This window comes from Streptomyces sp. NPDC050658 (assembly GCF_044457025.1).
GTDB lineage: Bacteria > Actinomycetota > Actinomycetes > Streptomycetales > Streptomycetaceae > Streptomyces.
Genome location: NZ_JBITGM010000006.1, coordinates 283,103 through 396,256 on the forward strand (window position 1 = coordinate 283,103; position 113,154 = coordinate 396,256).

Below are 113,154 nucleotides of genomic sequence, written 5' to 3' on the forward strand. Positions count from 1 at the left end.
ACCTCGAACTGCGCCTCGCCACCAGGCTGCTCTTCGGAATGATCAATTCCATCGTGGAGTGGTATCGGCCCGAGGCCCGCGGTGCCGTGTCCGGGGAGGAAGTCGCGGACGCCGTCGTCCAGTTGGCCTTCGCGGGGCTGCGCAACTGAGGTCAGCCCTCCGGCTCCAGGTCGTCCTCCTCGAAGACCAGCAACGTACGCGTGCTGAGCACTTCGGGGATGGACTGCAGCCGGGTGAGGACCAGTTCGCGCAGGGCGCGGTTGTCCGGTGTGTGCACCAGGAGCAGTACGTCGAAGTCGCCGCTGACCAGCGCGATGTGCGAGGCGCCGGGCAGCGTGCGCAGATGCTCCCGCACCGTGCGCCAGGTGTTCTGGACGATCTTCAGCGTGATGTAGGCGGAGGCGCCCTGGCCTGCCCGTTCATGGTTGATCCGGGCGCCGAAACCACGGATCACGCCGTCGTCGATGAGGCGGTTGATCCGCGCGTACGCGTTGGCACGTGACACATGGACGCGCTCGGCCACGGAACGTATCGACGCGCGACCGTCCGTGTGCAGGATCTGCAGGATGTCCCGGTCGATCGCGTCCAGGGGGCGGGGGACGCCCTCCTGACGGTCGCCCGGCCGGGGCTCCGGGCGGTCACCGCCCTGCCCGTCGGCCATTTGTTCAGATGCCATGTCCCCCCGCCTCCCTACCATGGACGTACTGCATCCATCCCAGGCTGTGGAGAACCGTTTGTCCACAGGCTGGAGGTGCCTGTAGCCAAAATGTGCCGACGACCGAACAATCGGTAGGTGAGGCGCCTCACATTGCCGCGCCTCTTTTGCCGCTCCCACGAGGAGACCGCTTCCACCTGGAGGTGCCGACATGACGGTCATGGAGCAGCGGGGCGTCTACCGGCCCACCCCGCCACCCACCTGGCAGCCGAGGACCGATCCCGCGCCGCTGCTGCCCGACGCGGAGCCCTACCGCGTCCTGGGCACGGAAGCCGCCGGGAAGGCCGACCCGGAGCTGCTGCGCAGCCTGTACGCACAGCTGGTCCGCGGGCGTCGGTACAACGCGCAGGCGACCGCCCTCACCAAGCAGGGCAGGCTCGCCGTCTACCCGTCGAGCACCGGCCAGGAGGCCTGCGAAGTGGCCGCCGCCCTCGTCCTCGAGGAGCGGGACTGGCTCTTCCCCAGCTACCGCGACACGCTCGCCGCCGTCGCCCGCGGCCTCGACACCGTGCAGGCGCTGACCCTGCTGCGCGGCGACTGGCACACCGGGTACGACCCGCGCGAGCACCGCATAGCTCCCCTGTGCACCCCGCTCGCCACCCAACTTCCGCACGCCGTGGGCCTCGCGCACGCCGCGCGCCTCAAGGGCGACGACGTGGTCGCGCTCGCCATGGTCGGCGACGGCGGCACCAGCGAGGGCGACTTCCACGAGGCGCTGAACTTCGCGGCCGTCTGGCAGGCGCCCGTCGTCTTCCTGGTGCAGAACAACGGCTTCGCGATCTCCGTGCCGCTCGCCAAGCAGACCGCCGCCCCGTCCCTGGCCCACAAGGCCGTCGGGTACGGGATGACGGGCCGCCTGGTCGACGGCAACGACGCGGCGGCGGTGCACGACGTCCTCGCCGAAGCGGTCGCCCGCGCACGTGAGGGCGGCGGCCCCACCCTGGTCGAAGCGGTGACGTACCGGATGGAGGCCCACACGAACGCCGACGACGCGACGCGCTACCGGGGCGACGCGGAGGTCGAGGCCTGGCGGGACCACGACCCGATCCTGCTCCTGGAGCGGGAGCTGACCGGGCGCGGACTGCTCGACGAGGACGGGATGCAGGTGGCCCGCGACGACGCCGAGGCCATGGCGGCCGACCTGCGTGAGCGCATGAACCGGGAGCCCGAGCTCAACCCCATGGACCTCTTCACCGACGTGTACGCCGAGCAGACCACGCAACTGCGGGAGCAGGCGGCGCAGTTGCGCGCCGAGCTGGAGGCATCCGAAGAAGGAGCCGCAGAGGCCGGACACGGCGCCGAGGGCGAGGAGAACGCGCGATGAGCACGCTCGCGGCCGAACGGACCGGCAAGAAGGCCGGCAAACCGGCCACCATGGCGCAGGCGCTGGGACGCGCCCTGCGCGACTCGATGGCCGAGGACCCGACCGTGCACGTCCTCGGAGAGGACGTCGGGGCACTCGGCGGTGTCTTCCGGGTCACCGATGGGCTCACCAAGGAGTTCGGCGAGGACCGCTGCACGGACACGCCGCTCGCCGAGGCGGGCATCCTGGGGACGGCCGTCGGCATGGCGATGTACGGGCTGCGGCCCGTCGTCGAGATGCAGTTCGACGCCTTCGCCTACCCCGCCTTCGAGCAGCTGATCTCGCACGTGGCGCGGATGCGCAACCGCACGCGGGGCGCGATGCCGCTGCCCATCACCGTGCGCGTGCCCTACGGCGGTGGCATCGGCGGCGTCGAGCACCACAGCGATTCCTCCGAGGCGTACTACATGGCGACTCCGGGGCTCCATGTCGTCACGCCCGCCACGGTCGCCGACGCCTATGGACTGCTGCGGGCGTCCATCGCCTCCGACGACCCGGTCGTCTTCCTGGAGCCGAAGCGTCTCTACTGGTCCAAGGCCGACTGGAACCCGGAGGCGCCCCTGGCCGTCGAGCCGATAGGCCGTGCGGCGGTGCGGCGCAGCGGACGCAGCGCCACCCTGATCACGTACGGCCCGTCCGTGCCCGTCTGCATGGAGGCCGCCGAGGCCGCGGTCGCCGAGGGCTGGGACCTCGAAGTGGTCGACCTGCGCTCCCTCGTGCCGTTCGACGACGAGACGGTGTGCGCCTCGGTGCGGCGCACGGGCCGCGCGGTCGTCGTCCACGAGTCGGGCGGCTTCGGCGGACCCGGCGGGGAGATCGCCGCTCGCGTCACGGAGCGGTGCTTCCACCACCTGGAGGCGCCGGTGCTCCGGGTCGCGGGATTCGACATTCCCTATCCGCCGCCCATGCTGGAGAAGCATCATCTGCCGGGTGTGGACCGGATCCTGGACGCGGTCGCACGGTTGCAGTGGGAGGCGGAGAGCTGATGGCGCAGGTCCTCGAGTTCAAACTCCCCGACCTCGGTGAGGGGCTCACGGAGGCGGAGATCACCCGCTGGCTGGTGCGGGTCGGCGATGTCGTCGCCGTGGACCAGCCGGTCGTCGAGGTGGAGACGGCCAAGGCGATGGTGGAGGTGCCCTGCCCGTACGGAGGTGTGGTGACGGCCCGCTTCGGTGAGGAGGGCACGGAACTCCCGGTGGGTGCCCCGCTGTTGACGGTCGCCGTCGGCGCTCCGGCCCCTGTGTCGGCACCGGCTCCGGAAGAGCCCGCGGACCGGGCGCTGCAGGCGGCGGCCGAAGCGGAGTCGTCCGGCAACGTCCTGGTCGGGTACGGCACGGCGGCGGCGCCCGCGCGGCGCAGGAGGGTGCGGTCCACTGCACCCGCACCGCAGCCGAAGCCGGCACCCGCACCGCAGCCGAAGCCGGTGCGTGCGGAGGGCCCCGTGCCGGTGATCTCGCCCCTCGTGCGCAAGCTGGCGCGGGAGAACGGCGTGGAGCTCCGGGAACTGGCGGGCACGGGCCCGGAGGGGCTGATCACGCGGGCCGACGTGGAGATGGCGATCGCGGTACGGCGGACGGTCACGCAGACGCCCGTACAGACGCCCGTACAGACGCCCGTACAGGCTCCCGCGCCGGCGGTCGAGGTGAGCCACCCGGCGTCCTCCCCGGCGTCCTCCTCGGCGTCCTTGGCGGCGTCCTCCTCGGCGGCTGACGTGCGCTACCCGCTGACCGGCATCCGCGGCATCGTCGCCGACAAGATGTCCCGCAGCAGGCGCGAGATACCGGAGGCCACCTGCTGGGTCGACGCCGACGCGACGGAACTGCTCGCGGCGCGTGCCGCGATGAACGCCTCCGCGGGCGCCTCCGCGGGCGCCTCCGCGAAGGAGGGCGACGCGCGCAAGATCTCGCTCCTCGCGCTGTTCGCCCGCATCAGCGTGGCCGCCCTGGCCCGCTACCCGATGCTCAACTCCACGGTCGACCTGGCCACGCGCGAGGTGGTCCGGCTCGCCGACGTCCACCTCGGCTTCGCCGCGCAGACCGACCGCGGGCTCGTCGTCCCCGTGGTGCGCGACGCACACGCGCGGACCACGGCCTCGGTCAACGACGAGCTGATCCGCCTGACGGAGGCCGCGCGGGACGGGAAGCTGACGCCCGGAGAGCTGACGGGCGGCACGTTCACGCTGAACAACTACGGCGTGTTCGGGGTCGACGGGTCCACGCCGATCATCAACCACCCCGAGGCGGCCATGCTCGGGGTCGGCCGGATCGTGCCCAAGCCGTGGGTGCACCAGGGGGAGTTGGCGGTGCGGCACGTCGTGCAGCTGTCGCTCACCTTCGACCACCGGGTGTGCGACGGTGGCACGGCGGGCGGGTTCCTGCGCTTCGTGGCGGACTGCGTGGAGCAGCCTGCGGTGCTGCTGCGGGAGGTGTGACGCCCGGTACAGGAGTGACTCCCCGTACAAGGGGGGTGGAATTGATCCTTCGTGCGCCCATACTCGGGGGATGACCGCGCAAAGGGCCTCGGGCGGCGCCGCGACCGCCTCGTACGACGCCGTAGTGCTCGCGGGCGGCGGCGCCAGACGGCTCGGCGGGGCGGACAAGCCCGGCGTCCGGGTCGGCGGCCGGGCGCTGCTCGACCGCGTGCTCGGCGCGTGTGCCGACGCAGGCGTCTCCGTCGTCGTCGCCGAACCCCGGCCGACCGCCCGCCCGGTGCTGTGGGCGCGCGAGGAGCCCGCAGGCGCGGGGCCGCTGGCCGCGCTCGACGCCGGGCTGCGGCGCACGGCGGCCGAGCGGGTGGTGGTGCTCTCCGCCGATCTGCCGTTCCTGGGGGAGCAGACGGTCCGGCGGCTGGTCGACGCACTGGCCGACGAGGCGGTCGACGGTGCGGTCCTCACCGATCCCGGCGGTCGGGACCAGCCGCTGGTCGCGGCCTATCGGAGCGCCTCGCTGCGGCGGGAGACGGAGGCGCTCGCCGCGGAGCACGGCGCTCTGACGGGGCTTCCGCTGCGGCTGCTCACCACGCGGCTCTCGCTGACCCGCGTCGCGGACCCCGTCGCCTCCTTCGACTGCGACACCTGGGACGACATCGCCGCCGCCCGGGCGCGCATCAGGGAGCATGGGCACGTGTTGGATGAATGGATTTCCGCAGTCAAGGACGAACTGGGCATCGAGCTCGACGTCGACACCGGCCTCCTGCTCGACCTCGCGCGCGACGCGGCCCACGGTGTGGCCAGGCCCGCGGCTCCGCTGACCACGTTCCTCGTGGGCTACGCGGCCGCCGCGTCCGGCGGCGGGCCCGAAGCGGTGGCCGAGGCGTCCCGCAAGGCGGCGGCACTGGCCGCACGGTGGGCGGAGGAGGCCGCGGACTCCGACGGAGCGTCGGAAGCGCCGTCCGCCACACGGCCGGACGCCGGATGAGCGGGCAGCCCGCGCCGGACGCCGAGCTCGACGAGGCGCTCGCCCTGGTGAATGACGACTACGGCCGCCGGACGGGCCGGCTCGCCGCGGGTGCGCCCGGCGGCGAGGGACGGAGCGCGGTGGCTGACGCGGGCTGTCACGACCACGGCCGGGGCGGGGCGGCAGCCCACGGAGACAGGGGCGACGCGACGCCCGAACCGGGCCGGGGCATCCCCGACGCGGAGGGCAGCGGCGCACGGACCGGCCACGGCTCCCCGAGCGACACCGCGCCCGCCCCTCACACCACCCACGTCACGCACGCCCCCCACACCCCCCATCACGACACCACCCCCTGGCCCACAGCCCGCTCCGTAGCGGCCCGTGCCCCCCGCCCCGTCGGCTCCGGCACGGCCCCCGCGTCCCTCCCTCTGGACCAGGCGCTCGGGCTCGTGCTCGCCGCGCCGCTCGTCGCGCTCACCGACCTGCCCTCCTTCGACACCTCGGCGATGGACGGCTGGGTCGTCGCGGGGCCCGGCCCCTGGAAGGTCCTGGACGAGGGGATTCTCGCCGGGCAGGAGCAGACCGTGTCCCTCGCCGACGGAGAGGCGGTGCGGATCGCGACCGGGGCCCGGATTCCCCGCGAGGCCACCGCCGTCATCCGCCGCGAGCACGGCATCACGGACGACAAGGGGCGGCTGCACCCGCAGCGCGACGTCGCGCACGGGCAGGACATCCGGCCGCGCGGCCAGGAGTGCCGCTCCGGGGATCAACTCCTGCCGTCCGGCGCCACGGTGACCCCGGCGGTGCTCGGCCTCGCTGCCGCCGCCGGGTACGACGTGCTGCCGGTCGTGCCCCGGCCGCGTGCCGAAGTGCTCGTCCTGGGCGATGAGTTGCTGACCGAGGGGCTTCCCCACGAAGGGCTCATCCGGGACGCGCTCGGGCCCATGCTGCCGCCGTGGCTGCGCTCGCTCGGCGTGGACGTCATCGGTGTACGCCGCCTCGGTGACGACGCCGAGGCGCTGTACGAGGCCATCACGACGTCCACCGCGGAGCTGATCGTCACCACCGGCGGCACCGCGTCCGGGCCCGTCGACCACGTCCATCCCACCCTCCGCCGCATCGGCGCCGAACTCCTCGTGGACGGCGTCGCGGTGCGTCCGGGCCATCCCATGCTGCTCGCGCGCATCAGCCCCGACCGGCATCTCGTGGGCCTGCCCGGCAATCCGCTCGCCGCCGTCTCCGGACTGCTGACCCTGGCGGAGCCCCTGCTCCGTACGCTCTCGGGGCGCCCCGCGGCATCGACGTACACGGCTGTCGTACGAGAGGACGTCCACGGGCACCCGCACGACACCCGGCTCGTCCCCGTCACCCTCCGCGGCGACGACGCGCTGCCGCTGCACTACAACGGGCCCGCGATGCTGCGGGGGGTCGCCGTGGCCGAGGGGCTCGCGGTCATCCCGCCCGGTGGCGCGCGGCAGGGGCAGGAGCTGGAGATTCTCGATCTGCCGTGGGCCGTGCCCGAAGTGGGCGGCTATGCGACCGGGGAGTGTTTCACGTGAAACTTCACCGCGACGACGCGATCGCCCGCAACCCCGACGAACATCTGGTGACCCACCGGGTCAAGCTGCCGAAGCGGGTCGTCGAGCGCCCGCTCCGACAGGTCGGCAAGCGACTCCTGATGGCGCTCTTCGTGCTCGGTCTGACGATCCTCATCGTCTGGGTCGACCGGGACGGGTACCACGACAACTCCGACGAGAAGCTCGACTTCCTCGACGCCGCGTACTACGCCACCGTCACGCTCTCCACCACCGGTTACGGCGACATCGTCCCGTACAGCGACAGCGCGCGGCTCTGCAACATCCTGCTGATCACGCCGCTGCGCGTGCTCTTCCTGATCATCCTGGTCGGCACCACCCTCGAAGTGCTCACGGAACGGACGCGAGAGGAATGGCGTCTGTCCCGCTGGAGGTCCAACTTGCGTGAACACACCGTCGTCGTCGGCTTCGGCACCAAGGGCCGTTCCGCGATCCAGACCGTCACCGCGACCGGTCTGAAGCCGGAGCAGATCGTGGTGGTCGACCCCAGTTCGAAGGTCGTCGACGCCGCCACCGCGGAGGGATACGCGGGGGTCGTCGGCGATGCCACACGCAGCGATGTGCTGCTCCGCGCCGAGGTGCAGCGGGCCCGCCAGATCATCATCGCGACGCAGCGCGACGACACCGCCGTCCTGGTCGCCCTCACCGCCCGGCAGATGAACCGCGGCGCGAAGATCGTGGCCGCGGTCCGGGAGGAGGAGAACGCGCCGCTGCTGCGGCAGTCCGGCGCCGACGCAGTGATCACCAGCGCCAGTGCGGCCGGCCGGCTCCTCGGCCTGTCCTGCCTGAGTCCCAGCGCGGGCATGGTCATGGAGGACCTGATCCAGCAGGGCAGCGGGCTCGATCTGGTCGAACGGCCGGTGATAAAGGCCGAGGTGGGGCTCGGCGTACGGGAGACGGACGATCTGGTCGTGAGCGTGGTGCGCGGGCACCGGGTCCTCGGCTACGACGATCCGGCCGTCGGGAAGCTCCAGTTGATGGACCGTCTGATCACCATCGTGCGGGCCTCCCCGAAGGCCGCGGTGACACCCGAGTCCCGTCCGGGGCCGCCGGGCGGGGGGATCCGCACCTAGCCGGACCGGAACCGCCGGGGAGTAGCCTCGCCGCATGCATGCGATCACGATCCCCGAAGCCGGCGGCCCGGAAGCGCTCGTATGGGCCGAGGTCCCCGATCCCGTGCCCGGTGAGGGCGAGGTGCTGGTCGAGGTCGCGGCCAGCGCCGTGAACCGCGCCGACCTGCTGCAGCGCCAGGGCTTCTACAACCCGCCGCCCGGCTCGTCCCCGTACCCGGGACTCGAATGCTCGGGCCGCGTCGCGGGCATCGGCACCGGCGTCTCCGGCTGGCAGATCGGCGACGAGGTCTGCGCGCTGCTCGCGGGCGGCGGTTACGCCGAGAAAGTCGTCGTCCCCGTGGGGCAGTTGCTGCCCCTGCCGGACGGCGTCGACCTCGTCACGGCGGCCGCGCTGCCCGAGGTGACCTCGACGGTCTGGTCGAACGTCTTCATGATCGCGCACCTGCGGCCCGGCGAGATGTTCCTCGTGCACGGCGGCTCCAGCGGCATCGGCACCATGGCCATCCAGCTGGCGAAGGCCGTCGGCGCCAAGGTGGCGGTCACCGCGGGCAGCAAGGAGAAGCTGGACTTCTGCCGGGAACTCGGCGCGGACGTCCTGATCAACTACCGCGAGCAGGACTTCGTCGAGGAGATGAAGAACGCGACGGACGGCGCGGGCGCGGACGTCATCCTCGACAACATGGGCGCCAAATACCTGGACTGCAACGTCCAGACGCTCGCGACCAGCGGCCGCCTCGCCATCATCGGCATGCAGGGCGGCATCAAGGGCGAGCTGAACATCGCCACGCTCCTGACCAAGCGGGCCGCCGTCACGGCGACCTCGCTGCGGGCGCGTCCCCTGGAGGAGAAGGCGGCGATCGTCGCGGCGGTGCGGGAGCATGTGTGGCCGCTGATCGGGGCGGGGCATGTCCGGCCGATCGTCGACAGGACTGTGCCGATGCCTGAGGCGGCGGCCGCGCATCGGGTACTGGAGGAGAGCCGGCACATCGGGAAGGTGCTGCTGGTGCGCTGAAGCCCCTCGGGGCGCTCCCGTTGCCGGGGTTGTATCGCTATGTGACGCTTGATGCAGCTTCAGTGATCTCTTGCAGTGATCTCTCTTGATCTCGGCGATCCGGTAGCGGGAGGGGGTCAGCGCGGTGACTCCACGACTCAGGCCGTTGGTGATCTCGGCGGCATTGCTGGCCGCGACGGTGCTTCCCTCCTCGTACGTCTCCGCGTACGCCGCCGAGCCCGCCCCCAGCGAGACCTTCGCCGGAAGTGTCCCCGGCGAAGGCAGAGCGCGGCCGGGCCGTGCGGATCCGCCGCCGCCCCCGCCCCCGTCCCCCTCGGCGTCCGTGCCGGTCCAGCCGCCGAAGCCGGTGCACAAGCCGGTGCGGACCACCGCCTCCGACGCCACCCGGAAGGCCGCCGCGGGGCCCGTCACCGAGGGCCTGCGGCTCCTTCCGCTCGGCAGCGGGCTGCTCCTCATCGGCCTCGGCCTCGGGTTCTTCGCCGTGCGGCTGCGCGGCGGCTGACAGGACCGGCACGTTCGTACACGGTGGATCAGCGGCTAATGGGGGCACCACCGATGTGTGATGTACGGGTGCGAGAGAATGGCGGCATGGAGATGCCGAGGAACGAACGGTCGCCCGAGAGCCCCCAGGTCCTGGTCGTCGGCCAGGACGGAATGGCGCTCGGCGGCGGCGGAGACGATGACTCCCCCGAGGTCCCGGTGACGGAGATGGTCGAACAGCCGGCCAAGGTCATGCGCATCGGCAGCATGATCAAGCAGTTGCTCGAGGAGGTGCGCGCGGCTCCTCTGGACGAGGCGAGCCGGGTCCGCCTCAAGGAGATCCACGCCAGCTCGGTCAAGGAGCTCGAGGACGGCCTCGCCCCCGAGCTCGTCGAGGAACTGGAGCGGCTCTCCCTGCCCTTCACGGAGGACACGACGCCGAGCGACGCGGAGCTGCGGATCGCGCAGGCGCAGCTCGTGGGCTGGCTCGAGGGACTCTTCCACGGGATCCAGACGACCCTGTTCGCGCAGCAGATGGCGGCGCGGGCACAGCTGGAGCAGATGCGCCGTGCGCTGCCGCCCGGCGTGGGCGGCGGCGAGGAGGACGAGGACGGCGGGGTCGCGGGCCGCTCCGGCGGGCCGTACCTCTAGACAGGGTTGGCGGACAGAACGCGAAGGGCCCGGTCCTGGTGACCGGGCCCTTCGCGTCAGCTACCGCGGCCGATCAGGCCGGGTCACCCGTCGAGACGGTGAACTCGATGTCCACGTCGTCGGGGTCGACGTCCGAACCCTCCTTGGGGGACTGCTGCATGACCGTGTCCTCCCCGTAGGTGTTCTCGTCCATGTCGCGCTTGTCGTACTGCCAGCCGGCGGCCTGCAGGCACTTCTGCACGGACTTCCAGTCCCGGAACGTGAAGTCCGGGACCTTGATCTTGTTCTCGTCGTTGTACGCCGTGTCCGGCTCGGTGCACTCGCTGGTCTCGATGGTCTTGGTCCGGTCGGGACCACGGTGACCCGCGACCGGCGCGTCCGACTTCTTCTCCTGGGGGTCCTTGCCGCCTTCGTCCCCGCCGCTCATCGAGACGGCCGCGATCACACCGCCGATGGCGAGCAGCGCGACGACGATCGAGCCGACGACCACCGGCATGTTCCGCTTGCCACCGCCCGAGCCCGAGCCGCCCGAGCCCTGCACGGACGTCTGCGCGGGCTGCGGCGAGAGCGTGTACGGAGGCGGGGTCTGCGCGGCCTGCTGCGGGGCGTACGCGTTCGTGGGCGCCGGGGTCTGGTAACCGCTCTGCTGCGGGTAGCCGTACCCCGGCGTCACGGGGGCCGGGGCCGGCGTCGCCGGGCCGTAGGGACCCGGCTGGTACGGCGTCTGGACGTTGCCGCCCTGCGGTGCCGAGGTGTCGACCGGCGGGAAGACCGCGGAGCCGACGCCCGCGCCGCTGTTCGTCTGGGCGCCCGGCACGATGCTCGGCGCGGCAGCCTGGAAGGACTGGGCGACGCGCAGGCACTCGTCCCGCATCGCCTCCGCGGTCGGGAAACGCTCGTTCGGGTTCTTCTTCAGCGCGCGGGCCACGATCGCGTCGACCGCCGGCGGCAGCGAGCGGTTGATCGAGGACGGGGCGACCGGCTCCTCCTGGACGTGCGCGTACGCGATCGCCAGGGGGGAGTCCGCCTCGAAGGGCAGCCGGCCGGTGGTCAGCTGGAAGAGCATGATGCCGACCGAGTACAGGTCGGAGCGGGCGTCGACGCCGCGGCCGAGGGCCTGCTCGGGCGACAGGTACTGCGGCGTACCGACGACCATGCCGGTCTGCGTCATGGAGGTGACGCCGGACTGCATGGCGCGGGCGATGCCGAAGTCCATGACCTTGACGACGTTGCGCTTCGTCATCATCACGTTGCCGGGCTTGATGTCGCGGTGGACCAGGCCCATCTCGTGGCTGATCTCGAGCGCGGCGAGCACATCGGCGGTGATCTTCAGCGCCTGGTCGGTCGGCATCGCGCCGAACTGGGTGACCGCGGCGTCGAGCACGGAGCCGAGCGGCTTGCCCTCGACGTACTCCATGACGATGTACGGCATCGTCGCGCCGTCGAGGTCGTCCTCGCCGGTGTCGAAGACCGACACGATGTTCGTGTGCGTGAGCTTGGCCACCGACTGGGCCTCGCGGCGGAAGCGCTCGCGGAAGGACTGCTCGCGGCCCAGCTCGGTGTGGAGCGTCTTGATCGCGACCTGGCGGTCGAGAACGGAGTCGTACGCCAGGTGAACGGAGGCCATGCCGCCCTCACCGAGAAGATCGCGCAGCTGATACCGGCCACCGGCCAGCGAGCGCCCCGCATACCGTCCCTGTGCGCCGTCCTGGCTGCTCATGTCGTGCGTCCCCCATCGGCGCGGTGTGCCGGACGGCTCCGCGGTCGGTGATCGATTCCCGCTATTCCTGGCCAAGTCTGCCCGAGGGCACTGACACGTCAAGCTCGATGCCCGTTCCGTGACCGTACGCGCAAGAAGCGTCTCGGAAGCGTTACAAGTTTGCGTGTGAAGCCCCATGGCGGGTTTGATGTCCGGTCCACCTCGAACCGGCGCGCCGCGTGAAGGCTGTAGCGTGGCCCGGGTTCCCCCAGTACCACCAAGCACCACGACCAGAAACGACGGCGAGGACTGATGGCACAGACGCAGCGCGCTCAGGGCCCGTCCGACCCCGAGGCGACTGGCGGCGGTATGTCAGACGCGCCGGAGATGTGGGGTAATGGCGGACTTGTCGGGGACGGCAGGTACCGGCTGACCCGCAGACTCGGCCGTGGCGGCATGGCCGAGGTGTTCGCGGCCGAGGACGTACGTCTCGGCCGTACGGTCGCCGTGAAGCTGCTCCGCTCCGACCTCGCCGAGGACCCGGTCTCCAAGGCCCGCTTCACACGCGAGGCGCAGTCGGTGGCGGGGCTCAACCATCACGCCGTGGTCGCCGTGTACGACTCCGGTGAAGACGTCGTCGGGCCGAACGTCGTCCCGTACATCGTCATGGAGATCGTCGAGGGCCGGACGATCCGCGATCTGCTGATCAACGCGGAGGCGCCGGGTCCGGAGCAGGCCCTGATCATCGTGTCGGGTGTCCTGGAGGCCCTGGCCTACTCGCACCAGCACGGCATCGTGCACCGCGACATCAAGCCCGCGAACGTGATCATCACCAACACCGGCGCGGTGAAGGTGATGGACTTCGGCATCGCGCGCGCCCTGCACGGCGCCCAGTCGACGATGACCCAGACCGGCATGGTCATGGGCACGCCCCAGTACCTCTCCCCGGAGCAGGCGCTCGGCAAGGCCGTCGACCACCGCTCCGACCTGTACGCGACCGGCTGTCTGCTCTACGAGCTGCTCGCCCTTCGTCCCCCGTTCACCGGTGAGACGCCGCTCTCCGTGGTCTACCAGCACGTCCAGGACATCCCCGTGCCGCCGTCCGAGGCCTCGGACGCGGCGCCGCCGGAGCTGGACGGGCTCGTCATGCGCTCGCTCGCCAAGGACCCGGACGACCGGTTCCAGACGGCCGAGGAGATGCGCGGCCTGGTCCAGTACGGGCTGCAGATGCTGGGCGAGCAGGGCAGCCACACCGGGACCTGGAACACCGGTCCCGTCGATGTCGCGGGCATGCACGAGGGCGGCAACACCCCGGCGATGGGCGTCGCGGGCACCACCGCGATGCAGCACCCCGGGGACTCCGGGACCGCGCAGATCCCGGGCCCGATGCTGCGTCCGCCGGGCGGTGACGACGGCGGCTTCGACGGCGGTCACCGGGACGGGAACGGCCGGGGCGGCCGCGGCAAGATGTGGATCTTCGCCGTGCTCGCGGTCATCGCGATCGCCGTGGGTGTCACGTACGCGCTGACGGCCGGCGACGGGAAGACGAAGGACAAGGACACCCCGACGAAGGCGCCGACGAAGCAGTCGGAGTCGAAGGAGCCGAGCAAGAGCCCGGACGAGGAGACGTCGGACGAGGAGACGCTGCCGGGCGACAGCACGGGCGGCACGGGCGACTACACGCCCCCCTCGACGCCCACCGCCGACCCGTCGACCCCGACGACGCCCACCGAGACCGAGCCGACGGAGCCCACGGGCGAGCCGACCGACGAACCGACGGGCGAGCCGACCGACGAGCCCACCGAGCCGACGGACGACCCGACCGAGCCGACGGACGACCCGACGCCGCCGACGGGCGGCGCCGACGGGGGCGTGGACGGCGGCGTGGACGGCTGATCGCCGAGCCGGCACAGAGCAGACAGCACGCGCGCGTAGGGCCCTTCCGGGCTCCACGCGCGCGTGCTGCGTTTTCTGGCTTCTCGGGTACGCGGTTTCTCGGGTACGCGGCTACTTGTGTACGCGGCTTCTCGTGTACGTCGATGCCGCCCCGCCCGGCTACAGCAGCCGCTGCAGCTCCCGGTCCCGTCCGCCGTGCAGCGTGTGCACGGTGGCCAGCTGGGGCTCTATGCGGAGGTAGACCGGGTCGTAGAGCTCGCCGTCCACGTAGTGCGGCCCCGGACCGAAGAGTTCGAGCTCGGCGGTGGTCGGCTCGACGGCCTCGCAGACGCCGACGAACTGCACGGTCCACTGCCCCGCGCGGGTGCTCGCCGAGTTGAGGTTGTCCGCTCCGTAGGCGACGACACTGCCGATGCAGGCCTGGTGGTAGCCGTATCCCTTGTGCATCCGCAGCAGAATGCGGCCGTCCACGACGATGTGGCGGGCCGCGGCGAGGAAGGGCAGTGCGCGCATGCTCGTCGCCACCCGGCCGTAGTCGGTACGGCCGAGCAGCTCGAAGGCGAGCCGTTCGTCCTGTTCGTCCTGTTCGTCGGTGGGCATGGCATCCACCATCGGGCACGGGCGGGGTGCCCGGACAGAGGACCCCGCCCTTAGGGAAACGGGACGTAAGTCCCTACGCGGCACTTGGGAACGCGGCAGTCGGGAACGCGGCACTCAAGGAACGCGGCAGTCGGGGGCGCGGCACTCAAGGAACACGGCACTCACAGCACCAGCACCGTCTTCCCCCGCGCCCCGCCGCCCCGCGCCTTGGCGATCGCCCGCGGCGCGCGCTCCAGCGGCACCTCCGCCTCGATCGGGACCTTGAGCACGCCCTTGACGGCCGCGGCGGCCAGGATGTCGAGGAGTTCGGAGCTGGCGGCGAGGTCGAAGTCGACGGCCTCGACCCCGGCCGGCGCCCGCTCCGGGGCGGCGGCGCCGCGCGTGCTGAGGGCGACGCCGCCGTCCCTGGCCAGGACGGCGTACGCGGTGAAGGACTCCGGGTCGCCGGAGACCAGGTCGACCACGGCGTCCACGCCCTCCGGATACTCGTCGTGGACCGCGGCGGCCAGGTCCCGCGAGGTGCTGTCGATGGTCACGGCGGCCCCGAGCGCGCCCATCCGGTGCTTCTCCTCGCCCCGCACGGCCGCGAGGACCCGCACGTCACGGGCGGCCGCGAGCTGCGTCAGCTGGGTGCCCACGCCGCCCGTCGCGCCCACGACGAGCAGGCTCTGGCACTCGCGCACGCCCGCGGTCTGAAGGATCTGCGCCGCCGTCATCCCGGCGGTCGGCAGCACGGCCGCGCTCTCCAGGCTCAGCCCCGCGGGGACGGCGGAGATCACCGAGTCCTGCGGAATCGTCACGTACTCCGCATAGCTCCCCGCACCGATCGGCGGCCGCGAGGCCTGCCCGAAGACGGCGTCACCGACCGCGAAACGCTCCGTTCCGGTGCCCAGCGCCGCCACCCGGCCCGCGAAGTCCACGCCCATGACCAGCGGGAAGACATGCGGCACCCGGCCGTCCAGGAAGCCTTCGGTGACCTGCCAGTCGAAGGGGTTCAGCGAGGCGTAGTCGATCCTGACCAGCACCTCGCCCGGACCCGGGGTCGGATCAGGCAGCTCCATCAGCTCGGGCTCGCCCTTGAACGCCTTGACCGCGACGGCTCGCATGGGGGATCGCCCTCCGGGTGCGGGGTGGGTCAGTGCTGCCGCTCGGCCTGCATCCGCGCCACATACGCGGCCGCCTGCGAGCGGCGCTCCATGCCCAGCTTGGAGAGCAGGCTGGAGACGTAATTCTTGATCGTCTTCTCGGCGAGATGCAGCCGCTCGCCGATCGCGCGGTTGGTCATGCCCTCGCCGATCAGGTCGAGGATCTTCCGCTCCTGCTCGGTCAGGTTCGCGAGCCGGTCGTCGCCCTTGGAGTTGTTCCCGTCGCGCAGCCGCTCCAGGACGCGGGCGGTGGCGACCGGGTCGAGCAGGGACTTTCCGGCGGCCACGTCCCGTACGGCGGTGAGCAGCTCATTGCCGCGAATGGCCTTCAGGACATAGCCGGAGGCGCCCGCCATGATCGCGTCGAAGAGGGCCTCGTCATCGGCGAACGAGGTGAGCATCAGGCATTTGATGTCCTCGTTCTGCGAACGGATCTCACGGCAGACCTCGACTCCGCTGCCGTCCGGAAGTCGTACGTCGAGAACGGCCACATCGGGTCGTGTGGCCGGAATCCGGACCAGGGCGTCGGCCGCCGTGCCCGCCTCGCCGACGACCTCGATATCGGACTCCACGGAGAGCAGCTCATGGACTCCACGCCGGACCACTTCGTGATCGTCGAGGAGGAATACCGTAATTTTTCCGTCTTCGCGCACGGTGTCAGTCTCACACACGATCTCTTCGGGTGCCCGAGCTGAACTCTTCCCGTACTCGGGGTGGCCGGGATAACGTGCCGGTGTTCCGGCCCCCTGCCAGGCTGTGATCAGTGCTGTGACCAGGAAGTGTTCCCGTCTTTCTCGATTTACTCGGAAATCCAAGCAGTCGGATACTTGGAAATCCAAGCAAATTCGCAGGTCAGATGGGGTTTCACAGAAATGGGAGGCACTGGGTAACGTGCATTGTGCAGGGCGCTCGCCGGGGCACCTGTCACGCCTGTTCCCGGCCGAGTCGTACCCACCCCGTGCGCGGGCACGGATCAGGCGAGCCGCACTGGCTTACCCGGTAATCCCGGGGGCCGGACCGACGGAGGAGCACACGTGACCGTGGAGAGCACCGCCGCGCGCACACCGCGCCGCAGCAGTACGAGCGGCGGGAAGCGCGCCAGCGCCAAGAAGGCCGCGCCGAAGCCGAAGAAGGGCACGGAGCCCGAGCTCGTACAGCTGCTGACCCCTGAGGGCAAGAGGGTCAAGAACGCCGAGTACGACCGGTACGTCGCCGGCATCACCGCCGAGGAACTGCGCGGGCTCTACCGCGACATGGTCCTCACCCGCCGCTTCGACGCCGAGGCCACATCCCTGCAGCGCCAGGGCGAGCTGGGCCTGTGGGCCTCGCTGCTCGGCCAGGAGGCAGCCCAGATCGGTTCGGGCCGGGCCACCCGTGACGACGACTACGTCTTCCCGACCTACCGCGAGCACGGCGTCGCCTGGTGCCGCGGGGTCGACCCGACCAATCTGCTCGGCATGTTCCGCGGCGTGAACAACGGCGGCTGGGACCCGAACAGCAACAACTTCCACCTCTACACGATCGTCATCGGCTCGCAGACCCTGCACGCCACCGGCTACGCGATGGGCGTGGCCAAGGACGGCGCGGACTCGGCCGTGATCGCGTACTTCGGGGACGGCGCCTCCAGCCAGGGCGACGTGGCCGAGTCGTTCACCTTCTCCGCGGTCTACAACGCGCCTGTCGTGTTCTTCTGCCAGAACAACCAGTGGGCGATCTCCGAGCCCACCGAGAAGCAGACCCGAGTCCCGCTCTACCAGCGCGCCCAGGGCTTCGGCTTCCCTGGTGTCCGGGTGGACGGCAACGACGTGCTCGCCGTGCTCGCGGTCACCAAGTGGGCCCTGGAGCGGGCCCGTACGGGCGAGGGACCGGCGCTGATCGAGGCGTTCACCTACCGCATGGGCGCGCACACCACGTCCGACGACCCGACCAAGTACCGCCGCGACGAGGAGCGCGAGGCCTGGGAGGCGAAGGACCCGATCCTGCGCCTGCGGACCTACCTGGAGTCCGAAGGTCACGCTGATGAGGGATTCTTCGCGGAACTCGAGGCGGAGAGCGAGGCGTTGGGAAAGCGAGTGCGAGAGGTGGTGCGGGCGATGCCGGATCCGGATCTGATGGCGATCTTCGAGAACGCGTACGCGGACGGGCACGCGCTCGTCGACGAGGAGCGCGCGCAGTTCGCCGCCTACCAGGCGTCGTTCGCGGACGAGGGCGGTAAGTGACCATGGGCGTACAGAAACTTCCGCTGGCCAGGGCGATCAACGAATCGCTGCGCACGGCGCTCGACACGGACCCCAAGGTCCTCATCATGGGCGAGGACGTCGGCAAGCTCGGCGGCGTCTTCCGTGTGACGGACGGACTGCAGAAGGACTTCGGCGAGGAGCGGGTCATCGACACCCCGCTCGCCGAGTCCGGCATCGTCGGCACGGCGATCGGTCTCGCCCTGCGGGGTTACCGCCCCGTGGTGGAGATCCAGTTCGACGGCTTCGTCTTCCCCGCGTACGACCAGATCGTCACGCAGCTCGCGAAGATGCACGCCCGCGCGCTCGGCAAGATCAAGATGCCGGTCGTCGTCCGCATTCCGTACGGCGGCGGCATCGGCGCGGTCGAGCACCACAGCGAGTCGCCCGAGGCGCTCTTCGCGCATGTGGCGGGCCTCAAGGTCGTCTCGCCGTCCAACTCGTCGGACGCCTACTGGATGATGCAGCAGGCCATCCAGAGCGACGACCCGGTGATCTTCTTCGAGCCGAAGCGGCGTTACTGGGACAAGGGCGAGGTCGACACCGACGCCATTCCCGGGCCCCTGCACAAGGCCGTTGTGGCCCGTGAGGGCACCGACCTGACGCTCGCGGCGTACGGCCCGATGGTGAAGGTCTGCCTGGAGGCGGCCGCCGCCGCGGCCGAGGAGGGCAAGTCCCTGGAGGTCCTCGACCTGCGCTCCATGTCGCCGATCGACTTCGACTCGGTGCAGGCCTCGGTGGAGAAGACCCGTCGCCTCGTCGTCGTGCACGAGGCCCCGGTCTTCCTCGGCACGGGCGCGGAGATCGCGGCCCGCATCACCGAGCGGTGCTTCTACCACCTGGAGGCGCCCGTGCTGCGGGTCGGCGGCTATCACGCCCCGTACCCGCCGGCGCGTCTTGAGGAGGAGTACCTGCCGGGCCTCGACCGCGTGCTCGACTCCGTCGACCGCTCGCTGGCGTACTGAGGGAGAGGGTCGTGACGACGATGACAGACACCGCTCTTGCCGAGTTCAAGATGCCCGACGTGGGCGAGGGGCTCACCGAGGCGGAGATCCTCAAGTGGTTCGTGGCGCCGGGCGACACCGTCACCGACGGCCAGGTCGTGTGCGAGGTCGAGACGGCCAAGGCCGCCGTCGAACTGCCGATTCCGTTCAACGGTATCGTGCGGGAACTGCGCTTCCCCGAGGGCACCACGGTGGACGTCGGCCAGGTGATCATCGCGGTCGACGTGTCGGGCGGTGCCGCTCCGGCAGCCCCCGCCGAGACCGCCGCGCCCGCGCAGGCCGCCGCTCCGGCAGCCCCGGCTCCGACTCCGGCTCCGGCCGAGGAGGCTGCCCCCGAGGGCCGCCAGCCCGTGCTCGTGGGCTACGGAGTGGCCGAGTCCTCCACCAAGCGGCGTGCCCGCAAGGCGTCCGTGCCGGAGCAGGCCGAGGAAGCGCCCGCCGGTACGTACTACGCGGCGGCCGTACAGGCCGAGTTGAACGGCACGAGCACGAGTGCCCGGCCAGTCGCCGACCGGCCGCTGGCCAAGCCCCCCGTGCGCAAGCTCGCCAAGGACCTCGGCGTGGACCTCACGACGGTCATGCCGTCCGGTCCCGACGGGATCATCACCCGGGAGGACGTGCACGCGGCGGCGGCCCCGGCCCCGGCCGCGGCGCCCGCCCCCCGGGTGACCGAGGCCCCCGCGCCCGCCCCGGCGGCCCCCGCGCCCGTGGTCTCCGCGGACGCCCGCGAGACCCGCATCCCCGTGAAGGGCGTCCGCAAGGCCACCGCCCAGGCGATGGTCGGCTCGGCGTTCACGGCGCCGCACGTCACGGAGTTCGTGACGGTGGACGTGACGCGGACGATGAAGCTGGTCGAGGAGCTGAAGCAGGACAAGGCCTTCGCGGGCCTGCGGGTCAACCCGCTGCTGCTGATCTCCAAGGCGCTGCTCGTGGCGATCCGCCGCAACCCGGACGTCAACGCGGCCTGGGACGAGGCGAATCAGGAGATCGTCCAGAAGCACTATGTGAACCTGGGCATCGCCGCCGCGACCCCGCGCGGTCTGATCGTGCCGAACATCAAGGACGCGCACGCCAAGACCCTGCCGGAACTGGCCGAGTCCCTCGGCGAGTTGGTCTCCACGGCACGCGACGGCAAGACCTCGCCCGCCGCGATGCAGGGCGGCACGGTCACGATCACGAACGTCGGCGTCTTCGGCGTCGACACGGGCACGCCGATCCTGAACCCGGGCGAGTCCGCGATCCTCGCGGTCGGCGCGATCAAGCTCCAGCCCTGGGTCCACAAGGGCAAGGTCAAGCCGCGTCAGGTGACGACGCTGGCGCTCTCCTTCGACCACCGTCTGGTCGACGGTGAGCTGGGCTCCAAGGTCCTCGCCGACGTGGCGGCGATCCTGGAGCAGCCGAAGCGCCTGATGACCTGGGCCTAGCGGCAGGCTTACGGACACGGACACGGACACGGACACGGACACGCCGACGGGGCCCCGCCACACACCAGTGGCGGGGCCCCGTCGGCGTACCGCGAAGGACTACCGCTTGAAGCCGTAGTCCATCAGCTTCTTCGCGTCCGTCGTCCGGTTGGCCGCGGAGGACGAGGTGAGGACCGTGCCGATGACCGTCTTGCCGTTCCGGGTCGCGGCGAAGACCAGGCAGTACTTGGCCTGCGGGCCCGAGCCGGTCTTCACGCCGATCGTGCCGCTGTAGCTGCCGAGCAGGTTGTTGGTGTTGCTCCACGACATGTAGCGGTAGCCGCCGCTCTTCGTCGTGACCTTCTGCTTCGTCGACTTCGTCTTCACGACCGTACGGAACGTGGAGCTCTTCATCGCGCTGCTCGCGAGCTTGGTCAGATCGCGGGGCGTGGAGTAGTTGCCCGCGCCGCCGATGCCGTCGAACGAGTCGAAGTGAGTGTTGGTCAGGCCGAGGCTCTTGGCCTGCGCGTTCATCTTCCCGATGAAGGACTTCACGCGGGCCGAGCGGGTGGAGCCCTTGCCGAACTTGTCGGCCAGCGCGTACGCCGCGTCGCAGCCGGACGGCAGCATCAGGCCGTACAGGAGCTGGCGGACGGTGACCTTGTCGCCGACGATCAGCCGGGCCGACGAGGCGGTGTTCTTGACGATGTAGTCGCTGTAGGCCTTCTGGATCGTGACCTTGGAGTCGAGGTTCAGGTTCGGCTGCGAGAGCACCACCTTGGCGGTCATGATCTTGGTGGTGGACCCGGTGGACCGACGGGTGTCGGCGGCCTTGGTGAAGAGGGTCTTGCCCGAGCCGTTGTTCATCACATAGCCGCCCTTGGCGGCGATCGACGGCTTCGGCGGCGCGGCGGCGTGGGCCGGGGTGGTGAGGGCTCCGCCCGCGAGAACGGCGCCTGCGGTGACGAGTACGGCCGATACGCGACGCATGCCCTTGGCGGGGTGAATGCCCTTGATGGGACGAATGCCCGTAGTGGGGGTGTTCAAGTTCTGTGCTCCAAATGCCCCTGGAATGCGGCTACATGAGGGTGCCGCTCGACAGTGAGACGCACGAAGTGTGCCGATGGATGTGCCCACGGGAGGGTGATGTCCGGATCGTGGAATGGACGGACTCATGCGTACGTGTTGTATCTATGCTGTGCGCATGCCAGCAGCCCCAGCCGTGCCCACCGCCTCCGACGCCTCCGAGGCCCCTGCCGTCAAGCCACCGCCCGCCGCCGAGCGCGTCTACGCGCACGTCAAGCAGGCCGTACTGGACCGCCGCTACGAGGGCGGCACGCTGCTCACCGAGGGCGAGCTGGCCGAGGCCGTCGGGGTGTCCCGCACCCCCGTGCGCGAGGCCCTGCTGAAGCTGGAGGTCGAGGGCCTGCTGCGGCTCTACCCCAAGAAGGGCGCGCTGGTCCTGCCGGTCTCCGCGCAGGAGATCGCCGACGTCGTCGAGACGCGGCTCCTGGTGGAGACGCACTCGGTGCGCAAGGCGGTACCGCCGCCCGCGGGGCTGCTCGCCCGCCTTTCGGAGCTGCTCGACCAGCAGCGGCAGCAGGCCGCCGCCGGGGACTTCTCGGCCGCCGCCGTGACGGACCGGTGCTTTCACGCGGAGATCGTCCGCAGCGGCGGGAACGAGATCCTTTCCCGGCTGTACGACCAGCTTCGGGACCGGCAGCTGCGGATGGGGGTCGCGGTGATGCACTCCCACCCCGACCGCATCGCCAAGACCCTCGCCGAGCACGAGGAGATCCTCGACGCGCTGCGGGCCGCCGACGCGGAGGCCGCGGAGCGTGTCGTGACCCGGCACGTCGGCTGGTTCCAGAACCTGGCGCGGGGCGAGGTCCGATGAGTTCCGGTTCAGCTTCAGGCTCAGGCTCCGCCCCCGTCTCCCTCCCCGGCGATCCGCCCGGCGGACGCAAGGCCGTCCTCGTCTGGTCCATCGGCGTCGCCGTCTACTTCGTCGCCGTCATCTTCCGGACCTCGCTCGGTGTCGCCGGACTCGACGCCGCCGACCGCTTCCACGTCAACGCGTCGGCGCTCTCGACCTTCTCGATCCTCCAGCTGCTCGTGTACGCGGGCATGCAGATACCCGTCGGCCTGCTGGTCGACCGGCTCGGCACCAAGAAGGTGCTGACCATCGGCGTGGTCCTCTTCACGCTCGGACAGCTGGGCTTCGCCTTCTCCCCCTCGTACGCGATGGCCCTCGCCTCCCGTGCCCTGCTCGGCTGCGGTGACGCGATGACCTTCATCAGCGTGCTGCGGCTCGGCACCCGCTGGTTCCCGGCCCGGCGTGGCCCGCTGGTCGCCCAGCTCGCGGGGCTCGTCGGCATGGCGGGCAACCTGGTCTCGACCCTCGTCCTGGCCCGGCTGCTGCACTCCGTCGGCTGGACCGCGGCCTTCGCCGGCAGCGCGCTGTGCGGAGTCGTCGTCCTCGTGCTCCTGACGCTGTTCCTCAAGGACCACCCCGAGGGCCATGAGCCGGAGCCGGTGCGGCACACCGGGGCGGGGTTCGTGCGCAAGCAGATCGCGCTGAGCTGGCGCGAGCCCGGCACCCGGCTCGGGCTCTGGGTGCACTTCACCACGCAGTTCCCCGCGATGGTCTTCCTGCTGCTGTGGGGCCTGCCGTTCCTCGTCGAGGCGCAGGGGCTCTCGCGCGCCACCGCCGGGGCGCTGCTCACCCTCGTCGTGCTGTCCAACATGGTGATCGGCCTGGTCTACGGGCAGATCGTCGCCCGGCACCACGCGGCCCGCACACCGCTGGCGATCGGCACGGTCGCGGCGACGGCCGTGATGTGGGCGGCCACGATCACTTATCCGGGTGACCACGCGCCGATGTGGCTGCTGATCGTGCTCTGCGCCGTGCTCGGCGCCTGCGGTCCCGCCTCGATGATCGGCTTCGACTTCGCACGGCCCGCGAACCCGCCGGAGCGGCAGGGCACGGCCTCCGGCATCGTCAACATGGGCGGCTTCGTCGCCTCCATGACGACGCTGCTGGCCGTCGGCATCCTGCTCGACGCGACCGGCGACAACTACCGGATCGCCTTCTCCGCCGTCTTCGTCCTGGAGGCGCTCGGCCTGAGCCAGATCCTGCGGCTGCGGACGCGGGCGGCGCGCAGGGAGAAGGAGCGGCTCGTGGCCAGCAGGGTCGAGGCAGTGCACGTCCCGGCCTGACCGGGGTCCTTCACCGCCGCTCCCGCCGCGTACGTCTTCGCGGGAGCGGCGTACAGCTGCCTACGGCGTGACGGCGAACTCCCGCAGTATCGCCTCGCCCAGCTCGTGATCGCCCTCGACCTTGACCCGGTCGGCCACGGCGGCGTACGAGACGCGGCCGCAGGCCAGGCGGAAGTACGTCTCCCAGTCCAGGCTCAGCGTGGCGAGCGGGCCCAGCGAGGGGGCGTTGTCGACCGTGGCGTGGCCCTCGGCGTCGACGCGGACGGTGCGCAGGAACTCGACGGGACCGCTCACGTCGAAGACGACCGCCGAATTCGCGGGCGCGCCCGCCTTCTTGGCGACGACCTTGGGCAGCCCGTGAAGGAGCAGGTCGCGGGCGACGAGCGCGCCGGGCGAGTCCAGGTTGCCGGGCTTCTTCAGCGTCGTACGCAGATCCTGCTCATGCACCCAGACGTCGAACGCGCGCATCCGCGTGGCCAGTTCGAGGGTCTGCTCGGTGCCGAGCGGGCCGCGGATCTTGGTGTCGGGCTCGCGCGACTCGTTCCGCAGCTGCCGCGAGCGGCGGATGATCGTGTACTCCAGCTCGGAGGTCATCTCGGGCGCGGTGTGGTGGCGCCGGACGTCGACCTGCATCTCCATGTAGCGCTGGCCCTCGGTCTGTACGTGGTACAGGTCGCGGGGCAGCGTGTGGATCGGGCGCGGGTCGCCCAGCATCTCGCAGTCCAGGCCTATGACGTGCGAGACGATGTCCCGTACCGACCAGCCGGGGCAGGGCGTGGCCCAGTTCCACTCTCCCTCGGCGAGCGGCGACACCAGCTCGGATATCGCCGTGACTGATTGGGTCCAGGCGTCGGCGTAGTTTTGCAGGCTGGGATGGAGACTCACGGGACCCCTCGACGGTCGTACGCGGGCGGTGGGTGTCTGAGACGTTAAGTTACGCTGCCCGCAGGCACCCCGGCAGTGCTTTCGTGTGACGATCGTAGGCCTGCATTGACGGCTCGAATGCCAGGACGGTGGTAGTGTGCGCGCCTCCCTCATCCAGATCGCCGTAGACGAGGGCGAATCGGTCAATTCCCGCCGCTCGCGGGTCTCTTCACTGGTACGTGAAGTAGCCGAGCGTGAGAGGCCGGATCTCGTCGTTCTTCCCGAACTGTGGACCACGGGCGCTTTCGCGTACGAGTCGTTCGCCGCTGAGGCCGAGCCGCTCGAAGGCCCGACGTACGAGGCGATGGCGAAGGCGGCGAGCGACGCGGGCGTGTGGCTGCACGCCGGGTCCATTCCCGAGCGGGACCCCGACGGGCCGCTCTACAACACCTCGCTCGTCTTCTCCCCCGACGGTGAACTCGCCGCCGCCTACCGGAAGATCCACCGGTTCGGCTTCGACAAGGGCGAGGCGGTGATGATGGGGGCCGGCGCGGAGCTGGTGACCGTGCGGACGCCGGAAGCCGTCGTCGGGCTCGCCACCTGTTACGACCTCCGCTTCCCGGAGCTGTTCCGGGGCCTGGTGGACGCGGGCGCCGAGATGTTCGTCGTGCCCGCGGGGTGGCCCGCGCGGCGCCGCGAGCACTGGACGCTGTTCGCCCGGGCGCGCGCCGTCGAGGACCAGGTGTACGTCCTTGCCTGCGGTACGGGCGGCACGCACGCGGGGGTGCCGCAGGCGGGGCACAGTGTCGTGGTGGACCCGTGGGGCGAGGTGCTGGCAGAGGCCGGCGATGGCGAGGAGGTCCTCACCGTCTCCCTCGACCTCGGCAAGGTCGCGACCACTCGGGAGCAGTTCCCGGCACTGAAGGACCGCCTGCTCGGCGTGGACACACCACGGCGCTGAGCGGGGCGGGGGCGGCTAGTCGGCGTCCCCTCTCTCCTTCTCCGCCAGCCGGATCACGCAGACCGTCACCGCCAGCAGCAGCGCCGGGTCCGCGTCCTCTCTCACCACGTGCAGCCCGTACGTGTCGCGGACGCGGAACCAGCGGCGGGAGATGTCCGCCAGGAGTTCGCCGTCGTACTCGACGGCGAACTCGCGGTCGAGGATCTTGCCGCTGACGTCGAGTTCGGTGCCGTCGACCAGGGTCACGCGGTAGTGGTTGCGCAGGAGCGAGAGGCGTTTGCGTTTGACCGTGGCCAGCGGGGCGTCGTCCCGTTCGATCACCATCGTGTCCCGCAGGGCCAGCATCTTGGCGCGGATGTCGATGAGGACGCGGCCCTGCATGTCCTTGAGCTCGAAGGTGTCGCGCAGGCGCATCGCCTTGCCGTCGACCAGGAAGACCTTGCGGCCCTGGTCGTCCTCGATCCAGTAGTCGTCGCCGATGCCGAGCAGCCTGTCGCGTACGAGAAGTCTCATGGCGCCATGACTACCCCGCGCCGCGAACGACACAGCCGGTCCGTGCCACTTGGGGGAAGTAAGGACACGGACCGGCTGTGGGTCTTGGGGAGGCCGCCGCTACGAGAGCGCGTCCTCGCTCGTGCTCTGCCAGTAGGTGACCTGCGACGAGTCGTCGAGCAGCAGGCCCGCGGGGCCGGGGGAGTTCACCGTCGTGTGGCCGTCCGTGCCCTTGCCGTCCTCCGTGGCGAGGGTGACGTCCAGGGTCTTGGAGCGGTGCGTCTTGTCGTTGTCGCGGGACGCGAGACCGATCGAGGCGTACGCGGACCCGGCGGGAGCCACCCGGACCACCGACTGCGGGCGGGTGTTCTCGGCGACCGGGAGGTTCCTGCCCGCTGTCGGGTCGGCGACGAACGGGGCGCCGAAGACCGAGCAGCTCTTGTCGCCGTTGTTGGTGAGCTTGAGCAGGACGACCGGCGCGGAGCCGCCGCTCTCCTGAAGGACGATCTTTGTGGCGGAGAGGGTGCAGTCGTCGTCGCCCGCCGGGGCCACCGCGACCGTCGAACCGCCGCCGCTCTTCCCCTCCCCGGCCCCGCCGCCGCTCGTTCCCTCGCCGGTCCCGCCGCTCGTCGTACCCGCCGTGTCGGACGAGGCGCTCGACCCGGAGGCCTTGCCCTCTCCTCCGTCCCCGTCGCCGCCGCATGCCGTGAGCGAGAGCGCGAGCGCGGCGACGGCCGCGAGGGCGATGCCGGTGTTCTTGCGGGCGGTGGTACGCATGGCGTGAGTCCCCCGTGTGACGGTCGGGCCGGGCTGACATCCATGAGCCTGCCGCCCGCCCCTGCCGTTCCGCTAACTCCTGGCTAACGTTACGTTTGCGCAGTTCAAGGAGGATTTATGGGGGATCCGGGAGCTACCTGGAAGAGTCCGGGATGGAGCGGCGCAGCTCCTCCGCCCGCCGCCGGTAGTCCGCCCCGAGCTCCGGCCCTTCGAGTACGGACGCCACCTCGCCGAGCTGCGTGAGCGTCCCCGCCGTACGCGCCGGAAGGTCCTCCTCCTCGGTCACCGCGAGCGCCGTGAGCAGCGCCTCGCGCGCCTCGTGGTGCAGCCCCGCGCGGTGCAGCCCCATGCCGTACGACTCCCAGACCAGCGGCCGCCACCCGGCGGTCTCGTCCGCAGGCACCGCGTCCAGCGCGCGGGCCGCGTGCTCGGCGGCGGCGCCCGTGTCGCCGCGCGTGAGGGCGAGCTGGGCGGCGTGGTGGTGCTCCAGGACCGGCGCAGTGGCGTGGCCCGCCTCGCGTGCCGTGCGGGCGGCGGCCTCCTGGGCGCGCAGCGCGCCGTCCGCGTCGCCGCGGTGGATGCGGGAGATGCCGATGAGGACGAGGACCTGCGCGGCGAGCTCAGGAAGTCCCGCGCGGTGCAGCGGATCGAGGGACGGCTCCAGATGCCCGAGGGCCTCCTCGTGGTGCCCGGTCTCGACGAGGAGCACGCCCAGCGTGGAGTGCAGCCGTCCGACGCCCTCGTCGCTGCCCGCGCGCACGGCCGCCGCGAGGGCCCGCTCCAGCGGGGCCCGCCAGCCGAGGTGCGGGCGCCACAGGATCAGCGGCCAGATCAGTACGGCGAGCCGCCAGGCGCGGTCGTCGTCGCCGAGCCCCGTGGCGGCGGTGGCGGCCGCGAGCAGCCCGTCCTGCTCGGCGGCGAACCAGCCGCGGGCGGTGTCCCGGTCGGCGAAGCCGCGGACCGGACCCGGCCGGCAGTCGGCGGGCAGCGTGCAGTCGCGGTAGCCGGTGGTGTCGATGGCGCGGACGGCGGCGTGCACGGCCCGCAGCCAGTGGTCGACCAGGCGCAGGTCCGCGTCCGCGGGGCCTTCCAGGCTGCGGGCGTAGAGCCGTACGAGGTCATGCAGGACGTACCGCCCCGGCGCCTCCTCCTGGATCAGATGCGCGGCGGCCAGCCGGTCGAGTCCCTCGCGGGCGCCCGCGACGTCCGTCCCGGCCACGGCGGCGGCCGCGTACGCGTCCATGTCACGGGTGAACGCGCGGGCCAGCGACGCCAGCAGCCAGGCGTCGCCGTCCGGCAGCCGGCTCACCGACGTGCCGAGGGCGGCGGCGACGCCGGTGTCCTCGGCGGAGAGCAGGGCCAGGCGCTGCTGTCCGTCGGTGAGTTCGGCCGCGAGGCCGGCGACGGACCACTGGGGGCGGCTGCTGAGCCGTGCGGCGGCGATGCGCAGGGCCAGGGGCAGGCCGTCGCAGAGGCGGGCGACCTGGCGAACGGCTTCCGTGTCCGCGTCGTCGGGCCGGCCCAGGGCGCGGGCGAACAGCTCGGCGGCTTCCCGCTCGTCGAGCACGCCGAGCGGGACGGGGCGTGCGCAGTCCGAGGCGATGAGGCCGTCCAGGCGGTTGCGGCTGGTGACGACCGTGGTCACGTGCGGGGTGCCGGGGAGCAGGGGGCGGACCTGGGCGGAGTCCCGTGCGTTGTCCAGTACGACGAGGAGTTCGCGTCCGGCGACGAGCGAGCGGTAGAGGGCCGCGGCGGCTTCGGTGCCGCCGGGAATGCCCTGGGGCTGCACGCCGAGGGCCAGCAGGAACTCCCGCAGGACGCGTTCGGGGGCGGCGGGGTCGTCGCCGCTGTAGCCGCGCAGGTCCGCGAAGAGGGTGCCCTGCGGGTGGCGGTCGGCCACGCTGTGCGCCCAGTGCAGGGCGAGGGCGGTCTTGCCGACGCCTGCGGGGCCGGTGAGGAGGGCGATGGGCCCTTCGGGGCTGTCGGCCACGGCGGCTTCGAGCGCCGCCAATTGACTCTCCCGCCCGGCGAAGCCCCTGGGGGCGCGGGGGAGCAGGCGGGGTACGGGGGTTGCCCCGGGGCCCGTTTCCTCGGCACCCGGCGTCTGGGGCTGTGCCCACGCGGTCCGCCCTGCGGAACGACTGCCCACAGCGGGGGCGGCAGGGGCGGGGACAGTCGGAGCAGCCGGATCGGCAGGGGCGGGCGGCCCCGGCTTCTCGCGCTCGGTCGGCGCTGCGGGGTGAACGGGCGGGTGCGTACGAGCCGGCTTCGGGGAGGCGCCCCGGACGGGGGCCCTCATCGCCGCCGCCAGCGTCGGGTGGCTCCCCGTGTCCGGCTCTCCGTCGAGGATTTCCGCGTAGGCCCGGCGCAGCGTCTTGCCGGGGTCGACGCCCATCTCCTCCGCAAGACGCTCCCGCGTCCGGTGGAAGGTCTCCAGCGCCTCCGACTGCCGCCCGCACCGCTGCAACGCCCGCATCAGCGCGGCGACCAGCGCCTCCCGCAGGGGATGCTGCACCGACTCCGTACGCAGCAACGCCACCGCCTGGCCGTGCGCGCCGAGCCTTCCGTAGGCGTCCGCGAGCTGCTCGACGGTGACGAGGCGGCTCTCCTCCAGGCCCCGCGCGGCGGCCAGCATCGGCTCGGTCGGGACGGTGCCGGTCAGCGCGGGCCCGTTCCACAGGGCGAGCGCCTCCCGCAGCATCAGGGCCGCGTCGGCCGGGTCCTTCTGCCGCCCGGCGAGCTTGACGAGGTCCTCGAAGCGGCTGACGTCGAGCAGCGTCTCCGGGAGCTGCAGGGCATAGGCACCGCCCTGCGTGGAGAGTTCGACGCCGTACGCGTCGAGACCCGCCTCGACGAGCAGCGCGCGCAGCCGGGAGATGTGCCCCTGGATGACCGTGCGCGCGTGCACGGGGGGCTCCTCGTCCCAGAGCACCTCGGTCAGCGCGTCCACCGACACCGGCGTTCCGGCCCGCAGCAGCAGGGCGGCGAGCAGGCTGCGGCGCTTGGCGGGGCCGAGGGGGACCGTTCCGCTGCCTCCGGCGACTGTCACCGGTCCCAGCAGGCGGAACTCCACTTTGGCCTCAACTCCTTTGCCGCGCCCATGCATCGATCAGGGCTCCAGGGTATCTCCGGGGCCGGTGGGCCTGCGGTCGGCCCGTGCGGGCTTGGCCGAATCAGCCCTCCAGGAAGGCGACGAGGGCGTTGGCGAGCATGTGCGGGTCGTCCGCCCCGCACAGCTCGCGCACGCTGTGCATGGAAAGGATCGCGACGCCGATGTCGACGGTCTTGATGCCGTGCCGGGCGGCCGTGATCGGGCCGATGGTGGTGCCGCAGGGCATCGCGTTGTTCGACACGAAGCTCTGGAAGGGCACGCCGGCCTTGTCGCAGGCGGCGGCGAACACGGCGCGTCCGGAGCCGTCCGTGGCGTACCGGTTGTTGACGTTGACCTTGAGGATCGGGCCGCCGTTGGCGCGCGGGTGGTGCGTGGGGTCGTGCCGCTCGGCGTAGTTGGGGTGCACGGCGTGGCCGGTGTCGGAGGAGAGACAGACGGTCCCGGCGAAGGCCCGTGCCCGGTCCTCGTACGAACCGCCCCGCGCGAACACGGACCGTTCGAGCACGCCGCCGAGGAGCGGGCCGTCGGCGCCGGTGTCGGACTGCGAGCCGTTCTCCTCGTGGTCGAAGGCCGCGAGTACGGGGATGTAGGGCAGGGAGTCGGCGTCGTCCGCGGTGGCGACGGCGGCGAGGGCGGCCGTGCAGGCGTGCACGGAGAGCAGGTTGTCCATGCGGGGGCCTGCGATGAGGTCGCGGTCGCGGCCGAGGTAGGCGGGCGCCTCGACGGGGTGCGTCATCAGGTCCCAGCCGGTGACCTCGCCGGGCGCGAGCCCCGCCTCCTCCTCCAGGAAGGAGATCAGATCGCCTTCGCGGACGTCGTCGCCGAGTCCCCAGATGGGCTGCATGTGCTTCTGCTTGTCGAGCTTGAGGCCGTCGGCGACGACTCCGCGGTCCATGTGGATCGCCAGCTGCGGTACGCGCATCAGGGCGCGGTCGATGTTCACCAGCCGGGTGCTGCCGTCGCGCAGGGAGAGGCGGCCCGCGAGGCCGAGGTCCCTGTCCAGCCAGGAGTTGAGCAGCGGTCCGCCGTAGATCTCGACGGCGACCTGGCGCCAGCCGTGGGCGCCGCTGTCCGGCTTCGGCTTCACGCGCAGGTTCGGGGAGTCGGTGTGGGCGCCGACGATGCGGAAGGGGGTGTGCGGGGCGGCGCCCTCGGGGACGTACCAGGCGACGACGGCGCCGCCGCGCAGCACGTACTTCCCGCCGGTCTGCCCGTCCCAGGCCTCGGTCTCCTCGACCTGCCGGAAGCCGGCCTTCTCCAGCCGCTCGGCGGCCGAGGCCACCGCGTGGTACGGCGAGGGGCTGGCCGCGAGGAAGGCCAGGAGATCGTCGGAGTGGCCGCGGTCGAAGGACAGAGGCGCGCGCGCAGCGCTCTCTGCAAGGGCGGCGGCGGGAGACGGGCGGGCAGAGGTGCTCATGGCTTCCAGCGTAGCCAGCGCTGCCGCGAGCTGCGGTCGGGCTCAACCGGGAGGTTCTGTACGCGGTCGCCCCCGGCGGACAAAGCGGCGCGGCCCGCCCCCGAACGGGAGCGGGCCGCGGCGCGGGCGATCGGCCGAGGCTAGAACGCCGCCTCGTCCAGCTCCATCAGGTCCAGCTCCACGCCCTCGGCGAGCTTCCGCTCGGCCGCGACGCCCGGCAGGACGTTCGTGGCGAAGAACTTGGCCGCGGCGATCTTGCCCTCGTAGAAGGACTTGTCCTTCGCGGAGGCGGTCTCCAGCTTCTCGGCGGCGACAGCGGCGCCGCGCAGCAGCAGGTAGCCGACGACGACGTCACCAGAGGCCATGAGTAGACGGGTCGTGTTGAGCCCCACCTTGTAGATGGACTTGACGTCCTGCTCGGTGGCCGCGAGGTCCGTCAGCATGACGCCGACGATGGCCTCCAGCTCGACCGCGGCCTTGGCCAGCTCCTCGCGGGCCCCGGCGAGCGCCTCGCCGCCCGTGCCGACCGCGAGGAACTTCTTGATCTCCTCGGCGAGGCCGTTGAGCGCGGCACCCTGGTTACGGACGATCTTCCGGAAGAAGAAGTCCTGGCCCTGGATGGCCGTGGTGCCCTCGTAGAGGGTGTCGATCTTGGCGTCACGGATGTACTGCTCGATCGGGTACTCCTGGAGGTACCCCGAGCCGCCGAACGTCTGGAGCGACTGCGCCAGCTGCTCGTACGACTTCTCCGAGCCGTAGCCCTTGACGATGGGCAGCAGCAGGTCGTTCAGGGCGTGCAGCGCCGAGGCGTCCTCGCCCGCCGCCTCCTTCACCGCGATGTCGTCCTGGACGGCCGCGGTGTGCAGCACGAGCGCGCGCATGCCCTCCGCGTACGCCTTCTGCGTCATCAGGGAGCGGCGCACGTCCGGGTGGTGAGTGATCGTCACCTTGGGCGCGGTCTTGTCCATGAACTGGGCCAGGTCGGGACCCTGGACGCGCTCCTTGGCGTACTCAAGGGCGTTGAGGTAACCCGTCGACAGCGTCGCGATCGCCTTCGTGCCCACCATCATGCGGGCGAACTCGATGATCATGAACATCTGGCGGATGCCCTCGTGCTTGTCGCCGATCAGCCAGCCCTTGGCGGGGTGCTGGTCGCCGAACGTCATCTCGCACGTGTTGGACGCCTTGAGGCCCATCTTGTGCTCGACGTTCGTGGCGTACACGCCGTTGCGCTCGCCCAGCTCGCCGGTCTCCCAGTCGAACTCGTACTTCGGGACGAGGAAGAGCGAGAGGCCCTTCGTGCCGGGGCCGTGGCCCTCGGGGCGGGCGAGGACGTAGTGGAGGATGTTCTCCGACATGTCGTGCTCACCGGACGTGATGAAGCGCTTCACGCCCTCGATGTGCCAGGAGCCGTCCTCCTGCAGAGTCGCCTTCGTGCGGCCCGCGCCCACGTCCGAACCGGCGTCCGGCTCGGTCAGGACCATCGTCGAGCCCCACTGCTTCTCGACGGCGATCGCGGCGATCTTCTTCTGCGCCTCGTTGCCCTCTTCGTGCAGGATGCCCGCGAACGCCGGACCGGAGGAGTACATCCACACGGCCGGGTTGGCGCCGAGGAGCAGCTCCGCGTACGCCCAGATCAGCGAGCGCGGGGAGGTCGTGCCGCCGATCTCCTCGGGCAGGCCAAGGCGCCAGTACTCGGAGTCCATGAAGGCCTGGTAGCTCTTCTTGAAGGACGCCGGCACGGGCGCGGTGTTGGTGGCCGGGTCGAAGACCGGCGGGTTGCGGTCGGCGTCCTCGAAGGACTCGGCCAGCTCGTTCTCGGCGAGGCGGCGCAGCTCGTCGAGGATGCTCTTGGCGGTGTCGACGTCCATCTCCGCGAACGGGCCGGTGCCGTACAGCTTGTCGCGGCCGAGCACCTCGAAGAGGTTGAACTCGATGTCGCGGAGATTCGACTTGTAGTGCCCCATGGCGACGGCTCCGTAAGCAGAAGAAAAGGGATCAACGGGATCAGTACCAGCAAGTAGCTACGATGATGCTACCCGTCGGTAATAAGAAGCAACCCCTAATAGGTCATCTGTGACTCAGTACTCTTGCGGGCATGTACGGCTACGACCAGAGCCCCGGCGCCCAGCAGCAGTACGCCCCGCCGGGGGCCCAGCCGCCGCCGCAGCAGATGCCCGGCGGTGCCGGCGGGTACGCACAGCAGCCCCCGCTCTATCCGGAGCCGTCGCCTCCGTCCCTCGCGGACGCGGTGCGCGCCTTCACCACGGGCTCGATGTCCGCCGAGGACTTCCAGCAGGCCTTCGCCACGTCCAAGGTCTACTGCCCGCGCGGCGACAACCCCGGCTTCCTCGCCCTGCACAACACCCAGCAGCCGGTGATCCCGATGTTCACCTCGCTCAAGGAGCTGCGCAGGTACGCGGGCAAGGAGTCCAAGTACTTCGTGATCACGGGCGCCGAGGTCATCGACCTCCTGCCGACCGGGTACGGCTTCGTCCTGGACATGGAGGGCGAGCACCGCATGGTCTTCGACGCGAAGGCCGTGGAGCAGATGGTCGACTTCGCGATGCGCCGGATGTATGGCTAGCCACCTCTAGTGCTGATGCCGCTGTGACGCCCGGAGGGAATTCCCTCCGGGCGTCCGTCGTTCCCAGTGGCAAGAAGTTCTACGTTCAACTAAACTGAGCGTACGAGAAGGAGGCACCGACATGCCCGCAGTGACCGTCGAGAACCCGCTGACCCTGCCCCGTGTGGCCGCGTCCGGCGATGCCGTGGCCCGCCCCGTGCTCGCCGTGACCACCGCTCCCGGCGGCTTCGAGGGTGAGGGCTTCCCGGTGCGCCGGGCCTTCGCGGGGATCAACTACAAGTACCTCGACCCGTTCATCATGATGGACCAGATGGGTGAGGTGGAGTACGCGCCGGGAGAGCCCAAGGGCACGCCCTGGCACCCGCACCGCGGCTTCGAGACCGTCACGTATCTGATCGACGGGACCTTCGTCCACCAGGACTCCAACGGTGGCGGCGGCACGATCCAGAACGGCGACACCCAGTGGATGACGGCCGGCAGCGGCCTGCTCCACATCGAGGCGCCGCCGGAGTCCCTCGTCATGTCCGGCGGCCTCTTCCACGGCCTCCAGCTGTGGGTGAACCTGCCCGCGAAGGACAAGATGATGGACCCCCGCTACCAGGACATCCGCGGCGGCCAGGTCCAGCTGCTCGCCTCCCCCGACGGGGGCGCGCTGCTCCGCGTCATCGCGGGCGAGCTCGACGGCCACCAGGGTCCCGGCATCACGCACACGCCGATCACGATGATCCACGCGACCCTGCGTCCCGGTGCCGAGGTCACGCTGCCGTGGCGCGAGGACTTCAACGGCCTCGCGTACGTCCTCGCGGGCAGGGGTTCGGTCGGCGCCGAGCGCCGCCCGGTCCACCAGGGCCAGACCGCCGTCTTCGGCGCGGGCTCCTCGCTGACCGTCCGGGCGGACGAGAAGCAGGACGGGAACACCCCCGACCTGGAGGTCGTGCTGCTCGGCGGGCAGCCGATCCGGGAGCCCATGGCGCACTACGGGCCGTTCGTGATGAACAGTCAGGCCGAGCTGCAGCAGGCCTTCGAGGACTTCCAGAAGGGTCTGCTCGGCACGGTCCCGGCGGTGCACGGCATGTAGGCGCTGTCTCTTGGCCGTACACGCTGTCTCTTAGCCGTACATAAAGTGCGCGGTCCTTGAGGTCGTGCTCGGGTAGGAGGGTGAGCACCCTTCTGCCCGAGCCCGCACGGCGTACCGCCGCCTGGTGCGTCGTCATGCTCCTCGTCACCGGCGTTGCGGCCGTGGCGATCTGGCTGGTCATCATCTTCAAGACGGCGGTCACGCCGGTCCTGCTGGCCCTGCTCGGCACGGCCCTCCTCGGTCCCGTCTACCGATGGCTGCTCAAGATGAAGGTGCAGCGCTCGCTGGCCGCGGGGCTGACGTGCGCGGCCGTTGTCGCCGTGGTCGGCGGGGCGATGTACGTCGTGGTCAAGGCCCTGATCGACACGGGCGACCAGATCATCGCCTCCGTGAAGCAGGCGGCGACCGATCTGTCCAAGTACTTCGGTGCCGCGGGGACCTCGCTGGAGGACATGGCGTCCAACGCGAAGGAACTCCTCGGCAAGTTCGGGGGGTCCGCGGCCTCCGGGGTGATCAGCGGGCTGAGCGTGGTCGGCGAGGTGATCGCCATGGCCGTCCTCGCCCTGCTGCTGGTCTTCTTCTTCCTGCGCGACTCCGACCGCGCCATGGGCGCCATGCGCTCGCTCGCGCCGCGGGGCACCGCGGACACCGTCGAGGCGATGGGGCGGCGGGCCTTCGAGGCGGTCGAGGGCTTCATGCGGGGGACGACGTTCATCGCGCTGATCGACGCGATCTGCATCACGGTGGGCCTGCTGATCCTCCGGGTGCCGGGGGCGTGGGGGCTCGGAGCGCTGGTCTTCATCGGGGCGTACATCCCGTACCTGGGCGCCTTCATCTCCGGCGCGGTCGCCGTCCTGGTCGCACTGGCGGACCGGGGCGTCATCATCGCGCTGTGGGCCCTGGGCGTGGTCCTCGCCGTCCAGGTCCTGGAGGGCCACGTCCTGCAACCGGTGATCCAGTCCCGCACGGTCCAGATGCACCCGGCGGTGGTGATGCTGGCGATCACCGCGGGGGCGTCCGTGGCGGGAATCCTGGGGATGCTGCTCGCCGTACCTGTGACGGCGGCGGCGTTCGGGGTGGTCTCGGAGCTGCGGGGGCGGTACGGAGCTGAGGGCGCGGGTTAAACGCCGGACGGGCTGACACGCCTGCGGGCCGAGCTGTGGGGTGGGTGGGCAGTCGCCGGGCAATCGGGTGGGACAGATCCGCCGCGGAGCGGCGGCGTGCCGCACGGCGCGGCAGCCGACGATGGCACAGGCGCCGGACGGGGTTCCGGCGTCGCCGGGTGCGCTCTCCGACGCCGCAGGGGTCACCCCTCGCCCCCGCCTCCGGCGTCCCCCTCGTCCTCGTACAGCTCGAACCAGATGCTCTTGCCGTCGCCCCGCGGGTCCACGCCCCACGCGCCCGCCAGCAGCTCCATCAGGACCAGGCCCCGGCCGGACGAGGCCAGCTCTCCCGGGTGGCGTTTGTGGGGGAGGTCGTCGCTGCCGTCGGAGACCTCCGCGCGCAGGCGGCGCGTGCCGGGCTCCCCCGTCACCTCCGCCACCAGCAGCGCGTCGCCGTCCGTGTGGACCAGTACGTTCGTGACCATCTCGGAGACCATCAGGACCGCCGAGTCGACCTGGTCGGGGTCCGCCCAGTCATGGAGGAGTTCGCGGACGTGGCGCCGTGCCCCGGCGATCCGCTCCGGCTCGGCCTGCGCCACCGTCAGGACCGTCCGCCGCGCCGCCGTGCGCCGCTCGGGATGCCCGGTCCTGCCGAGCAGCAGTACCGCTATGTCGTCCTCGCGCCGGTCCGCCAGCGGGCCCGTCGTGTGGTGCGAGGAGGGCCCGTGCACGGCCTGTACGAGGGTGTCGGCGAGCACCTCCAGGCCGTCACCGCCCTCTGACTCGCCCTCCGCGTCGTACTCCTCCAGGATCTTGCGGATCCGCTTCCAGCCGCTGTCCAGATCGTGCCCGCCGGTCTCGATCAGACCGTCCGTGCAGATCAGCATCGTCTCGCCGGACTCCAGGACGAGCCGCGTCGTGGGGTAGTCCGCGTCGGGGTCGATGCCGAGCGGCAGACCGCCCGCCGTCGGCCGCAGCAGGACCGTTCCGTCAGCCATCCGTATCGCCGGCTCCGGATGGCCCGCTCGGGCGATCTCCAGGACGCCGGTGACCGGGTCGGCCTCCACGTACAGGCAGGTCGCGAAGCGCGGATCGGCGGCGTCGCCCGACGGATCGCCGCTCGAACCATTCGTCGTGATGCCGTCCGTGATCCCGGAGAGGAAGCGGGTGGCACGGGAGAGCACCGCGTCCGGACGGTGCCCCTCCGACGCGTACGCCCGCAGCGCGATCCGCAGCTGCCCCATCAGGCCCGCCGCCCGCACGTCATGCCCCTGCACGTCGCCGATGACGAAGGCGATGCGCCCGCTGGGCAGCGGAATCATGTCGTACCAGTCGCCGCCCACCTGCAGCCCGCCGCCGGTCGGCACATACCGCGCCGCCACGCTCATCCCCGGGATCCGCGGCCCCAGGATCGGCAGCATCGAGCGCTGCAGCCCCTCCGTCAGCTCCCGCTCCGACTCGGCGACCCCGGCCCGCGACAGGGCCTGCGCCAGCATCCGGGCCACCGTCGTCAGGACCGAGCGCTCGTCCGGCGTGAACGACACCGGGTAGGCGAAGGCGGCCAGCCACGCGCCCATCGTGCGGCCCGCCACCGTCAGCGGCAGGAACGCCCACGACTGCCGCTGGAAGGGCCGGGCCAGCGGCCAGGTGGCCGGATAGCGCTCGTGGTACTCCTCCGGCGAGGAGAGGTACACCGCACGCCCCGTGCGCACCACCTCCGCCGCTGGATAGTCCGTGTCCAGCGGCATCGCCGAGAACGGCAGGTCGTCCCCCGGCTTGTGCCCGTGATGCCCGATGACCTTGAGCCGGTCGCCCTCGACCCCGAAGACCCCGAGCCCGTCCGGCGAGAACCCCGGCATGGAGAGCCCGCTCGCCACCCGCAGCACTTCCTCCGTCGACCGCGCCTCCGCGAGGGCCCGCCCCGCGTCGAGCAGGAACGCCTCGCGGGAGCGCCGCCAGTCACCCGTGACCGGCGAGCGCGCGGCGGCGCCCGGCGGCGGCTCGGTCACTTCCTGCAGAGTGCCGATCAGCTCGTACGAATGAGTGGCCTCGTCCACGACCGGCTTCGAGCGGCTGCGCACGATCCGCAGGACCCGCCGCCCCTGCTCGTCCATGATCCGGAGCCGGGCCTCCGCGAGGGTGCCCTCGGCGACGGCCAGCTGCACGATGCCGTCGATCTCGTTCCAGTCGACGGGGTGGAAGCGGGAGCGCACGCCCGCCTCGGTGAGGGTCTGCGGGTGCGGGGGAAGGCCGAGCAGCCGGGCCGCCTCCGCGTCGAGCGTGACGGTCCCGGCCGCGTTGTCCCAGCGCCACAGGCCGGTCGCGATGGCGGCCAGGACGTCCCGTACCGGAGGCAGGGGATCGTCCCCCGCCTGCGCCGGGGCATCATCGGTGCGCATTGACCCACTTTATGAAGATCCGCGGAGAAGTCGCCACCGACAGGATGCCGGGAGCGCCCCCGAGGAGTGCTCCCGGGGTAATCCGGAAAGCGATCTTCGCCCGGACGGTAGCCTTGGGGACTGTCTGCTCTCTCCCCTATTCGCGAAGACTGGATGAACGACGATGCATCGGTACAGGTCCCACACCTGCGGCGAGCTCCGCGCCTCTGACGTCGGCTCCGACGTCCGGCTGAGCGGCTGGCTGCACAATCGCCGAGACCTGGGTGGCATCCTCTTCATCGATCTGCGCGATCACTACGGCATCACGCAGCTGGTCGCCCGCCCCGGCACCAAGGCCGCCGAGGTCCTGGACAAGCTCTCCAAGGAGACCGTCGTCCGGGTCGACGGCAAGGTCGTCTCGCGCGGCGCGGAGAACGTGAACCCGGAGCTGCCCACCGGCGAGATCGAGATCGAGGCCGCCGAGGTCGAGGTGCTCGGCGCGGCCGCCCCGCTGCCCTTCACGGTCAACGCGGACGACGGCGTGAACGAGGAGCGGCGCCTGGAGTACCGCTTCCTGGACCTGCGCCGCGAGCGCATGCACCGCAACATCATGCTGCGGTCCTCCGTCATCGCCTCCATCCGCTCGAAGATGGTCGCGCTCGGCTTCAACGAGATGGCGACGCCGATCCTCGCCGCGACCTCCCCCGAGGGCGCCCGCGACTTCGTCGTGCCGTCCCGCCTGAACCCGGGCAAGTTCTACGCACTCCCCCAGGCGCCGCAGCAGTTCAAGCAGCTCCTGATGATCTCGGGCTTCGACCGCTACTTCCAGATCGCGCCGTGCTTCCGCGACGAGGACGCCCGCGCGGACCGCTCGCCGGGCGAGTTCTACCAGCTCGACGTCGAGATGAGCTTCGTGGAGCAGGAAGACGTCTTCCAGCCCATCGAGAAGCTGATGACGGAGATCTTCGAGGAGTACGGCAACGGCCGCCACGTCACCTCGCCGTTCCCGCGCATCCCGTTCCGCGAGTCGATGCTGAAGTACGGCAACGACAAGCCGGACCTGCGCGCGAAGCTTGAGCTGACCGACATCACGGACATCTTCGCGGACTCCGAGTTCAAGGCCTTCGCGGGCAAGCACGTCCGCGCCCTCCCGGTGCCGGACACGGCCTCGCAGTCCCGCAAGTTCTTCGACGGCCTCGGTGACTACGCCGTGGAGCAGGGCGCCAAGGGCCTCGCCTGGGTGCGCGTCGCCGAGGACGGCTCGCTGACCGGCCCGATCGCCAAGTTCCTGACCGAGGCGAACGTGGAGGAGCTGACCAAGCGCCTCTCCCTCGCCCCCGGTCACGCCGTGTTCTTCGGCGCCGGTGAGTTCGACGAGGTCTCCAAGATCATGTCGGCCGTCCGCGTCGAGGCCGCCAAGCGCGCGGGCCACTTCGAGGAAGGCGTCTTCCGCTTCTGCTGGATCGTCGACTTCCCGATGTACGAGAAGGACGAGGACACCGGCAAGATCGACTTCTCCCACAACCCCTTCTCGATGCCCCAGGGCGGCATGAAGGACCTGGAGGAGAAGGACCCGCTGGACATCCTCGCCTGGCAGTACGACATCGTCTGCAACGGCATCGAGCTGTCCTCCGGCGCCATCCGTAACCACGAGCCCGACGTCATGCTCAAGGCCTTCGAGATCGCGGGCTACGAACGCGAGACGGTGGAGCAGGAGTTCGCGGGCATGCTCCGCGCCTTCCGCCTCGGCGCCCCGCCGCACGGCGGCATCGCCCCCGGCGTCGACCGCATCGTGATGCTGCTCGCGGACGAGCCGAACATCCGCGAGACCATCGCGTTCCCGCTGAACGGCAACGCCCAGGACCTGATGATGGGCGCGCCCTCCGAGCTGGAGGAGTCGCGACTGCGCGAGCTGAACATCGCGCTGCGCAAGCCGGTCGCCTCCGAGAAGTCGGAGAAGTAGCCCCAAGCGGCTGTCAGTCGGGCCCCGGGACCGTCATGGTTCCGGGGCCCTTCGCATGCGTTTCCCGACTCCCCCCTCGCTTCTTCACGAGTTCTCCGCTTCCGGTGGGTCTGCCCGGTTCGCGTCAATCAGTCGTTTATTGGCGCCACTTACGGTGACGTCCTTCGCTCGCGTAATAACGCGTAACCATGGTCGGGGGACGGCATATGGCGCTGCGTATTCACTTCACGGCACAGGATCTGGCGCGTACGACGGTCGCGGCGCGCCCCGACATCATGTGGGAGCTGACGATCAGCCTCCACCGGCTCCAGGCGCCGCGGCACACCGCCCGCTGCCGGCCCTGGCTCGGCCACGCGCGTGACCGGCTGCGCACCCGCGACCTCCGGGCCGTGCTGCACTGCCTCACCACGCTCGTGCCGCGGCGCGGCGACTTCCCCGACTTCCTCACGCCGCCGGGGCAGTTGGACTTCGCCGACGCGCTCGACGTGATCGGCGGCGCCGACCGCCGCCCCTTCGGCGAAGACCTCGCCTCGGTCTTCCGCTCCCGCGAACGGCCCTTATGGGTACGTCAGTTGGCGGACGGCGACCGCGAAAGGCGCCGGGAGCTGCTGCACGCCCTCACCGTCTACCACCGCGAACTGCTCCGCCCCTGTCTGCCCGAGCTGGACGAGACGGTGCTCGCGGAGCGCGCCGTGTGCGGGCGGCGGGTCCTGGACGGCGGAGTGGGCAGGCTCCTGGGCGTCCTCTCGCCCTCGGTCCGCTGGGCGTGGCCCGTGCTGACCACCGACTATCCGGTCGACCGGGATCTGCGCCTGGCCGGGCGGGGCATCACCCTCGTGCCCTCCTTCTTCTGCGCGACGCCGGTGACGCTGATCGACCCCGAGCTGCCGCCGGTCCTGGTGTATCCGGTGGCCGGTGAGGCTCCGCGCCCCGCCGGCCGGGCGGACGGCCTCACCCCGGTGCTCGGCCGCACGCGTGCGCTGGCGATCCGCGCCCTGGCGCACCCCTGCTCGACCAGTGAACTCGCCCTGCGGATCGGCGTTTCGGTGCCGAGCGCGAGTCGCCATGCGGCGGCGCTGCGGGACGCGGGGCTGGTCACGAGTGCGCGGCAGGGCGGGGAGGTGCTGCATACGGCCACCCGCCTCGGCCGTGAACTCGCGGAGGGAGGCGGGGAGTTGATGCGGTCCGCCTGAGGCAAAGCTTCCGTTTGCAGCAGGGTGCAATCCCGTGGTCGGGCGGGTTCCGTCGCCTCTCCAATGGTCATGGCCACACCAAGTGGCGGAGTGCTGACGGGGAGGGGACCCAGTGAAGAGACGTATGGCTGTGGTGTTGGGCGGGGTGTTGGCGGCGGGGGTGCTGAGCGTGCCGGTGGCGTCGGCGGACCCGGATGTCCCGCCGGACTTCAGGATGCCGTTCACATGCGGTCAGACCTGGGAGATGGGCACGTACAAGGGGCACAACCCCGACCCGAACGGCCCGAACCAGGACGACAAGCGGCTCGACATGTTCCAGGTGGGCGGCGACACGGCGGGCCAGCCGGTCCTGGCTTCGGCGGCCGGCACCGTGCACTACGTGGAGGCGAGCGTCGGCCTCGTCCACATCGACCACGGCAACGGCTGGTTCACGCAGTACCTGCACATGAACGACCGGGTCGCCGAGGGCACCAAGCTGGAGGCGGGCGACCGCGTCGGCACGGTGGGCAAGGTCGGCACCGGAGTCGAGCACCTCCACTACCAGCAGATGTACGACTTCGACGGCAACGGCTACCCCACGGAGGGCCGCGACGGGGAGACCGACGAGCTGGTGCATCCCACCATCCAGGGCACGAAGTACCAGATCGGCCCGGACGACGGGAAGGTGCAGCTCAAGAGCACCAACTGCGGAGGTGACCCCGGCCCCGGTCCCGACCCGGAGCCCGAGCCCACCACCCTCGCCTACACCGGCGATAAGTCCGTCTCCAACGGCTCCGGCGCCAAGCTCTCCGCCGTCCTGAAGGCGAAGGACTCCGAAGAGCCCGTCGAGGGACGCGAGGTGGCCTTCGAGCTGGGGGACGGTGACACCGCCCAGACCTGCGAGGGCAAGACGGACGACAAGGGCACCGCGACCTGCACCGTCGACGTGGCGGACCAGAAGCTGACCGACGACGCCACCGTGCCGCTCAAGGCGAGCTTCGCGGGCGACGACGCGTACACGAAGTCCGAGGACACCGAGAAGCTGAAGCTCCAGCACGTGGAGGGCCGTTCCTACGGACTCGCCGCCCAGGTCCCGCTCCCGATCCTCCCCATCGGCATCGACCCGACCCCGGACACCGGGACGGTGCAGACGGCGGGCGCGGAGACCAAGGCCCCGGCGTGCGCGCAGGGCATCAGCGCCCTCGTCCTGAACGCCGACGCGCTCTGCGCGAAGGTCGTCACCAAGACGGGACCGAGCGGCGCCACGGCGACCGCCACGGTCGCCGACGCGTCCATCGGCCTGCCCGGCCTGCCGGTCATCGGCATCTCCGGGCTCACCTCGACGTCGTCCAGCAGCTGTGAGGCGGCGAAGGGCGGCGTCAGCCTGAAGCTGACCGTCGCCGGTACGCCCGTCGACATCCCGGACACACCGGGGCACGAGGTCGACCTCGGCCTCGCGGGCAAGCTCGTCGTCAACGAGCAGCTCCCGGTGGACGGCGCGGACCAGGGCCTCACGGTCAACGCCGTACACCTGACGACGCTCGCGGGCGCGGACGTGGTGATCGGTTCGAGCACCACCAGCGCGCACGACTGCGGGTAGCCAAGGGGGACGGGGGAGGGAAGGGCCCGGGGTGCCGTACGGCGCTCCGGGCCCTTCCCTTGTGGTTATGGGAGATCGCAGGGACCGAGGAGAACGGCGGGGACGTGAGCGAGGCGGGAGGCCTAGGGGTCAGTGGCTTCCCGGTACCAGCCACGGCTGCTCCGGGAGCGGACTGCCCGTCTCCAGAAGGGACTTGAGGTTGGACATGACGGCCGCCCAGCCGGAGGCCGCCTCGGCGCGCTCCTCCTCGCTCGCGAGGTTCTCGTGGGTCACGGTGAGGCGCACGATCCCGCCGTACGGCTCGATGTCGAACGTGACCTGGGAGGGCTCGGCCCCGGGCTTCGCCCCGGGGTCGGCCCAAGTGGTGACCAGGCGGGTCGGCGGCGTGCTCTCCACGACCTTGCCCACGACATCGGCGATGCCGGAGCCGTCCGTGCGGCGGTGCTCCCAGTCGGAGCCCTGCCGCCAGTCGGAGACGTTCGCGTGCCCCCAGTAGGCGGCCGTGAGTTCCGCGTCGGTGAGGGCGTGCCAGACCTGTTGCGGGGTGCTCTCGATGTAGGTGACGTATACGTACGTCGGTTTCGCGTCGCTGCTGGTCATGGCGGCCTCCGCCTGCTGTTTCAGTGCGCTGAGCGCTCTTAGCCGTGGGTGCTCGAACTTGTCGATCCAGCGTTCCTGGATCTCGTGGAGCGGCACCGGGTTCAGGTAGTGGAGCTTCTCGCGCCCCCGCCGGACCGTGCTGACCAGGTTCGCGGCCTCCAGGATGCCCAGATGCTGGGTCATCGACTGCCGTGTCATGGCGACACGCTCGGCGAGTTCGCCCAGCGTGAGCCCGCCCTGCTGGTGCAACTGGTCGAGGAGGAAGCGCCGGGTGGGGTCGCCGAGGGCCTTGAAGACCTTGTCGACGCCGGGGTCCCGGTCGTCCGGACCCGAACGGGATGTCGTACTCACCCCTCCATCATGCAGGCATTTACCTGCATGTCAAAGCGTGCGAGGTGACTGCCCGATGTCGGTCCGGGGTGTCGATGTCAGTCAGGGCTGGTGGTCAGCGCCTCAAGCGGCAGGCGTCGCCGACGAGTTCGCCTCGGCCTCGGCCCATTCGGTGACGAGTCGCTCGTACACCCTGCGCTCGTCCGGGCGGAGCCTGCCGCCGGCGGTCAGCCACAGCGCACGGATCTCCTCGTTGACCTCGTCGGCGGTGCGTCGCCGGTCGGGGGAGGGAGTCGTGGCCATGTCGTGAAGCTTACGTACGAAGATGTGAAGGCGCCGTCAATATGCGCCTACTCTCCGCATGACTTAGCTCACCGTCAGGATCTTCCGGCCGCGTCACCAGGGATGTCGGGGTTCCGACGGCTGGACCGTGCGCGGGTTCTGCGCCGCTCTACGCGGCTCTACGCGATCTCGCCGAGCCGGACCCGCAGCCCGTCGAGCACGCGCCGGAGCCCGTAGTCGAAGGTCTCCTCCCGTGTCTTCGCGGGATCACCGCCCGCCCGCGAGCCCTCGCCCTCCGCGCTCTCCCCGGCCTTCCCGGCCTTCCCGGCCCGCAGGCTCTCCATGAACTCCCCCTCGCTCTTGCCGCTTCGGGAGATCAGCGACAGGTACGCGGCTTCGCTGGTCGCCATTCCGATGACGTACGACATGACGGTGTTCATGGCGTGATCGGTCTCCTCCGGAGGGAATCCGGCCGCCCTGTAGACGGCGGTCATCCGCTGCGACATCTTCGCCACGTTCGGACCGAGGTGGATCAGGCCGACCTGGCCGAGCACGGAGGCGACCCAGGGGTGACGCAGGATCATCGCCCGCAGGCTGTAGGCGCCGAGGGCGGCCGGAGTCCGCCAGTCGACGGCGTCGGCCTCCGGGGTCTCCAGCTCTCCGTAGATCTCGTCGACGACCAGCTCGATCAGCTCGTCCTTGTTGGCGACGTGACGGTAGAGCGAGGTGGCGCCCGCGTCGAGGCGGGTGCCGAGCTTGCGCATGCTGAGGGACTCCAGGCCGTCCGCGTCGAGCAGCCGCACGGCCTCGGCGACGATCTGCTCCCGGCTCAGCTGCTCGCGCTGCCGGCGCGGGCGGGTCCAGACGGAGGCGATGTCTTCGTTGTCGGCGGCGGGCATGGGGCCTCCTGGTTCGGGCGCGGGCTTCGGCCCTCACGGTAGCGCACGACGTACGCACCTTGCGTACGCTGTGCGCGTCTGCGTACAGTGTTCGCATCAAGGGAACACCGTACGCATCGAAAGCAACGAGGGAGTCCCCATGTCGGAGAAGAAGCCCACACCCAGCCTCGACGGTCTCGACCTCACCCACTGGCAGTCCCGGCTGGACGAACTGCGCGCCGCCCATCACGTGCCGGGCGCCACGCTCGCGGTGCTCGTCGACGGGGAGATCCATGAGCTGGCGAGCGGAGTGCTGCACCGGGGGACGGGGGTGGAGGTGACGACGGACTCGGTGTTCCAGTCGGGTTCGATCGCGAAGGTCTACACGGCGACGCTGATCATGCGCCTCGCCGACTCGGGCCAACTCGACCTGGACGCACCGGTGAAGGAGATACTCCCCGAGTTCGGGACGGCGGACGCCGAGGCCACCCGGACCATAACCACCCGCCAACTGCTCTCCCACACCAGCGGATTGACCGGCGACTTCTCCTACGACGCGGGCCGCGGCGACGACTGTCTGGCGCGGTACGTCGAGGCGGCGAGGGACGTCGCCCTGGACTGCCGCCCCGGCACCGCGATCTCCTACAGCGGCATCGGCTACAACGTCCTCGGCCGCATCATCGAGGTCCTGACCGGCAGGACCTGGGACGAGGCCCTGAAGGACCTGCTCTTCACCCCGCTCGGCCTGGAGCGCTCGATGACGCTGCCCGAGGAGGCCCTGCGGTACCGCGTCGCGATGAGTCACCTCGGCGAGCCGGGCCAGGACCCGGACCCGGCCCCCGCCTGGGACCTGATGCCGCGCTCGGCGGGCCCGTACGGCAGGGTCCTCGTCTCGGCGGGCGACGTGGCCCGCCTCGCCAAGCTGCACGTGGACGGCGGCACGGCCCCCGACGGCACTCGGCTGCTCACCGCCGGGGCCGTCGAGACGATGCAGCGCCGCGTGGTCGACGTACCCGACAAGTGGACGGTGAGCGCGGACGGTTGGGGTCTCGGCTGGACCCTCTACGACTGGGACGGCATCGCGGGCTACGGCCACGACGGCGCCGCGATCGGTCAGTACGGATATCTCAGGGTGGTCCCGCACGCGGGCGTGGCGGTCGTCCTTCTCACCAACGGCGGCGGCGCCCGCGAGCTGTACGGCTCGCTCTTCCGTGAACTGCTCGCCGAACTGGCGGGCGTACGGATGCCGGACGCCTTCGAGCCGCCCGCGAACCCGCCGGCCGTGGACTTCTCCCGGTACGTGGGGACGTACAAGCGGGCGGGTGTCGTCATCACGGTGGACGAGCGGGAGGGCGCGCCCCACCTCAGCTACGAGTTCGTGGACGGCATGAAGGACTTCTCGCCGACGCTGGACGTCGATCTGTACGCCGTGACGGAGACGGCCTTCGCGGGTACGGGCGCGGGCCCGTCGTTCAGCGAGGGATACATGCCGGTGGTGTTCACGACGCTGGCCGACGGGACGGAGTGCTGCTACATCGGGATGCGGGCGGCACCGAAGGTGGCGTGAGGGGTGTGGCCTGTCGGCGGCGCGTGAGCGGGGCGGCGCGTGAGCGGGGCGGCGCGTGAGCGGCGGCGCGTGAACGGGGCGGCCGGGGGTGCATTTTCCGGCCGCCCCGCTCTGGGCGCCAGTCGCCGTCAGACGTCAGATGACAGACGTCAGACGTCAGATGACAGACGTCAGGTGACAGATGACAGATGTCAGTCGATGTCACCCAACCGGCGCACGGTCCAGACCTGGTTGGGCATGTCGCCGGGAGGCGTGAGGTCGATCTGGCCGCCGAGATACCTGGAGTTCCACCTCAGGCCCTTCTCCGAAACGATGTGGAGTCCGCCCAGGGTCTTCTCGAACGTCCAGATCGCGGGCTGGCCGGAGTCGGTGACCCACAGCCGGTCGTTGACGGCCACCAGGATGAGTTCCTCCTGTTCGGCGAGGTGGATCCGGTAGCCGGACCCCTCGGGGATGACCTCCCACTCCTGGAAGAAGGGGTTCTGGAACGGGGCGGTGGTGACGGGGACGCCGTGGTCGAGCCGTTCCTCGCCCGCTGTCATGCGGGCCAGGGACCCGATGATGTGGGCGTCGAAGGTGTAGACGCCCGGGGGCAGTTGGATCGAGGGCATGGTCAGTTCCTCTCGTTCCGTCCGTTGAGTGTGCCGGCGACGGTCCGCCGCCGGTCTGCGCATCACCCTCACCGGGAACCGCATCCGCAGACAGGGCCAAATACTGCCAAAGAGACGAAGGCCGGGATCATTCGGTCACAACAGCGCCGGAAGCCGGCACCCGCCCCGAAGCGACCGCCCACCCCTGCTCACCCCTTACGCATCAGCTCCACCGCCCGGCTGAAGCTGTCCGCCCCGTGCCCGGCGTCCACGACGCGGCGGAAGACGTCGCGAATGGCTTCGGGGAAGGCCGCGTCCACACCGGAGTCGGTGACGGTGTGGACGACGTGGTCCATGCTGGCGAGACCCATCGAGGTGCGGTCCACGTCCCCGGCATGGTTGCCCGCGTCGATACGAGCCGCGTAGAAGTCGATGAAGTGCCCCATCCCCGCGAAGTTCTCGGTGACGTACGGGGCGATCTCCTCGGCCTTGATGCCGTGCGCGGAGGCCACGGCGACGGCCTGCCAGTACGCGACCATCGCGGGCCAGAAGATGACCATGTTCAGCTGGTACATGAGTGCCGCGAGGCCCGGGTCCTCGCCCCGGTAGTCCGACTTGCCGGTGATGACTTCAAGGGCGTCGCGGTGCGCGTCGTATGCCTCACGCGGCCCGCTGTAGAAGGTCGAGACATCAGGGGTCCCGATGAGCGGCGGCGGCGAGAGCACGCCCCCGGTGAGGTGGACGCCTCCGAGTTCCCTCACCCGCCGGGCGCCGGCGCGGGCCTTCTCCGGGGTGTCGGAGCTGAGGTTCACGAGAACGCGCCCCGCGACGGCGTCCTTGGCCGAGTCGAGTACGCCGTCCATGGCGTCGTAATCGATCAGGCTGAGGACGATCAACTCATTGGCGGCGATGGCCTCTTCCGGGGTGGCGGCGAGGGTTGCTCCGCGCTGCACGAGGGCGTCGGCGCGGGAGGGGGTGCGGTTCCAGAGGGTGACGTCGTAGCCGCGGTCGAGGTAGGCGGCGGCCATGGCCTGGCCCATGGGGCCGAGGCCGATGACGGTGACAGAGGGTGCGGGCATGGGTGTCTCCGGATAGGTGGGGAGGTGCCGTGAACCAACTAAAACGAACGCTCTAATTAGCGCATGGCGAAAACGTAGCACAGGGCTGGAACGAACGCTCTAATTAATCGGCGGGTAGGCTGGGAGCCATGCCCGCCAAGAACAGCTCAGCGCCTGCAGCGCCCGCAGAGACCAGCTCTCTCCCCACCCGCGACCGGATCGTCTCCGTCGCGGCGCGGCTCATCCAGCGGCAGGGCTATGTGGGCACCGGCATCAAACAGATCGCCAAGGAGGCGGAGGCGACGCTCGGCTCCGTCTACCACTTCTTCCCCGGCGGCAAGGAAGCCGTCGCGGTGGCCGCGATCAAGTACAGCGACGAGGAGTTCGCGACGGTCCTCAGGGACACGCTGGCGCGTGAGGCGGCCCCGGGCGCCGCGATCGAGGCCTGCGCGGTCGAACTGGCCGTGCTGCTGCGGGAGTCGGGCTGGACGGACGGCTGCCCGGTGACGGCCGCCGCCCTGGAGACGCTGGGCACGGAGTCCGAGATCCAGCAGGTGTGCGCGGCCGCGCTGCGGAGCTGGGAGCGGATCGTCGAGGAGAAGCTCCTCGCGGCGGGCTTCACGGCCGACGATGCGCGGGAGGTGTCGACGACGGTGATCAGTGCGCTGGAGGGCGCGGAGGTGACGGCTCAGGTAAGCCGCAGTGAGGAGCCCTTGCGGGCGGCCGGGCGGCAGTTGGCTCGGCTCGTGGGGACGTACCGCTGACGCGGAATCCGCAGCTCTCTGCTGGTCAACTGAGCGCACTGTAAGTGGAGTTGGGCCCAGAATCGCCTTGCGTGAACGCGGTACAGATTCGCGCGCTCCCTGGATACTCGTGGACATGCCAAACAATCAGGAAGGGTGGCGGCCCAAGGGGTACGACGGGCCGGGTTGGGAGCCACCCAAGGAGCCGCCGCAGGGGCCGCCACAGGGGCCGCCTCGCGACAGCGGCGGAGGCTCCGGTGGGCGCTCCCGGTGGAGCATGCCGGGAGTGGCGGCGGTGATAGCGGTCGCGGTCTGGTCGATCCTGGCCTACCAGTGGACCGAGCAGAACGACTGCTCACTCCCGGAGTCGTACGGCCTGGTCCTCTCGCACGGCACGCCGGATCCCTGGGAGGGGTGCGGGGACTAGGGGCGCGGCGCCTTGGCCTTCACGGCTTGGAGGAGGTGGGCCAGGGCTGCGGGGGTGGTGGTCAGTTCGGTGGCGGGGGCGTCGCTTTCGCGGAGGTGGATGTGGGGGCCGGTGGCGGTGGCCAGTTTTATGCAGGTGTTGCCGTCGCCGCCATCGGAGAAGGTCGACTTCTGCCGGCGCAGAGCTGGAGTCATGGGGGTTCGCCTCACAGTTCCTTCGACAAACGGTGGATGAAGTCCCGTGACGCCGTGGGGTCCAGGGATGCCTTCTCCACCTTACGGAACAGTGTTCGAAGCCGTTTCAACCGCGGGCTTGGCTCGATCGGTCCTACGAAGTGAGCGATGCGGCCGGCCTCTTTGGCGGCGGTGACGAAGCCTGACCCATCCGTGCGGAAAGTCCCGGCGGTACCCCGCATTTGCTGGGGCCCCGCCGGGACTTTCCCGCTGTTGCGGCCCCGGTACACGGCTGTGGCAGTCGCGACGCAGTCGGACGATCTTGGTCGCCTAGGGTGTGGGTGACCGCGGGGGCGAGGTGTTCCCGCATGCTTGAACGGGGTTGTGCCGTGAGGAAGTTGGCTTCACTGGTGGGTGTCGTGGCCTTGACCGGGGCCGCCCTCGTGGGTGGGACCGGGGCCGCTTCGGCGGCTGCGCCCACCGAGGCGAAGGCCGCCGTGTGCGGCAAGGGCAACGTGGTGAAGGCGAAGGAGAGCGTCAAGATCCGCAAGGAGCGGAAGCTTGGCTCGACCGCGCTCGGGCTGTTCCCCAAGGGCGCCAAGGGCAAGTGGGCCGCCTGCACGGTGGAGTTCGGCCAGACGTACTCCCTGTGCGGGTGGGAGAACGACAACCGCTGGTCGTACATCGACTACCGGGGGACCAAGGGATGGGTGCCCACCGCCTGTGAGAACTTCGTCTCCTGACGGCAGTTGCCTTTCGGGCGACGGCGTGAGCGAGTGAGAGCGTGAGAAAGTCCCGGCAACACGCCGTAGAACACGGCGTGTTGCCGGGACTTTTCCGTAATCCGCTGCCCGCGTACCGCTACGCGCTCGGCTTCTCCTCCAGGCGGGGGAACAGCACCGCGCCCTTCGTCACCGTCGCGCCCACCGGAAGCCGGCCCCAGGTGCCCGCCTCCTGGACCTTCTGGTCCGCCAGCGCGCCGAGCGAGGCCTCCGCGCCCAGGGAGTCCCACAGCTTCTGGGACGTCTCCGGCATGATCGGGTTGAGGAGAACCGCCACCGCACGGAGCGACTCCGCCGCCGTGTAGAGGATCGTCGCCAGGCGGGCCTTGCCCTCCGGCGACTCGTCCTTGGCCACCTTCCACGGCTCCTGCTCCGTGATGTAGCCGTTGACCTGCTTGACGAAGGTGAAGATGGAGAGGATGCCGGACTGGAAGTCCAGGTCCTCGCCGATCGCCCGGTCGGCGTCGGCCACGGCCTTGGCCAGGCCGTCCTGGACCGCCTTCTCCGCGTCACCGACAGCCGTCGCCTCGGGCAGCGCGCCGCCGAAGTACTTGCCGACCATCGCCGCCACGCGGGAGGCGAGGTTGCCGTAGTCGTTCGCCAGCTCGCTGGTGTAGCGGGCCGTGAAGTCCTCCCACGAGAACGAACCGTCGCTGCCGAACGCGATGGCGCGCAGGAAGTACCAGCGGTACGCGTCCACGCCGAAGTGGGAGGTCAGGTCCTGCGGCTTGATGCCGGTCAGGTTCGACTTCGACATCTTCTCGCCGCCGACCATCAGCCAGCCGTTCGCGGCGACCTTGCCGGGGACCGGCAGGCCCTGCGCCAGCAGCATCGCCGGCCAGATCACCGCGTGGAAGCGGAGGATGTCCTTGCCGACCAGGTGGACGTTGGCGGGGAAGGTCGCGTCGAACTTGTCCTGGTTTGCGCCGTAGCCGACGGCGGTTGCGTAGTTCAGGAGCGCGTCGACCCAGACGTAGATCACGTGCTTGTCGTCCCACGGGACCTTCACGCCCCAGTCGAACGTCGAGCGCGAGATCGAGAGGTCCTGGAGGCCCTGACGGACGAAGTTCACGACCTCGTTGCGGGCCGACTCCGGCTGGATGAAGCCGGGGTTCTCCTCGTAGAGGGCGAGGAGCTTGTCGCCGTACTCGCTGAGCTTGAAGAAGTAGTTCTCCTCCTTGAGGAGCTCCACCGGCTTCTTGTGGATCGGGCACAGCTTCTGGCCCGCGAATTCGCTGCCTTCCGCGCCCTCGATCAGGTCGCCGGGGAGTTTGTACTCCTCGCAGCCCACGCAGTACGGGCCCTCGTAGCCGCCCTTGTAGATCTCGCCCTTGTCGTAGAGATCCTGGACGAACTCCTGCACGCGGTCCGTGTGACGCTTCTCCGTCGTACGGATGAAGTCGTCGTTCGCGATGTTCAGGTGCTCCCAGAGGGGCTTCCAGGCCTCGGTGACCAGCTTGTCGCACCACTCCTGGGGTGTGACGCCGTTCGCCTCGGCCGTGCGCATGATCTTCTGACCGTGCTCGTCCGTGCCGGTGAGGTACCACACCTTCTCGCCGCGCTGACGGTGCCAGCGCGTGAGCACGTCCCCTGCAACGGTCGTGTAGGCGTGGCCCAGGTGAGGAGCGTCGTTTACGTAGTAGATGGGGGTCGAGACGTAGAACGCCTTCGCGTTCTCGTCCGCTCCCTGCTTCTCGGATCCAATGGCCGCCATGGTCGAAATCCTAACGGCCTGATGGAGATCGACTCACATCGATTCCAGGGGGTGGACCCGGACGCGGACCAGGGGGTGGACCCGGGGCTTCCGGGTCCACCCCCTGGTCCGGGAGTGCGAAGGGTGCGCTACGGGCGCCAGGTCGCCAGCAGGCCCTCGTACAGCTCCTTGTCCGTGAGCTCCTTCGGCGTCGGGCCCGCGTGGAAGAAGGCCGCGTTGTCCGCCTTGAGCTTGCGGAGGTAGTCGAAGCCCTTCGCGTCGTGGTCGCCGAAGGCGATGAACTGGAAGAAGAGGGGGTGCTTGGCCGCTTCCGCGAGGGCCTGGGTCGCGGGGCCCTTGGCGTCCGGGGCGCCGTCCGTCTGGAAGATCACCAGGGCGGGGGTTCCGTTCGAGCCGTGGTCCGACTTCTCGTAGTGGGTTACGACCTCTTCGATGGCCCGGTGGTAGCTGGTGCGGCCCATGCGGCCCGCCGCCGCGTGCAGCTCGTCGACGCGGCCCTCGTGGTCGGGGAGGGTGAGGGTGCCGGTGCCGTCGATGTCCGTCGAGAAGAAGACGACGTGGACGGAGGGGCCTTCGGCGTCGGGGTCCGTGTGGGCTGCCAGGGCGAGGGTCTGGTCGGCGAGGCTCTGGGCCGAGCCGTCCTTGTAGTACGGGCGCATGGAGCCGGAGCGGTCGAGTACGAGGTACACGGGGGCGCGGACGCCGGTGAGCTCGCGCTTCTTCAGGGCTGCGGCGGCGGCCTTGTAGGCGGTGGCCAGGGCGGGGGCCTTGGACTTGAGCTTGGCGGGGGTGGTGGCGGGTTTTGCGGTGGTGGGGTGGGGCTCCGCCGGGGTGGTGGGGGTTTCTGCGGTTGCGGCTGCGGTTGCGGCTGCGGGTTCGGTTGCGGCTGCGGGTTCGGCTGCGGCCGGCGTCTCGGGCTCCGGCTCCGGCTCGGGCTCCGGCTCGGGGGCGGGTGCTTCTGCGGCTGCGGCCGGCGTCTCCGGCTCTGCTTCGGGGGCGGGTGCCTCTGCTGCTTCCTCGGCCACCGGCGTTTCCGGCTCCGCCGGGGTCACGCGTGGCTCTGCTTCTTCATCGGCGCCGGCGCCTTCGGGCTGTGCCCACCCGTCCCGCCCTGCGGGACGACTGCCCACAGCAGCAGCTTCGGGTGCTGGGGCTGCCTCCGGCTCGGGGGTCGCAGCGGCGGTTTCGGCTGCGGGGGTCGGCTCGGGCTCGGGGGTTGCAGCAGCAGCTTCGGGTGCTGGGGCTGCCTCCGGCTCGGGCGTGGCCTCAGCCGCAACCGATGCCTCCGGTTCGGGCGCAGTCTCAGCCGATGCCTCCGGCTCGGGCGTGGCCTCAGCCGCAACCGATGCCTCCGGCTCGGGCGTGGCCTCAGCTGCAACCGCTGCCTCCGGCTTCGGCTCCGGAGTCGGCTCCCGTTCTGCGGCAGTCCCCGGCGTTGCCTGCGAAGGCACCGTTACGTTGTCGAACGCCGCCGCCACCATCGCGTCGACCTCCGACTGGGTCGGCTCGGGGCTCGGGGCTGGTACCGATACCTGTGGCTCGGCCTCGACGGCGGGGGAAGGGGACGGTACCGATACCTGTGGCTCGGCCTTCGCGGCAGGCGCAGGCACCTCCGGCTCGGCCTCAGCGGCAGGCGCAACCTCTGCCTTGCGTGACCGACCGAACGCGTTCCGCAGGACACTCAGAAACCCCATGGGCGCACCCCTTCGCGTGAGTTGATTCCGGTAACCCCTGGCCAGGGCGGACACGTAAGGTTAGCCGCCGCATTCCGCGATCTTGGTGAGGGTCGCCGTACACCGGCGGCAGCGTCACCCTTACCACTCAGGCCCACGTCAACTGCCCTATGTGTGCCCCCGGTTCACCTCCCGTTCACCCGACGGCCGCCGCTCTGCTGACCTCCGCCCCTAGCCTCACGGCGGAATCAAGCCACGCCCACAAAACGGAGGAACCGTGCGCAAGCTGCTGCCGATCATCACCTCGCACCAGGGGAGCGGCGGCCGTTCCGCCATGACCTGCCGGTTCCGCTGTGGTGATGCCTGCTTCCACGAGGTGCCCAACACCAGTGACAACGAGTACGTCGGTGACGTCATAGCCGGCGCGCTCAGCCGCCGCTCGATGATGCGCGCCGCCGCCGTCGTGACCGTCGCCACCGCCGCCGGAAGCGCCGTCGTCGCAGGTCCCGCCGCTCCCGAGGCCACGGCCGCGGCGGCCGGGAAACCCGCGGCGGACAAGAGCAAAACGGGGGCGCGCGGTCTCCGCTTCGCGCCCGTCGCGCCCAACACCACCGATGCCGTGACGATCCCCGAGGGCTACGCCCAGAACGTCGTCATCCGCTGGGGCGAGCCCATCCTGCGCGGCGCCCCCGCCTTCGACGCGGACAAGCAGACCGCGAAGGCGCAGGCCGGACAGTTCGGGTACAACAACGACTTCCTCAGCCTCCTCCCGCTGCACCGCGAGCACGGGCGCCAGGTCCTCGTCGCCAACCACGAGTACACGGACGAGATCCTGATGTTCAAGGGGTACGACCCCGAGAAGCCCACCCGCGAGCAGGTCGAGATCGCCTGGGCCGCGCACGGTCTGTCGGTTGTCGTGGTCGAGGAGGAGCGGAAGAGCGGGAAGCTCGCCGCCGTCTCCCGTCACCAGCTCAACCGGCGCCTCACCGCCACCAGCGAGTTCCGCCTCGCCGGGCCCGCCGCCGGCAGCGAGCTCGTCCGTACGAAGGCCGACCCGAAGGGCGTCACCGTCCTCGGCACCCTCAACAACTGCTCGGGCGGCACGACCCCTTGGGGCACCACCCTGCACGGTGAAGAGAACTTCAATCAGTACTTCGGCAATGCCGAGAAGGTCACCGACCCCACCGCCGCCGCGCGCCTCAAGCGGTACGGAGTCATCGGTGCCGCCTCCGAGCGCAAGTGGGAGCGGTTCGACGACCGTTTCGACCTCGCCAAGGAGCCCAACGAGGCCAACCGCTTCGGCTGGGTCGTCGAACTCGACCCGTACGACCCGGAGTCGACCCCGCGCAAGCGCACCGCGCTCGGCCGCTTCAAGCACGAGGCCGCGCAGCCGCGCCTCACGCACGACGGCCGCCCCGTCGTCTACATGGGCGACGACGAGAAGTTCGACTACTTCTACAAGTTCGTCAGCAGCAAGCGCGTCGCCAAGGGCCGCTCCCGCGCCGCGCACGAGCACAATCTCACCCTCCTCGACGAGGGCACCCTGTACGTCGCCAAGCTGACCGGCGACTCCCCGGCCACCGAGATCGACGGCAAGGGAACCCTGCCGAAGGACGGCGAGTTCGACGGCAGTGGCACGTGGATTCCGCTCGCCACCGCCGGGCCGGGCGGGAAGGCCGTCTCGCACGTCGACGGCATGACCGCCGAAGAGGTGTACGTCTTCACGCGCCTCGCCGGTGACAAGGTGGGCGCCACGAAGATGGACCGCCCCGAGGACATCGAGCCGTCCCCGCACACCGGCAAGGTGTACGTCGCGCTCACCAACAACTCCGACCGCGGCAAGGCCGGCAAGGCCGGTGCCGACGAGGCCAACCCGCGCAACCTCAACAAGCACGGCCAGGTGCTCGAGCTGACCGAGCGCCGCAACCGCGCCGAGGCCACCACCTTCGCCTGGTCGCTCTTCCTCGTCGCGGGCGACCCGAACGACCCCTCGACGTACTTCGCGGGCTTCCCGAAGGACAAGGTCTCCCCGATCTCCTGCCCGGACAACGTCGCCTTCGACCCGCACGGCAACCTCTGGCTCTCCACGGACGGCAACCAACTCGGCTCGCACGACGGCCTGTTCGGCGTCGCGACGAAGGGCGAGCGGCGCGGTGAGCTGAAGCAGTTCCTCACCATGCCGAAGGGCGCCGAGACCTGCGGCCCGCTCGTCCAGGACCGCCGCGTGGTCGTCGCCGTGCAGCACCCGGGCGAGATCGACGGTGCCTCGGTCGAGAAGCCGGCGAGCGTCTGGCCCGACGGCCCGGGCAAGATCGTCCGCCCGTCGGTGGTCTCGGTGTGGCGCAAGGACGGCTGCGACATCGGCGTCTGACAGCCAGGAGTACACCGATGGGGCACGCCCGTTTCTGCGGGGTGCCCCATCGGCGTACGTACACGTCTGCTCAGTCGTTCTGCTTGCGGCGGTACACCGCGAAGCCGAGGCCCGCCGCGCCGAGTGCCGCCATGCCGCCGCCCGCCGCCAGCAGCGGGGCGCTGGCAGCGGCCGGGGAGACGCCCTCCGCGCCGGCCTTGACGCCGCCCTTCGGCACGGTCTGCGGCTTGGTGGTGGAGGTGGAGGTGGAGGTGGAGTTGGGGGCGGGCTTCGTCCCGTTCTCCACCCAGGACTTGATGGTGCCGTCGGGGTTGAGGACGACGTACAGGCCGTTGTTCTGGCCGGTCGCCGACTTGCCGTTGGCGTCCAGGGTGTCGAGCTTGGTGCCCTTGGCGTAGATGTCGGCCTGGTAGTGGTTCTTGCCGAGCTTGTAGATCTTGGCGGTGGAGCCGTCGGCCAGCTTGGCGGTGCGGACGTAGACGCGCTTGTCGACGGGCTGCGGCTTGGGCTTGGGGGCCGCCTTCTTGGTGATGGTGCCGTCGGCGGTGAGCGTGAAGGTGCAGCCGTCGATCTTGGTGCTCGCCGGGTTGATGTACGCCTTCAGGGAGCCCTTGGCGGCGCCGTCGTGGGAGATCGCCGCCTTGGCGCTGCGCGCGGACGCGTTCACGTCGACCTTCGCGGACCAGCCGTTGCCGAGGTCCGTCACGCCCTTGGAGACCCAGCTGCCGGGGACGGGCTTGTCCTTGTCGCGGTCCTTGTCACGGTCCTTGTCCTTGTCCTTGTCGACCAGCTTCGCGGTCGCCGTGCCGTCGGGGGACAGGGTGAAGGTGCTGCCGTCGATGGTCGTGCTCGCGGACGTCTCGTACGCGGTGAGGGAGCCCTTGGCGGCGCCGTCGAGGGAGATCGTCGCCTTGGCGGTGCGCGCGGAGGCGTTGACCTGGACGTCGGCGGTCCAGCCCTTGCCGAGATCCGTGACGCCCTTGGACTCCCAGCCGCCGGGGACGGGGGTGTCAGGGTCGGTGTCGGTGTCGGTGCCGCCCTGATTCGTGCCCTGATTCGTGTCCTGGTCCGTGTTCTGGTCCGTGTTCTGGTCCGTGCTCTGGCCCGTGTTCTGGTCCGTGCTGCCCTGGTCACTCGGCGCTGTCTGCTCCTGCGGAGCCGACGGTGCGTCGGCCGCGAAGGCGGCCGTGGTCGGGACGGCGAGCGCGGCGATCGCTCCGGTGGCGATGGCGGCGGTGCGGAAGGTACGGCGGGTGGCGCGCATAGCGGTGATCCCTCGTGACTGGTCGGGCGAGCTGTCCGTCTTTGTGCCCCTTTGCGGTGGCGACAGACCTGAAGCTACGGGCGCTGTGTGTGCGTCATCCGTAGGGAATGTAACAACCGGCCGCAGGGCGCGCCGCGGAACCGTAAAACGAATAAAAGCCCAGCTCAGGGGCGGTTTGGTCGAAGGTCATCGGTTGTCCGGGACCTAAGTCACGTGCGGTGCGGGACGCCGGCCCCTCACGCCGCGGGCGCCGGTGCGTCCCCCGCCCGCCCCGTCCTCAGCAGCCACTCCCCGTACGCCGGAGCCTGCCGCGCCGCCTCCCAGTACGCGGCCTCCAGTGCGCCGTACACCGTGTCCAGCTCCCCCTCCGTACGCGCGGTCACCAGCAGTCGCACGCCGAGTGGATCGCCGTGCAGCGGGCGGACCGCCATGTCGGGTCTCGCCCGCGAGGTCGGCTGGCAGACGGTGACGACCTCGCCGGTGGCGACGAGGGACGACGCGGTGAGGTAATCGCCGTGCAGGACACGGGGGTTGATGCCCGCCGCGCGAAGCACCCGGAGCAGTCCGTCCCACTCGCCGTCCACGGTCGGGTCCACCATCCACCGGTCGTCGGCGAGATCACCGAGGTGTACGACGGACTTGGCGGCCGCCGGATGGTCGGCGGCGATGAACACGAACTGCGGTTCCCGCTGGACGAGTACGCGGGTGCACAGCTCCTCGGGCAGATGCAGCGGGCTGCCCTCCACCTCGTGCACGAAGGCCACGTCCAGCTGGCCGCCCGCGACCATGCGGAGCAGCGCGTTCGCGGAGACGTCCATCTGGAGCGAGGGCTCGGTGCCGGGCAGCCCGGCGCGCAGCCGGCGCAGCCAGCCCGGTATGGCACGGCTGGCCGTGGAGCCGATGCGCAGCTGCGGGCTCTCGGAGGCGCGGGCCGCTGCCGCCTTGGTCTCGCTGACCAGGGCCCGCATCTCGCTGATGAGCGGGCGGGCCCTGCTGAGGGCGACCCGGCCGAGCGGGGTCGGGCGGCAGCCGGTGCGTTCGCGGGCGAAGAGCTGACCGCCGACGGCCTGCTCGATGCGGCGCAGCTGGGTGGTCAACGAGGGCTGTGTCATGCCGAGTTGGCGTGCCGCCTTGTGCAGGCTGCCGGTGTCGGCGATGGCGCACAGTGCGCGGAGGTGTCTCACCTCGAGCTCCATGGTCTGTGAGCGTAGAGCGGTGAGGGGCGCCGCACCAGACTCACAAACCACACGGGAAGCACGCGAGTTGGGCGTCCCGTGACCTGCCGGAAGGCGGGCGATAGCCCGGCACTATCGCCAGTTGCCATCATCCGCAGACCCCGCGGGCTCCCCGACACTCCCCCTACCGAACCGTTCACCTTTCATCGAACGAGTAGGGAGCCCCCCACATGAACAAGCGTTACCTCTCGGTCGCGGCCGTCGTCGGCCTCGCCGCCGCAGGACTCGGCACGACGTCGGCGACGGCCGCGGCCCCCACGCCGTCCTCCGCCACCACGTCCTCGTACGCCTCGTATTCGGCGTATGCGGGATCCGGTGAGGAGGCCGCGGCCAACAAGGCGTTCTTCGACGCCGTCCTGAAGTCGGTCGCGGAGAAGCGTGCGGCCAATCCGGGAGCGAAGCAGGTCACGGTGGTGTACGACGCCTCCGGTGCGCCGACCTTCGCCCAGCAGATAGCCAGCAGTACGTCCATCTGGAACAGCGCGGTGTCCAACGTGAAGCTCCAGGAGGGGAGTGGCGGTGCGAGCTTCGAGTACCGCGAGGGGAATGACCCGCGTGGTTCGTACGCGAGCACGGACGGCCACGGCAACGGGTACATCTTCCTGGACTACGCGCAGAACCAACAGTACGACTCGACGCGCGTGACGGCGCACGAGACCGGCCATGTGCTGGGTCTGCCGGACCACTACGAGGGTCCGTGCAGCGAGCTGATGTCCGGTGGCGGCCCCGGCCCCTCCTGCACCAACTCGCAGCCGGACGCGAACGAGCGGGCCAAGGTGGACCAGCTGTGGGCCAACGGCCTGGCGAAGGCGCTGAAGGACCTGAAGGACCTGGACAAGGTGAGCTGATCGCTTTTCCGTCCGCTGCCCCGCCCCTTCCCGAAGGGGCGGGGCAGCGGCGGATCAGGGGCGGGGCAGCGAAGGGTCAGGGGTGGGCAGCGGACTGATCAGCGGACTGATCAGCTCCGGGGCGACGCGATGGCCCGTGCCGCCGCCACCTCCTGGCGCAGCGGCTCCAGCACGCTCTCCTTCGGGCCCGTGAAATCCGCCGAGACCTCCTCCAGGGTCTCCGAGTACCGCAAGCCCTGCGCCAACTCCCGCAACTGGACGGCGACTTCGCGGATCTCCACCGCGCCGGGCGGCTGAGCCCCATGCCGTACCCGCACCCGCGCCGCGGTCGTCGCGTCCACGATCCGCTCCACCGCCACCATCAGCGGCCACCACGCCGCCGCACGCCGCCCCGTGGGCGGCGGTTCCGTCAGGGCCCGCTGGAACTCCGTACGGATGACGGAGAGGTCCCGGTAGAGGCGGCGCCGCATCCGGGCCTGGGCCGCCGGCTCCCCGGCGGTGGTGCCGAACGCGCACTCCACGTACGTCGCCGTGTCCGCGACCGCGTCCGCGAGCCGGTCCCCGATCCGCGTGTGCCAGCTCTCCGGCCAGAGCAGATACCCCGCGACCAGCGCGATCGCGCAGCCGATCAGGCTGTCCACCAGGCGCGGGACCACCAGCCCGAAGCCCTGGTGGTTCAGGACGTCCGACAGGAGCAGGATCACCGGCGTGATCGCGGCCGTCTGCCAGCCGTACCCGCGCGGCGTGAGTGCGGGGATCAGCGCCGCCAGGAGCATCATCACCGGTACGTCCCACCAGCCCCGCGGCACCTCCGCGAGGACCGCAGCCGCGACCACCAGACCCGCCGCCGTGCCCAGCGCCCGCAGCACCGCCCGCGAGAAGACCGAGCCGAAGTCGGGCTTGAGGACGAACGTGACGGTGAGCGCCACCCAGTACGAGCGCGGCACGTCGATCAGCGAGACCAGCGCCTGCGCGATGCCGATGCAGAGCGCGAGCCGCAGGCCGTAGCGCCAGGAGGCGCCGGAGAGCATGACGTTGCGGGCGGCGCGGCGGGCCCGGACGCGCAGGGCGGCGGGGCGGCCGAGGCGGTCGTCGACATTCACGACGCCGTGCGGGTCGGGGTCGTTGAGGGTCTCGGCCACGTGCCGCAGCGCGTGGTCGACGGCTCGGGCGGAGGGATTGCGCGGCTCGGGGAGCACGGGTTCCGGGACGGTCGTGCCGCCGTTCGAGGCCACCGCGTCCGCGAGCCGCCGCACCGCCGCAGGGACCTCGGGCGACAGCGGCTCCCCGCACTGGTGCGCGGCGGGCGCGGCCTCGACGACCGGCGTGATCGCGTTCAACTGGGCGATCAGCCGGACCAGATCGGGATTGCGGCCGTGCGAGCGGGTGCGCCGGGCCAGGACCAGGTCGTACGACTGGTTGAGGGAGGTCGTGACGGCCGTGCGCGCGTCCGCGTACCGGTCCGTGCCCGCCGCTTCGAGCAGCGCGGCCACGCTGCGGTAGGTGGCGGCGACGGCCGCCCGCTCCGGTACGCCCGACCGCAGCGGCCAGGCGAGCAGCGCGAGGGTGAGGACGAGCAGTCCGCCGCCGGTCATCAGGACGGGCGCCAGCCACCACTCCCCCGGCATCGGAAGCCCCGCGCCCACCACCGAGTTGAGCAGCAGAAGCAGCCCCGACACGGAGGCGACCGCCCCGATCGTCGACATCATCCCGGAGACGAGCGCGACCAGGGTCACCACACCCACCGCCACCCAGCCGTGCCCGAAGACGAGCGAGCCGACGGTGACGCCGAGCGCCCCGAAGAGCTGCGGTACGGCGATGTTGTAGACCCGCATGCGGTACGCGTCGGCGGTGTCGCCGATGACGCCGGACAGCGCGCCCATCGAGGCGAGCGCCCCGTATGTCGGCTTGCCCACCGCCATGCCGACGACGAGCGGCAGCGACATCGCGACGGACGCGCGGGCGACGGCGGCCCAGGGGATGGGCGCGGACTGCGGTTTGAGCGTCCTGACCAGCCAGCCGGGCGGGGTGAGTGTGCTCAGGGGGCCCGCGGGGCCAGGTGATTCGGGGCGGCGCATGCGCCCATTATCGCCGCTTTGCACACCTTGCCCGGCGGGCTCAGCGGTCGTCGCTCCGGTCGCTGTTCCGGTCGTCGCCCTGCCGATGCAGCGTCAGGAGTCGTTGCCCTGCCGATGCAGCGTCAGGTCCACCACCAGCGCCCGGTGGTCCGTGTCGCCGATCTCCAGGAAGCGGGCGTCACCGGCCGAGAAGTCCGGCGTCGCCAGCACATGGTCGATCTGCGTGCCGAGCGGCGAGATCAGCGAGGCGGGCCAGCTGGGCGTGCGGGCGGAACCGGCGAGGCGGGCCGCGTCGCGCAGGCCCTCGTCGAGGATGTCGCGGAAGGCCGCGTGGTCCTGGGTGGCGTTGAAGTCGCCCGCGATGATGGTGGAGCCGCCCTTGCCTGCGGCGGCGTAGTCGCGGAGGGCGCCGAGCTCGGAGCGCCAGACGTGGACCTGCTTGGGCAGCGGCGGCATGGGGTGGGCGAGCTGGATCCGGACCTCGTGGCCGCCCTTCAGCTCGGCGACGGCTCCGGGCATCCCGAGGGTTCCGGCGACGCCGTTCGCCTTCTTCAGCGGGAACTTGCTGACGATCAGCGAGCCCTCCGCGCCGCTGGCCTCGCTGCCGCTGCGGTACGGGTACTCGGAGCGGGGCAGCTCGTCGCGCAGGGTGTCGGAGCAGGTGTAGTCGCACTCCGGGACGAAGAGCAGGTCGGGTTTCTCCCTGCGGACCGCATCGACCAGGCCGGGGGTGCCCTGCCCGAACTCCACGTTGGACGCCATGACGCGCAGCTCGGCGACGGCGGGTCCCTCCGGGTCGTCGGCACGGCCGTACGGCTCCATGAACCAGGCGACGGTGCCGAGCGCGGCGACGGCCCAGACGAGCCCGACGCGCCACCGCGCCAGCGCGGCGAGGGCCAGCGCGACGACCACGGGGGCGAGGAACCAGGGCAGGAAGGCGAGGAGCTGGGGGACCGGGGTGAACCCGTCCGAGTCGGCGATCCGGAAGCCCAGTACGGCGCTGACCCCGGCAAGGAGCAGCGCCGCGCACCAGGCCGCACCCCGGCTGCGCACCCGCCGCCGCCCGGAGCGGTCGCCGAACCCGCCCCCGGCCGCGGCGTCCTCGCGCCGCTCTGCCTCTGCCGCAGCCATGCTGTCCAAGGACCGGCCTCTCCGTGGGTGGGTTCTCACCACATGTGATGGGTTCACCAGATCTTCCCTGAGAGACGGCCGGATGCGGGGTAAGGGTTCCTTTCGATCGTCGCGGGCGCTTCTCCGGCCGCTGTCAGTGCCGGGTGGCAGACTCCGCGGGCATGGGTGAACAGGTGAGTCTGAGGGATGTAGGGCAGGACGATCTCGAGGTGTTCCTCGCGCAGGAGCACGACCCGGAGGCCGCGCGGCGGTCGAAGTTCCCGCCGCGGGAGCGGGAGGCGTTCATGACGCACTGGGCGACGCGGGTCCTGGGCGACCCCACCGTCTTCGTGCAGGCCATCACGGTCGACGGCGACCTGGCGGGCAACGTGGTGGCGTGGTGGGACGAGGACCGCCGCTTCATCGGGTACTGGCTGGGCCGGGAGTTCTGGGGCCGGGGCGTCGGCTCGCGGGCGCTCGCCCTCTTCCTGGACCGGGAGCGGAACCGCCCGCTGTACGCGGATCCTTACGAGGGGAACACGGGGTCGGTGCGGCTGCTGGAGAAGCAGGGTTTCCGGCGCACCGGGACGGTCAGGCACGGCGAGGACGAGCACATCATGCTGGTGCTCGACGCAGCGCCGGCGGGGCCGTGACCGACACCGCGGGCCCCTGAGGCAGCCCCTCACACCTCCCGGCGCCGGAACACCACATAGGCAGCCCCCGCCGCCACCAGCGCCCACCCGGCGAGCACCGCCCCGCCCGCCGCGGGCGTCAGATCCCCCGCGTCCTGGTGGACCTGCATCAGGCGCAGCCCCGCCCGGTCCGGCAGCAGCCGGGAGACGGGGCGGGTGCGGGCGGAGACCGCGAGGGCGCCGGAGACCAGGAGCAGCAGGGGCAGCAGGATGCCCAGGGCGGCGATGGAGCGGCGTACCAAGAAGGTGAGGGCCCCCGCGAAGACCGCGAGGAGCGCCGCGTACACCCCGGCCCCGAGCACGGCACGGGCCATCTCGGCGCGGGGCAGCCCCGACAGCGGAGCCCCGAGCGCGCTCATCCCGCAGAGGAACGCCACCGCGCCGCTGACCAGGCCCCAGCCGAGCCCCACAAGACCGAGCAGGGTGAGCTTCGCGGCCAGGAACCGTCCTCTGCGGGGCACGGCGGCGAGCGAGGTACGCAGCATCCCGGTGCCGTACTCCGTGCCGACGGCGAGCACCGCGACCACCACGAGCGCCAGCTGGCCGAACTGCATGCCGGTGAAGGCGAGCCCGATCGGGTCGAAGCCCGACCGGTCCGCCGGGTCCGCGCGCCGGAAGTCGGGCCCGACGAGCAGGCAGAACAGCAGCCCCACCAGCACCGCCATGGCGAAGCCGGAGAGCAGTAGCAGGGAAGTGGAGCGCAGCGTACGGAGCTTGATCCATTCGGCTGCCAGCGCGTCACGCATGGGCGGGGGTCTCCTCTGGGGTCTTCTCCTCTTGTGCCGGGGTACGGAGCCGGTCCGTGGCCGCCCGGTACTCCGTCACGTCCTCGGTCAGCCGGTGGTAGACGTCCTCCAAGGACGGCCGCAGCGGCGTCAGTTCGTGGATGCTCCAGCCGGAGTCCGCCGCGAGATCCCCGATCCGGTCGGCGGCGAGACCGGTCACGATCGCCGTCCCCGCCCCGTCCGGCACATCGCTGACCTGCCCGCCCGCCGCCCGCAGCACCCGCGACAACTCGGCGAGCCGCGGCGACGAAAGCCGTACGGAACCGGCCCCCGCACCGCCCAGCACCTCGTCCATCCGGCCGTCGGCCAGCACCCGCCCCCGCCCGATCACCAGGACGTGATCGGCGGTCACCGCCATCTCGGTCATCAGATGGCTGGAGACGAGCACCGTCCTGCCCTCGTCGGCGAGCGCCCGCAGCAGGTTCCGGAACCAGCGGATGCCCTCGGGGTCGAGCCCGTTGGCGGGCTCGTCGAGCAGCAGCACCTCGGGGTCGCCGAGCAGCGCCGCAGCGATGCCGAGCCGCTGCCGCATCCCCAGCGAGAATCCGCGCACCGGACGGCGGGCCGCGGCCGCGAGGCCCACCAGGCCGAGGACATGGTCCACGCGCTCGCGCGGAATGCGGTGGGTGCGGGCCAGCCAGGCCAGATGGGCGCGGGGGCTGCGGGCCGGGTGCACGGCGGCGGCATCGAGCAGCACGCCCACCGACCGCAGCGGGTCCCGCAGCTCCCGGTAGGGCACGCCGAGGACCCGCGCCGTCCCGGAGTCGGGCACGCCCAGGCCGGTGATCATGCGCAGGGTCGTGGACTTGCCCGCGCCGTTGGGCCCGAGGAATGCGGTGACCCGGCCGGGCGCGACCCGGAAGGACAGCCCGTCGAGCACCCGCCTGCCGTCGTACGACTTCACCAGGTCCTGTACGTCGATCACGCGCGCTCCCCGTCGGGGCGGGACGGCGCCACCGCGCCCGCCCCCGCACCGAGCCGCACCGTCCGGTCGACCAACCCGGCGACGGCCTCCGCCGTATGGGAGACGAGCACCAGCGTCCGCCCCTCCGCCTTCCACCGCGCGAGGTCGTCCCGCACCGCCGACTCGGCGGCTGAGTCGAGGCCGTTGAACGGCTCGTCCAGGAGCAGGAGGCGGGGATCGTGCGCCGTGGCGCAGACGAAGCCCAGCTTCTTGCGCTGCCCCAGGGACAGATCACCGACCAGGACGTCACGGCGGTCGGCGAGGCCCAGCGCGTCCGCGCGGTCGACGAGGTGTGCGGTGCGGACGTTCCACAGGGCCGCCGTCAGCGCCAACTGCTCGTGCGCGGTGAGGTGTTCGTACAGCGGAGGCGGCTCCTGGACATGGCCGAGCAGGGCGCGGGCGGCGCGGTCGCCGGGCCGGTGTCCGCCGATCAGGACGGTTCCGGCCGCCGGGTCGTACAGGCCGGCGAGCACCCCGAGCAGCGTGCTCTTGCCCGATCCGTTGGCGCCGGTGATGTGCACCGCCTCGCCGTCCTCGACGCGCAGCCGCACTCCGCTGAGCACGTCGGTGTCGCCACGGCGTACGACGAGGCCGTCGATGTCGATCAAGTTCGCTTCCTTGGCAGATCGCGCCCGCGCACGGAGCGCAGGCTGAGGGCGAAGAGGAGAAGTACGGCGGCGAGGAGCGCGCTGCCCAGGACGGCGCCCCCGGTCCCGCCCGCGAGGGCCGAGCACAGCCCGAGGCCCACCGTCACCGGCAGCGTCAGCAGGGCGGTGAGCAGCCCCTCCACGATGTCCGCGCCCGGCGCACGGGTGATGCGGCCGCCCTCGAAGCCCTCGGCACGCGGAACGCAGTACCAGGTGAGGACGGTGCTGCAACCGGCCGCCAGCGCCACGGCCACCGGAGCAAGCACCGCGACCGCCCACTGCGCCCCGCTCACCCCGCACAGCAGGGACACCCCCAGCGCGAAGGGCGCCGTCACGCCGAGCACGGCCGCCGCGCAGGCGAGCGCCTTGGCCGCGGGCCAGACCCCGGTCGGGTGCGGGGAGCGGCGCAGCACGTCCCAGCAGTCGCGGTCCGCCTCGATGCCGCAGACCTGGACCACCTCGCCGGTGGTGACCAGCGCGGCGGTGACGAGCAGAGCGCCGAGCGCGGGGAGCGGCAGCTGCCAGGGCGCATGGCCGAGCGTCACCGTGGCCGCGACGCAGGCCGCGCCGCACAGCACGCTCCAGCGCTGCAGCCGCGCGAGCCCGCCGACGGTCGCCGGGTGCCCACGCCGCAGCCGCAGCCAGGCGGTGCGCAGGACCAGACCGGTCGGGGAGAGCGCCCCGAGGTCCCTGCCACCTCGCCCGGTACGCGGTGCCCCGAGGCCCCTGCCGCCGCGCCCGGCACGCGGCGCGCCGAGGTCTCCGGTGCCGCGCACCCGGACGTAGGCCCGCCCCGGAGCCCCCGCGTCACGGCGGGCGGTGGTCCGGGCGCGTGAGTCCGCGGCCCCGGTGGGTATGCCAGGCTCACCGCCGTACAGCGCTCCAGGGTCCCTGCCGCCTCGCCCGGCACGCAGAGCCCAGAGGTCTTTGCCGCCTCGCCCGGCACGCAGTGCCCCGAGGTCCCTGCCACCGCGCCCGGCACGCGGCGCCCCGAGGATTCCGGTGTCGCGCCCCCGGACGTAGGCCCGGTCGGGAGTGCCCGCGTCACGGTGGGCCGTGGCCCGGATCCGCAGGGTCGCGGCGGCCGCCAGTGCGGCGGCGATACCGGCGTAGACCACGGCGGTCGTGCCGAGGCCGTCGGGATCGTGCAGTCGTACCCACAGCTGTGGACGACCGGCGGTCACCGCGTCGCCGATGACCCGCGCCAGATGCTCCCCGGCCTGCCCCGGCGCCGACCCCCACGACTCGACGAACGGCGCCACGAGCACCCCGAGCAGTGCGCCGCCCGCCGCGGCGAGCGCGGTCCGCGGCAGCTGTCCGACCCGCACGGAACGCACCATGAGCAGCGTGACGAGGAGGACCCGCAGCGCCCCGGCGACCACGACCACGCCGCCTACGTTCACCAGCAGGACCGGCAGCAGCTCCCGGCCCCGCGCGGTGGCCATGAGCCAGGGCACACCGGCCGCCCCCACGACCACGAGCAGCCCGAGGCCGAGCCCCGCCACGGGCAGCACGAGCCGCGCCATGACCAGTTGGCCCCGGCTCACGGGCAGCGACCGCAGGATCGCCTCGTCCGGCGGGCGCACCAGCGCGCGGCCCAACGCCGGGTCGGAACTCAGCAGTTGTTGCAACAGCCAGAGCGCGGCGAGCACCCAGGTCCCGGTGGCGAGATCCGCCGATCCGACGCTCTCCAGCGGCGCCACGACCGCAAGAGTCCGCCCCAGCAGGACGAGCGTCCCGAGACCGGCGGCGACCGCACCGCACCCGATCAACTTGGCCGCACGCAGCCGCTGCCGCCCCGCGTCCCCCGTACCGGCGGCCAGATTGACGCGCCTGCGGAGATCGGCAAGGAGCAGCCCGCGGACGGCCCGCGCCCAGGAACGCCCCCGCCCGACCGCTCCGAAGGCGTCACCCATGCCCGGCCGCCGTTTCCCGCTCTTCTCCCTCTTCCTTCTCCGTACGCCGCCTCTGCCGACCCCCGGCGAACCGCTCGGCCGGGCAGAGCACCACGGCCGGGACGACGAGCGCGAGGAAGGCGCCCGAGAGCCAGTGCAGCGCCGACGGGGTCGGCACGTTGAGCCCGACGAACCCGAGCGGCGTCCAGAACAGCGCCCCGGCCACGATCAGCACGATGCTGCCGGACCGGGCGACGGCGACCAGCAGCCCGAGCGCGATCAGCGCGACACCGCTCACCAGCCAGCCCACACTGAGGAGTTGGAGCAGATCCAGCACATTGCCGGGATCACCCGTGACCTTGTCCGAGGTCTCCACCGCGTGCCGGGTCTCCCCGGTCATGGCGCGGAACGTGAAGAAGTAGGCCACCGCACACGCGCCGGCTCCCGCCGCGGCGACACCGCCGGCGATCCGCACGGCGGGGCGGGCGAGCCCGTCGACCACGGCCATCCAGCAGCGCAGCACGAAGTCGATGAGCTTCGGGTTGCCGAGGACGTTGAAGATGAGTCGGTTGATCACGGTTCTCCGGGCTTGGGTCGTACAGGTGGGGGGATGGGGCGGCGCGGGCGGCCTACGTGAGCAGCAGCAGACTTGTCACCCCGAAGACCGCGGTCATCGCCGCCGCGACCGCACAGGCCCGCGGCCAGGCCGCGCCGAGAGCCGACCGCCCGGACCACAGCAGCGCGCCGAAGAGCAGCACGAGCCACGGGTCGGGCCGGGTCAACGAGGCTGCGGCATCGGCGAGCCGACCGCCCGTCAGTACGCAGACCAGCGACCAGCCGGTGAACTTGCCCGCCACGAAGAGCGCCCAGCCGACGGTGAAGGCCCGCCTCGCGCGGACGAATGCGGCGGGGGAGGCAGGGGCGGCGGGGGCGGCTGCCGGTCGGGCCCAGCGCATCGCCACCGCGCCGACGACTCCGAAGACGACGCCCAGCACGCCCACCGTCGCCATATTGGCCAGGGCGGCCGTGCTCCAGCCGATCGCCGTACCGATCCCGACGGCGCCGGACTCGGCGTCGGGCATCCGCTCGACGATCCGGACCCGTATCTCGCCCCAGACGGGCACGGTGAACAGGACGGTGACCACCAGCAGCGCGGCAACGCTCAGCGCGTGCCCGCGCCGCCCGAGCAGCCGGTCACGCCACTGCGGCGCCCGCGCATTCGTGCCGGGAGATCCCGTTCCGGAGAACTCCGCGCCATAGAAAGGGAGATCACCCCCGCGCCCGGCCGCCGCCGCTATGTGCTCACCCATGTCTCCACTCCCGCCGCCACTACAAGTCCCACGAGGGAAATCCCCCACAACCGACAGGCGTCGGAAATCCCGAGCCCATTCCCGAAGCCCTTCCGAGGCCCTGCCGACTTGCCCAGTCCCGATCGCGCCCACATCACCATCGGCACCAGCCCCGCCCCCGCGGAAAGCGCGATGCAGGCCAGCTCCAACGGCATATGGGGCAGCAGATGTCTGACCACATCCGCGCCACTCAGGACGTCCAGTCCCTGACCCCAGCTGTATCCGGCGAGCATGCCGGTGACGAAGGCCAGCGGAATCGTCAGAAGGCCCGCGGTGACGACACCGAGGAAGAGCGCCGCGGAAACTCCTACGTTCCGTACGAGAATCTCCTGGAAGAGACTCCAATCCCCTTGCTGATGAACCCTTTTCGCGCCGTGTCCGTCCCCGCCCGAATTCGCCCACCCGACGGCGAACGCCGTGAACCACAGCACGGAACCGGCCAGCAGGGCGGGCCATTGCCGGCGCAGCAGGCCCGGCACTGCCGCCGGGATGCCGGTGGGGCGATCCCGGCGGCTTTCCTGGAGCATCAGGCGATGACAGCCTTCTTGCCACCCGACTTCAGGGCCTTCTTGATGCCCCAGATGACGATGGCGCCGACGGCGGCACCGCCGCTGACCAGGCCGACGGCCGAGGCGACGTCCATGCCGGTCATGATGGCGTTGGTCACGGTGTTCGCCGATTCCTTGCCCATGCCGACGACGTTCTTCAGGAAGAACGGGGTCGCGACGGCGGCGACGAGGAACGCGCCGAGAATCGTGGACGAGACAGCGGCGCCCTTGCGCACCAGCGAGCGGTTCATGAGTTGCGAATTCCTTTGCGGTTCAAGCCCGGGTGATCCGGGCAACGCAAACGATCTTCGCCAGCCCCGCGACTTTCGGCCATTGCCTCTGAGGGCATTGCCCTAGCAGGCAGTACGCTCGCCGACGGATTCCCGCTCCTGCCCGGCGCACCCGCAGGAACGCAGTGAAAGCGACAACAGGGTCGCTTCGAGGCGGGACTTGAGCCCGAGTTTCCGCACCACGCTGGTGAGATGCGCCTTTACGGTGCGCTCGGCGATGCCGAGGCGGCGCGCCAGGACGCGGTTGGTCTCACCGTCCCCCAGTGCCATCAGCACTTCGGATTCCCGCTCGGTGAGCCGATCCAGTTCGAGATGGCCGAAGGAGACACCGTAGGACTCTGCGGTCCTGCGGTGTCTCTCGCGGCACATCGATATGTGTTCCCCCACAGCTGAACTCCCCCCACAAATGGAACCGCCGAGGGATTCCCAGGGTCAGTGGGAAGTCCGGTACTGCTCGGCGACTCGGCCCCAAGGGCCTCATATCTCCACACAGTACCTCAAGTTGATCACTGCCCCGCAGCCGCCGAGACGGCCGCACGGTGTACCTACTTACGGTTGTAGAGCCGCATCGTGACCGGTCCGAACACCGCCACCAGGAGCACGATCCAGACCAGGGTCCACACCAGGGACGAGCCCGGTGACGTACCCGCCATCAGATCGCGTACGGCGGAGGCGAGATGGGTGATCGGCTGGTTGTTCACGAAGGCCTGGAGCCAGCCCGGCATGGTCTCGGGCTTCACGAAGATGTCGCTGAGGAACGTCAGCGGGAAGATCACCATCATGCTGACGCCCATCACCGACTTCTCGGTGCGCAGCACGAGCCCGAACATCGTCCACACCCAGGAGAAGGCGAAGGAGAAGACCAGCAGCAGGAGCACCCCGCCGAGCACGCCGAGCACCCCGCCGTCCGGGCGGAAGCCGAGGATGATGCCGACGGTCAGCATGACCACCGACGCGATCGCGTACCGCAGGGCGTCGCCGAGGAGATAGCCGACCATCACCGAGGGACGCCAGATCGGCAGCGTACGGAAGCGGTCGAAGACGCCCTTCTCGATGTCGGTGTTGACCGAGACGCCCGTGTACATCGTGATCATGACGACCGACATCACGAGGATGCCGGGCAGCAGGTACTGGATGTACTCGCGCGGAGATCCGGCGAGCGCGCCCCCGAAGAGGTACGTGTACATCAGCACCATCATGATCGGGAACGCCGTCACGTCGAAGAGCTGCTCCGGCACATGCTTGATCTTGAGCATGGCCCGCCAGCCGAACGTCAGCGAGGCGGAGAGCGCGCTGGGCCGCGGCGGCCGCTCACCGGCGATGAGCAGTTCGGCGAGGGACTCGGCCTTGACGGGCGCGAGGTCCTGGGCCTCGGTGGTGGTCACGGTGCTCATGCCGTCGCCTCTTCCTGGGGAGTGCCGGCGGCCGTGCCGGCCGCTTCCGTGGAGTGGTGGGTGGTGGTGCCGGTCAGGGCGAGGAAGACCTCGTCGAGGCTCGGCTGGCCGAGCGAGAAGTTGTCGACGGTGATCCCGGCGTGCGCCAGCTCGGCGAGGGCGCGGGACGCCTTCTCGGCGGCGCCCACGCCGTTCTGCTCGCCGTTGCCGACGCGGGCGGTGAGGGCGACCGGGTCGGGCTCCAGCTGGACCTCCGCGTCGAGCGTGAGCCGCAGCACCCGCTCGGCGTCCGTCCGCTGTGCCGCGTCCCGCAGCCTGACGTGCACGGACCCCGCGCCGACCGACGCCTTCAGCTCGCCCTTGGTGCCCTCCGCGATGACCTTGCCGGTGTCGATGACGGCGATACGGGAGGCCAGGTGATCGGCCTCGTCCAGGTACTGCGTGGTCAGCAGCACCGTCGTGCCGTGCGCGACGACCGCCCGCACGATGTCCCAGACCTGGTTGCGGCTGCGCGGGTCGAGCCCCGTGGTCGGCTCGTCGAGAAAGAGCAGGTCGGGGGTGTTGAGAATGGAGGCCGCGATGTCGATGCGGCGCCGCATGCCGCCGGAGTAGTTCTTCACCTGCCGCGCTGCCGCGTCGGTGAGCCCGAACGCCTCAAGCAGTTGCGCCGACCTCTCGTACGCCGCCTTCTTGCCGTGCCCGGTGAGCCGGCCGAGCAGCACCAGGTTCTCCGTGCCGGTCAGGTCCTCGTCGACCGAGGCGTACTGCCCGGTGAGGCTGACCCTGCTGCGTACGGCGTCGGCCTCGCGCACGACGTCGTGGCCGAAGACGTGGGCGTCACCGCCGTCCGGGCGCAGCAGGGTGGCGAGCATCTTCACGGTGGTGGTCTTGCCCGCGCCGTTCGGCCCGAGCAGGCCGTAGACCGTGCCGGCCGGGATGGTGAGGTCCACACCGTCGACGGCGCGGTTGTCGCCGAAGGTCTTCACCAGGCCCGCGGTCTCGATGGCCACGCTGTTCATGTCGTACGCCCTCTTCCACTCGATGGTCGGCACGCGTTCCATACGTGTTGCGTCACGAGGGCAGACCGCCCGGGCGGCTGAAACTCATCGTCCGGTGGAGGGCTGCTCCGAACGGGTGTTTGCTGGTGGAGGGGGACGAGGAGGTCGATCATGCGGACCACTCCGGCCCTGCGGACCACTCCGGCCGCTCTGGGAACCCTTGCCGCCGCGCTCCTGACCGCGGGCGCACTGTCCCTCGGGGGTGCCAGTCCAGCATCCGCCGCGGGCCCACCGCCTCGCAACGACAATAATCACGGCCACGAGAGCCAAGGCCACGACAACCACCGCCACGACGTGATCTGGGGGACGATCGTCGCCCCCCACGACCTGAACATCCGGGACCGCCCGTCCACCGGCGCCGCGATCGTCGCGAAGCTCCCCTCGGGCAGCCAGGACCGGGTCGAGTGCGCGACGCGGGGTACGAGCGTCTGGGGCAACCCGTACTGGTACTGGCTGGGCGGGGTGCAGGGCTGGGCCAGCGCCTCGTACGTCGATGTCGGCAACCAGCACGTGCCGCGCTGCGGCTCCTCGGCCTCGCACGACCCGTGCCCGCAGTACAAGCCGTGCTGCGACCCGTGCCCCGACGGCTGCAACCGCTACCACTGACCCCGCCGAGTTGCCCGCCGGCGGGCGCGGGTGTGCCCTGGTAGAGGGGCGAAGGAGTCTGGAGGAACCGTCATGGCTCACGCGGCACCCACAGCACCCGCACCACACCTGCGGACCGGCACCGCCGTCAACCGGGCCGGCGCCGCGGCGATCGTGCTCGGCTTCGTCTACGCCCTGATCGTCGTCCAGCGCGACGCCGGCTCCATGGCGAACGGCAATGCCTGGCTCGGCATCGTCACCGGCGTCGTCTTCGCCGGGCTCTTCATGGCCGTCTACATGGCGGCCCCCCGGCTCCCGCGCGAGCTGCGCGGGATGGCCTGGGCGAGCTTCGCCGGCATCACCTTCGGCTATCTGTACAGCCAGGGCATGCCGGGCCCGAGCGTCCTGCGCTCGACGGGGATGGCGCTGGCGATAGCGGCGTCGGTGTTCGCGGCGATGTTCTACCGGTTCTACACGCGGGAGTAGGCGGCTTCTGCACGCGGGAGCAGGCGGCGCCAGGCGGCTCGGCGGGGGCACGGGCGGCTACAGCACCGCCAGATCCATCGCACGCGCCATCGCCCGGTACCCCGCGTCGTTCGGGTGCAGGTGGTCCCCGCTGTCGTACTCGGGAGCGATGCGTTCGCCGTCCGCCGGGTCGGCCAGGGCCTTGTCGAAGTCGACGTACGCGTCGTACTCGCCCGAGCCGCGCACCCAGTCGTTGAACGCGTCGCTCACCGCCGCCGCCCGCTCCCCGTAGTGGTCGGAGCCGCCGAGCGGCAGCAGCGTCGCGCCGATCGCCTTGACGCCCTTGGCGTGCGCCGCGCGGATCAACTTCCGGTGGCCCGCGACGAGTTCCTCCGCGCTGATCTTCGGGGCGGGCTTGTAGGTGGGGGTGTCGCTCTCGCTGAAGCCGATGTCGTTGAGGCCTTCCAGTACGACGACCGCGCCCACGCCGGGCAGGTCGAGGGCGTCCCGGTCGATCCGGGCGGTGCCCCGTTCGCCGTACCAGGCCGAGTCGTTGAGCACGAGGTTGCCGCCGATGCCCGCGTTCAGCACGCGGCGGGGCATGCCCTCATCGGCGAGGCGTTCGGCGAGCGCGTCCGACCAGCGGCGGTTGAGATCGGTGGAGGAGGCGAAGCCGTCCGTGATGGAGTCGCCGAAGAGGACGATCCCGTTGCTCTCGCGCGGCCGGTCGCCGCCGACGTCCACGCCCGAGAGGAAGTACCAGGACTCCGTCGACGCCGTGAACGCCTCCGCGCCCGTGTCGGCGGTGTGCTCGCCGTCCGCGCGGTAGCTGGTCGCGAACGACTGGGCGTGGAAGGTGGCGGGCCCGGTCGTCCGGGCGAGATACAGGGTGACGCTGACGGATTCGAAGGCGTGCAGCTTCAACTCCACGTCGTCGCTCGTGAGTTGACCGTACGCGGGAATCTCGACCGCCTCCCTCCCCTCGAAGCTGAGCCACCGCACCGATCCCTCCTCGACGGCGGCCCCCTTCTTCGTGCGGGCGATGGTCGCGCCCGCGATGTGCAGCGGGGACGTGCCGTACGCGTTGGAGAGCCGGACGCGGGCCCGCTCGCCGCCCTCGGTGACGCGGACGACCTGGCGCAGGGTCTGGCCGGAGAAGCCCTCCTCGGACCAGTTGGGCTTGAAGCCGACGCTCGCGCGCTGGGGCGATGCGGCCCAGGCGGCGACGGTGGACGTACCGGTGGTGCGGTTGCCTGAAGGCATGGGAATCTCCGGGGAGTCGAGGCGGGTTCCGAGGTCCGTGAAGCGGACCATCCAAAGATCCGCCGCCGTCTCTCCCCGATCAACGGCGATCCATGAAACGATTACCTCGGTCAGACTTATAGATGCAGGTCAGAGGCGCGACTAGCCGCAGGTCAGAGACGCGGCGTGAGGGAGAAGCATGGAACGGCAGGAGCTCCAGACCTTCCTCACCCTCGCCGAGGAACTGCACTTCGGCCGCACCGCCGAGCGCCTCCTCCTCTCCCAGGCCCGCGTCAGCCAGACCGTGAAGCGCCTGGAGCGCAAGATCGGCGCCCCGCTCTTCGAGCGCACCAGCCGCCGGGTCCAGATGTCGCCGCTGGGCCGCCAGCTGTACGCCGACCTGGCCCCGCTGCACCTGGAGATGGAGGCCGCGCTGGCCCGCGCCAAGGACGCCGCGCGCGGCGTCGACGGCGAGCTGACCCTCGGCTTCCTCGGCTCCGGCGCGGGCACGCTGACCGGCGCGATCCTGGAGACGTTCCGCACCCGCTGCCCCCGCTGCGAGGTGCGGATGCGCGAGGTCCAGTTCGAGGACCCGCTCGGCGCCCTGCGCAGCGGCGTCGCCGACGTCCTGTTCACCTGCCTGCCCGTGGCGGAGCCGGACCTGACCGTCGGCCCCGTCGTCATCAACGAACCCCGCGCGCTGGCCCTCCCGCTCGGCCACCGCCTCGCGGGCCGCGACAGCGTCTCCCTGGAGGAACTCGCGGGCGAGACCTTCTTCGGCGTGGTCAACGGAGCGCCCGCCTACTGGTGGGACTTCCACGTCCCGCCCCGCACGCCCAGCGGCCGCCCGATCCACCGCGGCCGGTCCGTGGCCGGCTTCCAGGAGCTGATGACGCTGGTCGCCGCCGGACAGGGGATCTCCCCGGTGGTGGCATCGGTGGAGAAGTACTACGCGCGGCCCGACATCACCTTCGTACCCCTGCGTGACGTGCCGTCGGCGGACGTCGCGCTGATCTGGCGGACGGCGGCCGAGGGCGCCGATCCACGGGTGACCGCGTTCATCGGGGCGGTGCGCGACACGGTCGCGGCGAACGGCGGTCCGGCGCCGTTCTAGGGCCTGTCCGGCGGATCTTGCCCGGGACGCGGCGGCCTGGGCACGCGCATCTGCGGCGTTGTCGTCCATCACCATCGCTGTCGTCAATCACCGTCGCTCCGCGATGCCTCGATCCTCCGCCTTGCAGCTGCACGCACCAGACCACCGCTCACCAGCACAGACAAGGCACCGCCCACAGGAGGCGGCCAGATCCGCCGGACAGGCCCTGGGCGCGACTGCGGCGATCATGTCGTGCGTGACCGCTCTGAGCTATTCCGCCGCATTCATCACGTTCTTCTCCGTCGTCGGCCCGCCCAAGGTCCTGCTGGCCTTCGGCGGCCTCGCGCAGCACCATCCGGTGCCCGAACTGCGCAGGATCGCCTTCGTCTCGTCCGGGGCGGCGGTCCTGGTGGGCCTGGTCGCCGGGATCACCGCGCCCTGGCTGCTCGACCTCTTCCACATCTCCACGCCCGCGCTCCAACTGGCCGGCGGGGTCATCTTCTTCATCTACGCCGTCGGGCTGGTGCTCGGCATGCACCTCGGCACGGACGGTGCGGGCCAGGACGCGCCCGATCTCGTCAGCGGAGTACGGCAGTTGCTGATGCCGTACATCGTGAGCCCGCTCGCCATGACCGCCGTACTCATCGAGGCGGCGGCCCGCGACTCCTGGTCCTGGCGGTCCACGGTCGTCGGCGCCTACGTCACGGTGATCGCCCTCGACCTGGTCTGCGTCGTCGTCCTGGCCCGGCTGCTGCGCGGCACCCACCACGCGACGATCGAACTCTTCGGACGGCTGCTCGGACTGCTGCTCGCGGCGGTCGGTGTGGACCTGGTCCTGGACGGTCTCTTCGCACTCGGGGTGCCGGGCCTGGAGCGGGAGTGATCCGCTCGGTGGCGGCGCTCAGGGCGTGACCACGGCGAAGGAGGGGTCCGGTTTCGTCAGGTACGAGACCAGCCGCGCCAGCAGCTCCGGATCGCCCTCGGTCCCGATCCCGTCAAGACCGCCGTCAAGACCGCCGCCCTGCCCGGAGAACACCCGCACCAGCTGCGCCTTGCTCAGCCGCAGGGTGAGGCCCGGAACGCCGTGCGGGAAGCGGCCGTGCGGGATCTCCCGGTGGGTGAGCGCGCCGTTGTGCAGGGTCAGCCGGTGGCGGCGCTGCTCGTCGGTGAGGACGAGGTCGATGACGAGACTGTCGTCCCAGGCGCGCGGCCCGTCGACGGTGATCGCGACCGCGTCGATGAGCTGCTCGGTGCCGAGCGCCGCAGCGAGTTCCGGGCTCGCGGTGTCGACGGTGCGCGATCCCGTGCCCTGGCGCAGTTCGAGCGCGGAGGTGAGATAGAAGTTGCGCCAGGTGCCGTTCTCGGCACCCCGCCCCAACGCGTCGTATACGGAGGCAAGTTGCTGCTTGGCGGCGGTGTTGTCCGGGTCAGCGAAGACCACATGATTGAGCACGGTGGCGGCGAACCGCAGATCACCCGCTTCGACGTACGAGGCGGCCTTGGCCAGAGCCTCATCCGCGCCGCCCGCCAACTCGACGTACCGCTTGGCGAGTTCGACCGGCGGATGCTCCCACAGGTGGGCCGCGTTGCCGTCGAACCAGCCGAGGTAGCGCTGGTAGATCCCCTTGACGTTGTGCGAGAGCGAGCCGTAGTAGCCGCGCGCGTGCCAGGCCCGCTCCAGGGCGGGTGGCAGCCGCAGCTCCTCGGCGATCTCGGGCCCGGTCAGACCGGAGTTGAGCATCCGCAGCGTCTGGTCGTGCAGGTAGGCGTACAGATCGCGCTGTTCGGACAGCAGCCGTACGACGTTCTCGCGCCCCCAGGTCGGCCAGTGGTGCGAGGCGAAGGCGACGTCGTAGAAATCGTCGAAGAAGTCGATGGCCTGGTCGAGATAGCGGGACCATTCGCGGGCGTCACGGATCACCGCGCCGCGCAGGGTCAGGATGTTGTGCAGGGTGTGCGTGACGTTCTCCGCCAGACACAGGGCGCGCCGCTCGGGGAAGCAGAAGTTCATCTCGGCGGGCGCCTCGGTGCCCGGAGTGAGCTGGAAGAGGATGCGTACGCCGTCGACGATCTCCTCCTGACCGGTGCGGGTGACGTCCACGGTCGGCGGGATCAGCGTGACCGTGCCGGTCGACACGGTCATGCCGAGCCCCGCGCCGATCTGCCCGTCGGGCGACTTGGGCAGCCGGTCGCCGTACATGAACCCGGCGCGGCGGCCCATCGCGCCGCCCGCGTAGACGTTCTCGCTGACGGCGTGCCCCATGAAGCCCTCGGGCGCGATGACCGGGATGCCGTCCTCGGTGCCGTGCGGCAGGACGCCGCGGGCGCCGCCGAAGTGGTCGACGTGCGAGTGCGTGTAGACGAGCCCGGTCACGGGGCGGTCGCCGCGGTGCTCGCGGTAGAGGCCGAGCGCGGCCGCCGCGCACTCGGCGGAGATCAGCGGGTCGATGACGACGACGCCGCGGTCGCCCTCGACGAACGTCATGTTCGACAGGTCGAGCCCGCGCACCTGGTAGATGCCCTCGGTGACCTCGTACAGCCCCTGCCGCGCGCAGAGCCCGCCCTGCCGCCAGAGGCTGGGGTGCGCGGTGTCGGGGCAGTCGCCGCGGAGGAAGGCGTAGGCGTCGTTGTCCCAGACGACTCTCCCGTCGGCGTTCCTGATGACGCCGGGGACGAGGGCGCCGAGGAACCCGCGGTCGGCGTTCTCGAGGTCGGTGGGGTCGTCGTAGTCGGCGGGTCCGTCGAGAGGGAGGCCGTGGTCCGGGGCGCTCATGCGGGGGTTCCCTTCGACGGGCCGGCGGGCGCGGCGGGGTCTGTGGGGGCGGCGGGGCCTGCGGGTCCCGCGGGGTCTGTGGGAGCGGCGGGATCCGACGGATCCATCGTCCGGGCCTCGTCCCTGATGAGCATGTCGGGACGCCCGGTCACCGCGAGCCAGGCGGGCAGGGCGGCGACGCACAGGATCGGCAGCAGATCGAGGTCGGGCACGACGGCGGCCGCGGTGAACAGGCTGAGCCACCCCTGCCGGGTCGTGGCGAGCAGCACGCCGAGGATGGCGCAGGTGATGGCGAGGGCGGGCGGCACCGCGTCCACCAGGGCGTGCGCGAACATGCCGAGCGCGACGCCCACGAAGACCGCGGGGAAGATCCGCCCGCCGCGGAACCCGCAGGTGGCGGCCACACACAGCGCGGCCAGCTTGACCAGGGCGAGCAGCAGGAGGTTGCCCGCGTCGTGCTCGGCGGCCTCGGCGGTCAGCTCCTTCATCTCGTCCAGGCCCTTGAAGAGGGTGAGATGCCCGCCGAGCGCGCCGAGCGCACCGAGGGTGAGCCCGCCGACCGTCAGCATCAGTACGGGGTGCTTCAGCTGACGGAAGGCGCGGTGCAGGAAGGGAAAGGCGTACACGGCGCCGAGACCGACGGCGGCGGCGGCCGTGCTGACGACGACAGCGGAGAGGATGTCGCCCCAATGCGGCCCGCCGTAGGGCTCGACGTCGACCTGGAACGCGGGGTGCGCGACGAGCACCGTGGTGAGCGCGCCGGCACCGGCGGCGACGAGGGGCGCGAAGAGGCGGTCCCAGAGCGGGCGCGGGTCGTCGGGGTCGCTGCCGAACTCGGAGAGGACGAGGGCGGCGGCGACCGGCGTACCGAAGAGGGCGCCGATGGTCCCGGCGGCGGCGAGGAAGACCCAGTTCCCGGCGGGGGTCCGGGGCATCGCCTTCATGCCGAGGAAGTAGGCGAGGGCGATGTTGATGGCGGTGATCGGATTCTCCGGGCCGAGACTGACGCCGCCCGCGAGCCCCACGACGACGGTGAGCGCCAGGCCGGGCAGGACGCGCAGCGGCTCCGGCGGATCGACGAGCCCGAGGGTGGCGGGATCGGGGCCGGCGTGCCCGGGAACCTTCCACACCAGCAGCCCGACGACGAGCCCGGCGGCGGTGAGCACGCCGAGAATCCACCCGGCCGAGGTCCCGTCGACCCCGACCGCGTCGGGCAGCACGTCCCACAGCAGATCCTGCAGCCGCTCGGCGACGAAGCTGAGCAGCAGCAGGACGAGGCTGGACCCGACACCGACGAGAAGCGCGGGCACAACGAGCGGCGCCAGCGCACGGGCCTGGGGTGTGCTCAGGGGTTACCCCAAGTACCGGTGCCGCCCGGTGGGTTGGGGTTGTCGCCCGCCCGCTGCCGTCCCCGATCCACCCGACCTGCCCGATCCGCCTGATCGGTGCACAGCGCCCAGATGACGAAGACGCCGATGCCGATGGAGATGAAGGCCCACACAGGCTGGTACGGCATCCACATGAACTGCACGACGATGGAGACGGAGGCGAGCGCGACACCGCTGGCCCTGCCCCAGGAGGTGCCCTTCAGAATCCCGTACCCGGTGATGGCGACGACGATCCCGAGGATGATGTGGATCCATCCCCAGGCGGTGAGGTTGAACTTGTACGTGTAGTCGCCGATGCGGGCGTACACGTCGTCCTTCGCGACACCGGCGATGCCTTCGAGGACGCCGAGGATGCCGTTCATGAGCATCAGGACACCGGCGAACATGGTCCCACCGGATGCCCAGAGCCCCTCACTGCTGGCCCCCCGCCGCGGCGCGCCCCCTCCGGACGCGGAACTGTCGGACGCGCTGCTCATGGCCGCCCCTCTTTCTGTTCAGTCCATTCGTGTTCAGTCAGGTGGGTCCGAGCCTGGGTCGACGGGGGAGGGGAGGCTAGCGGGGCGGGGCTGTTCGGGTGAGGGGGGGAGGTGGGCCGGGCCCTAGTCGAGTGACCCCATGCACCAATCGGCGCATACTCAGCGAGGCTGAGATCATCCGGCAGGGCATTCACCTTGCCGCCATGGCCAATCGCGTCTGGGACGAGCGCGAGCCGCTGTTCTCCCGGACCTTCGCGGGGCCGGGTCGCGCCCTGGCCAAGGGCGAGGTCCGTGATGCCGTGGCGGACACAGTGAAGCGTGAAGCCGGGACTGGGGCCGAGCCCGAGCCCGAGTCCGAGGGGTCCGTGCCCGACCCCGGAAGCGCCGCGTGATCATCGTCGTCGCCGGCACCTCTGGCCTGCTGGCCGCGCTCGACTCCACACCCCACCCGGAGTGCGGGGCCACTCGCGAACTCGGCCGCGAGGCCGCCATGAGCGCGGTCGACGACATCCGGGGCTGGATGCGCCGGGGAAGGGCCGTCGCCCCGGAGATCACCGAGGACCACCTGGGCGCCGCTCAGTTCGTACGGGCTCGCTGCGGCGCACTCGACCTTGACCTCACCGACGCGGTGAACGTGGCCCTCGCCGCGGAGTTCGACACCGACGCGATCCTCACCCTGGACCGCCGCGACTTCCGTGCCGTGCGGCCGCTCGGCCGGCACAAGACGTTCCGGGTTCTGCCGGACGACCTGCCGCTCTGAAGGCTCACTGCGACGTCACCCCCTCACCAGGACTCGACCACCGCCCCGCCCCGCTCCTCCCTCCGCCACGCCTCGTCCAGGCGGGTCAGGCGGGACGTCGTTGCCATGCCCTGTAGGGAGGCGATCTTGCCTGCCGTGAGTTCCAGGGTCACCGCTCCCGCCACCCTGCCCCCGATCACCGCCACGATGGACGGAGCGCCGTTGAGGAACGCGATGTGGAGTGCGGGGGAGCCGCCCGCCAGGCGGCGTTTGGCCGGGGTGGGGCGGAAGCCTGCCCGGATGTACGACGCGACGCGCTCCCGCGTGTTGTAGCGGAGCAGACGCCTCGCCAGGCCCGCGCCGTCCGACACCGCCGTCACGTCAGCCGTCAGCATCTCCACCAGACGTTCCGTACGGCCCGACATCGCCGCCGCCAGGAACTCCTCCACGATCCGGCGCGCCGTCGCGGGGTCCACCTCCTCGCGGCCCCGGCGCTCCGCCGTGATCCGGCGTCGCGCCCGGTGGACATGCTGCTGGCTCGCGGACTCGGTGACGTCGAGGATCGCGGCGATCTCGGCGTGGGGGTAGGAGAAGGCCTCGCGCAGGACGTATGCGGCCCGCTCGACCGGCGACAGCCGCTCCATCAGCGTCAGGACCGCCAGCGACACCGACTCACGCTGCTCGAACGTGTCGGCGGGGCCCAGCATCGGGTCGCCCTCCAGAAGCGGCTCGGGCAGCCACGCGCCCGCCGTCCGCTCGTGCCGCGCCTGCGCCGAGCGGAGCCGGTCGAGGCAGAGGTTCGTGGCGACCTTGGTCAGCCACGCCTCCGGCACCTCGATCCGCTCGCGCTCCGCGGCCTGCCAGCGAAGGAACGTGTCCTGTACGGCGTCCTCCGCGTCGGCGGCCGAGCCGAGCAGACGGTACGCCAGCGAGGCCAGCCGGCCCCGGCTGGCCTCGAAGCGGTCGACGGCAGCGCTGTCCATGCGGGGCAGCCTATGCGGCGGCCCTCACGCCGGCTGCCGCCCCGTCGGCAGGAACAACGGCAGACGGCACCAGGCGGCGCCTGCGCTTCGGCATCCCGAACGTGGGGTGCGCGATGCCGAAGCCCGCCCCCTTCAGCACACCCGACTTGAACCGCGTCGCCGTCCAGCCGCCCACGTACCAGCCCTTCGCCCGCACCTCCCCGTCCACCATCTGGAAGATCGCGTCCCGCCGCCCGAGGCTGATGTGGTTGCCGTAGTGCTTGAGCCCGACCGTCGGGATCTCACCGCCCGTCAGGCGCGCGATGATCGCCGCGGTCGCCTGCATGTTGGTGAAGCCCGCCGACGCGCAGGACATCGGCAGCGGGCGGCCGTTGTCGCCGACGGCGTAGACGCTGTCACCGGCGGCGTACACAGCCGGGTGCGAGACCGAGCGCATGGTGCGGTCGACGACGATCTGACCGGTCTCGGCGACCTCCAGGCCGCTCGCCGCCGCGATGGGGTGCACCGCGAACCCCGCCGTCCACACGGTCACATCGGCCGGCAGCGACGTGCCGTCGGCCGTGATCACCCGCGTCGGCTCGACCGCTTCGACGGTCGTGTGCTCGTGAACCGTGACGCCGAGCCGGTCGAAGGCCTGGCGCAGGTGGCGGCGGGCCTTCGGGGAGAGCCAGGCGCCCAGCTCGCCGCGGGCGGCCAGGGCGACGGAGAGGTCGGGCCGCGCCTCCGCGAACTCGGTTGCCGTCTCGATGCCCGTCAGACCTTCACCGACGACGAGTACGGTGCCGCCCCCGCCCAGCGCGTCGAGCCGCTCCCGCAGCCGCAGCGCCGAGGCACGGCCGGTCACGTCGAAGGCGTACTCGGCCGCTCCGGGGACACCGTTGTGGGCCACCGAGCTGCCCAGGGCGTAGAGGAGAGTGTCGTACGAGAGCTCGCCACCCCCATCGGCACCGTCACCCCCATCGGCACCGTCACCCCCACCCGCCACGTCCGCCAGCGCCACCTTCCCGCGCTCCGGGTCCACGCCCGTGACCCGCGCCACCCGCAGCCGCACCCCCGTGCCCGCGAAGACGTCCGCCAGCTTGCGGACCGCGAGGTCCTGGCCGCTCGCCAGCTGGTGGAGCCGCATCCGCTCCACGAAGTCGGGCACGGCGTTGACGACGGTGATGTCGACGTCGGCGGGGGAGAGCCTGCGGGCCAGGTTCCCGGCGGCGAAGGCCCCGGCGTATCCGGCGCCCAGGACGACGATGCGGTGCTTCATGGCGATGCTCCTGTCTCGTTCGCGTGCCCCTTGAACGGGACAGCCCTCCGATTGCTGACAGAAGCCGGCTGTGACGCCGGTCACCGACCCCGGCGCCCCGCCTCCTCACCCCCGCACATGCCCCCTGCGATGCAACCCCTTGATCTCCTCCGCCAGCTCCGCCGCCGGTCCCGCCACCACCGCACCCGGCACGATCTCCCCGATCGGGAGCGCACGGACCGGACCGGCCGGGACGTCCAGCTCCGCCAGCCAGGACGTCAGCTGGGCGCTGGACGCCGCGTAGACGATGCGGCCGAGGCCCACCCAGCCGTGGGCCGCCGCGCACATCGGGCAGTGTTCGCCCGAGGTGTAGACCGTGGCCGCCGCCCGCTCCTCGGGGGACAGCCGCTCCGCCGACCAGCGGGCGATCTCGAACTCCGGATGGCGCGTGTGGTCGCCGCCCGCCACGCGGTTGCGGTCCTCGAACAGGACCTTGCCGTCCGCCGACACCAGCAGCGAGCCGAAGGGTTCGTCGCCCGCGTCCAGGGCCTCCCGCGCCAGCTCCACGCAGCGGCGCAGATGGTGGAGGTCGCTCTCGGTCAGGGGGTTCACGTCAGGCATCGGACTCCGTCCACGTTCGCAGCAGTTCCTCGCGTTCCGCCGACCGCGGCGTGCCCCCCTCGTGGGCCCGCCCCCACTCCGCCATCGCCGTCAGCGTCGTATGCAGTGTGCCCGCGCCCTCGGTCAGCCGGGCGAGGAGCGCGCCGGAAAGGTCGTGCTCCGTACGGGAGTAGCCCGTCGCCGCCGCCGTGTACACCGTCAGGTCCGTCGTCCCGTCCTCGGCGTCCGTGACGGACAGCGTCATCGTCGCTGCCTCGTCGGAGCCGCCCAGGCCCACCGTGAGCGCCATGTCCACCAGCACGCCCACGTTCCGCTTCAGGGACTTCACGGGTACGTCCGACACGGTCAGCGCCCGTACGTCCTCCCAGGGCCAGAGGCCCGACTGCTTGTCGCCGAGCGCCATCACGCCCTCCGGCGTCAGCCGCACCCCGGGTGCCAGGCCCGACGGCTTCGCGCCCACGTACACATCGCCCTCGGCGATCCAGAACAGGCCCACCATGGCCATGGTGATCCCCCATTTCCCCCGGCAGAAAAGCCGTACACAACGTTCAGGTCGACCACCGCAACGCACGAAGGGGCCGGGAGGTTCCCACCTCCCGGCCCCTTCGTCACGTGCGTCAAGAACTACTGCTCCGGCGACCTCTTCGGCCGCCACACCACCAACGCGCTCGCCTGCTGCACGTCCTGGTACGGAACGAGATCGCGACGGTACGAGGCATGCACCGCCGCCTCACGTTGCTGCATCGCGACGGCGGCTCCCTCCACGGCCGCGGAGAGCTCCGCGACTCGGGACTGCAGCGCCGCGACCTGGTTCTCCAGCTCGATGATGCGCTTGATGCCCGCGAGGTTGATGCCCTCCTCCTGCGACAACTGCTGCACCGTACGCAGCAGTTCGATGTCGCGGGCGGAGTAGCGCCGGCCCCGGCCCGCCGTGCGGTCGGGCGAGACCAGGCCGAGGCGGTCGTACTGACGCAGGGTCTGCGGATGCAGCCCGCTCAGCTGGGCAGCGACCGAGATGACGTATACCGGCGTCTCGTCGGTCAGCTGGTAGGGATTTCGACGGCGGCCGTCCATCTCATGCTCCCTTCGCGGCCTGGAACAGTTCTGCCCGCGGATCGTCGTCCGCAGTCGCCTTGCGGTAGGACTCCAGGGCTTCCTTCGCCGAGTCGGTCAGAGACGTCGGAACCGACACCTCCACCGTCACCAGCAAGTCGCCCCGCGAGCCGTCCTTGCGGACCGCGCCCTTGCCCCGCGCCCGCATCGTACGGCCGTTGGGCGTGCCCGGCGGCAGTTTCAGTGTCACGGCGGGGCCGCCAAGGGTGGGGACCTTGACCTCGCCGCCCAGTGCCGCCTCGGCGAACGTCACCGGAACCGTCACCGTCAGGTTGTCGCCCTTGCGGCCGAAGACCGGGTGGGCGTCGACATGGACGACGACGTACAAGTCGCCCGCCGGGCCGCCCCGTTCACCGGGACCGCCCTTGCCGCGCAGCCTGATCCGCTGGCCGTCGCTGACGCCCGCGGGAATGCGCACCTGCATCGTGCGGGACGACTTCGCGCGGCCCGAGCCCTTGCAGACGTCGCAGGGGTCCTGGGCGATGAGCCCACGGCCCTTGCAGTCGACGCACGGGTCGGTGAGCGAGAAGCCACCGCCGCCGCCCCGCGAGACCTGACCGGTGCCGACGCAGGTCGGGCAGACCCGCGGGTTGCCGTTCTTGTCGCCGGTGCCGGAACACGCCTTGCAGGGCGCCTGGGAGGACATCCGGAGCGGCACCGTCGCGCCGTCCACCGCCTCCGTGAAGCTCAGCGTGACCTCGGACTCGATGTCCTGGCCGCGCCTGGGCTGCGTACGCGTGCCGGTCCCAGCACCCGCGCCGCCCCGGTTGAACAGGCCCCCGAAGACGTCACCGAGACCGCCCCCGAAGCCGCCGCCGGCGCCCGCTCCACCGCCGCCCTGGGCGCCGCCTCCGAAGAGGTCGCCCAGGTCGAAGTTGAACGAACCGCCGCCGCCCGCTCCAGGACCGGCCCTGAATCCGCCGTTGCCGAAGAGAGCACGCGCCTCGTCGTACTCCTTGCGCTTCTTGGGGTCCCCGAGGACGTCGTTCGCCTCGGAGATCTCCTTGAAGCGCTCCTCCGCCTTGGCGTTGCCCTTGTTGGCGTCCGGGTGGTTCTCGCGGGCGAGCTTCCGGTACGCCTTCTTGATCTCGGCCTCGGTGGCGTCCTTGGGGACGCCGAGGACCTTGTAGTAGTCCTTCTCGATGAAGTCCTTGGTGCTCATCCCCGACGTCCCTCCTCACTCATGTCGTTGCCGTCAGCCCTCGTCAGGGCCACCGGTCTCCTTGTCCTCCGCCACGTCGGCGGATTCCGCGGCCTCGGACTCGCCCTTGACCGTCTGCGCGCCCGGCTGCGGCTCGGCGACGGCCACCCGCGCGGGGCGGATGGTGCGCTCGCCGATCCGGTAACCCGGCTGCAGGATCGCCACGCAGGTCGTCTCGGTGACGTCCGGCGCGTACGAGTGCATCAGGGCCTCGTGGATCGTCGGGTCGAAGGGCTCGCCCTCCTTGCCGAACTGCTGGAGGCCCAGCTTGGCGACGACGGTCTCCATCGACTCGGCCACCGACTTGAAGCCGCCGACCAGCTCGCCGTGTTCGCGAGCGCGGCCGATGTCGTCGAGGGTCGGGAGGAGCTCGGACAGGAGGTTCGCCGCGGCGATCTCCTTGACCGTCACCTTGTCCCGCTCCACCCGGCGGCGGTAGTTCTGGTACTCGGCCTGGAGCCGCTGGAGGTCCGCGGTGCGCTCGTTGAGCGCGGTGCGCACCTGGTCCAGCTGGGCGGTCAGGCCCACGTCCTGGGCGGACGTCTTGCGTGCTGCGTCCCCGGCCGGGGCCGCCGGGCCCTCCTCGGTGGAGGGCTCGGCGGCCTTCGGCGCCGCGTCATCAGGGGTGGCGCCGGAGGGGACGTCGGACTCCTCGGCGTTCTCGCCGAAGCCCGGGGTCTCCTCGGTCATCAGGCGGCGCCGCCCTTCGCGTCACCGGGCTTCTCGTCGTCGACGATCTCGGCGTCGACCACGTCGTCGTCCTTGGACATGTTCGGGGCCTCGGCGCCCTCGGCACCCGGGGCCGCGCCCTCGGCACCCTGCGCGGCCTGCGCGTCCGCGTACATGGCCTGGCCCAGCTTCTGGGAGACGGCCGCGACCTTCTCGGTGGCCGTGCGGATCTCCGCCGAGTCCTCGCCCTTGAGCTTCTCCTTCAGCTCTTCGACGGCCGACTCGACCTCGGTCTTCACGTCACCCGGAACCTTGTCCGCGTTGTCCGCGAGGAACTTCTCCGTCTGGTAGACGAGCTGCTCGCCCTGGTTGCGGGACTCGGCGGCCTCGCGGCGCTTGTGGTCCTCGTCCGCGTACTGCTCGGCCTCCTGGCGCATGCGGTCGACCTCGTCCTTCGGCAGCGAGGAGCCGCCGGTGACGGTCATCTTCTGCTCCTTGCCCGTGCCGAGGTCCTTCGCGGTCACGTGCATGATGCCGTTGGCGTCGATGTCGAAGGCGACCTCGATCTGCGGGACACCGCGCGGGGCCGGCGGCAGACCGGTCAGCTCGAACATCCCGAGCTTCTTGTTGTACGCCGCGATCTCGCGCTCGCCCTGGTAGACCTGGATCTGCACGGACGGCTGGTTGTCCTCGGCCGTCGTGAAGATCTCCGACCGCTTGGTCGGGATGGTCGTGTTGCGCTCGATGAGCTTGGTCATGATGCCGCCCTTGGTCTCGATGCCGAGGGACAGCGGGGTCACGTCGAGGAGCAGGACGTCCTTGACCTCACCCTTGAGGACACCGGCCTGGAGGGCGGCGCCGATGGCGACGACCTCGTCCGGGTTGACGCCCTTGTTGGCGTCCTGACCGCCGGTCAGCTCCTTGACGAGCTCGGCGACGGCGGGCATACGGGTCGAGCCACCGACGAGAACGACGTGGTCGATCTCGGAGAGCTGGATGCCCGCGTCCTTGATGACGTTGTGGAACGGCGTCTTGCAGCGCTCCAGGAGGTCGGACGTGAGCTGCTGGAACTGGGCGCGCGTGAGCTTCTCGTCCAGGTGCAGCGGGCCCTCGGCGGAGGCCGTGATGTAGGGCAGGTTGATCGTGGTCTCCGTGGAGGAGGACAGCTCGATCTTGGCCTTCTCGGCCGCCTCGCGCAGGCGCTGGAGCGCCATCTTGTCCTTGGAGAGGTCCACGCCGTGGCCGTTGAGGAACTGCTTGACCAGGTAGTCGACGACGCGCTGGTCCCAGTCGTCACCACCGAGGTGGTTGTCGCCGTTGGTGGCCTTCACCTCGACGACGCCGTCGCCGATCTCCAGGAGGGACACGTCGAAGGTGCCGCCACCGAGGTCGAAGACGAGGATCGTCTGGTCGTCCTTGTCGAGGCCGTACGCCAGGGCGGCGGCCGTCGGCTCGTTGACGATGCGCAGGACGTTCAGACCCGCGATCTCACCGGCCTCCTTGGTGGCCTGGCGCTCCGAGTCGTTGAAGTACGCCGGGACGGTGATGACCGCGTCGGCCACCTTCTCGCCCAGGTACGCCTCGGCGTCGCGCTTCAGCTTCTGCAGGATGAACGCGGAGATCTGCTGCGGGTTGAAGCCCTTGTCGTCGATGTCCACCTTCCAGTCGGTGCCCATGTGGCGCTTGACCGACCGGATGGTCCTGTCGACGTTGGTGACCGCCTGGCGCTTGGCGACCTCGCCGACCAGCACCTCGCCGTTCTTCGCGAAGGCGACGACGGACGGCGTGGTCCTGGCGCCCTCGGCGTTGGTGATGACGGTGGGCTCGCCGCCTTCAAGAACGCTGACGACAGAGTTAGTCGTGCCCAGGTCGATGCCGACCGCACGTGCCATTTCGATTCCTCCAGAGGTACTACTTGAGTGGATCTGGCTCAAGGATGCACGAGAGGTTTCCCGGAGTCAACAGAGCTGAGTCTGGGCGACTCAACTCTTATCTCGCCCTTACGCGCAACTAGCGCTTCAGCGTGAAGGTGAAGTCCCCGGAGATCCGGCCGCTCAGCCGCGCCGCCGAGACGAGCTTTCCCTCCGCGATCAGCCGCTCGGTCCCGGCCCGCGAGAGGCCGCAGCCCTCGGCGATCAGCCGCACCGGGCGGACGGGAATCCGGGCTTCGAAACGGACTGACACGTCCATGGCCGCACCGTCACGGTCCGGTTGGTACGGGGCCGATCCGCCGGTGTCCAGGCGCCACGCGCCCGTCCAGTCGAGGGCGATGCGATTGCGGCGGCGTACGACCGGATCCTGGAGCAGCTCGGCCGCCAGAGCGGGATCGTTGCCGTGCATCCGGTCGAGGATTTCGGGCCGTACGGAGCGGACGTTGGCCCGCTCCCAGACCGTGAGCTTGGTGGTGTCCCCGCAGGAGACGCAGAGGGCGAGGAGCCAGGCGTCGAGGAGCCGGTGATTGGCGTTGACGCGGAACTTGCCGTCGGCCCGGAAGCGCCCGGAGGCGCAGCTGTGGCAGCGGCGAAGGACAAGAGGAAGGCAGGTGGGTATGACCACCCAGGTGGTGAGCACAGAAGTACACCGGTTCTGTGAGAAATCCGCAGAAAAGCAGCAAAAAGGAGCGCGGCGCACAGGGCGCGACGCGCGACAGATCAGCTCTCGGGAGGTCTCACGCGGTGTACAACGGCACGTCCTTGCCTAGACGACTCGGTCCGGCAGCACGGTAGGGGCGCCCGGCGGCGCGACGCCACAGGTTTTCGAGCGCCCCACGGGCCCCGCTATCCCTTCGGGGCGGCCTTCCACTCCTCGGCGAGGAGGCCGAGCAGCACCTCGTCCATGAATTCGCCGAGCACCCAGGCGGAGGAGCGCAGTACGCCCTCGCGGACGAAGCCGTTGCGCTCGGCGGAGCGCAGCATCCCGTGGTTGTCCGCCAGCGTCTCGATCTGCAGCCGTTGCAGGCCGCGTACGACAAAGCCGTAGTGACACAGCACGGCGACCACGTCGGTGCCGTAACCCTTGCCGCGGGCGGAGGGCAGCAGGCCCAGGCCGATGTGGGCGGTGCGGTTGTGGTTGTCGATGCCCCACAGGGTCGCGGTGCCGACCAGCGTGCCGCCGTCCAGCTCCACCACGGAGAAGGGGACGCTGCCCTGGTTGGTGTCGTCCACGAAGAGCCGCGGGTCCTTCGAGCCGGGCGTGATCGGCCGCCAGGGCCCGCCCTCGGCCCGCGATCCGTTGACCACGTCGTCGTAGAGCTCGGTCCGCAGGACCGGTATGTCCTCATCGTGCCGGGCGCGCAGCCCGACCGTGTTGCCCGTCAGCATGTGGGCTTCCTATCCGACCGGCCCGACCTGCGGCAACCAAATAGGCGGCCCCGAGAGGGCCCCGACGCGGCAAGGGTTGCCTGAGCGACGCAGATCACCGCCACGCTGGCTACAGTGCGGCGGAGTAAGTGGGTAGTCTCAGACGGACTGCATAAGTTACCGCTTAGTAATAGTTCGCCTCGCAGGCCCGAGGAGCCCCCAAATGCAACTCGCCGCGATCATCGTGTCGCTGGTCCTAATCGCGGTCGGCGTCGCGCTGTTCGGCCGTGCCATCGTGCAGATCTACCAGTTCATGCGGCTCGGCCAGAACGTGCCCGCGGGCACCCGCACCGATCAGCCCGTGCAGCGCACCGTCACCGTGGCCAAGGAGTTCCTCGGCCACACCCGCATGAACCGCTGGGGCATCGTCGGTGTCGCGCACTGGTTCGTGGCGGTGGGCTTCCTGACGCTGCTGCTCACGATCGTCAACGCCATCGGCCAGCTCTTCCAGGCCGACTGGCTGCTGCCGATCATCGGCGAATGGGCGCCGTACAACATCTACGTCGAGTTCATGGGCACGATGACCGTGCTCGGCATCCTCACCCTGATCGTCGTACGGCAGCTGAGCCGCCCCGACAAGCCGGGCCGCAAGTCCCGCTTCGCGGGCTCCAACACCGGCCAGGCGTACTTCGTCGAGACCGTCATCCTCGTCGTCGGCGTCTGCATCTTCATGCTGCACGCCCTTGAGGGCGCCCAGCACCACGTGGACAGCTACGAGGCGTCGTTCTTCATCTCGTACCCGGTGGTCTCGCTCCTCGACGGGCTCGACCTCTCCACGCTGCAGAACCTCACGTACTTCTTCGCGGGCCTGAAGATCGCGACCTCCTTCATCTGGATGATCACGGTCGCCCTGAAGACCGACATGGGCGTGGCCTGGCACCGCTTCCTCGCCTTCCCCAACATCTGGTTCAAGCGCGACGCGGACGGCTCCACCACCCTCGGCGAGCTGCAGCCCATGACGTCCGGCGGCAAGCCGATCGACTGGGAGGACCCGGCCGAGGACGCCGTGTTCGGCGTCAGCCAGATCGAGCAGTTCTCCTGGAAGGGCCTGCTCGACTTCAGTACGTGTACGGAGTGCGGCCGCTGCCAGTCGCAGTGCCCCGCCTGGAACACCGGCAAGCCGCTCTCCCCGAAGCTGCTGATCATGTCCCTCCGGGACCACGCGCACGCCAAGGCCCCCTACCTGCTCGCCGGCGGCGGCAAGGACATGGAGGGCAACGAGAAGGCCACCGAGGAGCAGCTCAAGGACGTGCCCGCGGCCGCCATCGCGGAGGCCGAGCGCCCCCTCATCGGCACCGCCGAAGAGAACGGCGTCATCGACCCCGACGTCCTGTGGTCCTGCACCTCCTGCGGCGCCTGCGTCGAGCAGTGCCCGGTGGACATCGAGCACATCGACCACATCGTCGACATGCGCCGCTACCAGGTGATGATCGAGTCCGCGTTCCCGTCCGAGGCGGGCACGATGCTCAAGAACCTGGAGAAGAAGGGCAACCCCTGGGGCCTGGCGAAGAAGCAGCGCCTGGAGTGGCTCAAGGAGCTCGACTTCGAGGTGCCGGTCGTCGGCAAGGACATCGAGGACCTCACCGAGGTCGAGTACCTCTACTGGGTCGGCTGCGCGGGCGCGCTCGAAGACCGCGCCAAGAAGACGACGAAGGCCTTCGCCGAGCTGCTCAACATCGCGGGCGTCAAGTTCGCGATCATGGGCGGCGACGAGAAGTGCACCGGTGACTCCGCCCGCCGCCTCGGCAACGAGCCGCTGTTCCAGCAGCTCGGCCAGGAGAACGTCATGGCGCTGAACATGGCGTTCGGCGAGGAGCTCGACGACGACGGCAAGGTCACGCCCGAGTCGGCCAAGCCGAAGACGGCGAAGAAGATCGTCGCCACCTGCCCGCACTGCCTCAACACCATCGGCAACGAGTACCCGCAGCTCGGCGGCGACTACGAGGTCATCCACCACACGCAGCTGCTCCAGCACCTCGTGGACGAGGGCAAGCTGCTCCCCGTCACGCCGGTCGAGGGCATCATCACGTACCACGACCCCTGCTACCTGGGCCGCCACAACAAGATCTACACGCCGCCGCGCGAGATCATCGGCAAGGTCCCGGGCCTCAGGAACGAGGAGATGCACCGCCACAAGGAGCGCGGCTTCTGCTGTGGCGCCGGTGGCGCGCGGATGTGGATGGAGGAGCGGATCGGCAAGCGTATCAACGACGAGCGAGTCGACGAGGCGCTGTCCACCAACCCGGACATCGTCTCCACGGCCTGCCCGTTCTGTCTCGTCATGCTGACCGACTCGGTCAACGGCAAGAAGAACGACGGCAAGGCCAAGGAGTCCATCCAGGTCGTCGACGTCGCGCAGCTGCTGCTTGAGTCCGTCAAGACCCCAGTGGACCCGGCCGGCGAGGCCGAGACCGCGGACGAGCCGGAGCCCGAGCCGGTGAAGTAGTCCCTGACACCAGCGCTTCAGGCCGGTTCCGCCCTTGTGGGCGGGACCGGCCTGTTGCGTCCTGGCGGAAGGGGAGCATCATGTGCAGGTTGTTGTGTCGCAGGGGTTTCAAGGGGCGGTCGAGGTCAGGGTGATGGTGGGCATGCGTGGCGACGGACGTGGCGACAGATGTGGCGACAGACCCGGCGGTATACGCGAGAGCCGCAGCGGTACACGCGGCACCTGCACCGCCCGGATACGGCTCACCGCCGCCGCCCTCGGCTGCGCCCTGCTGCTCGCGGGCTGCGGCAGCGACGGTGACGGCGACGCCGCCGGGCACCGTCCGGTCAGCATGGCCGACAAGGGCGAGGCGTCCGCGCGCCTGCCCGTACCCCGCGGCGACGGCAGCCGTGTCGCCGACGACTTCAACGGGGACGGCGCCCCCGACCTCGTACTCGACGATCTCGTGCACAGCGGCCACGGCGACGACGCGGGCATCGGCGTCGTCTACGGCACCCGGCGCGGACTGCGGCCCGGCGCGCGGCAGTTGCTGAGCGCGCGGGAGAACGGGGCGCGGACCAAGGGCGAGCTGCCCGCCGCGTTCGAGTCGGAGGCGTCCTGCGACCTCGACAAGGACGGCTTCACCGATCTGCTCGTCTCCACCGATCCGCCCTACGACGGCCTGGGCCAGCCGCCCGTGCCGCTGCAGATCCTCTTCGGCTCGCCCAAGGGCCTGACCGGCAAGGCCGTGAAGGTGAAGGTGCCCGCGCAGGCGCGGATCGGCAACGACTGGTCCGACCAGCCGGTCTGCGGCGACTTCGACGGGGACGGCGCGAACGACCTCGTGCTGCACGCGAGCGGCGCGCGGATCAGCTTCCTGCGGGGTCCCTTCAAGCGCAGCGGCGCCGCGCGCGCCGCCGGGAAGCCGCTGACCGCTCCGGGCAACGACCTCGTCACGGGCGAGGCCACGGACGTCGACTCCGACGGTTACGACGACGTCCTCGTCCGGAAGGCCGCCGGCGCGTCGGGCGCGGCCGCCTCCGCGCTCGTCCTGGGCGGCCCGAAGGGTCCCGCGGAGACCGGGGTGCTCTTCCCCGCCGGTACGGACGTCGCGTTCGGGCGGTTCGGCAAGGGCAAGGGGACGGACGCGGCGATCGCGGGCCCGTCCGGCGTCGCCCTCCGCTACGACGTGCCGGGCACCCAGCGGGACACGATGGAGGCGCGGCGGGTCTCGGTGGACGCGGGCGACCTCGACGGCGACGGCCTCAGCGAGCTGGTGATGAGCGGTGGCGGCAGCGGGAGCGGTGGCGGCGCGGGTGAGGTGCGGGTCTTCCGGGGGCGCGCGTCGGGCCTCGACGCGAACGCGTCGGCGACGGTGATTCCCTCGGCGAAGGGTTCGGACAAGGGCACGACGCAGGTGCTCGCCGTCGCGGACTTCGACGGGGACAAGCGGGCGGATCTCGTCCTGCGCACGTATCGCGGGGACGGGGCGGACACGGTGGGCGTATATCCGGGCGTACGGGGCGACTTGGTCGCGCGGAAACCGCAGCTGACGTTCTCTACGGGGGAGTTCGTGGGTTCGTAGGGGCGAGGGGGGCCAGCGGCGGGCGGCGGGCGGCGGGCGGCTGGTCGGGGAGTTGGGGTACGGGCTCGCCCGGCTCCCGACGCGCGGCCCGTCAGGGAGTTGACCAGCTCCCGGCGCCCGCCCGGTTCACCCGGACGTCACCTTCACGCTTCTCTCGCACAACCATTCGTACGCCTCGTCCGTCACATCCCCGGAAGCATTTCCCCACTCCCGGGAGTCCCACGTGCGCGTACGAAACCTGGCCATTGCCGCGAGCGTCGCGGCCCTCGCCGCAGCAGGGCTCACGCTGCCGCTCGCCGGGACGGCAACCGCCGCGTCCACGCTCAAGGACGACTACAACGGCGACGGCTACCGCGACCTCGCGATCGGCAACCCCGGCAGCAACTCCGTGACGGTGACCTTCGGTTCGGCGGACGGCCTCGCCGGGAACCGCGCGGACACGCTCACCCAGAACTCGATCCAGGTGCCCGGAGTCACCGAGCCCGAGGACGAGTTCGGCGAGAGCGTCACCAGCGGCGACGTGAACAGGGACGGCTACGCGGACCTGATCGTCGGCGCCCCCGGCGAGAAGGTGGAGGGCAGGCCCTCCGGTTCCATCACCATCCTCTGGGGAGGCCAGGGCGGCTTCACCGCGGGCGGCCGCGTCCTCAACTCCCCGGCCGACAGCACCGGACGCTACGGCGAGGCGGCGGCCTGGACCGACTTCGACGGCGACGGCGCGCCCCAGCTGACCGTGATCAGCGGCGACAACTGGTGGTACTACTCCAGCTACGGCGAGGACGGCCGCGTACACGGCCTCGAGGTCGACTTCATCCCCGAGGGCGCCCGCCTCGACGGCATGCTCGCGGGCAAGTTCAAGACCAAGGAAGGCACCGGCCTCGTCCTGTTCGGCGAGCGCGCGGACGGCGGCGCCTACACCGCGCACATGAACGGCGGCTTCGGCGACTACGGCTATCAGGCCGAGGTCCTCGGCGAGGGCGACGACCCGACGGCGACGCGCGACGCGGCCACCGCGGGCGACGTGAACGGTGACGGTTACGACGACCTGATCACCGGCAACTCCCGCGCGGGCAAGGGCGGTTCGGTCAGCGTCCGGCTCGGCGGCGACCGCGCGATGGCCGCTCCGGTGACGTACGACCAGGACAGCGCGGGCGTACCGGGCGCGGGCGAGGCGGGCGACGGCTTCGGCGCGTCCGTGGCCCTCGGCGACGTGACGGGCGACGGCTTCCCCGACCTCGCGGTGGGCGCGCCCGGCGAGACGGTCGGCACGGTGACCGGGACCGGCAGCGTCGTCCTGCTCAAGTCGTCGGCGGGCAGCTTCACTTCGGGCCAGTCCTGGCACCAGGAGACGGCGGGCGTACCCGGCGTCGCGGAGCCGGGCGACGGCTTCGGTACGTCCGTACGCCTCAAGGACATCAACAAGAACGGCAAGGCGGACCTGGCGACCGGTGCGACCGGCGAGGACATCGGGACGACGGCGGACGTCGGGGCGGTGTGGTCGCTGCGGGGCGTGTCGACGGGGCTGACGTCGTCGTACGCGACGTCGTTCAACGGGTCGGACTTCGGGGTCGGCGGGACGGGCACGGCGTTCGGGCGGACGTTGCGCTGATCCTGGCGGCAGACCCGAAGCAAGCCCCCACCTCAACCATCGCTATACATAAGTGAGTTGGAGAAGAGCCCCATGCCCGCAACGGCCAGGCAGCAGCACCCGCACCGCCGCCCCACGCGAACCAGGATCCTCACCGCGGCCGCCCTCTGCGCCGCCACCGCCCTCGGCGTCACCGGCCTGACGGCGGGCGGCGCGTCCGCCGCCGGGCCCTCGAAGCTCAAGGCCGACTACAACGGCGACGGATACGTGGACCTGGCGGTCGGCGTGCCGGGCGCGACGGTCGGCGGCAAGGCCAAGGCCGGTTACGTGAACGTCGTCTGGGGCGGCGCCTCCGGCCTCGGCAAGCACGGCTCGGTCAACGTCGGCCAGGGCACGGCTGGCGTCCCCGGCACGGTCGAGGGCAACGACCGCTTCGGCACGGCCGTCCACTCCGCCGACCTGAACGGCGACGGCTACAGCGACCTGATCGCCTCCGCTCCCGGCGAGGCCATCGACGACACCCCGGACGTCGGCACCATCTCCGTGCTGTGGGGCGGGGCCGGCGGCTTCACCAAGGGCGGCATCACGGCGGCCAAGGGCGGCGCCGAGGACTCCAGGATCGGCGGCGTACTCACCACGGGCGACTACAACGGGGACGGCGAGCAGGACCTCGTCTTCCCCATCGCCGGCGAGGAGGGCACGTCGACGATGATGCGCCCCGGCCCGATCACCGCGGCTTCGGACACCTCACCCGCGATGGTCGAGAACCACCACTTCGGCGGCCCGCGCGCGTACGCCTCCGGCGACTTCGACGGGGACGGCAAGGACGACCTCGCGGTGTCGTACAAGGGGATGGAGATCTCCGGTACGCGCGTCGTCAGCAAGGCGTCCGGGGAGTGGCAGAGCCTCTGGAGCACGGGGGATCACGGCACTTCGGTCGCCGCCGGTGACTTCGACGGGGACGGTACGGCGGACCTCGCGCTCGGCGGCGTCACGGCGAACCCGGAAGCCGAGTCCACCCTCTGCGAGGACCGGCTCGGCGGCGCGGTCCTCACGGTCTACGGCAAGCAGGGCACCGCGCTCGGCGGCGGCACCGCCTGCACGACGCAGGGTTCGCCCGAGGTCGGCGGCAACCCCGAGTCCGGCGACAACTTCGGCGTCTCCCTCGCGGTGGCCAACCTCGACCGTGACGGCATCGACGAACTGGTCGTGGGCGGCGACGCGGAGGCGGTGGGCACGGCGGCGGGCGCGGGCACGTACTGGGTCCTCGCCTCGGCCGGCACGGGCAAGTCCCTGGTAGGCCCGGCCTACAGCCAGAACTCCGCGGGTGTGGCTGGCACGGCGGAGGCGGGCGACCGCCTCGGCGCGGCGGTGGCCGCCGGCGACTACAACGGCGACGCGTACCCGGATGTCGCCGTGGGCGCACCGGGCGAGGACGCAGCCTCGGGCGGCGTCTGGTACGCGCCCACCCCCAAGGAGGGCCCCAACCCGGCGGTGACGTCGGTGACTCCGGGGAAGCTGGGCCTGGCGGGGGCGAGCGGGTACGGGTCGGTGCTGGCCCGGTAGCGGCACTGGCTCCCCGCCCGACCCACAACCGCAACGCACAACCGCAACCCGCAACCCATAGCCCGCAGCCCGCAACCCGCAACCCACAGCGCATAGCCCGCAGCCCGCAGCCCGCAACCCACAGCGCATAGCCCACACGCACAACGCGCAACGCACAACGCACAACCCACACAGAGCGCGACACGCACAGCCACTCACCACAGGAGCCCCCTGATGCCCAAGCACAAGCGACGCCCCTCCACCCCCTCCAGACGCAGCCGCCTCGCGGCAGCAACGGCCACCGCAGCCGCGCTCACAGGCGGACTCCTCACCCTCACGGCCACCACGGCGACCGCCGCGGACGCCCCCGCGGCCACCCAGCCGGACGACGCCGACTTCAACGGCGACGGCGTCGCCGACCTCGCCACCTCCGCCCCGCACGCGAACGTCGGCGGCAAGGACAGGGCGGGCCAGGTGGTCGTCACGTACGGCGGCACCACCCAGCGCCACACCACCTACAGCCAGAACAGCGCGGGCGTACCCGGAACCGCGGAGAAGGGCGACATCTTCGGCGCGGACACCGCGTACGGAGACTTCGACCGCGACGGCTACGACGACCTCGCGGTAGGAGCCAACGGCGAGGACGTCGGCACCGACGTGGACGGCGGCACCGTACAGATCCTGTGGGGCTCGCCGAACGGCCTGTCCGGCGGCAGCACGCTCGCGGACCCGCGCCCCACCAAGCACGACGGGTTCGGCGGCCCCATCGAGGCGGGCGACTTCGACGGCGACGGCAAGGACGACCTCGCCGTGGGCGCGGGCTCCGCCGCCACCCTCGACCTCTTCGACGGCGGCATCACCCGCGCCGGCACCCCCGGCGACCACTACACGGTCCTGCCGCCCATCCTCGGCGGCGAGGGCGCGGGCCCCTTCAACCTTCACTCGGGCGACGTCAACGGCGACGGCAGGGACGACCTGATCGTCGACGGCTATTCGTCGGGCGACGGCTACAACGCCAACCTCTGGCTCCCCGGCAGCGCGAACGGCATCACCACGACCGGCGTCCAGCGCCTGCCCGCCGGCTTCATCACGGACGTGGGCGACACGAACGGCGACGGCTACGGCGACATCATCGTCGGCCTGACCTGGGACGAGGGCATCTCGGGCGCCAACAAGGGCGGCACGGTGTACGTCATCGAGGGCAACGCCAACGGCCCGTACGGCCCCAGCCAGGCCATCACCCAGGACACGGAGGGCGTTCCGGGCGCGGGCGAGAACGGCGACGAGTTCGGCGGGGAACTGGACCTGGGCGACATCAACGGCGACGGCCACCTGGACCTCGTCGTCAGCTCCCCCGGCGAGGACCTGGACGGCGTGGCAGACGCGGGTTCGGCGACGCTCATCTACGGCGCGGCGGACGGCTCGGGCCTCTCCACCAAGGGAGCGGTACTGCTCAGCCAGGACACTCCGGGAGTCCCCAACTCCAATGAGGCGAACGACTACTTCGGCTCGGACGTCCACATCGACGACCTGAACGGGGACGGCCGCGGAGACGTCGCGATCGGCGCGCTGGGCGAGAACGGCGCCAACGGCGCGGTCTACGCCCTGACCTCGAACGCCGACGGCACCCTCTCGGGCTCATCCGGCATCTACACCTCAACGGCAGGCATCTCGGCAACGGGCACTCCGCGCCTGGGCGCCAACTTCGCCGACTGACGCACCCCACCAAGCCGCCGGGCCCGCACGTTCCCCCCGATGCGGGCCCGGCTCCCCTCCCGGAGCTCCCGTGCGCATCCGCACCTTCATCCTGGCCGCGTCCCTGACGACCACCGGCCTGCTCGTCCTGCCCACCACAACAGCCACGGCCGCCCCCGCCCGATACGCCGACGACTTCAACGGCGACGGCTACCGGGACCTCGTGGTGGCCGCCCCGTCGGCCACCGTCTCGGGGCACGAGGCAGCGGGCTCCGTCGTGGTCCTCTACGGCTCGTCGTCCGCACCGTCGGCGGCCAAGCGCAAGCTGATCTCGCAGGCCACCACGGGAGTTCCCGGTACCCCTGAGACGGGTGACAGGTTCGGTGAGTCGATTTCCTCCGCCGATCTGGACCTCGACGGATACGCGGACCTGGTCATCGGAGCCCCCGGCGAAGACGTGGACGGGGTGGCCAACCGGGGCACCGCCACCGTCATCTGGGGTTCGGCATCCGGCCTGACCGGCGGGGCCAACCTGCCCACCACCCACGGTTCGAACGCCACCGGCTGTGCCTTCGGCACGGATGTGGCGGCCGTCGGAAAGACGCCGTACCCGACCGCGGACGTCCGGGTCGCGGGCGGATGCTCCGTCTGGACGTTCAGGGCGCCCGTCACCCGGACCGGGAAGCCCGCCGCCAAGTCCCGGCGAGTCATGGGGCCTTCGGCCGCGAAGCTCACGACCGGGGACCTCGACGGCGACTCGACGGCCGACGAGGTGGAGATCTCCGTGGGCCTCGGCGACCTCCCGAGCGGCGGCGTCTACATCAACAGGTCGGGGAGCGCCTACGAACCGCCGCTCTCCCACGACGGCGACAACGCCGCCATCGGCGACGTCAACGGCGACGGTTACGGCGACCTGGTGGTCGGCGACAGCTCCGACACGACCATCGACGGGACACCGCAGCCGGGCACCGGACACGAGGGCGGCCAGATCGCCGTATGGCTCGGCAGCGCATCGGGCATCGACGCCGGCACCGCGCCCCTCCTGGTCAACCAGTCGACACCCGGAGTGCCCGGAGCGTCCGAGGCCGGGGACTCCTTCGGCGCGGACGTGAGCGTCACGGACGTCGACGGCGACGGATACGGCGACATCGCCGTCGGTACGCCGGGCGAATCCCTGGGCTCGGCGCAACGAGCGGGCAGTGTCGTGATCGTCCCGGGCAGCCGGTCCGGGCCCACCGGGGCCGGCGCCTACAGCATCACCCAGGACACGTCCGGCGTCCCCGGCACCGCCGAGCGCACGGACCTCTTCGGCAGCACCGTCCGCCTCGCCGACCTCACCAAGGACGGCAGGCCGGAGCTGGTCGTCGGTGCCCCCGGCGAGAACGCTCCCGGCGCCACCCGTGACACGGGCGGCATCTGGTCCTTCAAGGGCACGTCCACGGGCCCGAGCACGGCCGCCTCATCGAGCATCATGGCCGGCTCGGTGGGCCTGCCGACGTCGAGCGACACGAACTGGGCCGAGGCCGTCCTCGCCCCCTGACACCCACGACGAGCTCGCCCCCTGACACCCACGACGAGTTGGAGCCCTTCATGCCCGCACACAACCGCGACCGCAACCGCGACCGCAACCGCGACCATTCCCGCCCCCGCCCCCGCCCCCGCCCCCTCGCCCTCGCCGTGGCCACGGCCCTGGCCGCCACCGGCCTCGCCCTCCCCCTCGCGACCACCGCCGTCGCCGCCGACCCCGCCCCCCTCGCCAGCGACTTCAACGGCGACGGGTACGCGGACCTCGCCGTCGGGGTGCCCGCGGGCAGCGTCGACGGCAAGGCCAAGGCCGGTTACGTCAGCGTCGTCTTCGGTGGCGAGAACGGGCCCGGGCCGCACGGGGTGCGGCGGATCACTCAGGCCACCGTCGAGGTGCCCGGCACCCCCGAGGCCGGTGACCGGTTCGGGGGCGCCGTCACCACCGCGTACATCGATGACGACAACTACGCCGATCTCGTCATCGGAGCTCCGGGCGAGGACATCGACACCAACGCCGACGCGGGCTCCGTGACCGTTCTCTACGGCACCGGCGACGGCTTCGCCACGGCCAACACCGCGGCCCGCGGCGACGTGGCGGGCGCCGCGTACGGAAACGCGCTGGTCGCCGCCGACTTCACCGGTGACACGGACGTCGACCTGGCCATCGGGGGCAAGGACAAGGTCGTCTACAACGCGCATCCGCTCGTCGCCCGGACCGAGACGCTGATGGGTGACCGCATGGGCGGGCGCGCGCCCGTCATGACCACCGGCGACTTCGACTCCGACGGCCGCCCCGAACTGGCCGTCGCCTTCTACACGCAGAACCAGCCCTACACCCAGTCGCACGTCCAGCTCTTCAAGTACTTCAAGGACGAGTACCGCTTCGGCCTGACCTGGAGCAGTGACAACAGCGCCGCCAACGCGCTCGCCGCGGGCGACTTCAACGGCGACGGCCACGACGACCTCGCCCTCGGCAACTGCCGCGAGATCGCCGACGAGAACATCGACGACCCCTGCGGCCCGGAAGGGTTCGCCAAGGGCGGCGGCATCCACATCCACTACGGGGACGGCAACGGCCTCGTATGGGAGGGGCAGACCCTCAACCAGGACACCCCGGGTGTTCCCGGTGTCGCCGAGACGGGTGACGACTTCGGCAACGCGCTCACCGCGTCGGACGTCGACGGCGACGGCAAGGACGACCTGATCGCGGGCGCCCCCGGCGAGGCCATCGGCAGCGCGGCACGCGCCGGCAGCGTCACCGTCCTCAAGGGCGGCGCGCAGGGCATCCTCGGCACGGACGGCACCGCCCGCGCCGCCGCGTTCCAGCAGAACACCCCCGACGTCCTGGGCGCCGCCGAGGCCAGCGACACCTTCGGCGCCGCGCTCGCCACCGCCGACCACAACGGGGACGGCGTACCGGACCTGTCCGTGGCCGCGCCCGGCGAGAACGCCTCGGCCGGCGGCGTCTGGAACCTGCCCGGCGCGGTCCCCGGCGGCTCGGTCGTCACCCCGAACTCCCTTGGCCTGCCGTCCTCTTCGGACCCGCTGGCGTACGGGGCGGTGCTGCGCCGCTGAAGCAACGGCGGCACCGCCGAGCCCCGGCAGCACCGGCCGGCCTGTGGCTGTCCCCTCCGGGATCCCCTAAGGGTTGTCACAGGTCGGCGGCAAACCCGCTCTCCTCCCGAGGAGGGACGACCGCGCCCCTTCAGACCAGGTACGTTCGATTCGTGGCTGGATTCAGGATCGGACGCGGCCGGGACAACCGCGCCCCGCAAGCGCGACCGCAACAACGACCGCGGCAGGAGCCGTACGGGCAGCAGGCCCCCCAGGGCCAGCAGCCGCTGTACGGCTATCCGCAGGCGCCTCCGGGCCCTCAGCAGCAGTACGGCCGGGGCCCAGGAGGCCCTGGCGGGTACGGCGGGCAGCAGTGGCCGCAGGCGGGCGGCGGCAACCACGGGGAGCCGGAGTACTTCGGCGGGCCGGGTGACCCCGGACACGGGGGCCAGGGCGGCCAGGGGGGACACGGCGGCTACGACCCGTACGCCGCGAACAACCCCGGTCACACCCAGGCCTTCTCCATCGGCGAGGACCCGTACACGCAGGGTGACACCTACCGCGCGGGCCAGGCGAGCGCCCCGCCCATGGGCCCCCGCCTGCACTGGAAGGACCTGCTGCGCGGCATCGTGCTGCGCCCCGGCCCGACCTTCCTCCAGATGCGGGACTACGCGATGTGGGCCCCGGCCCTGATCGTCACCTTCATCTACGGCCTGCTCGCGATCTTCGGCTTCGACGCGGCCCGTGAGGACGCGATCAACGCCACGATCTCGTCGGCGGTCCCGTACGCCCTGATGACAGGCATCGCGATCACGATCAGCACCTTCGTGCTCGGCGTGGTCACCCACACCCTGGCCCGCCAGCTAGGCGGCGACGGCGCCTGGCAGCCGACGGTCGGCCTCTCCATGCTGATCATGTCGATCACGGACGCGCCCCGCGTGATCGTGGCGATGTTCCTGGGCGGCGGCCAGCCCTTCGTCCAGCTGCTCGGCTGGGTGACCTGGTTGGCGGCGGGCGGCCTGCTCACGCTGATGGTGAGCAAGTCCCACGACCTGCCGTGGCCGAAGGCACTGGGCGCGGCGTCGATCCAGCTCCTGGCGATCCTGGCGATCATCAAGCTGGGCACGTTCTAGCGGCAGACACAGAGACAGAGCCAGACGCACAAGGAAGGGCCCCAGCGGACGACAGTCCACCGGGGCCCTGCTGCGTACTGAGACGACCGTCAGGCGTCGAGCACCTGACCCGCCCGCTTAACGACGGGCGGCTCGACGCTCCACGGGAAGTTGATCCACTCGTCGGTGCGCTTCCAGACGTACTCGCACTTCACCAGCGAGTGCGACTTCTCATAGATCACGGCGGACCGCACCTCGGCCACGTGGTCCAGGCAGAAGTCGTGTACGAGCTTCAGCGTCTTCCCGGTGTCGGCGACGTCGTCGGCGATGAGCACCTTCTTGTCGGTGAAGTCGATGGCGTTGGGGACGGGCGCGAGCATGACCGGCATTTCGAGCGTGGTCCCCACCCCCGTATAGAACTCCACGTTCACCAGATGGATGTTCTTGCAGTCGAGCGCGTAGGCGAGCCCGCCGGCGACGAAGACGCCACCACGGGCGATGGAGAGGACGACGTCCGGCTGGTACCCGTCATCGGCGATGGTCTGCGCGAGCTCGCGCACGGCACCACCGAACTTCTCGTAGGTCAGGTTCTCCCGCACGCCACTCACACCACTGCTGCTCATACTGCTGCTCACACCTGCGTCCGATGGAAATTGAGGAAGGACCGGGAGGCGGTCGGCCCGCGCTGGCCCTGATAACGAGACCCGTACCGCTCAGACCCGTAGGGCGACTCGGCGGGCGAGGTCAGCCGGAACATGCACAGCTGCCCGATCTTCATCCCCGGCCAGAGCTTGATCGGCAGGGTGGCGAGGTTCGACAGCTCCAGGGTCACGTGCCCGCTGAACCCGGGGTCGATGAACCCGGCGGTGGAGTGCGTGACGAGCCCGAGCCGCCCGAGGCTGGACTTCCCCTCGAGCCGACTGGCGAGGTCGTCCGGCAGGCTGATGACCTCATACGTCGAGGCGAGCACGAACTCACCCGGGTGCAGGATGAACGGCTCGTCGCCCTCGGGCTCCACGAGCCGCGTCAGGTCGGCCTGCTCGACGGAGGGGTCGATGTGTGGATAGCGGTGATTCTCGAACACCCGAAAGTAGCGGTCGAGCCGCACATCGATGCTGGAGGGCTGCACCATGGATTCGTCGTACGGATCGATCCGCACCCGTCCGGCGTCGATCTCGGCCCGGATGTCCTTGTCTGAGAGAAGCACGCACCGAGGATACGCAGAGCGCGCGGGCCCGCCCCAATCGGACGTACCCGCGCGCCTCACTGCTGCCGTCCGCGACCGTCCCCGGCCGCGCCCCGCTACCGCTTCTGCGCCGCGACGGGCACGGCATGCCGCAGCCGTGCACATCGTGGACATCGGATGAGACGGCCGGGCCCGAGCCGGTCGGCCTTCTGCATCGGGAACGAAGCGGTGCTGAACACGTGCCCTTCGGCACAACGGACGACGGTGCGCTCCATCAAGTCCTCGAGTCCCTTCCCCAAAGCCGTAGTTGAGCTAGCAGCTCCGCGCACCGCGTACCCGCGGTGCTCGTACGCGAGCTGACGACGAAAGGCCACATTACGGGACGAAAGGGGCGCCCCTCCAGGCGGCACTCCGATCCCTCACGGTACGCCCCAACTCCCGCGCCCCGCAGCGCCATCCACGCCCCGGACGCCACACAGGCCCCAGGGAGAAACCACCCGGGGCCCGGCATGAGGTAGAGTGTGCGGCATTACGACACCGCCTCGGGGCGGCGTCTTACGCGGGTGTAGTTTAGTGGTAGAACATCAGCTTCCCAAGCTGAGAGTGCGAGTTCGATTCTCGTCACCCGCTCTTGATCGAACCCCTGGGTCCTGGACCCGGGGGTTCTTTGGTGTCAGGGGCACTTGAGGTCTGTCGATGCCGCGGCGAGCGTTTCGTCCAGCTTCTTGATCTGTGGCTGCAGCTGGTTCAGGGCGTCCTTGCCCGTCGTGTCGTCCGGCAGGTCGTCGTACGCCTTCTTCAGGTCGTCCGCCGCGTTCGTCAGGGCTTCCTTCTTTGCCGAGTCGAGTTTGCCCAGGTCGTTCTTTACGTCGTCCCAGCCGTCCTGAACATCCTCGTGGGCGTCCTTGATCTGTTCCTTCGTGGCCGACGCCGGGTCGAGGTCCCGGAGTTTTGTGTTGTCGGCCTTCAGTTCCGAGAGGTCCGAGCACAGGTCGGCCGCCGCCTCCGTGGCTTCTTCCCTGGGCGAGTCGTCGTCATCGTCCGAGCACGAGGTGACGGAGAGAGCCAGAGCCGCGCAGAGCATGCCGGTTGCCAGCAGACGCTTCATGAAGGTGCCGCCTTTCGGTTCACGTCGAACCTCGCACGCCTCGCCCCGTGTCGCATCCGGGCGCCCCGCCGTCACCCGGACGGCCGAGCCCGCCTCGCCGGAGTGCTGGTCGGACGGTCCCCTGAGGGGAGCACAAGGAGGCGACTGTGGCCGAGGGTGAGGAACTCCGCGAACTGAGGGCTCGGTTGGCCGCCTTGGAGGCCGAGCGGGCCGAGCGGGACAAGCCGCCGCGGCATCGGGGGCGGTCCGCGGTCGCCTGTCTTCTCGTCGTCGTCGGGTGTCTGCTCGCGCCCCTCTCCGTCGTCGCCTCCTGGGCCGCCGATCAGGTCGGTGACACCGATCGGTACGTCGCGACCGTCGCGCCGCTCGCCTCCGACCCGGACGTGCAGGACGCCGTGGCCGATCGCGCCACCGACGCCGTCATGTCCCGTATCGATCTCTCGACGCTGCTCTCCGACGTGCCCGCCCAGGACCGGCCCCGGCTTGAGAAGGCCCTTGGCAGGCTGGGGGATTCCTTGGAGGGCGCCGTCCGCAGTTTCGTGCACGACAAGGCGCGGGCCCTGGCCGGCTCCGACGCCTTCGAGAACATCTGGGAGCAGGCCAATCGGCAGGCCCACAGTGCCGTGAACAAGGCACTGACCGGGAAGGGCGGCGGCGCCGTCCAGTTGGAGGGCGACGCGGTCACGTTGGATCTGGGGCCGCTCGTCGAGCGGGTCAAGGAGCGGCTCGTCGATGAGGGGATGGCTGTCGCCGGGCGGATTCCCGCGGTCGATGCCTCGTTCACCCTCGTCCGGTCGGAGAACATCGGCAAGGCGAAGACCTATGTGCGGCTGCTGCAGCTCGCCGGGAACTGGCTTCCCGTCATCGCCCTCGCCCTTGTCGCCGCCGGTGTCCTCATCTCCGTACGGAAGAGGAGGGCCTTGGTCGGCGGGGCTGTCGCTGTTGCCGTCGCCACCGGGTTGCTGGGGATCGGGCTGCGGGTCTTCCGGGTGATCTACCTGGACCGGCTGCCCGCGAGCGTCTCTCAGGACGCTGCCGCCGCCGTGTACGACACCATGACGCACTTTCTCTTCACCATGGTCCGGATGGTCGTCGCGCTCGGCGTCGTCGTCGCGCTCGCCGCCTGGCTCACCGGGTCCGGGCGGCGGGCCGCGCTGGTGCGGGGGCTGTGGAGTTCCGGCATCGGGGCCGTGCGGGCCACCGCTGATCGGGCGGGGCTGCGGATCGGGCCCGTCGGGTCCTTCGTGCGGCGGTACCGGGGCTGGATCACGTGGGTGCTGGTGGCGGGAGCACTGCTCATCTATCTGGTGTGGTCGTATCCGACCGGGTGGGTCGTCGTGGGTATCGCGCTGTGTCTCGTCGCCGCGCTTGCCGTCGTGGAGTTTCTGGGGGGCGAGGTCGGGGCGGAGGGCCGGTGAGGGTGCTCCGCCCCGGTCGCCGCTACACCGGCAGGCGGTCCAGCAGGCCGGCGAAGTCCGCCCCCGGCGGCAGCGTCCCGAAGGCCAGGCCCCGGTCGCCGGCCAGGCGCGAGGCGCAGAACGCGTCCGCCACGGCGGGCGGTGCGTGGCGGACCAGGAGGGACGCCTGGAGGACCAGCGCCGCGCGTTCGATGACCCGGCGGGCGCGGAGGGGGGCGTCCTCCGTGAGGGTCAGTTCGGAGCGGAGGTCGCGCCAGGCCGCGTCCAGGCGGGCGTCGGCTCCGGACGCCGCCTCGATCTCCGCGCGGAAGGCCTCCAGGGACTCCGGTTCGCGTGCCAGGGCGCGCAGCATGTCGAGGGCGTTGACGTTGCCCGAGCCCTCCCAGATTCCGTTGAGCGGGGCGTCGCGGTAGAGGCGGGGCATGCCGGACGCCTCGTCGTAGCCGTTGCCGCCCAGGCACTCCAGGGCCTCGGCGACCGCCATGGGCTGGCGCTTGCACACCCAGTACTTGCCGACGGCCGTCGCCAGGCGCAGGAAGGCGCGCTCCCCGGAGTCGCCGCGCTGGGCACGGTCGGCGGCGCCCGCCAGGCGCAGGGCGAGCGTCGTCGCGGCCTCGGACTCCAGGCTCAGATCGGCCAGGACGTTGCGCATCAGCGGCTGGTCGATCAGCTTCGCGCCGAACACCGAGCGGTGCCTGGCGTGGTGCGCGGCCTGCGCGAGGGCGGCGCGGGTGCCGGACGCCGAGCCGAGCACGCAGTCGAGGCGGGTCATGGTGACCATCTCGATGATCGTGCGTACGCCGTTGCCCTCGTCCCCCACCAGCCAGGCGACCGTGTCGTCGAACTCGGGCTCGCTGGACGCGTTGGAGCGGTTGCCGAGCTTGTCCTTCAGGCGCTGGATGCGGAAGGTGTTGCGGCTGCCGTCCGGCAGGACGCGCGGGACCAGGAAGCAGGAGAGGCCGCCGGGCGCCTGCGCGAGGACGAGGAAGAGGTCGTTCATCGGCGCGCTCGTGAACCACTTGTGGCCGCGCAGCCGCCAGGTCCCGTCGGCCTGTTCGGCGGCGGCGGTCGTGTTGGCGCGGACGTCGGTGCCGCCCTGCTTCTCCGTCATGCCCATCCCCGCGAGCAGTCCGCGCTTGTCGGCGGGGGCGCGCAGACCGGGGTCGTACACGTGGCTCGTGAGCAGCGGTTCGTACGTCTTCGCCAGGCCGGGGGCGTGGCGCAGGGCCGGGACCACGGCGTACGTCATGGAGACCGGGCAGCCGTGGCCCGCCTCGGTGCCGCTCCACACCATGAACCCTGCGGCCCGCGCCACATGCGCGCCCGGCCGCTCGTCGGCCCAGGCGCTGCCGCCGAGTCCCTCGCCGATCGCCACCTCCATGAGGGAGTGGTACGCGGGGTGGAAGTCGACCTCGTCGACGCGGTTGCCGTAGCGGTCGTGGCTGCGCAGCACCGGCTCGTGGCGGTTGGCCTCCTCGGCCCAGCGCTGCACCTCCTCGCTCGCCGCTCGGCGGCCTATCCGGTGCAGGTCGTCGACGTACCAGGCGGCGCCTTCGCGGCGTACGCCCTCAAGGAGGACCGGGTCGTCGGCGGCGTCGTGACCCGTCAACGGCGGGGTCTGGTTGGTGACTTCGTGGGTTGTGGAGGTGGGGTTGCTGCGGGGGGTGGCGGTGGTGGCGGTGGTTCCGGTGGTGGCAGTGGTGCCGATGGTTTCGGTGGTGGCAGTGGTGCCAATGGTTCCGGTGGTGCCGGTCGCTTCGGTCGCGGTCATGGGGCCTCCTTCGGGGAACGGTGGGGTCAGTCGGTCGGTTCGGGCATCGGGGCGCCCGCGCACCGCAGGGCCATCGCGGTGAGGCCGGCCAGGAGTTCCTCGGTTGCCTTCGAGTCGGGCGCGGCGAGCGGGTCGACGAGGACCTCGCCCACCGCTCCGGTGAGCGCGGCCGCGGTGATCTCGCCGTCCTGCGGGGGAAGTTGGCCGGTGGCGACGCCCTCGCGTACGACGTCGGCCCACAGGGCGCGGTAGCGGCGGCGGAACTCCAGGCGCTCGGCGCCGACCGCCGGTTCGGCGGGGGCGGCGAGCAGGGCGTAGGCCAGGCCGCGGTTCTCCAGGGCGCGGCGGGCGAAGACGTCGACGCCGCGGACGAGCCGCTCGACCGGCGTTCCGGGGCCGTGCAGCACCTCGCCGAGCACCTCCACCTCGCGTCCCGCGGCCCGCCGGAAGACCTCTACGGCGAGCGCCGCCTTGGACGGGAAGTGCTGGTAGACGGAGCCGGCCGCGATGCCCGCCGAGTCGGCGACGGCGGTGACGGAAGCCTGTGACCAGCCGACTTCCGCCACGACCGAGGTCGCGCAGCTGATCAGGCGCTCCCTGGCGGCTTCGAGGCGGCTGACTTCGGCGGGGGTCTTGCGGTAGGCCATGTAAGAAGTGAACCATCATTCAGAGGTTGCGGCCAGGGGCCGGTCCTGACCTACGGCACTCCCCGCCGGCCGGGAAACTGCTCCAGACTGGTCTCAACTGTTCGTACAGTCACAGGAGTTGCCGACGTGAGTGCCGCACCGGAAACGGATCTCGACACCAGCCCCTTCGACCGTGCCCTCGCCGACCTGCGCGAGCACGCCGAGTCCTGGACCGCCACGCCCCTGCCCGAGCGGATCGGCCTGCTGGAGCGGATGCTCCCGCGGATCGCCACCGCCGCCGACGGCATGGTCGCCGACGCCGCCCGCGCCAAGGGCTACGCCGCCGACTCCGAGTGGGCCGCCGAGGACTGGACGACCGCGCCCTGGGCCCTCGCGCAGTCCGTCGGCGCGTATCTGCACGTCCTGCGCCGCCTTGCCGCCGGGCAGCCGCCGGTCGCGGAGAAGGCGGTGCGCGAGCGCGACGGACGTACGGTCGTCGACGTCTTTCCCGCCACCCCCTGGGACCGCCTGCTGCTCAACGGCTTCAGCGCGCAGGTGTGGACGCTGCCCGGCACCACACGGGAGCGGGTCCTGACCCGCGCCGCCGGCGAGTACCGGGGGCGGGCCGGTGCGCCGGCCGTCGCGCTGGTGCTCGGCGCCGGGAACGTACCGTCGATCACACCGCTCGACATCCTGCACAAGCTGTACGCGGAGGGCCAGGTGGTCCTCGCCAAGATGAACCCGGTCAACGCCTATCTCCGCCCGCACTTCGAGGCGGTGTTCGCCGAGTTCATGGAGCGCGGCTGGGTCCGCTTCGCCGACGGCGGGGCCGCGGAAGGGGCGTACCTCACCACGCACGACGGCGTCGACACCATCCACGTCACCGGCAGCGAACGCACCCACGACGCCATCGTCTGGGGCACGGACGAGGAGGCCGCACGGCGCCGCGCGGCGGACACTCCGCTCAACACCAAGCCGTTCACGAGCGAGTTGGGCGGCGTGAGCCCCTGCATCGTGACGCCGGGGGCGTGGAGCGCCGCCGACTTCCGCTTCCAGGCCGAGCACATCGTCACCAGCAAGATGAACAACTCCGGCCACAACTGCGTCGCCAGCCAGATCCTGATCCTGCCCCGCGACTGGACCGGCACCGAGCGGCTGCTCGCCGAGATCCGCCGCGTCCTGCGCGAACTGCCGCCGCGCGCCGACTACTACCCCGGCGCGGACCGCCGTCTGGACGCGGTGACCGGCGCCCACCCCGATGCCGAGCGGCTCGGCGGCGGCGATGCCTCCTGCCGGCTCCTCGTCCCGGACATCACCGGCGTCGACGACCCGATGCTCACGGACGAGGTGTTCGCCAGCGCGCTGGGGGTGGTGCGGCTGCCGGGCAAGGGTGTTGCCCAATTCCTGGACGCGGCAACGGAGTTCGCGAACGACCGGCTGCCGGGCACGCTCGGCGCCACGCTGCTGGTCCACCCCCGGACCGAGCGCGCGCACCGGGCGGCGGTGGACAAGGCCGTCGCCGCGCTCCGCTACGGCACCCTCGGTGTCAACTGCTGGTCGGCGTTCGGCTTCCTGCTCGGCTACACCCCGTGGGGCGCCTTCCCCGGGCACACCCGGCAGGACATCGGCAGCGGCATCGGGTTCGTGCACAACGCGTTCATGCTGGAGGACGTCGAGAAGACGGTGGTACGGGCGCCGTTCGCCCCCGCGCCGCGCGGCCTGTTCACCGGCTCGCCCTCGCTCTCACCGCGCCCGCCGTACTACGTCACCAGCCGCACGGGGCGTACGACGATGGAGCGTCTGACGGCCTACACGACGGCCCCTGACCCGGCGCGGTTGCCGGGGATCTTCGCGTCGGCGTTGCGCGGGTGAGGCGGGATCCGGCTCACCATGCCGCTCACCACGCCTCCGACTCCGACGCGTCCGCCCCCTCCGCCCCCTCCGCCCCGTCCGGCCGCGTCGTCGTCTTCCGCTCCCGTGCCCGCAGTCCCATGCCGAGCAGCGGGAAGACGGCCACGGAGATCATCGCGGCGGCGACCAGGGCGGCCGCCTCGCCCTTGCCGAGGACGTCCTCGTCGAGGCCGATCGTCGTGATGGCCACGACGAGGGGCAGGCAGGTGGACGTGTAGAGGGTCAGCGCCCTGCGGCCGCGGGGGGTGAGGTCGCGGGGCGCCAGGACGTATGCGGGAATTCCGCGTACGACGACGAAGAGGACGAGGAAGACGGGGAGGAGCAGCAGGGGGCGGCCGCCGTCGAGGAGCGAGGCCAGGTCGAACTGGATGCCGGTGACGATGTAGAAGAGCGGGACGAGGAAGCCGAAGCCCATCGCCTCCACCTTGGACAGCACCTCTTCGCCGCTCTCCGGCGCCGCCCCGTGCAGCACGAGCCGCGTGAGCAGCCCGGCGGCGAACGCGCCGAGCAGCACGTCGAGGCCGAACGCGTCCGAGAGCGCGAGCATCGCCACCAGCAGGAGCATCACGAAGCGCACCGCGAACTGCCCGCTGGTGTGCAGGGTGGTGCGGATGACCTGGCTGAACCAGGGCGGGCTCGGGCGCAGCGCCCAGTGGACGGCGGCTGCCGTGATGGCCGCGAACAGCGCGAGTACGACCGTCGAGATGCCCGGGTCGCGGCCGCTGAGCAGCACGGAGATGGCGATGATGGGCCCGAACTCGCCCACCGCCCCGAAGGCCATCACGACGGTGCCGAACCGGCCCCGCAGATCGCCGGTGTCCCGCAGGATGGGAAGCACCGCCCCCAGCGCGGTACTGGTCAGCGCGGTACCGATGATGACGCTGCGGGACAGGTCGAGGCCGGTCAGGGCGAGCGCCGTACCGAGGCCCAGGAACAGCGCGGCCACCCAGGCCCAGACGGAGCGGCGCAGGGTGTCGCCGCGGATCTCGTCGAACTGGATCTCGTGCCCGGCGAGAAAGATGAGCATGCACAGGCCGAGGTCCGAGAGCATGTCGATGGCGTCGCCGGTGTGGGCAAGGCCCAGCACGTCGGGGCCGATGAGGATGCCGAGCACGATCTCGAAGATGACCAGCGGGACGCGGACGCGGTGGCTGAGGCCGTGCGCGAGCAGTGGGGCCAGGACGGCGGCCGTCATGATCAGGATCAGCGTCCCTGGCTCGCCCACTCCGTCCCCCGTTCCGGCTTCCGCGTTCCGCGTTCCGCGTGGATCTGCGTTCTGCGCGGATCTGCGTTCGCGCGGAACGTGTTCCTTCGACCATCGGTGGAACGGGGGCCGCGCGCACGTGAGGGCGGACCGTGCGGGTGAGGGGAGTCCCGCGGAGGTGCCGTAGAAAGCTCTGCGGAGGTGCCATAGGGATTCGTTAGCGGGACGTCAGTGCGGCGTGAGCGGAACGGCAGCGGGCCTCGGCAGAGTTGTGTGCACCGCGGGGAACTCGCCGCCGCGGATCCCAGACCACCGCACGGGGGAACTCAGCATGCGTACCAACCGACTCCGCACCACCGTCCTCGCCGCCGCCACCGCCGCGCTCGCCCTCTCCCTGACGGCGTGCGGAGGCTCGGACAAGGCCGACGCCGGAAGCAGCGGCAAGAGCGACAAGGGGGCGGCCGCGGTCGAGGACGCGAAGGGCTCGGGGAAGACCGAGGCGGGCGGCAGTGGCAGCGGCAGCGGCAAGACCGAGGCGGGTGGCGGCAAGACCGAGGCCGGCGGCTCCGGCTCGGGGGACACGACCACCACCGGCTCCTCCAGCGTCCAGCCCTGCAAGGGC

General features: G+C 71.1%; 103 protein-coding genes, 1 tRNA gene and 1 pseudogene (2 of these 105 only partly in view). 48 read left to right on the forward strand and 57 right to left on the reverse strand.

The features are described 5' to 3' along the window. Window positions 1–149: the final stretch of a TetR/AcrR family transcriptional regulator gene (locus ACIBKX_RS22585; protein WP_363270267.1), read on the forward strand. It extends 439 nt beyond the left edge of the window; 149 of the gene's 588 nt are visible here — the last part of the coding sequence; its start codon lies beyond the left edge, outside the window; its stop codon occupies window positions 147–149. Between the two features lie 2 nt (window positions 150–151). Here the strand turns inward: ACIBKX_RS22585 and ACIBKX_RS22590 are convergent, their stop codons facing one another. After that, on the reverse strand, window positions 152–661 hold the full coding sequence (locus tag ACIBKX_RS22590; protein ID WP_399376006.1) for an Lrp/AsnC family transcriptional regulator: 510 nt from the start codon (window positions 659–661) through the stop codon (window positions 152–154). 205 nt (window positions 662–866) lie between these two features. Here ACIBKX_RS22590 and pdhA (ACIBKX_RS22595) point away from each other — a divergent pair, with 205 nt between their 5' ends. From pdhA (ACIBKX_RS22595) to ACIBKX_RS22635, 9 genes are all read left to right on the forward strand, one after another. Continuing rightward, entirely contained in the window at window positions 867–2,039 is a 1,173-nt protein-coding gene (gene pdhA, locus ACIBKX_RS22595) for a pyruvate dehydrogenase (acetyl-transferring) E1 component subunit alpha (RefSeq protein WP_363270265.1), read from the forward strand. Then, window positions 2,036–3,064 (forward strand): alpha-ketoacid dehydrogenase subunit beta, encoded by a 1,029-nt coding sequence (locus ACIBKX_RS22600; protein ID WP_363270264.1) that lies wholly within the window; start codon window positions 2,036–2,038, stop codon window positions 3,062–3,064. Before pdhA (ACIBKX_RS22595) ends, ACIBKX_RS22600 begins: the two co-directional genes overlap by 4 nt. Continuing rightward, window positions 3,064–4,509 carry a dihydrolipoamide acetyltransferase family protein gene (locus ACIBKX_RS22605; RefSeq protein WP_363270262.1) on the forward strand — a complete coding sequence of 482 codons (1,446 nt, stop codon included), beginning with the start codon at window positions 3,064–3,066 and terminating at the stop codon, window positions 4,507–4,509. Before ACIBKX_RS22600 ends, ACIBKX_RS22605 begins: the two co-directional genes overlap by 1 nt. A gap of 70 nt (window positions 4,510–4,579) precedes the next feature. After that, window positions 4,580–5,494, forward strand: coding sequence for an NTP transferase domain-containing protein (locus ACIBKX_RS22610; RefSeq protein WP_363270261.1), 915 nt, complete (start codon window positions 4,580–4,582; stop codon window positions 5,492–5,494). Further along, a complete protein-coding gene (locus ACIBKX_RS22615) occupies window positions 5,491–7,032 on the forward strand; it encodes a molybdopterin-binding protein (protein WP_363270260.1) in 1,542 nt (513 codons plus the stop codon). Before ACIBKX_RS22610 ends, ACIBKX_RS22615 begins: the two co-directional genes overlap by 4 nt. Continuing rightward, complete coding sequence (locus tag ACIBKX_RS22620) at window positions 7,029–8,141, forward strand: potassium channel family protein (RefSeq protein WP_363270259.1); 1,113 nt, start codon at window positions 7,029–7,031, stop codon at window positions 8,139–8,141. Before ACIBKX_RS22615 ends, ACIBKX_RS22620 begins: the two co-directional genes overlap by 4 nt. A gap of 34 nt (window positions 8,142–8,175) precedes the next feature. Then, window positions 8,176–9,153: an NAD(P)H-quinone oxidoreductase gene (locus tag ACIBKX_RS22625; RefSeq protein WP_363270258.1), complete on the forward strand. Its 978-nt coding sequence runs from the start codon at window positions 8,176–8,178 to the stop codon at window positions 9,151–9,153. A 124-nt stretch (window positions 9,154–9,277) separates the two neighbouring features. Beyond that, window positions 9,278–9,655: a hypothetical protein gene (locus tag ACIBKX_RS22630; protein WP_363270257.1), complete on the forward strand. Its 378-nt coding sequence runs from the start codon at window positions 9,278–9,280 to the stop codon at window positions 9,653–9,655. A gap of 86 nt (window positions 9,656–9,741) precedes the next feature. Further along, a complete protein-coding gene (locus tag ACIBKX_RS22635) occupies window positions 9,742–10,284 on the forward strand; it encodes a bacterial proteasome activator family protein (protein ID WP_363270256.1) in 543 nt (180 codons plus the stop codon). Between the two features lie 73 nt (window positions 10,285–10,357). Here the strand turns inward: ACIBKX_RS22635 and ACIBKX_RS22640 are convergent, their stop codons facing one another. Continuing rightward, window positions 10,358–12,004, reverse strand: a complete 1,647-nt coding sequence (locus ACIBKX_RS22640; RefSeq protein WP_363270255.1) for a protein kinase — start codon at window positions 12,002–12,004, stop codon at window positions 10,358–10,360. A 291-nt stretch (window positions 12,005–12,295) separates the two neighbouring features. On the opposite strand from ACIBKX_RS22640, the gene ACIBKX_RS22645 reads away from it, so the two are divergent. Then, complete coding sequence (locus ACIBKX_RS22645) at window positions 12,296–13,879, forward strand: protein kinase (protein WP_363270254.1); 1,584 nt, start codon at window positions 12,296–12,298, stop codon at window positions 13,877–13,879. Window positions 13,880–14,038: 159 nt separating this feature from the next. On the opposite strand, the gene ACIBKX_RS22650 is transcribed toward ACIBKX_RS22645, so the two are convergent. The 3 genes from ACIBKX_RS22650 to ACIBKX_RS22660 form a co-directional block, all read right to left on the reverse strand. Continuing rightward, complete coding sequence (locus ACIBKX_RS22650) at window positions 14,039–14,479, reverse strand: pyridoxamine 5'-phosphate oxidase family protein (RefSeq protein ID WP_363270253.1); 441 nt, start codon at window positions 14,477–14,479, stop codon at window positions 14,039–14,041. A gap of 161 nt (window positions 14,480–14,640) precedes the next feature. Next, window positions 14,641–15,585: an NADP-dependent oxidoreductase gene (locus tag ACIBKX_RS22655; protein ID WP_363270252.1), complete on the reverse strand. Its 945-nt coding sequence runs from the start codon at window positions 15,583–15,585 to the stop codon at window positions 14,641–14,643. A 29-nt stretch (window positions 15,586–15,614) separates the two neighbouring features. Beyond that, the gene (locus ACIBKX_RS22660) at window positions 15,615–16,277 is read right to left on the reverse strand and encodes a response regulator transcription factor (RefSeq protein ID WP_363270251.1); all 663 of its coding nucleotides are present in this window, start codon (window positions 16,275–16,277) and stop codon (window positions 15,615–15,617) included. 381 nt (window positions 16,278–16,658) lie between these two features. Between ACIBKX_RS22660 and pdhA (ACIBKX_RS22665) the strand changes: the two genes are divergently transcribed. Genes pdhA (ACIBKX_RS22665) through ACIBKX_RS22675 form a run of 3 tightly spaced genes read left to right on the forward strand, consistent with a single transcriptional unit; the run spans window position 16,659 to window position 20,289 of the window. Next, window positions 16,659–17,843: a pyruvate dehydrogenase (acetyl-transferring) E1 component subunit alpha gene (gene pdhA, locus ACIBKX_RS22665; protein WP_363270250.1), complete on the forward strand. Its 1,185-nt coding sequence runs from the start codon at window positions 16,659–16,661 to the stop codon at window positions 17,841–17,843. A 2-nt stretch (window positions 17,844–17,845) separates the two neighbouring features. After that, window positions 17,846–18,826 (forward strand): alpha-ketoacid dehydrogenase subunit beta, encoded by a 981-nt coding sequence (locus ACIBKX_RS22670; protein ID WP_363270249.1) that lies wholly within the window; start codon window positions 17,846–17,848, stop codon window positions 18,824–18,826. A gap of 11 nt (window positions 18,827–18,837) precedes the next feature. Next, on the forward strand, window positions 18,838–20,289 hold the full coding sequence (locus ACIBKX_RS22675; protein ID WP_363270248.1) for a dihydrolipoamide acetyltransferase family protein: 1,452 nt from the start codon (window positions 18,838–18,840) through the stop codon (window positions 20,287–20,289). Between the two features lie 99 nt (window positions 20,290–20,388). Here the strand turns inward: ACIBKX_RS22675 and ACIBKX_RS22680 are convergent, their stop codons facing one another. Then, entirely contained in the window at window positions 20,389–21,258 is an 870-nt protein-coding gene (locus ACIBKX_RS22680; RefSeq protein ID WP_363270506.1) for a D-alanyl-D-alanine carboxypeptidase, read from the reverse strand. Between the two features lie 214 nt (window positions 21,259–21,472). On the opposite strand from ACIBKX_RS22680, the gene ACIBKX_RS22685 reads away from it, so the two are divergent. Then, window positions 21,473–22,165, forward strand: coding sequence for a GntR family transcriptional regulator (locus ACIBKX_RS22685; protein WP_363270246.1), 693 nt, complete (start codon window positions 21,473–21,475; stop codon window positions 22,163–22,165). Next, on the forward strand, window positions 22,162–23,487 hold the full coding sequence (locus ACIBKX_RS22690; protein ID WP_363270245.1) for an MFS transporter: 1,326 nt from the start codon (window positions 22,162–22,164) through the stop codon (window positions 23,485–23,487). The genes ACIBKX_RS22685 and ACIBKX_RS22690 overlap by 4 nt, the downstream gene beginning before the upstream one ends. A gap of 60 nt (window positions 23,488–23,547) precedes the next feature. On the opposite strand, the gene ACIBKX_RS22695 is transcribed toward ACIBKX_RS22690, so the two are convergent. After that, on the reverse strand, window positions 23,548–24,372 hold the full coding sequence (locus tag ACIBKX_RS22695; protein WP_363270244.1) for a maleylpyruvate isomerase family mycothiol-dependent enzyme: 825 nt from the start codon (window positions 24,370–24,372) through the stop codon (window positions 23,548–23,550). A gap of 136 nt (window positions 24,373–24,508) precedes the next feature. Between ACIBKX_RS22695 and ACIBKX_RS22700 the strand changes: the two genes are divergently transcribed. Continuing rightward, window positions 24,509–25,312 (forward strand): carbon-nitrogen family hydrolase, encoded by an 804-nt coding sequence (locus ACIBKX_RS22700; protein ID WP_363270243.1) that lies wholly within the window; start codon window positions 24,509–24,511, stop codon window positions 25,310–25,312. Between the two features lie 15 nt (window positions 25,313–25,327). Here ACIBKX_RS22700 and ACIBKX_RS22705 read toward each other — a convergent pair whose 3' ends face one another. From ACIBKX_RS22705 to ACIBKX_RS22725, 5 genes are all read right to left on the reverse strand, one after another. After that, window positions 25,328–25,825 (reverse strand): LURP-one-related family protein, encoded by a 498-nt coding sequence (locus tag ACIBKX_RS22705; RefSeq protein WP_363270242.1) that lies wholly within the window; start codon window positions 25,823–25,825, stop codon window positions 25,328–25,330. Between the two features lie 99 nt (window positions 25,826–25,924). Next, window positions 25,925–26,581 carry a DUF4232 domain-containing protein gene (locus ACIBKX_RS22710; protein ID WP_363270241.1) on the reverse strand — a complete coding sequence of 219 codons (657 nt, stop codon included), beginning with the start codon at window positions 26,579–26,581 and terminating at the stop codon, window positions 25,925–25,927. Window positions 26,582–26,714: 133 nt separating this feature from the next. After that, window positions 26,715–29,654 (reverse strand): BTAD domain-containing putative transcriptional regulator, encoded by a 2,940-nt coding sequence (locus ACIBKX_RS22715; protein ID WP_363270240.1) that lies wholly within the window; start codon window positions 29,652–29,654, stop codon window positions 26,715–26,717. A gap of 100 nt (window positions 29,655–29,754) precedes the next feature. Beyond that, entirely contained in the window at window positions 29,755–31,110 is a 1,356-nt protein-coding gene (locus ACIBKX_RS22720; RefSeq protein ID WP_363270239.1) for a M18 family aminopeptidase, read from the reverse strand. A 140-nt stretch (window positions 31,111–31,250) separates the two neighbouring features. Further along, window positions 31,251–33,077, reverse strand: a complete 1,827-nt coding sequence (locus ACIBKX_RS22725) for an acyl-CoA dehydrogenase (protein ID WP_363270238.1) — start codon at window positions 33,075–33,077, stop codon at window positions 31,251–31,253. 131 nt (window positions 33,078–33,208) lie between these two features. On the opposite strand from ACIBKX_RS22725, the gene ACIBKX_RS22730 reads away from it, so the two are divergent. The 3 genes from ACIBKX_RS22730 to ACIBKX_RS22740 all read left to right on the forward strand — a co-directional run bounded on the left by ACIBKX_RS22730 (window position 33,209) and on the right by ACIBKX_RS22740 (window position 35,899). Next, window positions 33,209–33,697, forward strand: coding sequence for an SseB family protein (locus ACIBKX_RS22730; protein WP_135331823.1), 489 nt, complete (start codon window positions 33,209–33,211; stop codon window positions 33,695–33,697). A gap of 121 nt (window positions 33,698–33,818) precedes the next feature. After that, window positions 33,819–34,775, forward strand: coding sequence for a pirin family protein (locus ACIBKX_RS22735; protein WP_363270237.1), 957 nt, complete (start codon window positions 33,819–33,821; stop codon window positions 34,773–34,775). 134 nt (window positions 34,776–34,909) lie between these two features. Next, the gene (locus ACIBKX_RS22740; protein WP_363270505.1) at window positions 34,910–35,899 is read left to right on the forward strand and encodes an AI-2E family transporter; all 990 of its coding nucleotides are present in this window, start codon (window positions 34,910–34,912) and stop codon (window positions 35,897–35,899) included. A gap of 182 nt (window positions 35,900–36,081) precedes the next feature. Here ACIBKX_RS22740 and ACIBKX_RS22745 read toward each other — a convergent pair whose 3' ends face one another. Then, on the reverse strand, window positions 36,082–38,277 hold the full coding sequence (locus ACIBKX_RS22745; protein WP_363270236.1) for a SpoIIE family protein phosphatase: 2,196 nt from the start codon (window positions 38,275–38,277) through the stop codon (window positions 36,082–36,084). A gap of 163 nt (window positions 38,278–38,440) precedes the next feature. Between ACIBKX_RS22745 and aspS the strand changes: the two genes are divergently transcribed. The 3 genes from aspS (at window position 38,441) to ACIBKX_RS22760 (ending at window position 42,991) form a co-directional block, all read left to right on the forward strand. Continuing rightward, window positions 38,441–40,219 (forward strand): aspartate--tRNA ligase, encoded by a 1,779-nt coding sequence (aspS, locus tag ACIBKX_RS22750; RefSeq protein ID WP_363270235.1) that lies wholly within the window; start codon window positions 38,441–38,443, stop codon window positions 40,217–40,219. Window positions 40,220–40,425: 206 nt separating this feature from the next. Continuing rightward, window positions 40,426–41,412, forward strand: coding sequence for a winged helix-turn-helix domain-containing protein (locus ACIBKX_RS22755; protein ID WP_363270234.1), 987 nt, complete (start codon window positions 40,426–40,428; stop codon window positions 41,410–41,412). Between the two features lie 124 nt (window positions 41,413–41,536). Next, window positions 41,537–42,991, forward strand: coding sequence for a M23 family metallopeptidase (locus ACIBKX_RS22760; RefSeq protein ID WP_363270233.1), 1,455 nt, complete (start codon window positions 41,537–41,539; stop codon window positions 42,989–42,991). Window positions 42,992–43,120: 129 nt separating this feature from the next. On the opposite strand, the gene ACIBKX_RS22765 is transcribed toward ACIBKX_RS22760, so the two are convergent. The 3 genes from ACIBKX_RS22765 to ACIBKX_RS22775 form a co-directional block, all read right to left on the reverse strand. After that, window positions 43,121–43,942 carry a metalloregulator ArsR/SmtB family transcription factor gene (locus ACIBKX_RS22765; RefSeq protein ID WP_363270232.1) on the reverse strand — a complete coding sequence of 274 codons (822 nt, stop codon included), beginning with the start codon at window positions 43,940–43,942 and terminating at the stop codon, window positions 43,121–43,123. Window positions 43,943–44,044: 102 nt separating this feature from the next. Further along, a complete protein-coding gene (locus tag ACIBKX_RS22770) occupies window positions 44,045–44,224 on the reverse strand; it encodes a hypothetical protein (RefSeq protein ID WP_363270231.1) in 180 nt (59 codons plus the stop codon). A gap of 158 nt (window positions 44,225–44,382) precedes the next feature. After that, on the reverse strand, window positions 44,383–45,102 hold the full coding sequence (locus ACIBKX_RS22775) for a TetR/AcrR family transcriptional regulator (protein ID WP_363270230.1): 720 nt from the start codon (window positions 45,100–45,102) through the stop codon (window positions 44,383–44,385). Between the two features lie 139 nt (window positions 45,103–45,241). Here ACIBKX_RS22775 and ACIBKX_RS22780 point away from each other — a divergent pair, with 139 nt between their 5' ends. Further along, the gene (locus tag ACIBKX_RS22780; RefSeq protein WP_363270227.1) at window positions 45,242–46,648 is read left to right on the forward strand and encodes a serine hydrolase domain-containing protein; all 1,407 of its coding nucleotides are present in this window, start codon (window positions 45,242–45,244) and stop codon (window positions 46,646–46,648) included. A gap of 191 nt (window positions 46,649–46,839) precedes the next feature. Here the strand turns inward: ACIBKX_RS22780 and ACIBKX_RS22785 are convergent, their stop codons facing one another. Both ACIBKX_RS22785 and ACIBKX_RS22790 read right to left on the reverse strand, forming a co-directional pair. Continuing rightward, complete coding sequence (locus tag ACIBKX_RS22785) at window positions 46,840–47,259, reverse strand: hypothetical protein (protein WP_363270226.1); 420 nt, start codon at window positions 47,257–47,259, stop codon at window positions 46,840–46,842. 188 nt (window positions 47,260–47,447) lie between these two features. Next, window positions 47,448–48,317 (reverse strand): NAD(P)-binding domain-containing protein, encoded by an 870-nt coding sequence (locus ACIBKX_RS22790; protein WP_363270225.1) that lies wholly within the window; start codon window positions 48,315–48,317, stop codon window positions 47,448–47,450. A 128-nt stretch (window positions 48,318–48,445) separates the two neighbouring features. Between ACIBKX_RS22790 and ACIBKX_RS22795 the strand changes: the two genes are divergently transcribed. Further along, entirely contained in the window at window positions 48,446–49,060 is a 615-nt protein-coding gene (locus ACIBKX_RS22795) for a TetR/AcrR family transcriptional regulator (RefSeq protein WP_363270224.1), read from the forward strand. A gap of 115 nt (window positions 49,061–49,175) precedes the next feature. Further along, window positions 49,176–49,466 (forward strand): hypothetical protein, encoded by a 291-nt coding sequence (locus tag ACIBKX_RS22800; protein WP_363270223.1) that lies wholly within the window; start codon window positions 49,176–49,178, stop codon window positions 49,464–49,466. Here the strand turns inward: ACIBKX_RS22800 and ACIBKX_RS22805 are convergent. Together ACIBKX_RS22805 and ACIBKX_RS22810 are read right to left on the reverse strand one after the other, a co-directional pair. Beyond that, a complete protein-coding gene (locus ACIBKX_RS22805; protein WP_363270222.1) occupies window positions 49,463–49,660 on the reverse strand; it encodes a DUF397 domain-containing protein in 198 nt (65 codons plus the stop codon). The genes ACIBKX_RS22800 and ACIBKX_RS22805 overlap by 4 nt on opposite strands. Before the next feature lie 11 nt (window positions 49,661–49,671). After that, window positions 49,672–49,770, reverse strand: a pseudogene (locus ACIBKX_RS22810) (transcriptional regulator); the annotation flags it as partial. A 288-nt stretch (window positions 49,771–50,058) separates the two neighbouring features. On the opposite strand from ACIBKX_RS22810, the gene ACIBKX_RS22815 reads away from it, so the two are divergent. Then, complete coding sequence (locus ACIBKX_RS22815) at window positions 50,059–50,382, forward strand: hypothetical protein (protein WP_363270221.1); 324 nt, start codon at window positions 50,059–50,061, stop codon at window positions 50,380–50,382. A 118-nt stretch (window positions 50,383–50,500) separates the two neighbouring features. On the opposite strand, the gene metG is transcribed toward ACIBKX_RS22815, so the two are convergent. After that, window positions 50,501–52,135, reverse strand: coding sequence for a methionine--tRNA ligase (gene metG, locus ACIBKX_RS22820; RefSeq protein WP_363270220.1), 1,635 nt, complete (start codon window positions 52,133–52,135; stop codon window positions 50,501–50,503). Window positions 52,136–52,263: 128 nt separating this feature from the next. Further along, window positions 52,264–53,187 (reverse strand): VWA domain-containing protein, encoded by a 924-nt coding sequence (locus ACIBKX_RS22825; RefSeq protein ID WP_363270219.1) that lies wholly within the window; start codon window positions 53,185–53,187, stop codon window positions 52,264–52,266. Between the two features lie 898 nt (window positions 53,188–54,085). On the opposite strand from ACIBKX_RS22825, the gene ACIBKX_RS22830 reads away from it, so the two are divergent. Next, complete coding sequence (locus ACIBKX_RS22830) at window positions 54,086–56,179, forward strand: PhoX family protein (RefSeq protein ID WP_363270218.1); 2,094 nt, start codon at window positions 54,086–54,088, stop codon at window positions 56,177–56,179. Between the two features lie 70 nt (window positions 56,180–56,249). Here ACIBKX_RS22830 and ACIBKX_RS22835 read toward each other — a convergent pair whose 3' ends face one another. Continuing rightward, complete coding sequence (locus ACIBKX_RS22835; RefSeq protein WP_363270217.1) at window positions 56,250–57,443, reverse strand: hypothetical protein; 1,194 nt, start codon at window positions 57,441–57,443, stop codon at window positions 56,250–56,252. A 236-nt stretch (window positions 57,444–57,679) separates the two neighbouring features. Beyond that, a complete protein-coding gene (locus tag ACIBKX_RS22840; RefSeq protein WP_363270216.1) occupies window positions 57,680–58,639 on the reverse strand; it encodes a LysR family transcriptional regulator in 960 nt (319 codons plus the stop codon). Window positions 58,640–58,848: 209 nt separating this feature from the next. On the opposite strand from ACIBKX_RS22840, the gene snpA reads away from it, so the two are divergent. Then, on the forward strand, window positions 58,849–59,526 hold the full coding sequence (snpA, locus tag ACIBKX_RS22845) for a snapalysin (protein WP_363270215.1): 678 nt from the start codon (window positions 58,849–58,851) through the stop codon (window positions 59,524–59,526). Window positions 59,527–59,636: 110 nt separating this feature from the next. Here the strand turns inward: snpA and ACIBKX_RS22850 are convergent, their stop codons facing one another. Continuing rightward, the gene (locus tag ACIBKX_RS22850) at window positions 59,637–61,604 is read right to left on the reverse strand and encodes an FUSC family protein (protein ID WP_363270214.1); all 1,968 of its coding nucleotides are present in this window, start codon (window positions 61,602–61,604) and stop codon (window positions 59,637–59,639) included. Between the two features lie 93 nt (window positions 61,605–61,697). Then, entirely contained in the window at window positions 61,698–62,735 is a 1,038-nt protein-coding gene (locus ACIBKX_RS22855; RefSeq protein WP_363270213.1) for an endonuclease/exonuclease/phosphatase family protein, read from the reverse strand. Window positions 62,736–62,896: 161 nt separating this feature from the next. On the opposite strand from ACIBKX_RS22855, the gene ACIBKX_RS22860 reads away from it, so the two are divergent. Further along, window positions 62,897–63,367 carry a GNAT family N-acetyltransferase gene (locus tag ACIBKX_RS22860; RefSeq protein ID WP_363270212.1) on the forward strand — a complete coding sequence of 157 codons (471 nt, stop codon included), beginning with the start codon at window positions 62,897–62,899 and terminating at the stop codon, window positions 63,365–63,367. A 29-nt stretch (window positions 63,368–63,396) separates the two neighbouring features. Here ACIBKX_RS22860 and ACIBKX_RS22865 read toward each other — a convergent pair whose 3' ends face one another. The 11 genes from ACIBKX_RS22865 to ACIBKX_RS22915 form a co-directional block, all read right to left on the reverse strand. Next, window positions 63,397–64,152 (reverse strand): ABC transporter permease, encoded by a 756-nt coding sequence (locus tag ACIBKX_RS22865; RefSeq protein WP_363270211.1) that lies wholly within the window; start codon window positions 64,150–64,152, stop codon window positions 63,397–63,399. Beyond that, on the reverse strand, window positions 64,145–65,116 hold the full coding sequence (locus ACIBKX_RS22870; protein ID WP_363270210.1) for an ATP-binding cassette domain-containing protein: 972 nt from the start codon (window positions 65,114–65,116) through the stop codon (window positions 64,145–64,147). The genes ACIBKX_RS22865 and ACIBKX_RS22870 overlap by 8 nt, the downstream gene beginning before the upstream one ends. Then, window positions 65,113–65,763: an ABC transporter ATP-binding protein gene (locus ACIBKX_RS22875; protein ID WP_363270209.1), complete on the reverse strand. Its 651-nt coding sequence runs from the start codon at window positions 65,761–65,763 to the stop codon at window positions 65,113–65,115. Before ACIBKX_RS22875 ends, ACIBKX_RS22870 begins: the two co-directional genes overlap by 4 nt. Then, window positions 65,760–67,718, reverse strand: a complete 1,959-nt coding sequence (locus tag ACIBKX_RS22880) for a hypothetical protein (protein ID WP_363270208.1) — start codon at window positions 67,716–67,718, stop codon at window positions 65,760–65,762. Before ACIBKX_RS22880 ends, ACIBKX_RS22875 begins: the two co-directional genes overlap by 4 nt. Then, window positions 67,711–68,274 (reverse strand): hypothetical protein, encoded by a 564-nt coding sequence (locus ACIBKX_RS22885; protein ID WP_363270207.1) that lies wholly within the window; start codon window positions 68,272–68,274, stop codon window positions 67,711–67,713. The genes ACIBKX_RS22880 and ACIBKX_RS22885 overlap by 8 nt, the downstream gene beginning before the upstream one ends. A 52-nt stretch (window positions 68,275–68,326) precedes the next feature. Further along, window positions 68,327–69,007: a hypothetical protein gene (locus ACIBKX_RS22890; RefSeq protein WP_363270206.1), complete on the reverse strand. Its 681-nt coding sequence runs from the start codon at window positions 69,005–69,007 to the stop codon at window positions 68,327–68,329. Further along, window positions 68,992–69,573, reverse strand: a complete 582-nt coding sequence (locus ACIBKX_RS22895) for a stage II sporulation protein M (RefSeq protein WP_363270205.1) — start codon at window positions 69,571–69,573, stop codon at window positions 68,992–68,994. Before ACIBKX_RS22895 ends, ACIBKX_RS22890 begins: the two co-directional genes overlap by 16 nt. Beyond that, entirely contained in the window at window positions 69,573–69,845 is a 273-nt protein-coding gene (locus ACIBKX_RS22900; protein WP_363270204.1) for a hypothetical protein, read from the reverse strand. Before ACIBKX_RS22900 ends, ACIBKX_RS22895 begins: the two co-directional genes overlap by 1 nt. 102 nt (window positions 69,846–69,947) lie before the next feature. Next, a complete protein-coding gene (locus tag ACIBKX_RS22905; protein ID WP_363270203.1) occupies window positions 69,948–70,271 on the reverse strand; it encodes a LuxR C-terminal-related transcriptional regulator in 324 nt (107 codons plus the stop codon). Between the two features lie 158 nt (window positions 70,272–70,429). Further along, on the reverse strand, window positions 70,430–71,278 hold the full coding sequence (locus tag ACIBKX_RS22910; RefSeq protein ID WP_363270202.1) for an ABC transporter permease: 849 nt from the start codon (window positions 71,276–71,278) through the stop codon (window positions 70,430–70,432). Next, window positions 71,275–72,339 carry an ATP-binding cassette domain-containing protein gene (locus ACIBKX_RS22915; RefSeq protein ID WP_363270201.1) on the reverse strand — a complete coding sequence of 355 codons (1,065 nt, stop codon included), beginning with the start codon at window positions 72,337–72,339 and terminating at the stop codon, window positions 71,275–71,277. Before ACIBKX_RS22915 ends, ACIBKX_RS22910 begins: the two co-directional genes overlap by 4 nt. Window positions 72,340–72,447: 108 nt before the next feature. On the opposite strand from ACIBKX_RS22915, the gene ACIBKX_RS22920 reads away from it, so the two are divergent. Both ACIBKX_RS22920 and ACIBKX_RS22925 read left to right on the forward strand, forming a co-directional pair. Beyond that, entirely contained in the window at window positions 72,448–72,942 is a 495-nt protein-coding gene (locus ACIBKX_RS22920; RefSeq protein ID WP_363270200.1) for an SH3 domain-containing protein, read from the forward strand. A gap of 72 nt (window positions 72,943–73,014) precedes the next feature. After that, entirely contained in the window at window positions 73,015–73,407 is a 393-nt protein-coding gene (locus tag ACIBKX_RS22925) for a hypothetical protein (RefSeq protein ID WP_363270199.1), read from the forward strand. Between the two features lie 57 nt (window positions 73,408–73,464). On the opposite strand, the gene ACIBKX_RS22930 is transcribed toward ACIBKX_RS22925, so the two are convergent. Continuing rightward, window positions 73,465–74,649 carry an SGNH/GDSL hydrolase family protein gene (locus ACIBKX_RS22930; protein WP_363270198.1) on the reverse strand — a complete coding sequence of 395 codons (1,185 nt, stop codon included), beginning with the start codon at window positions 74,647–74,649 and terminating at the stop codon, window positions 73,465–73,467. A 178-nt stretch (window positions 74,650–74,827) separates the two neighbouring features. Here ACIBKX_RS22930 and ACIBKX_RS22935 point away from each other — a divergent pair, with 178 nt between their 5' ends. Both ACIBKX_RS22935 and ACIBKX_RS22940 read left to right on the forward strand, forming a co-directional pair. Further along, the gene (locus tag ACIBKX_RS22935; protein WP_363270197.1) at window positions 74,828–75,742 is read left to right on the forward strand and encodes a LysR substrate-binding domain-containing protein; all 915 of its coding nucleotides are present in this window, start codon (window positions 74,828–74,830) and stop codon (window positions 75,740–75,742) included. 235 nt (window positions 75,743–75,977) lie between these two features. After that, the gene (locus ACIBKX_RS22940; RefSeq protein WP_363270196.1) at window positions 75,978–76,604 is read left to right on the forward strand and encodes a MarC family protein; all 627 of its coding nucleotides are present in this window, start codon (window positions 75,978–75,980) and stop codon (window positions 76,602–76,604) included. A gap of 18 nt (window positions 76,605–76,622) precedes the next feature. Here ACIBKX_RS22940 and ACIBKX_RS22945 read toward each other — a convergent pair whose 3' ends face one another. From ACIBKX_RS22945 to ACIBKX_RS22955, 3 genes are read right to left on the reverse strand one after another with little or no spacing between them, the layout of a single operon-like run. Beyond that, on the reverse strand, window positions 76,623–78,494 hold the full coding sequence (locus ACIBKX_RS22945) for an alkyl sulfatase dimerization domain-containing protein (protein ID WP_363270195.1): 1,872 nt from the start codon (window positions 78,492–78,494) through the stop codon (window positions 76,623–76,625). After that, window positions 78,491–79,843 (reverse strand): ion channel protein, encoded by a 1,353-nt coding sequence (locus ACIBKX_RS22950; RefSeq protein ID WP_363270504.1) that lies wholly within the window; start codon window positions 79,841–79,843, stop codon window positions 78,491–78,493. Before ACIBKX_RS22950 ends, ACIBKX_RS22945 begins: the two co-directional genes overlap by 4 nt. Continuing rightward, a complete protein-coding gene (locus tag ACIBKX_RS22955; RefSeq protein WP_399375909.1) occupies window positions 79,840–80,358 on the reverse strand; it encodes a hypothetical protein in 519 nt (172 codons plus the stop codon). Before ACIBKX_RS22955 ends, ACIBKX_RS22950 begins: the two co-directional genes overlap by 4 nt. A 98-nt stretch (window positions 80,359–80,456) precedes the next feature. On the opposite strand from ACIBKX_RS22955, the gene ACIBKX_RS22960 reads away from it, so the two are divergent. Both ACIBKX_RS22960 and ACIBKX_RS22965 read left to right on the forward strand, forming a co-directional pair. Next, complete coding sequence (locus ACIBKX_RS22960; protein ID WP_399375911.1) at window positions 80,457–80,750, forward strand: hypothetical protein; 294 nt, start codon at window positions 80,457–80,459, stop codon at window positions 80,748–80,750. Then, window positions 80,747–81,118 (forward strand): VapC toxin family PIN domain ribonuclease, encoded by a 372-nt coding sequence (locus tag ACIBKX_RS22965; RefSeq protein WP_363270193.1) that lies wholly within the window; start codon window positions 80,747–80,749, stop codon window positions 81,116–81,118. The genes ACIBKX_RS22960 and ACIBKX_RS22965 overlap by 4 nt, the downstream gene beginning before the upstream one ends. A gap of 23 nt (window positions 81,119–81,141) precedes the next feature. On the opposite strand, the gene ACIBKX_RS22970 is transcribed toward ACIBKX_RS22965, so the two are convergent. The 10 genes from ACIBKX_RS22970 to ACIBKX_RS23015 form a co-directional block, all read right to left on the reverse strand. Then, window positions 81,142–82,080: a sigma-70 family RNA polymerase sigma factor gene (locus ACIBKX_RS22970; RefSeq protein WP_363270192.1), complete on the reverse strand. Its 939-nt coding sequence runs from the start codon at window positions 82,078–82,080 to the stop codon at window positions 81,142–81,144. A 10-nt stretch (window positions 82,081–82,090) separates the two neighbouring features. Continuing rightward, complete coding sequence (locus ACIBKX_RS22975) at window positions 82,091–83,338, reverse strand: FAD-dependent oxidoreductase (RefSeq protein WP_363270191.1); 1,248 nt, start codon at window positions 83,336–83,338, stop codon at window positions 82,091–82,093. Between the two features lie 105 nt (window positions 83,339–83,443). After that, on the reverse strand, window positions 83,444–83,920 hold the full coding sequence (locus ACIBKX_RS22980; RefSeq protein ID WP_363270503.1) for a nucleoside deaminase: 477 nt from the start codon (window positions 83,918–83,920) through the stop codon (window positions 83,444–83,446). 10 nt (window positions 83,921–83,930) lie between these two features. Further along, complete coding sequence (locus ACIBKX_RS22985; RefSeq protein ID WP_363270190.1) at window positions 83,931–84,443, reverse strand: hypothetical protein; 513 nt, start codon at window positions 84,441–84,443, stop codon at window positions 83,931–83,933. Window positions 84,444–84,562: 119 nt separating this feature from the next. After that, window positions 84,563–85,012: a heat shock protein transcriptional repressor HspR gene (locus ACIBKX_RS22990; RefSeq protein WP_135334684.1), complete on the reverse strand. Its 450-nt coding sequence runs from the start codon at window positions 85,010–85,012 to the stop codon at window positions 84,563–84,565. 1 nt (window position 85,013) lies between these two features. Continuing rightward, entirely contained in the window at window positions 85,014–86,213 is a 1,200-nt protein-coding gene (dnaJ, locus tag ACIBKX_RS22995; protein WP_363270189.1) for a molecular chaperone DnaJ, read from the reverse strand. Between the two features lie 33 nt (window positions 86,214–86,246). Then, window positions 86,247–86,942 (reverse strand): nucleotide exchange factor GrpE, encoded by a 696-nt coding sequence (grpE, locus tag ACIBKX_RS23000; RefSeq protein WP_363270188.1) that lies wholly within the window; start codon window positions 86,940–86,942, stop codon window positions 86,247–86,249. Then, entirely contained in the window at window positions 86,942–88,813 is a 1,872-nt protein-coding gene (gene dnaK, locus ACIBKX_RS23005; protein ID WP_363270187.1) for a molecular chaperone DnaK, read from the reverse strand. The genes grpE and dnaK overlap by 1 nt, the downstream gene beginning before the upstream one ends. A gap of 118 nt (window positions 88,814–88,931) precedes the next feature. Further along, the gene (locus ACIBKX_RS23010; RefSeq protein WP_363270186.1) at window positions 88,932–89,492 is read right to left on the reverse strand and encodes a DUF1062 domain-containing protein; all 561 of its coding nucleotides are present in this window, start codon (window positions 89,490–89,492) and stop codon (window positions 88,932–88,934) included. 206 nt (window positions 89,493–89,698) lie between these two features. Then, the gene (locus tag ACIBKX_RS23015; protein WP_363270185.1) at window positions 89,699–90,241 is read right to left on the reverse strand and encodes a GNAT family protein; all 543 of its coding nucleotides are present in this window, start codon (window positions 90,239–90,241) and stop codon (window positions 89,699–89,701) included. Between the two features lie 202 nt (window positions 90,242–90,443). On the opposite strand from ACIBKX_RS23015, the gene ACIBKX_RS23020 reads away from it, so the two are divergent. From ACIBKX_RS23020 to ACIBKX_RS23055, 8 genes are all read left to right on the forward strand, one after another. After that, the gene (locus tag ACIBKX_RS23020) at window positions 90,444–92,726 is read left to right on the forward strand and encodes a (Fe-S)-binding protein (protein WP_363270184.1); all 2,283 of its coding nucleotides are present in this window, start codon (window positions 90,444–90,446) and stop codon (window positions 92,724–92,726) included. Window positions 92,727–92,862: 136 nt separating this feature from the next. Then, window positions 92,863–94,290 (forward strand): FG-GAP repeat domain-containing protein, encoded by a 1,428-nt coding sequence (locus ACIBKX_RS23025; protein WP_399376010.1) that lies wholly within the window; start codon window positions 92,863–92,865, stop codon window positions 94,288–94,290. Between the two features lie 223 nt (window positions 94,291–94,513). Beyond that, window positions 94,514–95,899: an FG-GAP repeat protein gene (locus ACIBKX_RS23030; protein WP_363270182.1), complete on the forward strand. Its 1,386-nt coding sequence runs from the start codon at window positions 94,514–94,516 to the stop codon at window positions 95,897–95,899. Between the two features lie 72 nt (window positions 95,900–95,971). Further along, on the forward strand, window positions 95,972–97,444 hold the full coding sequence (locus ACIBKX_RS23035; protein ID WP_363270181.1) for an FG-GAP repeat protein: 1,473 nt from the start codon (window positions 95,972–95,974) through the stop codon (window positions 97,442–97,444). A 213-nt stretch (window positions 97,445–97,657) separates the two neighbouring features. Beyond that, window positions 97,658–99,139 (forward strand): FG-GAP repeat protein, encoded by a 1,482-nt coding sequence (locus ACIBKX_RS23040; RefSeq protein WP_363270180.1) that lies wholly within the window; start codon window positions 97,658–97,660, stop codon window positions 99,137–99,139. Between the two features lie 70 nt (window positions 99,140–99,209). Next, the gene (locus tag ACIBKX_RS23045; RefSeq protein WP_363270179.1) at window positions 99,210–100,658 is read left to right on the forward strand and encodes an FG-GAP repeat protein; all 1,449 of its coding nucleotides are present in this window, start codon (window positions 99,210–99,212) and stop codon (window positions 100,656–100,658) included. 50 nt (window positions 100,659–100,708) lie between these two features. Then, the gene (locus ACIBKX_RS23050; RefSeq protein ID WP_363270178.1) at window positions 100,709–102,217 is read left to right on the forward strand and encodes an FG-GAP-like repeat-containing protein; all 1,509 of its coding nucleotides are present in this window, start codon (window positions 100,709–100,711) and stop codon (window positions 102,215–102,217) included. 152 nt (window positions 102,218–102,369) lie between these two features. Beyond that, window positions 102,370–103,329, forward strand: coding sequence for a Yip1 family protein (locus tag ACIBKX_RS23055; protein ID WP_363270177.1), 960 nt, complete (start codon window positions 102,370–102,372; stop codon window positions 103,327–103,329). A gap of 89 nt (window positions 103,330–103,418) precedes the next feature. Here ACIBKX_RS23055 and ACIBKX_RS23060 read toward each other — a convergent pair whose 3' ends face one another. Continuing rightward, window positions 103,419–103,916 carry a phosphoribosyltransferase gene (locus ACIBKX_RS23060; protein WP_363270502.1) on the reverse strand — a complete coding sequence of 166 codons (498 nt, stop codon included), beginning with the start codon at window positions 103,914–103,916 and terminating at the stop codon, window positions 103,419–103,421. 23 nt (window positions 103,917–103,939) lie between these two features. Beyond that, on the reverse strand, window positions 103,940–104,515 hold the full coding sequence (gene dcd, locus ACIBKX_RS23065) for a dCTP deaminase (protein ID WP_121787742.1): 576 nt from the start codon (window positions 104,513–104,515) through the stop codon (window positions 103,940–103,942). Between the two features lie 538 nt (window positions 104,516–105,053). Between dcd and ACIBKX_RS23070 the strand changes: the two genes are divergently transcribed. Beyond that, window positions 105,054–105,124 (forward strand) — tRNA-Gly (locus ACIBKX_RS23070). Window positions 105,125–105,167: 43 nt separating this feature from the next. Here ACIBKX_RS23070 and ACIBKX_RS23075 read toward each other — a convergent pair. Further along, window positions 105,168–105,602, reverse strand: a complete 435-nt coding sequence (locus ACIBKX_RS23075) for a hypothetical protein (protein WP_363270176.1) — start codon at window positions 105,600–105,602, stop codon at window positions 105,168–105,170. 146 nt (window positions 105,603–105,748) lie between these two features. On the opposite strand from ACIBKX_RS23075, the gene ACIBKX_RS23080 reads away from it, so the two are divergent. Continuing rightward, window positions 105,749–107,020 (forward strand): hypothetical protein, encoded by a 1,272-nt coding sequence (locus tag ACIBKX_RS23080; protein WP_363270175.1) that lies wholly within the window; start codon window positions 105,749–105,751, stop codon window positions 107,018–107,020. Between the two features lie 22 nt (window positions 107,021–107,042). Here ACIBKX_RS23080 and ACIBKX_RS23085 read toward each other — a convergent pair whose 3' ends face one another. Both ACIBKX_RS23085 and ACIBKX_RS23090 read right to left on the reverse strand, forming a co-directional pair. After that, complete coding sequence (locus ACIBKX_RS23085) at window positions 107,043–108,791, reverse strand: acyl-CoA dehydrogenase family protein (protein WP_363270174.1); 1,749 nt, start codon at window positions 108,789–108,791, stop codon at window positions 107,043–107,045. Window positions 108,792–108,817: 26 nt separating this feature from the next. Then, window positions 108,818–109,438, reverse strand: coding sequence for a TetR/AcrR family transcriptional regulator (locus ACIBKX_RS23090; protein ID WP_363270173.1), 621 nt, complete (start codon window positions 109,436–109,438; stop codon window positions 108,818–108,820). Window positions 109,439–109,564: 126 nt separating this feature from the next. Here ACIBKX_RS23090 and ACIBKX_RS23095 point away from each other — a divergent pair, with 126 nt between their 5' ends. Further along, window positions 109,565–111,289, forward strand: coding sequence for an aldehyde dehydrogenase family protein (locus tag ACIBKX_RS23095; RefSeq protein WP_363270172.1), 1,725 nt, complete (start codon window positions 109,565–109,567; stop codon window positions 111,287–111,289). Window positions 111,290–111,314: 25 nt separating this feature from the next. Here ACIBKX_RS23095 and ACIBKX_RS23100 read toward each other — a convergent pair whose 3' ends face one another. Then, window positions 111,315–112,553, reverse strand: coding sequence for a cation:proton antiporter (locus ACIBKX_RS23100; protein WP_363270171.1), 1,239 nt, complete (start codon window positions 112,551–112,553; stop codon window positions 111,315–111,317). Between the two features lie 310 nt (window positions 112,554–112,863). Here ACIBKX_RS23100 and ACIBKX_RS23105 point away from each other — a divergent pair, with 310 nt between their 5' ends. After that, window positions 112,864–113,154, forward strand: the 5' portion of a protein-coding gene (locus tag ACIBKX_RS23105) for a DUF4232 domain-containing protein (protein WP_363270170.1). It continues 411 nt past the right edge of the window; 291 of the gene's 702 nt are visible here — the first part of the coding sequence; its start codon is at window positions 112,864–112,866; its stop codon lies off the right edge, out of view.

Coding starts and splice junctions, on each gene's coding strand:
- ACIBKX_RS22720 (WP_363270239.1), bottom strand. CDS start 31,110: ATGAGCACCTCTGCCCGCCCGTCTCCCGCCGCCGCCCTTGCAGAGAGC.
- ACIBKX_RS23035 (WP_363270181.1), top strand. CDS start 95,972: ATGCCCGCAACGGCCAGGCAGCAGCACCCGCACCGCCGCCCCACGCGA.
- ACIBKX_RS22795 (WP_363270224.1), top strand. CDS start 48,446: ATGCCCGCCAAGAACAGCTCAGCGCCTGCAGCGCCCGCAGAGACCAGC.
- ACIBKX_RS22935 (WP_363270197.1), top strand. CDS start 74,828: ATGGAACGGCAGGAGCTCCAGACCTTCCTCACCCTCGCCGAGGAACTG.
- ACIBKX_RS22590 (WP_399376006.1), bottom strand. CDS start 661: ATGGCCGACGGGCAGGGCGGTGACCGCCCGGAGCCCCGGCCGGGCGAC.
- ACIBKX_RS22605 (WP_363270262.1), top strand. CDS start 3,064: ATGGCGCAGGTCCTCGAGTTCAAACTCCCCGACCTCGGTGAGGGGCTC.
- ACIBKX_RS22745 (WP_363270236.1), bottom strand. CDS start 38,277: ATGCGCACCGATGATGCCCCGGCGCAGGCGGGGGACGATCCCCTGCCT.
- ACIBKX_RS22985 (WP_363270190.1), bottom strand. CDS start 84,443: ATGGCCATGGTGGGCCTGTTCTGGATCGCCGAGGGCGATGTGTACGTG.
- ACIBKX_RS22685 (WP_363270246.1), top strand. CDS start 21,473: ATGCCAGCAGCCCCAGCCGTGCCCACCGCCTCCGACGCCTCCGAGGCC.
- ACIBKX_RS22975 (WP_363270191.1), bottom strand. CDS start 83,338: ATGAAGCACCGCATCGTCGTCCTGGGCGCCGGATACGCCGGGGCCTTC.
- ACIBKX_RS22790 (WP_363270225.1), bottom strand. CDS start 48,317: ATGCCCGCACCCTCTGTCACCGTCATCGGCCTCGGCCCCATGGGCCAG.
- ACIBKX_RS22890 (WP_363270206.1), bottom strand. CDS start 69,007: ATGGGTGAGCACATAGCGGCGGCGGCCGGGCGCGGGGGTGATCTCCCT.
- ACIBKX_RS22945 (WP_363270195.1), bottom strand. CDS start 78,494: ATGAGCGCCCCGGACCACGGCCTCCCTCTCGACGGACCCGCCGACTAC.
- ACIBKX_RS23090 (WP_363270173.1), bottom strand. CDS start 109,438: ATGGCCTACCGCAAGACCCCCGCCGAAGTCAGCCGCCTCGAAGCCGCC.
- ACIBKX_RS22910 (WP_363270202.1), bottom strand. CDS start 71,278: ATGAGCACCGTGACCACCACCGAGGCCCAGGACCTCGCGCCCGTCAAG.
- metG (WP_363270220.1), bottom strand. CDS start 52,135: ATGGCGGCCATTGGATCCGAGAAGCAGGGAGCGGACGAGAACGCGAAG.
- ACIBKX_RS22690 (WP_363270245.1), top strand. CDS start 22,162: ATGAGTTCCGGTTCAGCTTCAGGCTCAGGCTCCGCCCCCGTCTCCCTC.
- ACIBKX_RS22780 (WP_363270227.1), top strand. CDS start 45,242: ATGTCGGAGAAGAAGCCCACACCCAGCCTCGACGGTCTCGACCTCACC.
- dnaJ (WP_363270189.1), bottom strand. CDS start 86,213: ATGAGCACCAAGGACTTCATCGAGAAGGACTACTACAAGGTCCTCGGC.
- ACIBKX_RS22785 (WP_363270226.1), bottom strand. CDS start 47,259: ATGCCCTCGATCCAACTGCCCCCGGGCGTCTACACCTTCGACGCCCAC.
- ACIBKX_RS22775 (WP_363270230.1), bottom strand. CDS start 45,102: ATGCCCGCCGCCGACAACGAAGACATCGCCTCCGTCTGGACCCGCCCG.
- ACIBKX_RS23040 (WP_363270180.1), top strand. CDS start 97,658: ATGCCCAAGCACAAGCGACGCCCCTCCACCCCCTCCAGACGCAGCCGC.
- ACIBKX_RS23085 (WP_363270174.1), bottom strand. CDS start 108,791: ATGACCGCGACCGAAGCGACCGGCACCACCGGAACCATTGGCACCACT.
- ACIBKX_RS22865 (WP_363270211.1), bottom strand. CDS start 64,152: ATGCGTGACGCGCTGGCAGCCGAATGGATCAAGCTCCGTACGCTGCGC.
- ACIBKX_RS22730 (WP_135331823.1), top strand. CDS start 33,209: ATGTACGGCTACGACCAGAGCCCCGGCGCCCAGCAGCAGTACGCCCCG.
- ACIBKX_RS23050 (WP_363270178.1), top strand. CDS start 100,709: ATGCCCGCACACAACCGCGACCGCAACCGCGACCGCAACCGCGACCAT.
- ACIBKX_RS22835 (WP_363270217.1), bottom strand. CDS start 57,443: ATGCGCGCCACCCGCCGTACCTTCCGCACCGCCGCCATCGCCACCGGA.
- ACIBKX_RS22990 (WP_135334684.1), bottom strand. CDS start 85,012: ATGGACGGCCGCCGTCGAAATCCCTACCAGCTGACCGACGAGACGCCG.
- ACIBKX_RS23020 (WP_363270184.1), top strand. CDS start 90,444: ATGCAACTCGCCGCGATCATCGTGTCGCTGGTCCTAATCGCGGTCGGC.
- ACIBKX_RS22925 (WP_363270199.1), top strand. CDS start 73,015: ATGGCTCACGCGGCACCCACAGCACCCGCACCACACCTGCGGACCGGC.
- ACIBKX_RS22635 (WP_363270256.1), top strand. CDS start 9,742: ATGGAGATGCCGAGGAACGAACGGTCGCCCGAGAGCCCCCAGGTCCTG.
- ACIBKX_RS22920 (WP_363270200.1), top strand. CDS start 72,448: ATGCGGACCACTCCGGCCCTGCGGACCACTCCGGCCGCTCTGGGAACC.
- ACIBKX_RS22680 (WP_363270506.1), bottom strand. CDS start 21,258: ATGCGTCGCGTATCGGCCGTACTCGTCACCGCAGGCGCCGTTCTCGCG.
- ACIBKX_RS22760 (WP_363270233.1), top strand. CDS start 41,537: ATGGCTGTGGTGTTGGGCGGGGTGTTGGCGGCGGGGGTGCTGAGCGTG.
- ACIBKX_RS23075 (WP_363270176.1), bottom strand. CDS start 105,602: ATGAAGCGTCTGCTGGCAACCGGCATGCTCTGCGCGGCTCTGGCTCTC.
- ACIBKX_RS22725 (WP_363270238.1), bottom strand. CDS start 33,077: ATGGGGCACTACAAGTCGAATCTCCGCGACATCGAGTTCAACCTCTTC.
- ACIBKX_RS22610 (WP_363270261.1), top strand. CDS start 4,580: ATGACCGCGCAAAGGGCCTCGGGCGGCGCCGCGACCGCCTCGTACGAC.
- ACIBKX_RS22970 (WP_363270192.1), bottom strand. CDS start 82,080: ATGGACAGCGCTGCCGTCGACCGCTTCGAGGCCAGCCGGGGCCGGCTG.
- ACIBKX_RS22855 (WP_363270213.1), bottom strand. CDS start 62,735: ATGGCTGCGGCAGAGGCAGAGCGGCGCGAGGACGCCGCGGCCGGGGGC.
- ACIBKX_RS22840 (WP_363270216.1), bottom strand. CDS start 58,639: ATGGAGCTCGAGGTGAGACACCTCCGCGCACTGTGCGCCATCGCCGAC.
- ACIBKX_RS22895 (WP_363270205.1), bottom strand. CDS start 69,573: ATGCTCCAGGAAAGCCGCCGGGATCGCCCCACCGGCATCCCGGCGGCA.
- pdhA (WP_363270265.1), top strand. CDS start 867: ATGACGGTCATGGAGCAGCGGGGCGTCTACCGGCCCACCCCGCCACCC.
- ACIBKX_RS22755 (WP_363270234.1), top strand. CDS start 40,426: ATGGCGCTGCGTATTCACTTCACGGCACAGGATCTGGCGCGTACGACG.
- ACIBKX_RS22800 (WP_363270223.1), top strand. CDS start 49,176: ATGCCAAACAATCAGGAAGGGTGGCGGCCCAAGGGGTACGACGGGCCG.
- grpE (WP_363270188.1), bottom strand. CDS start 86,942: ATGACCGAGGAGACCCCGGGCTTCGGCGAGAACGCCGAGGAGTCCGAC.
- aspS (WP_363270235.1), top strand. CDS start 38,441: ATGCATCGGTACAGGTCCCACACCTGCGGCGAGCTCCGCGCCTCTGAC.
- ACIBKX_RS22915 (WP_363270201.1), bottom strand. CDS start 72,339: ATGGAACGCGTGCCGACCATCGAGTGGAAGAGGGCGTACGACATGAAC.
- ACIBKX_RS22670 (WP_363270249.1), top strand. CDS start 17,846: ATGGGCGTACAGAAACTTCCGCTGGCCAGGGCGATCAACGAATCGCTG.
- ACIBKX_RS22770 (WP_363270231.1), bottom strand. CDS start 44,224: ATGGCCACGACTCCCTCCCCCGACCGGCGACGCACCGCCGACGAGGTC.
- ACIBKX_RS22880 (WP_363270208.1), bottom strand. CDS start 67,718: ATGGGTGACGCCTTCGGAGCGGTCGGGCGGGGGCGTTCCTGGGCGCGG.
- ACIBKX_RS22650 (WP_363270253.1), bottom strand. CDS start 14,479: ATGCCCACCGACGAACAGGACGAACAGGACGAACGGCTCGCCTTCGAG.
- ACIBKX_RS22860 (WP_363270212.1), top strand. CDS start 62,897: ATGGGTGAACAGGTGAGTCTGAGGGATGTAGGGCAGGACGATCTCGAG.
- ACIBKX_RS22705 (WP_363270242.1), bottom strand. CDS start 25,825: ATGAGACTTCTCGTACGCGACAGGCTGCTCGGCATCGGCGACGACTAC.
- ACIBKX_RS22850 (WP_363270214.1), bottom strand. CDS start 61,604: ATGCGCCGCCCCGAATCACCTGGCCCCGCGGGCCCCCTGAGCACACTC.
- ACIBKX_RS22930 (WP_363270198.1), bottom strand. CDS start 74,649: ATGCCTTCAGGCAACCGCACCACCGGTACGTCCACCGTCGCCGCCTGG.
- ACIBKX_RS22735 (WP_363270237.1), top strand. CDS start 33,819: ATGCCCGCAGTGACCGTCGAGAACCCGCTGACCCTGCCCCGTGTGGCC.
- ACIBKX_RS22645 (WP_363270254.1), top strand. CDS start 12,296: ATGGCACAGACGCAGCGCGCTCAGGGCCCGTCCGACCCCGAGGCGACT.
- snpA (WP_363270215.1), top strand. CDS start 58,849: ATGAACAAGCGTTACCTCTCGGTCGCGGCCGTCGTCGGCCTCGCCGCC.
- ACIBKX_RS22655 (WP_363270252.1), bottom strand. CDS start 15,585: ATGCGAGCCGTCGCGGTCAAGGCGTTCAAGGGCGAGCCCGAGCTGATG.
- ACIBKX_RS22615 (WP_363270260.1), top strand. CDS start 5,491: ATGAGCGGGCAGCCCGCGCCGGACGCCGAGCTCGACGAGGCGCTCGCC.
- ACIBKX_RS22640 (WP_363270255.1), bottom strand. CDS start 12,004: ATGAGCAGCCAGGACGGCGCACAGGGACGGTATGCGGGGCGCTCGCTG.
- ACIBKX_RS22805 (WP_363270222.1), bottom strand. CDS start 49,660: ATGACTCCAGCTCTGCGCCGGCAGAAGTCGACCTTCTCCGATGGCGGC.
- dnaK (WP_363270187.1), bottom strand. CDS start 88,813: ATGGCACGTGCGGTCGGCATCGACCTGGGCACGACTAACTCTGTCGTC.
- ACIBKX_RS22625 (WP_363270258.1), top strand. CDS start 8,176: ATGCATGCGATCACGATCCCCGAAGCCGGCGGCCCGGAAGCGCTCGTA.
- ACIBKX_RS22740 (WP_363270505.1), top strand. CDS start 34,910: ATGCTCCTCGTCACCGGCGTTGCGGCCGTGGCGATCTGGCTGGTCATC.
- ACIBKX_RS22900 (WP_363270204.1), bottom strand. CDS start 69,845: ATGAACCGCTCGCTGGTGCGCAAGGGCGCCGCTGTCTCGTCCACGATT.
- ACIBKX_RS22600 (WP_363270264.1), top strand. CDS start 2,036: ATGAGCACGCTCGCGGCCGAACGGACCGGCAAGAAGGCCGGCAAACCG.
- ACIBKX_RS22955 (WP_399375909.1), bottom strand. CDS start 80,358: ATGAGCAGCGCGTCCGACAGTTCCGCGTCCGGAGGGGGCGCGCCGCGG.
- ACIBKX_RS22710 (WP_363270241.1), bottom strand. CDS start 26,581: ATGCGTACCACCGCCCGCAAGAACACCGGCATCGCCCTCGCGGCCGTC.
- ACIBKX_RS23015 (WP_363270185.1), bottom strand. CDS start 90,241: ATGCTGACGGGCAACACGGTCGGGCTGCGCGCCCGGCACGATGAGGAC.